Origin of the sequence: Collinsella sp. AF16-8 (assembly GCF_003462695.1) — a bacterium.
Lineage (GTDB): Bacteria > Actinomycetota > Coriobacteriia > Coriobacteriales > Coriobacteriaceae > Collinsella.
Map to the genome: position 1 here is coordinate 230,687 of NZ_QRXX01000001.1, position 115,343 is coordinate 346,029.

The following is a 115,343-nucleotide window of genomic DNA, read 5'->3' on the forward strand; positions in this document are numbered from 1 at the left end:
CGCGGCCGTGGCGCTCGATCAGCATAATGCGGCGCAGGCCCTCGGCGCTCTCGGGGCGAGCCATGCCCGTGATGGCCTTACCCGGCACCACGTCAATCACGGCCTCGCCCGGCTTAAAGGCATAGTCAAACACGTCGAGCGAAAGCTTCGGCAGCTTAACGGAGGCGCGCAGCTCATCGGCAAGGGCCGCAACCTCGGCCATCTCGGGTGCGATCTCGCCCACAAAGGTGCCGTCCTGCGCCACCAGAGCACCGGCGGCATATACGCGATGCGGAGCCTTGGCAAACGTCAGGTCATCGAGCAACAGCAGGTCGGCGCGTTTGCCCGGGGCGATCGCGCCACGGAGCTCATACGGGTCGCGACAGCCGTGGTCCAGGCCAAATGCCTCAGCCGTGGAAAGGGACGCCATGGAGATGGCGACCACCGGGTCGATGCCGGCCTCGATGGCCACGCGGCAGGCATTGTCGATCATGCCGGTCGAAAGAGCATCGGAGGGAGCGCGGTCGTCGGTCGCAAAGCAGCAGCGGCGGGCGCGGGCAGGGTTCTCCAGCAGCATCGGAGACAAATTGGCCAGGTCGTGGCTGCACGTGCCCTCACGCAGCATCACATACATGCCGCGGGACAGCTTGTCGAGCGCCTCCTCGGGAATCGTCGACTCGTGGTCGGCGATAATGCCCGCTGCGGCATAGGCGTTAAGGTCCATACCGGCAACGAGCGGCGCGTGGCCGTCAACCTGCTTGGACGGCGTCTGGTTGGCAGCATCGATGCGGGCACAGGTCTCGGGGTCGGCCATAAAGACGCCCGGCAGGTTCATCATTTCGCCCAGACCAAAGACATCGCCCGGATGCTCGGCAAAAAACGCCTGCATGTCAGCGGCGGTAATCACAGCGCCCGCTTGCTCGTCGGGCAGTGCGGGCACGCACGAAGGCATCATGTACTTGATGGAGATGGGCGCACGACGACCATCCTCGATCATAAAGCGCAGGCCGTCGAGACCGGCAACATTGGCAATCTCGTGGCTGTCGGCAATGGCGGTGGTAGTACCGCGCGTCGCGGCCATGCGAGCATACTCGGCGGGACGGATGTTCGAGGACTCAATGTGCAGATGCCCGTCAATAAAACCGGGAGCGAGATAGCGACCCTGGCAGTCGACGACCTCAGTTGCCTCGTAGGTGCCAGCGGCATCGTCGCGACCATCGTAGAGCACGCCGACGATCACACCGTCCTTGACGGCAACGCTACCGGGCGCCACACGCTGGCCATACACGTCGACGATCTGCGCATTGGTAAACAGCGTGTCGACGGGCACGCGGCCCTCGGCGGCCTCGATCACAGACCTCATGACCTCAACGGACATACATACTCCTTTAACCGTAGAAAAAAGCTGCGGAGCGGACAGACCTTCACCGCAGCAAACCAATAGCCATTGTATGCCAACCAAATGACGAGGGCGGATAATCTCCCACTTTGAGCCTGCACACAGGCCAAAAACGGAAGATTATCCACCCTCGTTCGGTAGTCATTGGGGACAACGAAAACGCCGATGTTTTGCCAAAGTCAGCGAGCGGGCCGCATTTGAGGCAATGTGACGTGAAACGAAAGGGCGCTGACCTTCTGGTCGCGCCCTTGAAGTTGAACGTCAGATTGTCCAAATGCGGCCCGCGCAGCGTCGGCCGGTCCGCCGTTCGGTAGAACGGCGGAACCCAAAAGGTCATGCCGCCGAAGTTGAAAGACAGATTGCCGCTCTGGCGGGTTTGCAGCGTCAACCGGTTACGCGGTTTGGTAAAACCGCGTAACTAAACCAGCTTAAAGCCCTTGCGCTTGCCCACGGAGAGGGTGTCGCCCAGTTTGAGGGCGCTCGGATCGATGTTGTAGCTCTTGGGAGCCACAGCCTTGCCGTTGACCTTGACGCCGCCGCCGTCGATGTCGCGGCGGGCCTGACCGGCGCTGGCCGAAAGGCCCAGGTCCTTGAGCAGGCCAGCGAGGTAAATCTGGCCCTCGTCGTTGACGGTCAGTTCAACGTGCTTCTCGGGGAAGTCGGCAAGCTGGCCCTCCTTGAACACACGGTCGAACTCGGCCTGTGCCTCGTCGCCGGCGCCGGCGCCGTGGTAGGTGTCGCACAGGTCGCGGCCCAATGCGCGCTTGAGCTCGTAGGGGTCGGCAGAACCATCGGCCAAGGCGGCGTCGATCTTGTCGACCTCGGCCGGGGCGAGCGAGCTGGCCAGACGATAGTACTTGCCGATCATCTCGTCGGGAATGGACATGGTCTTGCCGAACATATCCTTGGGAGCGTCGGTCAGGCCGATGTAGTTGCCATAGGATTTGGACATCTTGCGCACGCCGTCGGTGCCCTCGAGCAGCGGCATGGTGAGCGCAATCTGCGGCTCCATGCCCATCTTCTCCATGAGCTCGCGACCAGCGAGCAGGTTGAAGAGCTGGTCGGTGCCGCCCATCTCGACGTCGGCCTTGATCTGAACGGAGTCGAAGGCCTGCATCACGGGGTACAGGAACTCGTGCAGGGCAATCGGCGTCTGGGACTGGTAGCGCTTAGTAAAGTCGTCGCGCTCAAGGATGCGAGCGACGGTGAACTTGGAGCACACCTGCAGCAGGCCGGCGAGATCCATCGACAAGATCCAGTCACCGTTGTGCACGATGGTGGTCTTCTCGGGGTCCAGGATCTTCATGGCCTGGCTCACGTAGGTCTCGGCGTTGGCCTCGATCTGCTCCTGCGAAAGCTGCGGACGCGTGGAGTTCTTGCCCGAGGGGTCGCCGATCAGCGCGGTACCGTTGCCGATGATGAGGGTGACGTTGTGGCCCAGGTCCTGGAACTGGCGCATCTTGCGCAGGGGCACGGCGTGGCCCAGGTGCAGGTCGGGGCTGGTGGGGTCGACGCCGAGCTTGATGTTGAGGGGCTCGCCCTTCTCAAGCTTCTTGCGAAGGTCGGCCTCGGGGACGATCTTCGCGGCGCCCGAGGTGATGATACGCATTTGCTCGTCAACAGACAGCATTGGGTATCCTCCTTTTGCCATAGCACCCTCACCGGATACGGCGGTGCTGGAAGTTCATAAACTCTCTTATGATAACCAAAACGGCGCGGCCGAACACCTACGACAGGAAAATCCTCGTCCTGCCGCACGCGTCGATAACGACCGGCAAACGCGTGCCGTCACGTTCGACCAAAAAGCGCGCCCGCTGACGGCGCGAGCAGTCACGGCAACGAACCTGCCCCGTTGCATCCGTGGCGCAGGCGCCCTCGGCAGTCAGCAAGCAGTGCTCGCACACCATGAGCTCGGGGCAATCGGCATCGACAGGGCTCAGAACACCAGGTTCGGCCGTCAGTTCGGCAATACGCTCCGCGTCATTGCCGAGCAACTCGGCCGGCAAGTACACCCGCCCCGCACCGAGTCCGCGCAGCCAGGTAAGCGTGGCCCGATTCGCGCAGAACACCGGCGCCGCCACGTCAAACGTCACGCCCAGCTCACGCGCCATCGCCACCTGTCCCAGGTTGCGGCAGACGACGCGCCCGGCACGCTGCATCAGCGAGCGGGTCCGGTCAGCGTCACCCGTGCGGCACACCTCGTCCAGCACCACAACGGCGTCGGACAAATCGAGCTCTCCGCGCGGGTCGGCATCCATCAGCTGCCAAGCAAAAACCATGCGAGCGGAAACCGTGCACTCCACCAACTCCGTCGACGCACCGCCATCCACCACAACATCCTCAAAGGGCAGTACCTCAACGGCACGTGCAACGGGCGCAATCGCATCCGCCTCGGCCCGCATGCGCTCCAACACCGCCGCTGTCTGATCCAACACGCCGGCGCTGCGAATCAGGTATACCTCGCAGCCCGTGTCCACCTTACGCTTGCAATGCACGACGACGCGCTTCCCCGCTGCGGCATCCACCGGGCAGGGCACCTGCGGCCAGCGCTTGGGCACATCGGGACGCGCGTCGGCACCCGGATAGAACCGAATCTCGAGCGTGTCACCCGCCGCCACGGCGGCGTCGAGCTCAACGGTCACCTCTTCGTGGCCCACAGCGACCAAGCGCCCCACGCGCACGCCCTGGTTGATCGCGCGCTCAAAGCTCATGAGCTCGGCACCCGAACGACCCCGCAGGTAAGCATCGGTAAACCCACGGTTAAACGACCTTCCCAGCTCGCGTTCAAGCTCTTCCACGGCACCGGAGTCCCACGCGCCGTCGCACAGCATATCGAGTGCCCGACGCCACACCCTCACCACGTTGAATACGTAATCGGGATTCTTCATGCGTCCCTCGATCTTGAGCGATGCCACGCCGGCGGCAACAAGCTCGGGCAGGTGCGCGATACCCAGATAGTCACGCGGACAAAGCAGGCGGTCTCCCTCGACGGCAACAACACTCTGCCCCGCCTCGTCCACTAGGTCGTACGCCAGACGGCACGGCTGCGTGCAGTCGCCGCGCATCGCCGAGCGCCCACGCCGCAGGGCCGAGAACTCGCACGCCCCCGAATAGCCGATGCAAATCGCACCGTGGCAGAATACCTCGATGGGCACGCCCGTGGCACATAGCGCCGCAATCTCGTCGACCGTCAGCTCGCGTGCCGTCGTCACGCGCTCGACCCCCAGTTCATCGGCGGCAAGCCGCACGGCACCCTCGCTATGAGCGCCCGCCTGCGTGGACAGGTGAATCTCGACCCCGGGAATCGCCGCGCGCAGCGCGCAGGCCAACCCGGCATCGGCGACAATCAGAGCATCGGCGCCCAGCTCCAGTGCATGAGCTCCCAACGCCACCGCGTCGGACAACTCATCGTCAAACACGAACACGTTGAGCGTTACGTACACATGCACGCCATGGGCATGCGCCACGGCGCAGCCGCGCGCAAACTCGTTATCCGTAAAGCCATGGGCGCTCACACGGGCGTTAAAGCCGCCCAACCCCGCATAGATGGCATCGGCACCCGCGGCGATAGCCGCAAGCATCTGGTCGAGTCCGCCCGCCGGCGCCAGCAGCTCGGGCAGCGCCGCACTGACAACATCCAATCCAGTCTCGTATTGTCCGCTCGGCCCCATCGTCCGAATCGCCATCGACAAACTCCTTACCAAGGTATGCATTCACTCTGAAAAATGCCGTCTTCCAGCATACACGAGGCCTCGCGCGCCCCGTTTGGTTTATCGTGTAATAACTTATGTCCATCCTGCCCCGACGGCACATCCACCGTCTGGCACGACATACCTGGAGGTCAATATATGGGTCCTCGCCAACGACAGGGACACAGCCGTTCAAAGACGCACGCCCTGCCCATAATCCTGCTCTCGTTTTTGGGCTTTCTGCTGATTGCGGGCGTGGCGTTTGGCATCGGCATGGTCGGTAACGTCAACCGCTGGCTGTCCGATCTGCCCGACTACACCGACGCCAACGCGTATCTGGTGAGCGAGCCCACCGAGATCGTCGACTGTAACGGCAACAAGATCGCGAGCTTCTACACGCAAAACCGCAAGTCCATCACCAAGGACGAGGTCTCCCCCTACGTGCTGCAGGGCACCGTTGACGTCGAGGACGAACGCTTCTACGAGCACGGCGGTATCGACCTGTGGGGTATCGCGCGTGCTGCGGTGGCAACCCTCGGCGGCGGGCACGAAGGCGCCTCGACGATCACCCAGCAGCTTGTGCGCAACACCATCCTGCAGGAGGAGCAATTCGACTCGACCATTGAGCGTAAGGTGCGCGAGGCCTACATCGCCATCAAGATGGAGGACATGTACTCCAAAGACGAGATCCTCATGATGTACCTCAACACCATCTATTACGGCCACGGCGCCTACGGCATCGAGGCCGCAGCCGAGACCTATCTGTCCAAGAGCGCCGCCGACCTCACCCTGAGCGAGGCCGCGCTACTCATCGGCCTTCCCAACTCGCCTTCGCAGTACGACCCCACGGTCAATCCCGATCTGGCACTGTCTCGCCGCAACAAGGTTCTCGACAACATGCTGCGCCTGGGCCACATCACCCAGGAGGAGCACGATGCCGCACAGGCCGAGCCCATCACCCTCAATGTGACCGAAATCTCGGGCAGCGGCGTCGACGTATACTCGCAGCCCTACTTTGTCTCCTACGTCAAGCAGCTGCTGGAGCAGGAGTTCTCGACCGACGTGCTCTTTAAGGGCGGCCTGACCGTCAAGACCACCATCGACCCCACGATGCAGCAGGTGGCAGAGAATGCCGTCCGCGAGCAGCTCGACACGCTCTCGCTTGACGGCCTGGACATGGGCATGGTCGTCGTCGACCCCAAGACCGGCTACATCAAGTGCATGGTGGGCGGCTACGACTACAACGCCGACGAGAACCACGTAAACCATGCCACGGCCAAGCGTCCCGTCGGCTCCACCTTTAAGGCCTTTACGCTGGCAACTGCCATCCAAAACGGCATGAACCCCAACGTCACCCTCAACTGCAACTCGCCGCTCAAGGCCAAGGGCACCACGACCGAGGTCCAAAATTACGCCAACCAGAGCTATGGCAACATCACGCTTAAGCAGGCGACGGCATACTCCTCCAACACCGGCTACATCCAGGTGGCGGAAGCCGTCGGTAACAGCAAGATCATCTCGCTCGTCAAAAAGCTCGGCATCGACCCCGCCAAGGACAACATCGAGGACGTTCCCGTCATGACCCTCGGCACCGGCTCGATCTCGCCGCTCGAGATGGCCGCCGCCTACGCGACGTTTGCCAACGGCGGCTACTATCGCCAGCCGATCGCCATCACCGAGATTGACTCTCGTACCGGTTCGGTGCTGTACCAGCACACCGACAATCCCTCACAGGTGCTTACCGAGGGCGAGGCCGCCGCGGTCACCGATGTTCTGTCCGGCGTCATGAAGGGCAGCGGTACGGGTGCTGCCGGCGCTCTGAGTGTCAACCAGCCCTATGCCGGCAAGACGGGCACCACCGACAACACCACCAACCTGTGGTTCTGCGGCTATACCCCGCAGCTGGCGTGCGCCCTGTGGACCGGCTATTCCGCGGGCGAGATCCCCATCCAAAAGTACGGCACGGACCTGCTGGGCGACAGCACCAACCTGCCTGTCTTTAAGCGGTTTATGAACACCGTTCTGACCGGTACCGAGCGCGAGGAGTTTGCGACCGGAACGGCGCCCACCTACAAGAACAACAGCGTCTGGAAGTTCTACGGCACCAACAACACCAAGAAGTCGGAGAACGACGACAAGGACAAGGACGAAGAGGAAGAGGAAACCACCACAACGACTACCACGACGACCACGACCACCGAGACCACGGGCGGCGACACCACCGGCGGCACCGGTACGACCGGTGGCTCGACGGGTGGCTCCACTGGTGGTTCGACCGGCGGCGATGGCGGCACGCCTACGCCTACGCCTACGCCTACGCCCACTCCCGACCCCTCGCCCACGCCTGACGATACGGTCGGCCAAGAAGTACGCGACTAAAGCCAACAAGGCCCCGAGCAGCTTATTGAACTGCTCGGGGCCTTTTAGTTTGAAGCGACCTGGTGGGCGGTCTTTATACCGGCAAACAAAAAGGGGTACCGACCAACGTCGATGCCCCTTACAAGCCACTATGTCAGCGCACACAATGCCGAGCGCACGACCCGCACACCTACTTGCGAGAATTGCTCAACTTATTGATCAGCGCCTCGAGACGCTCGCCGTCCTCGGCCGTCTGGGCAATAACCAAAATCGTATCGTTGCCGGCAAGCGAGCCAAGCACATCGGGTAACTCTGCCGCATCAACGGCGGCGGCGATGCCGGAAGCCGTGCCAGGCTGAGCCTTGATCATAACCAGATTATCAGTACGCAGAACGCCCGTTACGAGCTCGGAAACCATACGCTGCAGGTGCAGGTCCTCTGCCAGAACATAGATGCCCTCAGGGAGCTTACGCAGCCCCATATCGGCAATATCGCGAGAGACAGTCGCCTGCGTGCAATCAAAGCCCATAGCACGGAGCTCATCGACCAGCACGCGCTGCGTGCGGACATCCTTATTGCGCACAATATCTCTAATGGCATCCTGGCGCCCATTGCGTTTTTTAGCCATACAAACCCTCTCTCCAAAAGATGGCGGAGACAATCAATCAGTGATTGAATAGTTTAACGCTATTTGAAGGCTTTTGTGTATAAGAACGCATTTCGAAACAATTCTATGCAAGTTTGTTTCGTAATGAGCCGTTTAGGCGGTTTTTGCGCCCGTCCGGTTAAGAAAAGCTGCCAGATGCGTACACATCACGCAGCGCGCGGGCTTGGCGCTGGCGATCGGCCCAAACAACAGACCGAGTCCCCGATGGTTATCCTTGAGCGCGGCGACCATCTGACGGGTTCGAGGCGCCTCGAGCATATCACGCATGCGGGCGGAACGCTCGATTGACGACACCCCATGCGGGCTCAGACACAAATTCTCGATGCAGGCGACCAGTCCGGCAAAGTAGAACTTTTGGCTTGCCAGCTTGAGCCGACCACCGCTATCTGCTTCCGAGAGTGAGTCCGCAAGCTCGTCGAGCGCTCGAGTGTCATCGGATATCCTGGCATACATGGTGGGATCAAAGGCATCTGTAAGCTTAGGTGCCGCCGCGTGGAAACAAGCGTCGCCGCAGCCGGACACGAATCGTGCCTGCGAGAGCGCATAAGCCATAAACTCAACCGTACGGTACGCCTTGCCGCGCGACAGGCATGCCTCAAACAGCGGACGGCTATACATCACGCCAGAGGTCTGAGCGACTAGGCCGCCCAAAATCAACTGGGGCAGCCCAGTCACCATAGAAGACTCGTCTTCTATGGCAATAGAGGCAGCATCCAAGACGCGCGAATGACGCTCGCGATGCGCATCGTATCGATCGAGCGACACCGAGGGGAGCACAATGTCTGCCGCAGTATCGCACGCGATATCGACCATCTTGGAAAGGGCCTGCGGAGCAAACCACTCATCGGCGTTCATGGCGATGATTTGAGAGCCGCGCGAGGCATCAAAACCGGCACGAAGACAAGCGCCGCGCTTCGCGTCCTCGACGTCAATCAAATCAATATGGATGTCCCTGTCGGCAGCAACTTGAAGCGAATGGCGCACACCGGGCGCAGCATCGCGGCAGACAACGACAATCTGCAAATCGTAGAGGTCTTGGTTCTGGATACTCTCGAGCGCACGCATCGCATAGCTGGGCGAACCTTCTACCACAAGGATCACCGAAAGTCGCGGATGCGAACCACGTCGAACCAAATTATCCGTCCTCTCGACAGCAATGAATCAAACCGTGGTTCATGGTACACCCCGGCAATAAAAGCAATGAGACACCGGTTGCATTGCACGCCAAGAACAGATGTTGCACACGCGCAGCCCACAGATGACAGGTGTCGACGCACGACACGTCAAGCCCTCCCCTAGTCGAGCACGACAAGCTCGGCGGGATCGTAATCCACGCCCATAAACGTAAGGCCGCAGGCAGGAGCCGTGGGGCCCGCAGCGGTACGGTCGCAAGCATCGATAACCTCGCGCATCCACTCGGGTTCACGGCGATGCATGCCAATCTCGACAAGCGTGCCCACGATCGTACGGACCATCGAATGCAGAAACGCATTGCCCTCGATGGTAAACGTCAGGATGTCCTCGCCAAACGCAACCTCATGGCCAAATTCGGCACGCATCACGCAGCGATGCGTGGGCTTGCCAACGGCCGAGGCAACCTTGCAAAAGCTTTTAAAGTCCTGCTCGCCCAGCAGCGCGGGGCAGGCAGAAGACATAGCCTCAACATCCAAGGGATAGCGATGCCACCACACGGCACCGCGGGACAGCACGGGGCGCGCATCTCGATCGGCAATGCGGTATGTATACGTACGGGAACGCGCGTCAAAACGCGCAGAAAAGCCTTTACGGGCCTTGTAGACCTCGTTAATGGCGATATCTTTGGGCAGCAGGGCATCCATAGCCCGCAGCCACCTACGGCGCGTACAAGCGAGCTCAGCGTCCGTTACGGGCACGCTGATGTACTGAGCCACGGCATGCACGCCGGCATCGGTACGCCCCGCGCACGTCAGATCGATCGGGCGGCGAAGCAGCGTCTCGATGGCTCGACGTAGCTCACCCGCAACCGTCGTCTGTCCCGGCTGCTCGGCAAATCCGCTATACGATGAGCCATCATAGGCCACGCGAAATACGAGCGTGGCGTCAAGCTCGGAAATCGAATTGAAATCAGACGGCGCAGTCATGGGCGCTCCCAACAAACAAGCAACGGTATCGCGACAAAAAAAGAGGGGTACGCGAACGTACCCCTCGAATATAGCCTATGCAGACGGAATGTCTACTCAGCGGTCTCCTCAGCAGGAGCCTCCTCGGCAGCGGTCTCCTCGACAGCCTCGACCTTCTTGGGAGCAGCGGCCTTCTTGGGGGCCGGAGCAGCCTTCTTGGCCTTAGGCGTGCAAGGCTCGGTGACGAGCTCCATGATAACGATGGGAGCGTTGTCGCCCTTGCGGTTACCGAGCTTCATGATGCGGGTGTAACCGCCGTTGCGGTCCTGCCACATGCCCTGAGCAGCCTTGTCGAAGATCTCGGCAACGAGCTGCTTATCGCCGAGCTTGGCGATAGCCAGACGACGAGAGTGCAGGTCGCCCTTCTTGGCCCAAGTGATGATCGGATCGACGACCGAACGCAGCGCCTTAGCGCGGGTCTCGGTGGTCTTGATGCGGTCGTTCTCGAAGAGGGCCTTAGCAAGGCTCTTCTTCATGGCCTTGGTGTGGCTCGCATCGGTGCCGAGCTTCAGGCCCTTCTTAACGTTGTGACGCATGGTCTAGTTTCTCCTCAAATATGCGAAGCATTAAGCCTTCAGGCTCAGGCCCATGGACTCAAGCTTGTCCTTCACTTCCTCGATCGACTTAACACCGAAGTTACGGATGTTGAGCAGATCGTTCTCCGAGAACTCAACGAGTTGACGGACCGAGTGAATGCTGGCGCGCTTAAGGCAGTTGTAGGAACGGACGGAAAGGTCCAGATCCTCGATCTGCTTGTCCAGCTCGGCGTTGTCGTTGGTGACCTCGGGAGCGAAGATCGAAGCCTCGTCCTCGACCTCGGGGGTCTCGGCAAGGTTCATAAAGGCAGCCATATGCTGGTTGATGATATTGGCAGCCTGGACCACGGCGTCGCGCGGAGCGATGGAGCCGTTGGTCTCGATCTCGAGGACAAGGCGGTCGTAGTCGGTGTGCTGACCGACACGGCAAGCCTCAACGAGCTTGGCGCAACGGGACACCGGCGAGTACAGCGAGTCGACGTGGATCACACCGATGGGATCGTTGTCGCGCTTGTTAGCCTCGCCAGAGACATAGCCGCGGCCATAGCCGATGCGCATGCTCATGGTGAGATGGCCACCCTCGGTAAGCGTAGCAATGTGCTGCTCGGGGTTGACCAGCTCAAACTCGGACGGAATAAAGAAGTCCGCACCGGTGACCTCGCAGGGGCCGTCAACAGAAATGGTGGCGGTCGCCTCGTCGGTCGTGCCGAGAGCCCTGAAGACAAGACCCTTGACATTCAGGACGATGTCGGTGACATCCTCGACCATGTTAGGGATGGTCATGAACTCGTGCTGTGCACCATCGATCTGAATAGCCTCGACGGCGGCACCCTCGAGCGAGGACAGAAGTACGCGGCGAAGGGAGTTACCCAGCGTATCGCCGTAGCCACGCTCGAGCGGCTCGACGGAGACACGAGCAGACGTCTCGTTGATCTCTTCGACCTGAACCTGAGGCCTAATGAATTCTGACATGTATTACCTCCAGCCTCAGCAGCCCGGATGGACTACTTAGAGTAGAGCTCGACGATGAGCTGCTCGTTGATATCACCGCTGATCTGCTCACGCGTCGGCAGAGCGAGCACGTTACCAGACAGCTTCTCGATATCGACCTCGAGCCAGCCAGGGACCTCAAAGCGCTCGGAGGAAATCAGGGCCTCCTTGATGGGGAGGAGGTCACGGAACTTCTCGCCGACAGCGACGACGTCGCCGGCCTTGACGCGGTAGGACGGGATGTCCACGCGCTTGCCGTTCACGGTGAAGTGACCGTGACGGACGGACTGACGAGCCTCTTTGCGGGTGCGGGCAAAGCCAAGACGGAAGACGACGTTGTCAAGGCGAGACTCAAGGATGATCATGAGGTTCTCACCGGTGACGCCGTTCATCTTGCGGGCCTTGTTGAAGTAGCCGTGGAACTGCTTCTCCAGAACGCCATAGATGAACTTGACCTTCTGCTTCTCGCGCAGCTGCATGCCGTACTCAGATTCCTTGCGACGGCGCTTGGGCTGACGGATAGATTCCTTCTTGCTGCTGTAACCGAGCTCAGCGGGATCGATCCCGAGCTGACGGCAGCGCTTAAGAACAGGAGTCCTGTCGATTGCCATATTGATACGATCCTTTCAGTTACACGCGGCGACGCTTCTTGGGGCGGCAGCCGTTGTGCGGAATGGGGGTCTTGTCCTGGATGCTCGAGACCTCGAGGCCAGCAGCCTGGAGGGAGCGGATGGCGGTCTCACGACCGGAGCCGGGGCCCTTGACGAAGACGGAAACCTTCTTCATACCGTGCTCCATGGCCTGCTTGGCAGCAGCCTCGGCAGCCATCTGGGCAGCGAACGGCGTGGACTTACGGGAGCCCTTGAAGCCCACCTGGCCAGCCGACTTCCAGGAAATGACGTTGCCCTGGGGATCGGTGATCGAAACGATCGTGTTGTTGAACGTAGAACGAATGTGAGCCTGGCCCACGGAAATGTTCTTACGGTCCGCGCGCTTCAGACGGGCAGCGCGAACGTTCTTCTTAGCAGTAGCCATCTATCTAGCGCTCCTTATTTCTTCTTCTTAGCACCGATCTGACGCTTCGGGCCCTTGCGGGTACGAGCGTTAGTGTGGGTGCGCTGGCCGCGGACCGGGAGGCCCTTGCGGTGACGAAGGCCGCGGTTGCAGCCGATGTCCATAAGGCGCTTGACGTTCTGGTTGCGCTCACGGCGGAGGTCGCCCTCAACCATGATCTGGTTCTTATCGATATAATCGCGGATGGCGTTAACCTCATCCTCGGTGAGGTCCTTAACGCGCGTATCCACGTTAACGTTGCACTCGACGCAGATCTTCGTCGCAGTGGTGCGGCCGATGCCGTAAATGTAGGTCAGACCGATCTCAACGCGCTTCTCACGCGGGAGGTCGACACCATTAATACGGGCCAACGTAGTCTCCTCTCTTAACCCTGACGCTGCTTATGACGGGGGTTCTCGCAAATGACGAGGACCTTGCCATGGCGCCTAATGATTTTGCACTTATCGCACATCTTCTTGACCGAAGGACGTACCTTCATCGTTCTTCCTTTCGGTAGCGCTCAAACTACTTCCCTACTATCTACTCGCCCAGCCGCAGGCGTTTAAAACTATGGCTGGTCTTCACACACAATCCGACCGTAGGTTGAGCTAAGCCTGCAGTCGGAAATGGAGTGCGTGTATGCGTGCCGCTATTTGTAGCGATAGGTGATGCGGCCGCGGGTCAGGTCGTACGGGGAAAGCTCCACGACAACCCTGTCACCGGGGAGAATACGGATGTAATTCATTCGGATCTTGCCAGAAATGTTGCACAGAACCGAATGACCGTTCTCGAGCTCAACCTTAAACATGGCATTGGGCAACGGTTCCTTTACCGTACCCTCGAGCTCAATTGCGTCTTCCTTCTTCACAAGCAATCATCTTTCTCTAGAAAACGACAGCGATTGAGTATTCTACAACACGTATGCACGCATCGTAATAACTTCGTAATGGCTCCACAACTAAGTGGAACTTGTTACATTTCTCCGCCTTGGAGCGAACACCAAGCACCCTGGGCATCCGTGGTGAGAATCACCGGACCGTCATTGGTAATGGCGACGGTGTTCTCGTAGTGCGCGGCGGGCAGGTGGTCGTTGGTCGTAACAATCCAACCGTCGGAGCCCGTGCTCACATGGTTGGAACCCATCGTAACCATCGGCTCGATGGCAATGACCATGCCGGCCTGGAGGCGAACGCCCCTCCCCTTCTTTCCATAGTTAGGAACGTTGGGGTCCTCGTGCATCACGCGGCCAATGCCATGACCCACATAATCACGAAGCACGCCGTAACCGTGAGACTCGGCAAGGGACTGAACGGCATAACCGACGTCCCCGATATGGTTACCGGGAACAGCCTGCTCGATGGCAGCCTTAAGGCAATCGCGCGTGACCTCGCACAAAGCCTTGGCTTCGGGCGTGGGGGTGCCGACGAAAAACGTCCATGCGTTATCGCCGACCCAACCGTCGACAACGGCTCCCGTATCGATGGAGATGATATCGCCATCGCGCAGAATCATGTCGGGGTTGGGAATACCGTGGACCACGGCATCGTTGATCGATGCGCAAATGGTCCCCGGGAACCCGCCGTAACCCTTAAAGGCAGGGGTGCCGCCATGCATGCGGATAATCTGCTCCGCGAGCTGATCGAGCTCAAAAGTCGAAACGCCGGGGCGCACCATGGCTCCAACGTGGCGGAGCGCCATCTTAGATAGCGCTCCTGCCTTCTTCATCTGCTCGATTTGCGTTGCAGACTTAATCTTGATCATAGACCGAGAGCCTCTTTGACATCCCCGTACACGGTCTCGCGAGCCTGGTCACCGTTGACCGACTTGAGCAGACCCTGGCCACGATAGTAGTCGACGAGCGGGCTCGTGGACTTCTCGTAGACGTCGAGACGGTTCTTGATGGTCTCGGGCTTGTCGTCGTCGCGCTGATACATCTCGCCGGCGCACTTGGGGCAGGTGGCATCGGCAGCAGTGCCGGTGTAACCGCAGGCGCGGCAGGTGCGACGCGAAGACAGACGATCGATAATGACCTCAGGGGCCACATCGACCAGAAGGGCGCAATCGATCTCGCGACCCATGGCGGAGAGCTCGGAATCGAGCGTCACAGCCTGGGCGGTGTTGCGCGGGAAGCCGTCGAGAATGAAGCCCTGCTGGGCGTCATCGGCGGCAAGGCGCTCCTTGACAAGGTCGATCACGAGCTGGTCGGGAACGAGCTCGCCAGCGTCCATGTACTTCTTAGCCTGAATACCAAGCTCGGTGCCGCCCTTGACGGCAGCACGCAGCAGGTCGCCCGTGGAAATGTGGGCGACGCCAAACTCGGCGACGAGCTCCTGTGCGACGGTACCCTTACCGGCACCCGGAGCTCCGAGCAATACGAGGTTCATGAGCAATCCTCCTCTAGCCTATTTAAAGAATCCATCGTAATCATACATCTTGATCTGGCCTTCGAGCTTATCGACCGTGTCGAGCACGACGCCGACCATGATGAGGATGGACGTTCCGCCAAAAGCCTGGATCAGATGGTTACCCGTGAAGGAGAAGATGATCGAAGGCACGATGGCGATGAGCGCCAAAAAGACAGCGCTGGGAAGCGTGATCTTGTTGAGCGCGTTCTTGATGTAGGCCGCGGTAGCCCTACCCGGACGAACGCCCGGAATAAAGCCGCCCTGCTTCTTAAGGTTGTCGGCGGTGTCATCGGGGTTGAACACCATGGAGGTGTAGAAGTACGCGAAGAACACGATGAGGACAACATTAAGCACCCAGTTGAGCCAACCGGTCGAAAGCGCAGAGGCAACTGCCTGAATCCAGCCGATGCCGGGGAAGAACACAGCAATCTGAGCCGGGAAGTACAGCAGCGCCGAAGCGAAGATGATCGGCACGACACCCGCGGTGTTAACCTTGATGGGCAGGTAGGTGGTCTGGCCACCCATCATGCGACGGCCCACGACGCGCTTAGCGTAGGAGACCGGAATGCGGCGCTGGCCGCGCTCAAGGAAAACAATCAGCGGGATAACCAGCAGGATGATGGCACAGATGATCACCATGGTGATGATGCCACCGGCGTTACCCTCGGTGCTGGAGAAGATCGCCTGCGGAAGACCGGCCATGATGTTCGCGAAGATGATCAGCGACATGCCATTGCCGATACCGCGCTGGGTGATGAGCTCACCAATCCACATGATCAGCATGGCACCCGCAGTGAGCGTGCCGACGATCATGAGGTCGAAGATGATCTCGGGAGCGCCGGCGCCATTAAAGCTGATGCCGAAGCTCTTAAAGAGGAAGAGGTAACCCACGGAGTTGAGGATTGCCAGAGCCAGGGTGAGGTAACGCGAATACTGCGTAATCTTGGTCTGACCGACCTCGCCCTCGCGGGCAAGCTCATGCAGGGAAGGCACAACGGCCTGGAGCATCTGGAGGATGATTGAGCTGGTGATGTAAGGCATGATGCCCAGCGAAAACACCGACACATAGCTCAACGCGCCGCCAGAGAAAAGATTCAGGAGGGCCATAGCACCTGCGGCGACCGAATTGTTATCGGTCGAGAAAAGGCCCAGCATCCCCTGGAAGGGAATGCCGGGCACAGGAACGTGCGCACCAATGCGGTACACGACGAGCATAGCTATGGTAAAAAGAATCTTTTCGCGCAATTCTTTGATGCGGAAAGCATTCTTAAGACCATTTAGCACGGCAGCTCGACCTTTCCGCCGGCGGCCTCGATCTTGGCCTGCGCAGAAGCGCTGACCTTGTCGACCTTGACCGTGAACTTCTTGGTGAGCTCACCATTGCCGAGCACCTTGACGGGCTCGAACTCGCTCTTGGTGATGCGAGCGGCCTTAAGAGCGGCACCGTCGATCACAGCGCCATCCTCGAACTTACGCTCGAGACGCTCAACGTTAACAGCGGTGTACTCGATACGACGGGGGTTGCGGAAGCCCGGAAGCTTGGGCAGGCGCATAGCCAGCGGAGTCTGGCCACCCTCGAAGCCGGCACCCTTGGTGCCGCCAGAGCGGGAACCCTGGCCCTTCTGACCGCGGCCAGAAGTGGTGCCGTGACCCGAAGAATTGCCACGGCCGACGCGCTTGCGGTTCTTGGTGGAACCGGGCGCGGGAGTAAGATCGTGAAGCTGCATTTGCTACTCCTCTACAATCTCGACAAGGTGCTTGACCTTGAAGATCATGCCGCGGACGGACTCGTTGTCAGCAATCTCGCGAACCTCGCGGATCCTGTGGAGACCGAGGGCACGGACAGTACGGACCTGGTCCTGCTTGCAACCGTTGGTGCTGCGGACCTGCTTGATCTTGATGGTGTCAGCCATGCTTAGTTCTCCTTACCGACGAACATCTCGGAGACCGTCAGGCCACGGCGAGCCGCGACGTCCTCAGGGCTGGAGAGCTCCTTGAGGCCCTCGACGGCAGCCTTAATGATGTTGAGGCCGTTGTCGGTACCGAGGGACTTGGACAGGACGTTCTTGATGCCAGCAAGCTCGAAGAGGGGACGCACAGCGCCGCCGGCGATAACGCCGGTACCCTCGACAGCGGGCTTGATGATGATGCGGCCGGCACCAAAGTGGCCGAGAACCTCGTGCGGGATGGTGCCCTGCTCGGTCACCGGCACGTGGAACATGTTCTTCTTGGCATCGAGAGACGCCTTGGAGATGGCCATGGGCACCTCAGCGGACTTGCCCATGCCAACGCCGACGTTGCCCTTGCCGTCGCCAACGACGACGAGAGCGACGAGGCTCATGCGACGACCACCCTTGACGGTCTTCGACACGCGGTTGATGTAAACGACGCGCTCCTCGAACTCGGAGGCCTCGCGCTGCTGCTTCTGATTACGAGCCATGTGCTACATACCTCCTAGAACTCGAGACCGGCGGCACGAGCACCGTCGGCGAGGGCCTTGACGCGGCCATGGTAGATACGGCCACCGCGATCGAAGGCGACCTTGGTGATGCCGGCCTCGATGGCGCGCTTGCCAACGAGCTGACCGACCTTCTCCGCAGCCTCCTTGTTCGAGGTGTGGGTGCCCTTGAACTCGGCCTCGAGGGTCGAGGCAGAGACGAGCGTCAGGCTGGAGCCCTTGCTGTCGTCGATGATCTGGGCATAGATGTTGGCGTTAGTACGGGTCACGCGAAGACGCGGACGCTCGGAGGTACCCGAGACCTTGCCGCGAACACGACGCTGACGACGCTTGAGGCCTTCCAGCTTCGCCTTATGCTTGTTCATACGTAAACTCCTAAAAAGGTTGATCTTGCCAGCACCTGACGGGGTGCTGGTCTTATGCGAGTGAGTCGGTTACGACTACTTGGCGGCCTTACCCAGCTTGCGGCGGATGTGCTCGCCAACGTAGTGGATACCCTTGCCCTTGTAAGGCTCGGGAGGACGATGGCCGCGGATCTCAGCGGCGATCTGACCGACCTGCTGCTTGTTGATACCCTTGACGTTCACGTGGGTGTTGTCGGGAACCTCGAAGGTGATGCCCTCGGGAGCCTCGACGATCACGGGGTGCGAGAAGCCCAGGGAGAACTCGAGGTTCTTGCCCTTCTGCTGCACGCGGTAACCGACGCCGGCGAGCTCGAGCTTCTTCTCGAAGCCCTCGGAAACGCCAACAACCATGTTGTGGATGAGGGCGCGGGTGAGGCCGTGGCGGGCACGGGTCTCACGCTCGTCGTCGGGACGGGAAACGGTGAGGACGTTGTCCTCGACGTTGATAGCGAGCTTCTCAAAGACATCAAGCTCGAGCTGGCCCTTGGGGCCCTTGACGACAACGTTGTTGCCGTTGACTGCCACTTCGACTCCGGCGGGAATCTGGACAGGCTTATTACCGATACGAGACACGGTGATCTCCTTTCCTTCTACCTACCGAGCGAATTACCAGACGTAAGCGATGATCTCGCCGCCGACGTTGTGCTTGCGAGCATCGCGGTCGGTCATGACGCCATGGCTGGTGGAAATAATGGCGGTACCAAGGCCACCGCGGACGCGGGGCATGTCGGCAACGCCGGTGTACTTACGCAGGCCCGGCTTGGAAATGCGGCGGATGCCGTTGATGACCTTAGCCTTCTTGGGACCATACTTAAGCGTGATGTGCAGAGTCTTCTGGGGAACGGTGTCCTCGACATCGTAGCCCTCGATGTAGCCCTCCTCGTGCAGAACACGAGCGATCTCGACGAGCTTCTTGCTGCTCGGCATGGAGACCGTGGCCTTGTTCACAGAGTTAGCGTTACGGATGCGCGTAAGCATATCTGCGATCGGGTCTGTAAGGTTCATACAGATTCTCCTTCGTTCTTGATGAACACGTGCTCTTGGTTCTTCGCCGCCCTTAACGGCAAAGCCTTTTTAGCGCGTTTTCCCTGTTCCAAACTGATGCTTGAAACGCTGGTAGTGACTTACCAGCTGGCCTTCTTAACGCCGGGAAGCTCGCCCTTGAGTGCAAGCTCGCGGAAGCAGACACGGCACAGGCCGAACTTGCGGTACACAGAGTGCGGACGGCCGCAGCGCTGGCAGCGCGTGTACTCACGAGTAGAGAACTTCTGCTTGCGATTGCACTTGACGATCATCGATGTCTTAGCCACTTATATCCTCCTCACATAGAGTATTGTTCGCCCCAAGCGCCGCCCCCTTGTGGGAACGGCGCTCATAGGGCAGGTGAACCTATTTCTTGAACGGGAAACCGAAGGCGTCCAGAAGGGCCTTGGCCTCCTGATCGGTGTTGGCGGTGGTCACGAAAGTGATGTCCATACCACGCTGGTGATCGACGGAGTCGAAGTCGATCTCGGGGAAGATGAGCTGCTCGGTGACGCCCATGGAGAAGTTACCACGGCCGTCGAAGCTCTTGGCGGAGATGCCGCGGAAGTCGCGGATACGGGGGATCGCGACGGAGGTCAGACGATCGAAGAACTCCCACATACGGTCGCCACGCAGGGTAACCTTGCAGCCGATCGGCATACCAGCGCGCAGGCGGAAGGTAGCGATGGACTTGCGGGCACGGGTGATCATCGGCTGCTGACCGGTGATGGCGCGCAGGTCGCGCACGGCACCGTCGATGGCCTTGGAATCGGTAGCGGCCTCGCCGACACCCATGTTCACGACGATCTTCTCAAACTTGGGGATCATCATGACGTTCTCGTACTGGAACTTGTCCTGAAGCTGCTGCTTGACCTCGTTGTTGTACTTGGTCTTCAGACGCGGCACATACTTCTCTTCTGCCATTGTTCACTCCTTCTTGGGGTTTTAAGCACGGGGCGTGGCCACGGTGGGTTGTCCTCGTGCCTCCTGACTGCATCCGCGCCGCTCATGGCATTTTTCGGTTTGGACTCGACGCAGCAGGAGCCGACAAAACAATCGGTACTATACGCGCATCGGGAGCGTATTTCCAGAAAAACCTCGTCTGCCTGCACAACTCCACAACTCCCCCGCACATATCGATCCCTAGGGGACGGAGGAAAATGGCAGTTGCGGTGAAATAGGGACCGTTTGACGGCTTAACAGGCTTAAACAGTCCGCATTTCACCGCAACTCATATATGGGGATGCGATTAGCGCTTGCGGGGGACGAGCTTGGTGCGGCGCAGGTGAATCATCTCGGCAGCGATGGAGATGGCGATCTCCTCGGGGTCCTCGGCCTCGATGGCGACACCGATCGGCAGGTGCAGTCCGTCAATCTGCTCCTGCGTAAAGCCCTCCTGCTCCAGGCGGGCGCGCACAAAGGCCGTCTTGCGGCGCGAACCCAGGCAACCCAGATAGGTAGGCTTGGCACGCATGGCCTGAATCACCACGTCGATATCGGACTTGTGACCTGCTGTGGCGACGACCACTAGGTCACGCGGGCCGATGGGGCACTGCTTGCTCAGGTTCTTGTAGTCGACCAGACGACGGTCGTAGACACCGGGCACCCATTCGGGCGTCAACGTGCCCGGGCGATCGTCGCAGGCCACGACGGCAAAGCCCGCCGCCGTGAGCACCCGCGCCGTCGCAGCACCCACGTGTCCGCAGCCAAAGATATAGGTCAGGCCCTCGGGGCAGAGCGTCTCGATGTGCGCGGGAGGAATCTCAGAGGCGGCGTTGGTGTAGGTGACCCTACTCCCCTCCTCCACCAGCGAAAGCTCGGGGCAGCCCATTATGGTGCGGCGCGACTCCTCGCCATGGTACTTGGCCACATCGCCCTCGAGCGCGCTCGCGATAAACGGCTCAAAGTCGATGACGAAGTCGCCGATGCGTCGATACGCCAAGACGTCGGCAATCGACTGGAACAACGGCGCCTGCGATACATCCAGGTGCAGATAGCACAGGCAGATGGCTCCGCCGCAGATCATGCCGGTATCGGAGTTCTCGCCGCCCATGGTGTAGCGGACCAGACGCGATTGCCCTGCGCCCAGCAGCTCGCGCGCCTCGTCCAGCGCAAAGAGCTCAATCTTGCCGCCGCCGATAGTGCCCGCCTGGCTGCCATCGGCAAAGACGGCCATCCAGGCGCCCACACCGCGCGGGGACGACCCCGCCGTACCGGCCACGACCACCAGCTCGCACGTCTCGCCAGCACGCAGGGCGGCAAGCGCCGCATTCACAACATCGAGCTTTTCCATTGCCGCCTTCTATCCTCTAAAGACATCGGTGAGCATAGCGAGTGCCTCGAGCACGCCGCCGCCGACCGACGTCGCTTTGTCCGAAATATAGTTGATATAGCTGGCATCGCCGCGCGGGTCGACGTCGGCACATTTAAAGCCCTCGGTCACCTGAACACCGTCGGCCAAAAGGCCGCGCAAGCAGCCGTCGATCTGCGTGACCATGGGAGTATCACCCGCATACCCGATCACATCGCCGGCACTCACGATGTCGCCGATGGTGCGGTCGGACCTAAACACGCCGGCGGCGGGGCTGTGGATAACACGTTCCTTGCCATAGCCGGCGATAATGCCCGGCACGCCCGTGTTGGGCTGGGGCGAACCTTGGGTAATGACACGGCCGAGAAAATGTCCGCGCATGGTCTCGACCACGGCGTCGCAGTCAACCGGCGCGGTAAAGCCCGGCCCCACAGCGATGACGGCAGGCGCCATGTCGCGCGTGGTGCCCAAGTTGCGCTTAGCCAAAATCGCGTCGACCACAGCCGCGGGTTTAAGCTCATCGAGCATCTTGGCCTGAGGGTCCACCACAACGGCGACGTCTCCAGCCTCGGTAATCTCAAGCGCCTCAGCCGGCGTCCGTGCCAAGCGAGCGCGAATGCCTTCGACCTCGACCTCGCCCAGGCGAATGGCCTCGCAAAAACAGATTGTGCGGCGGATGCACGTGGGAACCGCGATATCGGCCATAACGACCGAAACGCCGGCGCGCACCAAGCGAGCGGCGACGCCCGTGGCGATATCGCCGGCGCCGCGAACATAAACGAGCATTCCCGGGGCACCTCCCTGTGCTACGGTTTGAGCAGAGCAAAAGCGGTTCGACCGCTGCTCTGATGATTATTTATTATCACAGTATTATACGGCGGTGAACATATGGAAACGGTTAACGGTAATCTTGCCTCGGCGCTCAGGATCGAGCCGGGCATTACCGCGATTATCGGCAGCGGCGGCAAGTCGACCTTGCTCAAGACGCTGAGCCTTGAGCTCATGCGCTCTGGCGGCCGCGTGCTCCTCTGCACCACCACGCATATGTTTCCCGTCGCCGGCGTGCCGTGGGACGGATCGAGCCGTCGTCTGGACGCCGCGCCCTGGAAGCCAGGTGCCTTACACACCCCAGGCTGCACCTGCGAGGCCTGCGCGGGGCTTGTGCGGGGAAGGATCTGCCAAGCAGGTGTCTTGGACCCCCAGACGGGCAAGCTCTCCTCCCCCGCCGCGCCGCTCGACCAGCTGGCGCAGCGCTTTGACTACGTCCTGGCCGAGGCGGACGGCAGCAAGCGGCTCCCGCTCAAGGCGCACGCCGCCTGGGAGCCGGTAATTCCCGCCGCCACGGCAAACGTTGTCTGGGTCGTCGGCGCCTCGGGGCTCGGCAAGCCCATCAACGAAGCCGTCCACCGCCCCGAGCTCTTTTGCGAACGTTGCGGCTGCGAGCCCACCGACATCGCCACGCCCGAGCGCGTCGCCCAGGTGCTCTATGCCGAGATGCAGGCGCTGAAGCTCAGCACCGCACGCGTCATGCTCAACCAAGTCGACACACTTGCCGACTCAACGATAGCCGACCGCTTCCAGGCAGCCCTCGGCCGCCCCGTCGTCGCCACCAACCTCAAGTAGCTGGCGCTGCCCCAGCAGGCCTATAAGTTGCGGTGGAATAGTTCCTGAAACGGCCTATTTGGCAGCTAAACAGGAACTATTCCACCGCAACTGCGGAGGGAAATCCGGTGATCTTCCTGCTAGCGGGGCACGTAGCGACCGGGCTGGGCCCCGGTGGGCTCGCCGTCGCGCGCGGCCAGCACGCCGTTCACAAACACGGCCTTGGCGCGGCCATGTGCCTCAAAACCCTCGAGCGGCGTGTAGTCCACGGCCTGATGCTGCGTCGCGGCGCTGATCGTCCAACGCGCGCACGGATCCCACACGCACACGTCGGCATCGGCGCCCTCGGCAAGACAGCCCTTGCGCGGATACATGCCAAAAACGCGCGCCGGATTCTCGCTCATCAAGCGGCACAGATCCTCGGGACCCAGCTGTCCCTCAAAGCTCGTGGCAATCGCAACGGGACGATGCTCCACGCCGGGCCCGCCGTTGGGAATCGCGCGGAAATCATCGCGTCCTCGGTCCTTTTGCCCGTGCAGGTTAAAGCTGCAATGATCGGTCGCAATAGTATCGATCTCGCCAGCCACAAGCGCCTCGCGCAGCGCGGCACGGTCACCGGCATGGCGCAGCGGCGGGCTCATCACGTACTTGGCGCCCGCAAAGCCGTCCTCGCCCTGCTCCAGATAGCAGGTGTCGTCGAGCATCAGATACTGAGGGCATGTCTCGACATAGATGTTCTTCTGCCCGCGCGCTTTGGCAGCGCGAATGGCCTCGAGCCCCAGCTTGGTCGAAAGGTGCACCACGTTGACCGGAGCGTCCCCGGCCAAGTGCGCCAGATACAGCAGGCGGCTCACGGCCTCGGCCTCACACACGTCCGGACGGCTGAGCGCATGGCCCTCGGGCCCGTGGATACCCTGCTCAAACACGCGCTTCTGCAGCGCGTTGACCAACGTGCCGTTCTCGCAATGCACGCACAGGATACCGCCCACGCGCTTGAGCTCCTCCAGCACCTCGAGCGTCTCGGCATCGTCCAGGCGCAGATGGTCGTAGGCAAAGTAGGTCTTAAACGACGACACGCCCGCCTCGCGCATGGCCGAAAGATCGGCGCGGTTGCGCTCATTCCACTCGGCAAGCGCCATATGGAAGGCATAGTTGGCGGTGCAGGTGCCGTCGGCGCGATGATGCCACTCGACCAAGGCATCGGGCATGGTCACGCCGCGATCGGCCGTCGCGTAGTCCACAATGGTCGTCGTGCCGCCGCAGGCAGCCGCGCGCGTGCCGGTCTCAAAGCTATCGGCCGTCCAATCCATGCCAGTCCAGCACTGCATGTGCGTGTGGCCGTCGATAAAGCCGGGAAACACCCAACAGTCGGTGGCGTCCTCGACGGTATCGCCCTCGCCCGGCTCGATTGCCGCGGCAATCCGCACAATCTTGTCGCCCTCCATGGCAAGATCGGCGCGGCGAAGCCCCTGGGGCGTCACGAGTGCGCCGTTTTTGATGATGATCATAATTGCTCCTTATTGATTGATGCAGTTGGCCACGCGATCAAAATACGAGCAGGCGGCGATATGCTCCGTTATGCGTCGCTGTCCCTTGACGGTATCGACGTCCCACAGCTCGTAGGCACGCGCCTCGACCAGCACCACGTCGGTACGGTCCTTGAGGATCGAACCGCCGCCGTCCTTACCCCCAAGACACATAAGTGCATCGAACAGTTCCGCCGGAAAGAGCACCGGGCTCGAAGGCTCACCGTTGCACGCAAGACGCACCGGATGCTTGCGGCCACGCTCGTCAAATGCACGAACCATAGCCTCAAAAGAATCTGAACTCACGAGCGGCTGGTCGCCCGGCAAAAAGAGGCAACCTTTCCAGTTGCGTTCGACTCCCCACGAAAGGCCCGCACGGACGCTTTCGCTGCGCAGCTCGCCATCGTGCAGCACGCACGGGCAATGCTTGTCCTCGCAAATCTGAGCGACCTCGGGCCAACGCGTCGAAACCACAACGTCAAAGCCCCGGGGAACCGAATCAATGGTCCGGGCAATCAGCGGCTCGCCATAGATATCGGCGAGCATCTTGTTAGAGCCAAATCGCTTGCCCTCGCCCGAAGCCATAATGACGCAACCAAGTTTCATGGCGATACCTCCCCTGAAACCATCGTACCCATAACTCGCGTCGCGGGGCATCTACATCGAAAGCGCTTATCCCGCACGCCCACGATGCAAAAAGGGGCACCCCGCCGGTTGGCAGAGCGCCCCCTTTACATGGCTTACCTCAACCCAGCTTTAGGCCTGGAACCAACGGGCGGTGCTGCGCTCGTCGAGGGCCTTGAGGGTAGCGGCGGGATCGGCAACCTTCTGCAGGAACATCATGGCTGCGATGGCGTACGGCTTGTAGCTGGCCTCCTTGTACATGCCCACGCGGTGCATGTCGAAGACGTCGGCGTTAACCTCGCCGTGCTCGCAGGAGACACCGGAGATGTCGGCGGGCAGCGGGTGCATAAAGATGGTGTCCTGACCGTTGGCAGTCTTCTCCATGAGCTCGGTCGTGGAGCACCAGTCCTGATGGGTGGCGTTCTGGGCGAGCAGCTCCTTCTCGAGTGCAGCGATGCCGGCGTCGTCGCCCTCGGCGTACAGGTTGGTGCGCTTCTCCATGGCGGCAAACGGAGCCCAGCTCTTCGGGATCACGATGTCGGCGCCCTCGAAGGCCTCGGCCATGGTGTTGACCTGCTTAAAGGTGGTGCCGGACTCGGCGGCATAACCCTTGGCGCGCTCGACGACCTCGGGCATGAGGTCGTAGCCCTCGGGGTGGGCCAAGGTGACGTCCATGCCAAAGCGGGGCAGCAGGCTGATCAGCGACTGCGGGCAGGACAGCGGCTTGCCGTAAGAGGGCGAGTAGGCCCAGGTGACGGCAACCTTTTTGCCCTTGAGGTTCTCAAGACCGCCAAACTCGTTGATGAGGTAGAGCATGTCGGCAGAGGACTGCGTGGGGTGATCGGAGTCGGACTGCAGGGAGATGAGCGTGGGACGGTGATCCAGAACGCCGTCCTCGTAGGCCTGCTGGACAGACTCGGAGACCTCGGCCATGTAGGCGTCGCCCTTGCCGATGTACATGTCGTCGCGGATGCCGATGACGTCGGCCATGAAGGAGATCATGGTAGCGGTCTCGCGGACGGTCTCGCCGTGAGCGATCTGGGACTTCTTCTCGTCCAGGTCCTGCAGCTCAAGACCGAGCAGGTTGGCTGCCTTAGAGAAGGAGAAGCGCGTACGGGTGGAGTTGTCACGGAACAGGGAGACGGCCAGACCCGAATCGAAGATCTTGGACGAAACGTTGTTCTCGCGCAGCTCGCGCAGGGCGTCGGCGACGATGTAGAGCGCCTTGAGCTCATCGGTGGTCTTATCCCAGGTGTGCAGGAAGTCGCTGCCGTACATGCCCTTAAAATCGAGGCCGTTCAGCTGCTCGACGAGCTCGGTAAACTTGGCGTCCATGTAAATATCCTTTCCAAAGATGAAACGATTGCAATGAGTAGATGTGCTACGGCATGCGCGTGTGGCTAGAACATGCAGAGCACTATGACGAGGACCCGCTACCGTTGAGGAAGCATGGGAGATAACGACCGCGGGCCCCAAGTCAACAGGGGGTGCCGGGGACACGAGCTGTCCCCGGCTCAACAAGATCGAGGAATGGGACTAATCGATCTTGTTGTTGGTCAGACCGGCGCGGAACACGGTGGCGTCGCCATCGGCCTGGCTCGGATCGTAGAGGTTCAGGGCAGCCACATACATGGCGGCAGCGGTGACCAGGTCGTCCTTGTAGGTGACCTCGTTGGGAGCGTGAGCCTGAGACTCGGCACCCGGGCCGAAGCCGACGCAGGGGATGCCATAGCGGCCCTGGATGGAAACGCAGTTCGTGGAGAAGGTCCACTTGTCGCACAGCGGACGACCGGTGCGCTTGTCCATGCTGGGCTCGCAGCCGATGCGCTCGTCACCGAACATGGCCTTGTGGGCGTCGACGAGGGCCTTGACGTGCGGAGCGGTCTCCTTGTTGATCCACGTGGGGAAGTAAGCCTCGGTCTCGTAAACCTCGCCGGTCCAGGACGGACGGTCGTACATGTACATGGAGACCTTCACGTCGTCGCCGTACTTCTTGGCGGCCGGCAGGTTGCGAATCTCGTCCAGGCAGGACTCCCAGGTCTCACCGGCGGTCATGCGACGGTCGATGGAGATGGCACAGGAGTCGGCCACGGCGCAACGGCTGGGGCTGGTGTAGAAGATCTGGCTGACGGTGCAGGTGCCGCGGCCCAGGAAGCGGGCGTCCTCGAAGTGCTCGGGGTTGTACTTGGGGTCGAGCATCTTGACGAGGCCCTTGATGTCGGTCGACTCGTCACAGCCGTTGTTGTTGAGGGCGCGGACGTCGGCGATGATGTCGGCCATCTTGTAGATGGCGTTGTCGCCGCGGTCGGGAGCGGAGCCGTGGCAGGAGGTGCCGTGAACGTCGACGCGGATCTCCATGCGGCCGCGGTGACCGCGATAGATGCCGCCGTCGGTGGGCTCGGTGGAAATGACGAACTCGGGCTTAATGCCGTCCTTGTTGTAGATGTACTGCCAGCACATGCCGTCGCAGTCCTCTTCCTGGACGGTGCCGACGACCATGATCTTGTAGCCCTCGGGGATGAGGCCCATGTCCTTCATCATCTTGGCAGCGTAGGTAGCAGAAGCCATGCCACCCTCCTGGTCGGAGCCGCCGCGGCCGTAGATGATCTCGTCGGTCTCGTAGCCCTCATAGGGATCGGCATCCCAGTTCTCGATGTTGCCGATGCCGACGGTGTCGATGTGGGAGTCGATGGCGATGATCTTGTCGCCCTCGCCCATAAAGCCCATAACGTTGCCCAGGCCGTCGACCTTGACCTCGTCATAGCCAAGGCTCTCCATCTCGGCCTTGATGCAAGCGACAACCTCACCCTCCTCGCAAGACTCAGAGGGGTGAGAGATCATGGCGCGCAGGAAGCGAGTCATATCAGCACGATGGGACTCCGCAGTAGCCTTAATGGCATCAAAATCGAGTTCTTTAGTCATAACAGTCAACCTTTCTACAAGGGTTTACCTACAGGTAGATATTTCAGATAGATCACTTGTGCCAAGCAGCGTGAGGTCGAGCACCCCACAAGCAAGTAACCATAGGAGGCGGACGGAGGACTTTGCTCCGTCGCGAGTTCCGCACGAGCCGGAGAGCACTTAATGTGCTCTCCGTGCGAGCAGGACTGTCCGAGCAGGGAGTAAAGTCCTCCGGCTGCCTCCGGACAGGTCAGTCTGCTAGCAGGTCGGATACTCGCCCTCCCAGACGATGCGACGGTACTGATCCGGATCGGTGTCGCCCTCGGTGGAGAAGCAGAGCACGGAGCTCGTCTTGTCCAGGCCGATGAGCTCCTTGAGCTCGGCGTACTCGGGATCGAGCATAAGGGTCTCGACCAGACCGGTGGTCACGGCGCCGGACTCGCCGGAGATAACGCGCGGGTCGCCCTTCTCGGGAGCGCCCAGGGTGCGCATGCCGCGAGCGGTGACCCAGTCGGGGCAGGACACGAAGGCGGTGGTGTGGTTGCGCAGGATATCCCAACCCAGGATGTTGGGCTCGCCGCAGCACAGGCCGGCCATGATGGAGGGCATGTCGCCGTCCACGATGCGCGGATCGCCGTCGCCGGCGGCAGCGCCCTTGTACAGGCAGGCGGCAGGCGCGCACTCGACCACGACGAAGGTGGGCGGGTTATCGGGATACAGGTTGGTGAAGTAGCCCACCACGGCGCCGGCGAGCGAGCCCACGCCAGCCTGGACAAAGACGTGCGTCGGGCGGTTGATGGCCATCTCGCGCAGCTGCTCGGCAGCCTCGGAAGCCATGGTGCCGTAGCCCTCCATGATCCAGGACGGGATCTTCTCGTAGCCCTCCCAGGCGGTATCCTGAACGATGACGCCGCGCTCGCAGGCGTCGGCCTCGGCGGCGGCCATGCGCACGCACTCGTCGTAGTTGACCTCTTCGATGGTCACCGTGGCGCCCTCGGCGGCAATGTTATCGAAGCGGGGCTTGGTGGAACCCTTGGGCATGTGCACGACGGCCTTCTGGCCCAGCTTGTTGGCAGCCCATGCCACGCCGCGGCCATGGTTGCCGTCGGTGGCGGTAAAGAAGGTGGCCTGGCCAAAGTCCTTGGCAAGCTGATCGGAGGTCAGGTAATCGAAGGTGCACTCGGCAACGTCCTTGCCGGTCTCGTCGGCAATGTAGTTGGCCATGGCAAACGATCCGCCCAGGACCTTAAAGGCGTTGAGGCCAAAGCGATAGCTCTCGTCCTTAACGCACAGGTTGGACAGGCCTAGGCGCGCGGCCTGGCCATCCAGGCGGGCAAGCGGAGTGACGGTGTACTGGGGGAACGACTGGTGGAAGGCGCGGGCCTTCTTCACGTGGTCGAGGCTCATGATTCCCAAGTGCTTGTCATCGCTCTTGGGCATCGTGTTGCCCGCCCACTGGATCTTATCGGCCATACGGTGAACTCCTTAAGTTCTCTCTTGCCGGCCCCCGCATACGCGTTTCAGCCCGATCCCATTCACACGGCTGAACTTTTATGTGGATGCCAAACAAAAAGTTTGTTAGCACTGTTCTATCACACTTTTTGATTGGAAAACCTAACAAATTGTTTGTTGCCGTAATCGGTACCTTTTCGCCGCCGAACGGTCACATAACACAGCGACGCTTTCGTTATTTGCGAACAAGTGGGGTTTATGGCACAGTGAGCCCAAACTAATTTTTAGGAAGGCACCCATGACCCCCGCACAGATTGAGTTCTACAAGCGCCTTGCACACGGCCTGGCGCTCCAATTTGGCCCCAACTGCGAAGTCGTCGTCCACGACCTGGAAACCGACGACGTGGACCACTCCATCGTGGTGATCGAAAACGGCCACGTCAGCGGGCGCACACTGGGTGACGGCCCCAGCCATATTGTGTTTGAGTCCATGCACGAGGGCACCACCGACGTGCACGACCGCGAGCCATACCTCACCAAAACCACCGATGGCAAGCTGCTCAAATCCTCGACCATCTTTATCCGCAACGACGAGGGTAAGCCCGTCGGCATTTTGGGCATTAACTTTGACATTACGCTTATGAAGGCTTTTGAGCGTTCGCTCGATGCCTTTACCGGCACCGGCGGCACGGGCTACACCGAGCCCGAGCCCATTACCAAGAACATCGGCGACCTGCTCGAGGACCTGCTGCACGAGTGCGAGCAGTTTGTGGGCAAGCCCGCGGCGCTCATGACCAAAGACGAGCGCATTCGTGCCATCGGCTACCTCGACCGTCGCGGCGCCTTCCTCATTTCCAAGTCGAGCGAGCGCGCCTGCGAGTTCTTTGGCATCTCCAAATACAGCTTCTATAGCTACCTCAATGAGGCCAAGGCGGCAGCAGGCGACAAGTAGGCACTCACCTGGATTGCCCCTCCCCTTTTGGGCGCGAGTTCTGGAAAGCATGAATCCAAGACCGAGCCGCTTGGAAAGTTCCATATAATCGATGTCATTAGTATTTCGAAAGGGTGGAACAGAATGGCGTTGAGCAAGGCATCATGCACCGGTCGCGGATTGATTCCGGCAATTGGTGGACATGTGCACCGCATGTTCGATGAGGGTGAAGACGACTTGTTTTCGCTGAGCCTTGACGACGTGATGGATGATCGCCCGTGGACCGCCGACGAACTCATGGGCGGCGGGGCTCGCCCGTCAAGCCCCAATCCCGCACTTGCGCCTAAGCCCGCATCTGCGCCGACTCCTGCGCAGCCGCCTGTTTCGACGCCCGCGTCTGCGCCCGCACCCATTTCGGCGCCCACGCCCACTCCCCGCCCCGCAAGCGACCCATCCGAGACGGCGGCATTTCTCGCTGCGGCGACGCGGAGCAAATCGGCCGACAGCACCGTTATGTACAGCGCCCAGCAGTTGCCCGTTCCTGCGGCACGCAAGTCTCCGGTCACAAGGCTCGATGAGCCCGTTGCCCATCAGGTTGCCTACGATTCCTGGGCTGCAGCCGATCTGGATGAGACCTCTACCGGCATGCCGGCGCTCGACGTTCCAGTTAACCCGCTTTTTGCCGCCAACACGAGCGCCGCGGACTATGAGGGCGGTGCGGCATATTCCGATTATTCCGATGGCTATGCTGACGCCGGTCGCATCGAGACCGAGGATTATGGCACCGCATCGAGCGATTATCTCAACGATCCGTACGCTGCCACGCCTGCACCGGAATATGACCCGGAGGCCGCGTCCGCGCCGGCGTATACCAAAAGCACGGGCGAAGAGCGCTTCGCCGATTATTACGCCGAGGAAAAGGCGCTGCGTTTTTCGGAATTTCCGCAGGCAGTCAAGGTTGCCTTTATCGCCATTGTCATTGCCCTGCTCGGCGTCATTGCGTTTGAGGGATTCCAGTTGTTCCGCGGCCCCACCCAAGCGGAGTCGGAGACCCAGCAAAAAGAGGACGACAACCAGTACCTAGACATCAACACCCTCAAGGGCGACCCCAACGACGGAGACGACGAGTAGCGAGGGTTAAGGGAGGGCCGGAAGAGCCGGCGGCATGTTACGGCTCCAAAAGCCCTGCCATAAAGATGGGCAGATACAGCACGTCACCATCGCGGTGAAGATTACATTCCGCAAGTACCAGGGCGCGATCGATTCCGTAGCCCTTCGTCGCGAGCGCGTTGTCGAGCGCCGCATGGGACTTAAAGCTCTTGCCCGACTTGACCTCGATGGCAAGGACCTCCCCATCGAGCGTCTCCTCCACAAAATCGAGCTCGCCGACTTTTTTAGACGTAAAGTAGCGCAATCTGAATCCGTGGGCTTTGAGCTCTTGGGCAACGAAGCCCTCAAACGCCGCCCCCATGTTCATGCCAAAGGCGTCTTCCGCCTCCCCATCAAAAACTCCTTGGGCGACCCTTTTGGAATACGACGACATGAGCATTCCGGTGTCCAAGTAAAACAGCTTGAACAGATTTCGTTGCTCCCCCAATAAAAGGGGTGCCACGGGCGCCGCTACGTTATACACGGGAAGCGCGACACCCGCCTCCGATAGCCAGAGAAAATGATCTGTCACCTGCGAAAAACGTTTGACACCGTTAATCGATGACAGTTTGAATCGCTTGTTTTTGGAGCCGGCCTCGCTGGGAATCAGATCATAGATATCGCGAATAACCAAGCGTAGCTCAGGCGGAGCGTACTTTGCGATGTCATCGCGATACAGGGCGTGAAGATCGCGATGGATGTTTCGAACCTCGTCGACATTGCGCGTCGCCAAGAAGGAATTGACCGCGTCGGGCATGCCCCCCACCACCACATACTGATGGAACAGATTGAGCAAGCGGTCATACAGATAGCCGGGGAGCTCCTTTTCGTCCTTTAGACAACCCCTGAGCATGTCAAACGCTCCGGCAGCAACGCCGCTTGCCCAGCAGAACTCCTCAAAGTCGAGCGGGTACATCTGGACCTGCTCGACATACCCCACCGGCAGGGAATCGATGCCCTCGAGCTCAACGCCAAGGAGCGATCCGGTAAGGATGTATCGAAAGTCGCCGCGCTGGACCAGGTATTTGATAAACGTCACTACGTTGGGGCATCGCTGCACCTCGTCGATAACCACAACGGTCTTGTTCGCAACCATCGGCTGCGTTGCAGCAATAGACATGCGCATAAGCAGGTCATCCGCGCTTTTTGCCGCCAAAAACGAATCGCGCACGGACGCGTCGGCGATAAGGTCGAACGTCACGACATTTTCGAACGATTCGCTTGCAAAGACGTTGACCAAATATGACTTTCCCACCTGTCGGGCGCCCTTGACCAAAAGAGCCTTGTTAGGCGACGAGGCAAGCCAAGATTCAAACTGTGCTTTCGCTTTTCTCTGCAGCATAAGCGTACCCCTTATTACGTGCTGTTTTAGCACTAGGATACACTTTTCCGTGGTTGCTAGGTGCTCATTTCGACACTTTTTCGAGGTTTTAAAGTGTGTATCACGACACTTTTCCGTACTTTTACACGGGATATTTCGACATTTTTTCGAATTTAAGCCTAACAGCAGCCGGCGAAATCAAGCGCCGCCCGCGCGTCATTTCGCAAGCGCGCTTGATTTGTGTCCGCGCGCGCTGATAGACTCCACCGTGCCTGCAAGGAGCGGGCACGTTTTATCCAGAGTCGGGGTAGAGAGTTGGCTCCACGATCCCGACGCCAACCGGCCAAGAGGCACGGTGGCCCTGCCAACATCGATGAAAGGAGTCCGTATGGACAATTTCTCCGTGCGCAGTGAGCGCAACTTCCACAACCTGGTAGCCAAGCCAAAACGAATGCATCTTCTGGACGAGCCGAGCGGCTATGCCTCGGCCATGGTCAAGAGCAGTCTCTCCCATCAGATGCGCTTTACGGTGCAGGCGCTCGAGGAAGAGCTCTGCGTTGCCGGAGACCCTCACGTGCTGCAGATCAAGTTGCTCGGAAATGACTCGCGTGAGCCGTCCAGCTGGAAGCTCTTCGCCGACGGCGCGTGCGTTGCAGACGGATCGGGCGCCTTTGCCCGCGAGTGCTTCTGCGAGGGCGCCGAGGTGTTCCTGGACCTGTGCCGCGACGCCGTCGACGCCGCTGAACTGCGCCAGTGGAGCCAGAGGGAGTACGAGCTGTTGAGTGCGGCGCGTGGGATTGCGGGAGTTTAGGTGGGCAGATAAGCCATCGGCAATTCCGAGATAGCAAGGGCCGAGAATTAGATTCCCGGCCCTTGCCTAGCACTGCTTTATAAGATCGAGCACCGCGGGAATGTCATCGGCATTCCGAAGTGCGACATAGGTCGGTAGACCCGGGCCAAATCCGCCCTGTGAGCGCTTGTCCTGACACAGGCCCTCTGGATCCGTCAGATCGTCAACGCTCTTTGCCAGGCCAACGGCAATCCAGCCACCATTGCTGGTCCTGCCTTCTAGCACGGCGTGCAATTTTCGCTTGCCCGACCTGAAGCCCACATAGTACTTGGCTATATAGGACTCCCACGAAGGGTTACCACTCAGAACGGACTCGCACACCTCATCGAAAAGCCTCTGGTTGAGTCCGCCTTCGGCAAAAGTTGGGTGATTCTCCTGCAGAGTCCAGACAGGAGCCTCGTCAGACTCCCCGCGAGAGGGGCGATACTTGTCAACGACATCTGCCGGAAGATCGGGGTACTTCCATATCTCGCACGCCTCTTTCGCCAGCTCGTCCGCACGCTGCCTAATCTCCTCCTCGCCCCATTTTTCATGCGAGGCGATCGACTTGTTCAGGTGGAGCGGACTGCACTTAAGCCCCACGTCCGGAAGATTGAGCTTGTCCGAGAACGACCGGTTTGAGTACTCCTGGTTGTAGCCCGTCAGCGTTAGATTTCCCAAGTTGTTGCACAGCCTGTCGTGGATGTCTTCCCAGTTCTCGCCAAGCGATTCCTTCCAGCCGTGCTCATCATCGATCGTCTGGGGCATGACGTGCTCGATCTGGTAATCGTCAGCCGAGATGGACTCCTTCGGGTGGTGCCAGTTCTCCATGCGTTCCAGGTAATAGCGCTTTTTGGAGAAGCGATTGTAGCAGTCACGCGTCTTAAACTCCTCGACAAAATGCTCGTCTGTCGGAAAGTACGCAGTCATACCGCTGCTATGGATAAGAAGCATCGCCGTAACATACTCCTCTATATCGTCCTGTTGCTCAAGGTTGCGATACATGCCGGCAAAGAAATTATTTAGGCCCGTGGTAAGCCTGCCGCAAACCGCTCGCCTGAACAGGAACGACTCGATAGTCTCGCAGATGCGAAGGAACGCGTTGCGGTCTAGCCTATTTCTCTCGTAAACCGAGTAGAGCAGCATCAAAAGAGGCCTGATCTGTCTCACATCAAGGCTTACGATTCTGCTGAACACCCGACGTAGGTCAGCGTCCTTTTCTTTGTCTTGGAACAGGCTGGCATACCTTTGCGCATACTCGCGCAACTCCTTGAGCAGACTCTCGGTGTCTCCGTCGTAGTCATCGGTAAAATACCGTTTGAACTCGTAATAAGCCTCATTCTCCTTTGGCTGCCTATTGGGAACCTTGAGCCACAGCCAGTACCAAATGAAGGCGTTAAACTCGCTCTCGCCCCCTTTTCCAAACAGACGCTCAATGGGATGCCAGTAGCCCTCGTAGAGCTTGGTCTGTTCGTCGTTAGGAAGCGACATAAGAACATAGTTGCGTATGAGATCGATGGGCATGAGGGGCTTGCCCTTGGAGTTCATGGACTCAAATATGAGCTGGGCATTATCGACGCCAGCGGTGAGCTTTGTGTCGATGACCTGCACGCGGTTTAGCCCCGCCCAAAGCCTTGCAGGGTCGAATGATTTCCCGCGCATCTTTTCGCGGAAGAACACATGGTTCTCGACGATCCGATCCGATTTTTCATCTGGCATGGGAAACCCAGACACGATGGAAAACAGCGTCTCTTTATCGTCCTGCGAGAGCACTAGCTTGTAGCGCGCCAGACCGTTGTAGTCATCATCGTTAAAGAGGTAGTTCTTCCGCAGCGCTGAGATCTTGAGATCGCCAAGGAAGCCGGCCTTGTCGGGATTATCCTCCAGATATTCAGCCAAGGCAGCGATCATCAACGAAAACGTCGTCATGCGCTGCTGTCCGTCAATCAGAAGCACGCGCGAAATGCTCGTGGCAGAGCTCTCGGACTCGGGGATATAGAGCATCGACCCCACGAAGTGCGATACGCCATCACGACCCGCTCGCATGACGTCATCCCAAAGCACCTCGCACTCTTTTACACTCCACGAGTAAACTCGCTGGTACACGGGAATGACGAACTGCATCTTCGCCACGCCCATAAGGTCGAGCAGATTTGCCTCGGTTGCTTTCATTTGCGCTTGCTCCCCTTTTCTTGTTTACGCCGTTTGCAGTCAGTCCTCCACTGAGCGGAGGGCGCTAAAGACGAGAGCATCGAAGCACTGAAGCAACCGGGATGCTCATATCGTTAGATTCTACAACGAAAGCAAACACTTACGCCGTCATGGTGGCGCGCGATCGCTGCACGCCACTCCCCAAAATCATACGATGTCAAAAGACTGACACTTGTGTATGCCTTTTGACATTGCCACAGTCTTACGGGCTTCTTGTCTCATATGCCAAGAGCGGATATCTAGATCGCTGCCTCTCCCGCCCAAAGGGGCTCGACAAGAACTGATCGAAGGGCAAATCAGACATCGAGCAAGTCGCCGACCTGCACTCAGCCTCGACAAGTGGCATCGAACACAAGCTCACCGGCATAAAGCTTGCGTTAAAAACAAAAGGGCATGTAACATAAATGGTTGGAAGTTAGTAAATTACCGGTTGGCAAAGTAAGAACCGGGCTATCAAGTTCCAACCATTTATTTTACAAATGGTATTAGCACAACTCCAACCACATATTTAACGAACGGGCCGTTGGATTAGCGATCTAAAATCCGTCACGCCTCTGCGGTCTATCCCCGACTTGATGGTCCTTTCGCAATCCCGCTCGGGATCTTCTTCGAGGAAAGACACAACGCCCTTGGCCATGAGGGAGACGAGGCCTTCGAGCTTGATGACGCAATCGTATGCGCACCCCTTCAGGTTCTCCGTACCCGCCCCGGTATGGCCATAGCTCGCGACGATCCCATGAGCGTCGCCGTGAACGCATACCCCGATAACCTTATAAGGACTATAATCCTCCCCTCTGCCTTCGATGACTGATGATCCCGCATGGATAACGGCGCAACGCAGTTGATAGAGGTCTGAAGCTGTGAATATACCTCGCGCCTCTATAACGTCGAACTCCTCGCTTATCTCACTTTGACTCTTCTCGTCTTTTCGCTCTGCCGCCATCTTTTCGCCGGTATTGGGAAGCTCCAGGTATTTAACGCACCAGTCGATGTATCGCATGCCGACGGCTTTTGCGCAGACGTCCGGTATGGTCACGACGAGGTTCAGTGCCGCGAGGAGAAGCCCCGCATCGAAGGCCTTCTCGCATTCCTCCACGAGCCTGCTTGGTGTGCGATGGATTACGGTCGGAAAGCCGTATTCGTTGGCATCGCATTTCAGGCCGCCTGAAGGCCTTGGCTCCCAGGCTGCAATTTCGTCGAGCCTCGAATTCACAGCATCTCTCCCGTCGTTGCGTCGACCTCCACTCCCGACCTCGGGTCTATGAACTCATCGACGGCCTCGTCCTCGCGGTCGGGCTCGGTCACGAAGAGCGGACCGGGTGCATCGATGCGAGGGCCGATCGTGAGCCCGTTGCTCGCGATGATGCGGTCGAGGTTCTGCCTGCGGTAGAGGGTCCTTGCCCGGAGCGTCTCGAACGAGTATCCGCGCCCTCTCATGTCCGTCTCGTTTATGAGCCGGTTCGCGCACTCGGTGTAGCCGTTCGAGATACGGCTGGGGCATTCCCAGTAGTTGAAGATGAACTCGCGGTGATTCTGAACGGTCCGAGCAAGGGCTCTGAACGGATCGAACTCCCTGCCATCGGGAATTTCCCGAATCCAGGCGTCGAACGCCGCCTCAGCCTCCTCGCGTGAGGACGGATGGTCGTCGTAAATGCCGAAGAAGTCCTCCTTGAGGTCGTACGCGGTCATCAGCGTCGAGTAGGAGGAGTCTTCCCGTAGCGCCCTTAGGGCCGACGCCTCGTAGAGGCTGAGGTCGCGCGTCCGCTTCCTAAGGACGTAGGCGAGGCCCTTCTCTAGCTCAAGGCGACCCTTCCTGTCGAGAGCTCCCTGGAGGCCCTTGCGGACCGCGTCCAAGGCCTCGTTGGCTCCCTTCACGACATGGAAGTGGCCGATGACCCATGTCGCGTTCGGGGTGTATTTGGCTATGCTCCTCCAGAACGGCCGGTACATGTCGCTCGAAACCCATCGTACGCGCTCGAGGCCCTCCAACGAGGAGAAATAGGCGTCGAGGTCGGACTGCGTCCTGCCGGGCACCATGTCGAAGACCGTCCTGTGCTCGAGATCAGTGATCACGGTCACCATGCCGACCCTCTTGAGGTTCTTCTCGTCTATGCCCAGGAACGCCGGCACTTTGAAGCGAAGCCTCGAGGCGTTCTCGCGGACGTAGTCCTCGAAGACGCTCTTCACGGTGACGTGCGAGAGCGGGTACTCCTCGGCGACCTCGCGGAAGGTGAGCCTGAGCGAGCGTTGGGCGATGTCGGCGTATGCCGCCTCCGTCATCCGGTGACTCTCGTCGATCCCGCCTATCGCCGGGCGCCACACGTAGCCGCACTCCGGGCATCGCATCCGCGGGAACCCTATCTCGAGCCTCGTCGGGATGCCCAGGTGTGGCGTCGACACAACGCCGACGGTCCTCGCGCCGTGGCTGTGCAGCGTCCCGCCGCACTCGGGACACGATGCGGGGACGGGCCCGCGGTATCTCAGGTCGAACTGCTGGAGCCTCCTACCGCAATCGACCTTGGTCGCGCTGCCGATGAGCTCGCAGTCCCGGACACCAAGCAGCTCCTCGACGTAGCCTGCCACGCCCATCTACTTTCCCCTCGAGAGGTAGGAGGCGAGCTCGGCGATGTCGTAGCGCTTCCCCTGCGAGATGAGGTCGTACACCTGGTCGGCCAGGGGCTCGATCGCCTGCGGGTCGTCGAGCGCCTGCTCGGCGAGGTCTCCAAGCTCGTTGCTCATCATCGACATGAGGGCCCTGATGACGATGTTGCGCAGGCGCCCGTCCGCGAGGACGGCCTCCTTCGTGTTGCTCGTGTTCGTGATCTGCGTGTTGGTCACGGGGTCTGCCGCCACGGCATCGGAGACCGCGTTGACGGCTCGGGCCTTCACGAGGGGGTCACCTTCGTCGCCCCACGTGCGGTTCAGCCTCTCCACGATCCTCGCCATAGTGTCGCGCTTGGGCGCGGTGCCTGAGCCGCCAGCGCCCATCGGCATGAGCTCGCCGCCTTCGACCCCCTCGGGGACCTTCTGGGCCGATATGCGGAAGTCCCGAAGCACGAGGCCGCGCACGTCGACGTCGTCGAGCGAGGTGCCCGCGATCCTGTGGCCGAGCAGCTTTGCGAAGCTGTAGAACACCTCGAGGTCGGGGTCGCCGAAGTCGAGCGCCTGGGACAGGAACGTGTAGGCGGAGCAGTACTTGGAGAGCTTCTTCCTGAAGGTCATCAGCTCCGCGACGCGTCCCGCCGCCTCGTCCGCGCTCCTCTTGGCCCTCTCCGTCCCCTCGGCCTCGCCGGCCGCCTCCGCCCGGTTGGCGCACTCCAGCCAAGTCTCGTAGGAGTCCCTGGCCGCCGCGAACCTCTCGCGGAAGATCTCGGCGGGCCCGGAGACGGCGGAATAGAGGGCGGTCCTGTAGGCATCGCTCTCCTCACCGGCTGCGAGGCCCTTGGACCTGTAGAGCGCCTCCTTGAACCCCTCGACGTCTCGCGTCGCGTACACGTCGGCCGCGTCGAGGGCGTCCTTCAGGTCGTAGACGATGTTCGGGTCCTGGGCCGTGCTCATCGTCGCGCCCTTGTCGTAGGTCTTGAAGGCGGCGAGAACCGTCTCGGGGTCGTTCACGAAGTCGACGACGAAGACCCCGTCCTTGCCGGAGCACGTCCTGTTGACGCGCGAGTAGGTCTGCACGATCTCGATGGCGTTGCCGAGCGGCTTGTCGACGTAGAGGGCGACTAGCTTCTTCTGGTCGAACCCGGTCTGGAACTTGTTGGCCACGATGAGCAGCCTGCTCTCAGGGCGGTCGAACGCCCTCTCGACCGGGCCCTGCCCGGTCGGGTTCATGTTGGCCTCGGTGTACTCGTATCCGCGCTCGATGAGGGCGAACGGGTTGTCCTCGAGGTACTCGTCCTCGGGCAGGACGCACCTGTCGCCCAGGACCTTCTGGGAGAAGGCGACGAGCGGCTCGCCGGGCACCTTGAAGCGCAGCTTCGGCTCGACCTTGGCGGGGTCGAGGTCCGGACGGGCGCGGAGGTACGCCTCTATCGCGTACTTGTAGCGCACGACCTCGGGACGCCCGGAGGTGACGATCATGGCCTTGGCCTCGCCGTTCAGGAGCGGAGCCACGTTGTCGACGAAGTGGTCGATGATCCACTTGGCCTTCTCCATGACGTTCGTCGGGTGGAGCGAGCGCCACTTGGCGATCTTCCTCCTGGCGCGGCGCTCGTCGACGAGTCTGCCGTCGGCGTCCTCGGACTCGTCCTCGATCCTCGTGAGGGTGCGCAGGGGCACGTATCCCGAGAGCGGGTCGATGATGTAGCCCTCCTCGATCGCCTGCCGCATCGGGTAGAGGTGGAAGCTGCCCATGACCGGATTGCCGTCCTCGTCCTCCTCGCCCGTGGGCGTGCCGAACAGGGTCTTTGTCTCGGCCTTTGGGGTCGCTGTGAACGCGAGGAAAGAGACGTTCGGCGGCATGAGGTTGCTCGCCTGCATCTGGGCGAAGTAGGCATCCATGACCGACCCGCCGTCGTCCGAGTCCTCATCGAAGTCGAGCATCCTCTCGAACTTCAGCTTGTCCGCCGCCGCGTTGAAGGCGGTCTTGAGGGACGCCGCCGAGCTGCCCTCCTGAGAGCTGTGCGCCTCGTCGACGATCACCGCGAATCCGGAGCCGTCAAGCTCGGGCAGCGCCGCGATGTCCGGCCACGCGTAAAGGAACGTCTGGATGGTGACCACGACGATCTCCCTCTTCTGCCGAAGGGCCTCGACGAGCTGGGAGCTCTTGGAGCCGTCGGCGACGGCGCTGCCCCTCTCGTCGCGGCCGACCATGACGACCTGACCGGTCACCTTGGAGAGCTGGGAGATGGTCTTCTTTATGTTCTGGTCAAGCGACAGCCTGTCGGTGACCACCACGACGCTGGAGAACATCTTCTCTCCGTCCGCGCGGCGGAGCCTCGCGAGGTCGTGCGCGGCCCAGGAGATGGTCTCGGTCTTGCCGGAGCCGGCCGAGTGCTCGATGAGGTAGCGGCGTCCCGCCCCATGCTCCCGCGCGTCGGCCAGGACCTTCCTCTCTGCGTCAAACTGGTGGTAGCGCGGGAAGATCTGGGTCGCCGTCTTGCGCCAGCGGCCCGTCGCGTCCTGCCTGTCCTCGATCTCCTCGAAGACGAAGCGGTCGAAGATGGACAGCCAGTTGTCTCGCTGGAGGATGGTGTCCCAGAGGTAGTGGGTCCTGTACTCGCCCTCGGGCGCGTCCGGGTTGCCGGCCCCGCCGTCGCGGCCCAGGTTGAACGGGAGGAAGCGGGGCTTCGCCGACCTGCTCGGGAAGGGGCCGAGGTTCGTGCACATCCAGACCTCGTCCTCGGAGACTGCGAAGTGGACCACGGCGCCCCTCTTGTACATGAGCAGCGAGTTCTTCCTGCCGCCGTCGGGCTCTATGGGCCTGCGCTCGTCGACGTACTCGTCGATGGCGTCACGCACGGTCTGGGTGAGCTCGGTCTTGACCTCGCCGGTGGCGACGGGGATGCCGTTGACGAACAGAGCGAAGTCGAGAGACTTGCTCCCGGCGGTCTGGTAGTGAACCTGGTGCATGAAGCGCAGGATGTTGGCGTCGTAGCGCTCCCTCGCCCCGGGCACGCGCTCGTCGTCCGGGTAGCCAGCCATGCACTCGATGGTCTGGTAACCGGCCACCTGGAATCCCTTGCGTAGCGTGAGAACGGTACCGTTTCTCTCCAGACTCTTCACGAGCGCGCGGCGCAGCTGGTCCTCCCACCTCGCGCCCTTCTCTCGGCGCATCTTGTCGAGCTTCTCCGGCGCGGTGGCCTCGAGCCAGGCGACGAAGTCGTCGAACACGAGTGCGTCGTTCGGGTCGAACCCCGTATCGTCAGGTGAGAGGGCCCAGCCCGCGCCGCCGAGGGCAGCGACCTTTCGGGAGATGTAGCGCTCGAAGGCATCCTCCTGGTGAATCTTGCGGCGGCCGCTGTACTCGACGTCGCGGCGCTCATATGCACTGTCTATGTCGACTCTTGTCATGGCTATGCCTCCGTGCAGTCGATCTTGCCGGTGACGGCGTGGTGGATGACGGACTTGCGGTACTCGCCGAGCTTCTCGATGAGCTGCTCCTGGCGTGAGATTGCCTCGTCGATGGCCACGCAGCGCTCGTCGAGGTAGGCCGCTATCCTTTTTTGCTCTTCTAAAGGTGGTAAAGGAACGACGAAGTTGTTAAATGCGTTGGTTTGTAGTCGCATGCGCCCCTTGTCAGCAACTCCATTTGCTGAACCGAAAAACACCCGATTGAGGTAGCACATCTGGAAGAGGTAGAGGTAGTAACTCGGGTTGCTTACCGCAAGGTCACGGGCTGAAAACACTCGGTAGTCAGGACTTGTCACTCCTTCATAGCGAGATATATCCACCCAACCTGTTAAGAGGTCCATGTGGTTCATCGCAAAATCGCCAGGATGTACGAGTTGATAATGTGAGTATGTTTCAGCAAATTGCCCTTTTCCTGTGCTGAAATCTTTGGGCCTAATTCCATCTTGTGTAATCGACAGAACTGTCAATCCTTCAACCCCGGCAATTCGTTTTGTAATTTGAAATAGAGCTTTGAGCTTGGAGGTCTGCCAATTAGAGGGAATTTGATCTACCCACTTAATGTCGCTGTCTTTCATCTCTGCGGTTGGGTCGAGGCCCTTTGTCACAGCATGCGCGATGAGGGACTTCTTGTACTCCTTGAGCCTCTCTATGACCTTTTGGCGCTTCTTCACGTCATCGTCGATGGCCGCGCAGCGCTCGTCGAGGTAGGAGACGATACGGCGTTGGACATCACAAGGCGGGACTGTGACGTAGGTCTCGTGCAGGTTGCCTTGGTTAACGTGAAAAACTTTCACATCGATCAAGTCGCGCCGAATCTGCCAGCGCCACATGTCGGTAGAGAAAAGATATGCAAGGTACTTATTCTCAACCTCGTCAACCGGAGAGAGGAGCAGGGTATCGCCTCCGGGATTAACCGGCCGCTCAGAATCGTTGTATATGCAGTCTCCGCACCCGGCAAGGTCCTCTGATGTGCAGGCGAAGATAAAGGAACCTTTCTCGGAATATTTCAGCCCTTTTGGAACCATGCCCGTAGGGACGTGCTTTATGAGCTCTTCGTGGATACCGAATCTATTGTTTAACTTCGAATGCACTTGGGCGTAATTGACGACGGGAGCTCCTTCGTCAACTAAGTCAGCCCTAGTGACGGTCATTCCCTTGCTGCTCATAAAAAGCCTCGGCAACGGCACCATGTTCCAGCCGTCCGGCACCTCACCGAACCACTCAGCACTGTTTATCTCCCTTCTCGTCCTCATGCCAGGAACCCCCTCATGAGCGAGCCGAGGCCGTCCTCGAGCTCGAGAATCTCCTTCGCGATGACCTCGGGGGCACGGGGGCTCTCGTACTTGTAGAAGTACCTGTTGAACGAGATCGACGTGCCGACCACGCCCACCCCACCGTCGCCAAGCGGGTTGGCCGTGAGACCCGTCTTGTTGTCGAACTTGGGCTCGTCCCTTACCGACCCGTCCACCACGGCGTCGGGAGCGTAGGGCAGCACCTCGCTCGCCATGTAGTCGTCGAGTTCCATGCCGATTGGAATGTTTTCCGTGTCCTTGAACTCGGGGTCGAACACCGGGTTGCCCTTCGCATCGACCGCCGGCTCCGCGGAGGGGTCTTGCCGACCGAACACCTTGACGAGTGCCTCGACGAGCTTCGTCTTCTGTGGCTTGGGCTTCTCGATCGCTTTGTGAAGCTTCTCGGTCGCAGCCAGGACCTCGCTGTATGTGAGCGAGGCGCCCTCGTTCTTCTCAACCCAGGAGCGAATGGCGGCGCGGCTCGCGTCCGACAGCTTCTCCATGGGCTTGCTGAGGGTAAAGAGGGCATCCAGCCCATCGGCCGAGGGCTCAATGACAACGCGCAGCGGGCGCTGCGTGGTCACCTTGCGGTACATGAAGTCCTCGACGGGAACGATGACCGACCTGCCGTGGTCGTGCCCGTCTACGTAGGTGCGCACGATCCACGCGGCCTGGTCCTCGCCGACCTCGTAGCGCTTGTTCCCCTGGCTCTTGCGCAGGGCGGTCTTCTCCTCCGAGGCGTCGATGAGCTGCACGTACCCCTTGCGGTTCTCCGGCTTGTGGTTGTTGAGCACCCAGATGTAGGTTGCGATGCCCGTGCGGTAGAAGATCTCGGTCGGCAGCTTCACGATGCAGTCAACGAGGTCCTCGCTGAACAGCCAGCGGCGGATGCCCGATGGCCCGCTGCCGGCATCCCCGTTGAACAGCGGGGAACCCGAGAGCACGATGGCCGCCTTGCCGCCGCCTTCCTCGGGCGGCGCCATCTTCGCCGCGACGTTCTGCATGAAGAGCATGCTGCCGTCGTCAATGTCGGGCTTGCCGGCGCCGAACCTGCCCTCGAAGCCGCGTCCCATCTCCTCGAGGACGACGTCCTTCTCCTTCTTCCACTCCTTGCCGTAGGGCGGGTTCGTGAGCTGGTAGTTGAAGGTGCGTCCCTCGAACCTGTCGTCGTCGAGGGTGTCGCCGAGCATGATGCCGGCCGACAGGTCGGTCATCTGGTCGAGCACGTCTCCCGAGCCCCCGGCGATGTTGCGCAGCATAAGGGCTGCCTTGCCCATGGCCCATGTCGCGTCCTCGAGCTCCTGGCCGTAGGGGACGATCTTGGTTGGGCTGCTGAAGTGCCCTTTGTCGTGCCACTCGTCGAGCTGGTCGAGCGCGTCGCAGATGAAGCCGCAGGTGCCGCAGCTGCCGTCGTAGAGCGTGCGGATGTCGCCGTTGTCGGCGTTGAGCAGCGTGTCCTCGTTTGCGAAGAGCAGCGCGGTTGCGAGGCGGGCGACGTCCTTGGGCGTCATGAAGTCCTCGGCGTCCTGCGAGATCTCCTCGCCGTATCGCTGGATGAGGTGCTCGTAGATGTCGGTCATCATGCGGTCGGAGACCGTCTCGGGCCCGAGGTCGAAGCCCGAGAAGCGTGTGCACACCTCGTAGAGCATGCCCTTCTCGTCGAGCTTCTCGCAGGTCTGCCGCATCTCGAAGCGCTGCAGGACCTCGCGGGCGTTCGCGGAGAAGCCGTTGATGTAGGCCATGAGGGCGTCGCAGGTCTTCGTCGCCCCGAGGTTGGAGAGTGTGAAGCTCGTGACGTTGTAGAAGCAGTGGCCGGAGAGGGCGCAGTACTTCGGGTCGTCGTCGTCCCAGACCCCCTTGGCGGCCTGTCTGCTCACGGCCGCCCGCGTCGGCTCGAGGGCGCACTCGAAGCGCCTCAGCACGGCGAATGGGAGGATAAGCTTGTTGTAGTCGGCGGGGCGAATGACATCACGCACGTAGTTCGCGATGCTCCATATCTCGTTCACGTAGTCGAACGCGGTCTTATCGGCCATGGTTGGACCTCTCTGCGAAAAATAGAATTCCAACCATGTATTTTACAACCGAAAGCCATGATTTGAGCTTTCGGCCAACCAATAGTTTAACAAATCTGGTAAGTGGTATCACCAATCACTGATTTATTGACCCAACCAGTAATTTTACATACCCAAACAAAATAAACCCCGGCGACTCATATCAGAGGCCATTCCCGGGGCATCAATATGCAGTGTACCTATTCATCACCCGATGCCGGCAAGCTGTTGAGCGGCTCACCCTCACCGGCGGTGCCAAGGCGCCTCTGCATCTTCTCGATCTGCTTAAGGGTCGAAGTCAAATACCCAAGACCCTTCTTCAGTTGCTTAAGCAACTTGCCATCCTTGCGATTTCCCTTTCCGTTCTCCTTCTCGACATCTTCTTCAATGCCAGCGATGCCGCGCTGCACGGCCTCGGCTGCTTTCCGCACCAAAATGGCCCCCTCATGCGGGCAGCGGTCAGTAGCCACATCAAGAAAAGCAAGGAGCCTCGAACATTCGACGAGCACGAACTGCGCGTAGTCCTCCCCCATCGATGCCGCCAAGGCAACGCCGCCGGAACCCAATAGACCAAGCGCGACACCGCCGCCCGTAATCAAAGCAGTGCCACCGGCCATGCCCATGCCGCCGGCGGCCAAGGCCCCACCGCCAGCTGCAGCAAGGCTCGCATTGACAAGCGCAGCCCCGTGAAGGCCGGCAAATGAGCCTCCGAAGATACCGACAGCAATATCCGGAGCGAGTACCGCGGCCGCCCCTCCTGCGCCTACGGCCGCCGCCACGACAATGACGCCGCCCACCAAGAACTTTGGCAATGTACCTGAAAGCTCGCGGAAGCGTGTCCCGCAACGTTTCTCGAGAGAACGTATGGCGTCCAAATCAACCGCGTCTTGTCTCCTGGGAAATTCGTGTTTAACCCAAGATCCACTCTCCTTCAAACCTTTGTATTCCTTTTTCTCTTCATCTCCCATCTGGGAATAGGGGCGAAACTCAACCAACTCCTGTGCAACAAGCAAGGCACGCACTTTACCGCCTCGCCGCCGCGAAACTGTCTCAAGGGCTCCGTACGCATCTTCCTCGCTCAAAAAGTAGCCGTCTGCATCAATGCCTAGGCCATCCGCGACCGAATCCTGCCACGCGCGGGCCCAGCTCCTCTTTTGCCCTTTGCGCACTTCGTTCTTCTCGTTCCCGCAGTCGTAGTTGATGGCGGCAAGCTTCAGCGAGAAGGCAATCCTCGTCGTTTCTCTATCTAGGCTATAAAAGTGAAATCTATCGAAGATATCCTGGCGGCGCCTGGCGCGCTCAGTCCAAGCCTCGGACATTTCCTCCGCCATATAGCCCCAGTCGGCATGGAGGGCAAACGTAAGGCGTCCAACTCCAACGTAGTTTATTCGCAAGAAGAGCTTCTGGGCGAACACGACCTTGTTCCCCTCGCATTCGATACCCGCCCTGGCCGCCGCCGTCGCTAGATTCACCAAAACGAACGAAGTGCTCGAAACCGTGACCATGCGAGTGAGAACCCTGCTGTTATAGGGCATGAAATGCGAAGCCTTGAGCTTTTGCAAGCCGGAAACCTTGCTCACTTCGCAACGTTCCAGCTCGGCCTTGAGCCTTGAAAGCATGTAGAGACAACGAACGATAACCTCGTTGGCCACGACTGCTGGCACCTGGCTTAAAGCTTGATCGAGCAGGCCGACTTCCGTCCGAAGGTCGAAGCGAATGGGCTTGCCGTCCTCGGTTTTGAACGCCGTTCCGTTAAACAGCTTTGAGATCCATTGCTGAATGCGAATATCCTCGCCCTTATAGGCAATCTGCATGTCTTGAAAAACAGGCAGGGAGGAGAGCTCCTTTAGCAGGGACAGCACGACGCCGGGAATGCCCGTCCCCTTACCGGGGTTTGAACTAGACCCCGCCATGTCGCTCACGAGATGCATCGCCCAGAACAGAGTGCCAAACGCGATCTTCTCTGGAACGTTCCTGCCTACAAGAGGGCAGTCGGGATCGAAGGCGGCGGCAGGCAGGTCAAAGGCGACAAACCGGCCGGCCGTATCGGTACCATAGCCTTTGCAGGTGAATTGCGAGAGGATCGAACACGCAAGGCCAACCAAGCTCGGGTGGTGCGAGAAATCCCGCAGATGATGTTGGAGCCCGCCGCCAAACTCGGCAGTCAGCTTGTCCGTGGCAAGAGGAAACTCTTTCTCTAGAAAGCGAATAGCGTCTTCTAGAGTTGCATCCGCCTTTGTCATACCCGCAGACTTGGCAATCGTAAGAACGAATTTGCCAACCTTCTCGTCGCTCCACTCTTTGGCACCCTCTAGGTTGAAGTCTTTCTGCCAAAGGATATTCAACGCACCCGTGAGGAGCCCGCTAACGGCTGCAAGTTCATAGTCGAGCTTCGTAGCCCTTTCAGCCCGAGGGTCAAAATCAAAGAGGACCTCCTCCCCATCGGGAGCGTCCTTAAAACCAACCAGCACGGCGCTACCGTTCAGCGGCACAGATGTAACTTTGGGCAGTTGAGGCATGGCGTAAACTATCTCGCCAGCACTAAAAACAAGTTCGTCTGCCATACCGGCTTCCTCCTGCAAACGCGTAAAATCAGATTGCTCTACGCCGCCAAATCCCTCTTCGTAGAAGTATTCGAAAATCTCGGTGATGCAGTTGCTCAGAACCTCGTCGGGATAGTTCGCCACTGGCAGCCTATACACCTCATTGTGCACGATGACGCACGCAGCGTCACGGGTCTCTGCCTATTCGTCCAGCGAATCATGTTAGCAAGCCGCTCTTCGATAATGGAAGCCATCTCGATGTCCACGCTCTTGACCTGCTTGGTCCCAGCGAGTGTCAGCGCGTCCTTGAGTAGGATCCCAAACGCAGTCTTCTGCTGCTGATCCTAGAATCCTTCGCGCAACCATTCCGTCCGCTTGTCGCCAAATGAGCCTCCTACCTCCCCTCCGCCTTCAGCTTCAGCAGCAGGTCGCCCAGCTCGGGGCACTTGCTGGAAAGGCGTGTCTGGGCTCGCTCGCCCATCCCCCACCGCTGGCGGACTTCCTGGGCGCGCGGACTCACGCGGTAGTCCCCGTCCATCACCTGCTTGAGCAGCTTGGCGGTCACGCGTGCATCGGCTAAGGCGCTGTGGGCGTGGCCCGTCGACTCGTCGAACTCGATGCCAAACCACGTCGCCGCGTCACTCAAAGAGACGCACCCGTGGCTACCCACGTCCATGATCGAGGTGTAAAACGCCTGCAGGTCGGCCCAGTCCGTAGGAAATGTGGAAAGATCGATATGCTTTGCCTGGCACTCGGTCAAAAGCTGTCGACGATCCGCCCCGCTCCAGCAAACCATCTGGGCGGAGTAGCGACCGATCCAATCGCTGAGACTCTTGATCACCACGTAGAGCGGATCGGCCATCGCGGTGTCCACGGCCGATATCCCCGTAAGCTCGCGGACGGGGAACGCTACGCCTTCGGTAAATTCTGCCTGCACAAACTGCGAGAACTCGCCCATCACGTTGCCGTGGTAATCGAGCTTGACGGCACCGACCTCGATAATCTCATTGCGCAGTCCACGGCGCTGGCGCTGCTTTGGCACCGGCGCAAACTCAAAGTCCAGCACGATCTGGCGTGCAAAGTTCGTCGTATCGATAGCCGAGATGCACGGCGTCTTTTCAGCTGACAAGGTTAGGGCCTTTCTCCGTTGCTTGCCGCTTGCTACATAGCTACATAGGCGGCTACATTGCCGTAAGAATAGGCGCCCGCGCGGACATGAAATGACCAATCTGATTGATTTCGTGAAGCTCCTGACCGCTTTGGTCTCGCTCCTCACGGCGCTTATCGGGCTTACCGAGGCACTCAAGCAGCGTGCGAAGCATAAAAAGAGGGGTCGACGCCGCTAAGGCATTGACCCCTTAAACTAAGTAACGGCGCTGCCCAGCTCTTCACCACTTGGGCTGCCGTCGACTTTATTCTACCCACGGACGTTGGGTTTAACAAATGGTTTTTCAGTCATGAAGGCTCGACGCCCACCCGACTCGTCCGCTATTCCAGCCACCACTCCACGTCCACGGAGCACTCGACCTCGATGGGTTCCGGATCCAGCACCGTTTCCCCAAGGCCTCCGGATACCCCATCGGGAGCGCCCATGGCAGCGCAGTACACCCCGCCATAATCCCCCGGCCGGCTGTTATACGAGATATGCTTGATGCCGCCCAGCTTAGCCCCCGCCGCCGCAGCAAGCGCCTGTGCATTACCGCGGGCGCGCTCGACAGCGCGGGCAATCAGGACGTCCTCCGCCGCGCGCTCATCCGCAAGTTCAAATCGAATGTTCATGTCGGCATGCGATCCGCAGGTGTTGAGCGCCGTCCACACAGCCGCACAGTCAATCGAATCGACAGGCGCGGCAACCGTGCCGTACGCATAGTAGTCGTAGCCCACGATGATTGCCCTTTTGCGCGTCGTCTGCGCATAGCAGGTGTACCGGCGACACGTTAACTCGTCATCCAGACCAAAGGGCACCAGCGCGGCGGCGACCTTGGCGCGATCGGCGTTGTAATCGTCCAGGCACGCCTCCTTGGTATCAAAGCGGCCGCCAAAGCCAATGCTAAAGATCACGCGATCGGGCATGACCTTATCCTCGATCCGGGCACCAACGCTCACATAACCGGTCTTATCCGTTGCCATGGCATCCGTCCTTTCCACGAATGGCTACGTTGCAGTAAACATAGCCGTCCGTGCGGACACAAAGTTGTGTGGCGACGCCGTGTGGGGCCCCGGGACGCATGTTCCATTTGAAGCCCCTACCGGAAAGCGAATCCCATTCTGAGCGTCGAACCCGGAACACAGTTTCCGTCTGCGGCCCCATTGGGAAAGTTCATCCCGCTCTGAGCGCTCATTCCGGGATGCAATTTCCGCTTGAGGCCCGATCCGGAAACGGCATCCCACTCTGAGGCCGAAATCTGGGACACAGTTTCCGGTTGAGGGCTGTTCCGGAAAGCGTATCCCATTCCGAGCGGCAATTCCGGGTCACAGTTTCCGCAGATACAAAACGACGATCCGCAGCCCTTATCACATGCCTTCAAACATGCAATCCAGAAACACAAAACAGCAGATAGATTGCTCTTTTTCAAAAAAGTACACGTCCCGAAACTTACCAAGACTTCATATCTAGCTACCGTTCAAGGTCGCCGATTACCGCCCACCGATTCGGATGTAAAAATGTCGCCAAAAACAGGCCATCTACCTGCATGGTTAGATTTTGGTCAGCTTTTGGTCAGTTGGGCGGCAAGTTGCGGCTGATACGTTTTTGCTACCCAAAAAGAAGGCGGTAGCTCATGACCCATTGCAATAACCAACTCATCGACCAACTGCTTACTCAAGCCGAACAAGAGGGGCGTTGCCTGATTCCCCCGAGCACGGCGATCCGAAAAGCGCTCCTTCGGCGCATCGGCGACATGGTCGTCTCGCCCATGCCGGGACTGTTCGCGCGTAAAATGCGCTGGGATAAACTCAACCGGGCGCAGCGTCATTGCGAGATTATTCGCGCCCTTGCGATCATCCACCCCGATTGGACGTTCTGCTCGTTTTCGGCCGCCTGCCTGCTGGGGCTCGAGGTCTCGTGGCGACACCTGAATGTCGTGCATGTCTGCAGCGCCACCAAGCCGTCGGCTCGCCCGGGCGCGCATATTCAGCGGCATCAGATCGAGCCGACCGGAGCAATCCGTCTATCCGGCATATCGGTAACGCCGCCCATCCAAACGGCCACAGATTGCCTGCTGCAAACTGGTTTTGCCGACGGCATGCCCATTGCCGATTCGGCGATCTCAAAGCTCGGCCTTACACGAGAGCAGTTGATGGAGGCCGTCGAGCAACGAGCGACCGCCCGCAATGGTCGCGCGATTCGTACGGCTCTCACAACGCTTCGATATGCCGATGCCCGCGCCGAGAGCGGCGGGGAATCGGTCGCCCGCGCCGTCATGATCGAGACGGGTTTTACGCCCGACTGGCTTCAATACGAGTTGACGGACCCCTTCGATTCGGCCAAGCCCATACGAACGGACTTTGCCTGGGAGCGCCAGGCGCGGGAACTCACACTGGGCGAGCTCGACGGGCTCATCAAATATACCGACCAGACCATGCTGGCCGGACGTACCACCGCCGAGGCGCTCGTTGCCGAACGACAGCGCGAGGCACACCTATCGCTCTACGGTCACCCTCTGCTGCGCTTTACCATGAACGAGGTTCGCTCGGCAGGAATGCTCGCTAAAAAGCTGCAGACGGCAGGTATCCGGCAGACCGCGCTGCCGACATGGCTCAACGAGGTAGACCTGTAGGAGCTGCTGAGCTTATGCCCGTCTGCCTGCCAAACCGGGACACGCTTTCCGGTTGGCAGCACCCGCGGAAACCATGTCCCAGATTGAATGCTCAAAATGGGACATGGTTTCCCGACGAAGCTCCTTGCGGAAAGCGTGTCCCAGAATGAAGACTCGGAATGGGATGCAATTTCCGCCTGAAGGCGATTCGGAAAGCGCATCCCATTCTGAGCATCGATTCCGGGTCGCAGTTTCCGGTTGAGGGCTGTTCCGGAAAGTGTGTCCCATTCCAGGCGCGGATTCCGGGATGCACTTTCCGTTTGAAGCTCCAACCGGAAAGCGCATCCCATTCTGAGCGCCAATTCCGGGACGCAGTTTCCGCTCCAAGCAAAAGGCCCCGGCTCACGATGGAGCCGGGGCCAAAGGCGCAGCTTATACAGTTGATGGCAAGCGCAGACGGTAGTCAGCAATGGCCGTCCGCGCTCTACCCTACCCGCGGTTGCGGACACGGCTGTAGGGCGTATCCACCATGGGCAGATCCGGACGCAGCTTGCCGTCAAACGCGCGGTAGGCGTTCTGTACGGCGGGCGCCGTGGGGATCGTTGCGATCTCGCCGATGCCCTTGCCGCCGTATGCCACGGGCAGCAGCTCGTCCTTCTCCACGTAGATGGCGTGGATATCCGGAATCTCGGGGGCACGGAACAACCCGAGCGTACCGTACCTTGCCTGGGGTACGCAGTCCTTGAGCGGCCAGTCCTCAGTAAGCGCATAGCCCATACCCATGAGCACGCCGCCTTCGATCTGACCCTGGATGGAGATGGGGTTGACCACCTTGCCGGAATCGTGCGCGGCATAGACCTCGCTCACGCGACCGTCATCATCCAAAATGACCACATGCGTGGCAAAGCCGTAGCAGATGTGACTCTTGGGGTTGGGAACATCCGCACCCAGTTTGTCGGTCGGCTCCAGGTACACGTAGCCAAACTCGCATCCCTCGAGCGCCTTGATGGCGGTCGCGGGGTCCTGAGGATGCATACCCTGACCAGCGACGAGCTCCTGCGCGCGCAGCTGATAGGCGCGACCGTCGTCGTACTCGATCTTGACGCCGTCGCCATGCGCGCTCACGGGAGCGGCGGGCGCAGGCTTGCCGGCCTCGATGCCAACCATGGCATCGCGCAGCAGGAAAGCGGCGCCGCGCACAGCCTCGCCGGTCACGACCGTCTGACGCGAGCCAGACGTGGTGCCGGAGTCGGGAGCGTTCTCGGTAGAGCACTCGCCGTTGGCGATGCAGCTCAGCGGCAGACCGCAGGCCTCGGCAACGTCCTGCAAAAAGACGGTGTTGCAGCCCTGGCCGATGTCGGACGTGGCGGCATAGACCACGGCCACGCCATCCTCGACGCGAATCTTGCAGCGGCCGGCATCGGGCAGGCCCACGCCCACGCCGGCGTTCTTCATGGCGCAGGCGATACCGGCGTGTCCGGGATGCGCATAGTAGGCATCCTTGACCTCGAGCAGCGTCTCCTTAAGCGCCGTGGAGCAATCGGCAATCTGGCCGTTGGGCAAAACCTCGCCCGGCTCGATGGCGTTTCTGTAACGAATCTCCCACGGGTCCAGGCCGACCTTCTCTGCCAGCAAGTCGATCAAGCTCTCGAGCGCAAACTCGGACTGGCAAACGCCAAAGCCGCGGTACGCGCCGGCGGGCGGGTTGTTGGTGTAGTAGCCAAAGCCGCGAATGTCGGTGTTCTGGTACTTGTAGGGGCCGACGGCATGCGTGCAGGCGCGCTCGAGCACCGGGCCGCACAGCGACGCGTAGGCGCCGGTGTCAAAGTTGATCTCGCAGTCCAGGCCGGTAAAGTTGCCCTCGGCGTCGCAGCCCAGCGTAAAGGTGCCGTCCATGGCGTGGCGCTTGGGATGGAAAGCGAGCGACTCGGCACGTGTGAGCTTGCACTTCACAGGACGCTGGAACTTATAGGCGGCAAGCGCGGCCAAGTGCTGGATGGACACGTCCTCCTTGCCGCCAAAGCCGCCACCCACGAGCATGGTCTCGACGACCACGCGCTCGGGCTCGTTGTCCCAGCCAAACATGTGGGCGCACTCTTTGCGTGTGTCGTAGGCACCCTGGTCGGTCGACTGCACCTTGACGCCGTTCTTGTACGGGAAGGCAACGGCGCACTCGGGCTCCAAGAAGGCATGCTCGGTAAAGGGCGTGGTAAAGCGCTGCGTCACGGTGAACGCGCTCTCTGCCAGCGCCTTGGCGGCGTCGCCGCGCGTCACATGGCGGCTCTGGCACACGTTGTCCTTGAGCTCCACCGTGTTGCCAAAGGCAAAGAAGCTGTCGTGCAGACGCGGGGCGTCGGCAGCCCTGGCCTCGACAATGTTGCGCACGGGCTTCAGCGGCTCGTAATCGATCTTTACGAGCTTCTTGGCCTTCTCGAGCGTCGCCTCGTCCTCGGCAACCACCAGCACGATGGCGTCACCCACGCAGCGGGTGATATCGCCCTGGGCGATCATGACGTCCCAGTCCTGGATAAGGTGGCCGACCTGGTTGACCGGCACGTCCTCGGCGCGCAGGATCCCCACCACGCCGGGCAGGGCCTCGGCCTTGGAGGTATCGATGGAGAGCACGCGGGCGCGCGGATACTTGGAGCGCACGGCGCTGGCGTAGGTCAGACCCGGCTGATCGAGCTCGTCGATGTCATCGGGATACTTGCCCTCGCCGAGCACCTTCTTGCGCACGTCGATACGGAAGGCGCGCTTGCCCACGCCGTAGTCGTCGCCGCGCTCCAGGTCCTCGTCGATCTGCTTTTCGCCGCGGAGCACCGCAGCTGCCAGCGAAATGCCCTCGATGATCTTCTTGTAGCCGGTGCAGCGGCAGACGTTACCGCGGATGGCGTACTTGATCTGCTCCTCGGTGGGCTCGGGATCCTCGGCTATGAGCGCGGCACCCGCCATGACCATGCCGGGGATGCAAAAACCGCACTGCACGGCACCCACGGCGCCAAAGGCGTACACAAAGGCCTCGCGCACGTCCTCGGGCAGGCCCTCGACGGTCACGATGTTGCGGCCGGCGGCAAGGGCGGTGGTCAGCACGCACGCCTTGACGGCCGCACCGTCCACGTGGATGGTGCAGGTACCGCACGCGCCCTCGGAGCAGCCGTCCTTGGCGGAGTGAATGTGCAGGTCGTCGCGCAGGTAGCGCAGCAACGGTTTGTTTTGGGTCGTCGTGCGCTCGACGCCGTTAACGGTAAAAGTGAATTCCTGTGCCATGGTGATTCCCTTCTACACGCCGGCGGCGATGCCGGTGCGGTCGTGGATGGCGCCATGCGGGCAAACGACGGCGCACATGCCGCACGACAGGCAGTCCGCGCCGTCGATATGGGCACAGTTGTCCTCGATGCGGATAGCGCCGGCAGGGCACTTTTTGGCGCACATGCCGCAACCGATGCAGCTCGTGTCGCAGATCTTGCGCGCAATGGCGCCCTTGTCGGTGTTGTTGCAGCGCACCAGGATGTTCTGGTAGCCGGGAACGAAGGCAATCACGCGCTGCGGGCACGCCATGCCGCACAGGCCACAGCCCGTGCACCTGGAGCGGTCCACGCGGGCGATGCCATCGACCAGCGCAATGGCACCGTGGGGGCAGGCCGCGACACAGGCGCCACAGCCAATGCAGCCTTCGCTGCAGCGGGCGTCGCCGCCTGCGGAGGCGCAACCGCTTCCGCAGGCAACGTAGGCCACGTTATGTTGAATGGATTTGGCCATAAGAGACTCGCCTATTTCTTAAGGAGATACGGATAGCTGTCGCGCACGGCCTTGATGGTCAGGCGGACGGCCTCGGGCAGACCGGTGTTGACGGCATCGACCGAGACGGTGCGGACCGTGCCGGCGACGCGAACCTTAAAGTGGTCCTCGTCCACGGCCAGGAAGCCCTCGTTCTCGGAGTTCTCCATGTCCTGATCGCTCCAGAACAGGGTGAGCTTGTCCTTGTAGGGACGACCCTCCTGGTAGGGGCAGAACACGGCGCAGTTGCCGCACTCGTTGCACATGCCGTCGACATGGACGACCTGATGCTTGGCCAGGCCCGGCACCTTAATTGCCACGTTGGCGCGGTTGGGGCACACGTCGCAGCAGACCTCGCACACCGAGCCGCAGCCCAGGCAGCGGGTCTTGGTGCAATTGCGCTTGTCGCGGCACAGCGACCCCTTGCGCTCGTAGCAGGCGTCCTCGCGACCGACCTGAGCATTCTGGTCGGCGTACTTGTTAAAGTCCACGCCAGCGATGGCACGGGCGACCTCGGCGGCATCGGCGATAGCCTCGACCACGGTGGCCGGACCGCGACGGCAGTCACCTGCAGCCCAGACGCCCTCAACGCCGGTGGAGGTGGCGGCAAGGCGGCCGCGACGGTCGTGCTCGACGCCCGCGGCGTCGTACAGGCTGGCATCGATGCCCTCGCCCACGGCACAGATCACCGTGGTGGCGGGCAGCTCGACGGTCTCGCCCGTGGCGACGGGGCTGCGACGGCCGCTTGCGTCCGGCTCGCCAAGCTCCATGACGTCGCAGGTCAGCACGGCGCCGTTGAGCGCCTTGGGCGCCAGCAGCTCACAGAACTCAACGCCGTCGGCAAGAGCAAGATCGAGCTCTTCCTCGTCGGCGGGCATCTGCTTCTTGGTGCGGCGATACACCAGGCGCACGTTCTTCACGCCAGTCAGGCGCTTGGCCACGCGGGCCGCGTCCATAGCGGTATTGCCGGCGCCGATGACCACGACGTCCTCGCCCAGCTCGAGCTTCTCGCCCTTCTTGGCGGCCTCGAGGAACTCCAGCACGTCGAGCTCGGCGCCCTCGCCCAAGCCCGCAGAGCCGGGCATCCAGGCACCGGTGGCCACGACCACGTCGGTAAAGCCCTGGGCCTTGAGCTCGTCAATGGACTCCACGCGGGCGTTGAGCTGCACCTTGGCGCCAAAGGCCAGGCAGAGCTCGGCGTCGTGCGAGATATCGTCGCTCGCAATGCGGAACTCGGGGATCACGTGACGGACCACGCCGCCGAGAGAGTCGCGGGCCTCGAAGATAGTGACGGGCACGCCGGCGCGCGTCAGGAAGAACGCCGTCGCCAGGCCGGCCGGGCCGCCGCCGATAACGGCAACGTTGCGCTCACCGTCGTTGGCGATGGCCTGGGCGCGCAGCTTGGGCAGCACGGCGGTCATGGCCTCGCGGGCGGCCTTGAGCTTGCTGGCGCGGATCTGGGCGCCCTCGGGCTCGTAGAATGCACGCTCGCAGGCACGGCCGCAGGGATGCGGGCAGATGGTGCCGGTAATGAACGGCAGGGCGTTGCGCTCGATGATGATGTTGAGTGCGTCCTCGTAACGGCCCTCGTCAACAGCCGCCAGATAGGCGGGGATATCCTGCTGGATGGGGCAGCTCGTGCGGCACGGCGTGGTAAAGCAGTCGGAAAGCGGGCTCTTGCCGGCGACCTTGCGGTCGGGCAGCGGGCGCAGCGGCTTCTTGTAGAGCGGGTTGGTGAGCGAGTCGGTCTGGATCGCGGTCACGGCCTCGAGAGAGACGCCCGCGAACGGCTTGCCGTCCAGATCGCCAAACTCGCCGGCCATCTGGCTAAAGCGCTCGTAGCCACCGGGCTTGAGCACGTCGGTCGCCAGGGTGACGGGCCAAATGCCGGCATCGTACAGGGCGCGGATGTTGTAGACCGTGGCGCCGCCGGAGTAGCTGATGCGCAGCTTGCCATCGAACTGCTCGGTAATGCGGCGGGCAGCCTCGATGGTCAGCGAGAACAGCGAACGGCCGGACATATACATCTCAGTGGAAGGCAGCTCGTTCCTCGTCACGTCGACGGGGAAGGTGTTGGTGAGCTTGACGCCAAACTCCAGGCCGCGCTCGGCGCACAGGGCAATCAGGCGCTCGAACATAGGCACGGCATCGGCCCACTGCAGGTCCTCGCGGAAGTGCGTGTCATCGAAGACGATATAGTCAAAGCCCAGCTCGTTGAGGCGCTGGCGGGCAAACTCATAGCCCAGCAGCGTGGGGTTGCACTTGATGTAGGTGTTGAGGCCCTTCTCGGTGATGAGGTAGGTCGCGATGCGCTCGATCTCGGCGGGCGGGCAGCCATGCAGCGTGGACTCGGTGATGGAGTTGGAGACGCGTGCCGGGATGGACTCGACAAACGCGGCGTCGACATGCTCAAACTTGTCCAGGTTGGCGAGTGCCCAGGCACGGCACTCGTTCCAGACGTCGGAGCCGCTGGCATCCTTCATGCCCTCGATGTAGGCGTCGACCTTGGGGCTCTTAATGCCCTCCAGGTCATAGCCCACCGACATGTTGAAGACAAAGCCGTCCGGGCTGCCCAGACCATACTCGCGAGCGATCAGGTGACAGGCAAACCATGCCTTCACGTACTCGGCAAAGGCCTGCGGAACCTCGAGCTCGGTCGACCATTCGCAGTTGTAGCACTCGTCCTGAGCCACGATGCAGGGCTTGTTGACGCAACGGGAGAGCTCCTCGCCGTCCATAACTTGGACGGTCTTGAGCTCAAAGAAACGAGAACCGGCCACGTAGGATGCCACGATGTTCTGGGCCAGCTGCGTGTTGGGGCCGGCAGCCGGGCCAAACGGAGTCTCGATGCGCTCGTCAAAAATGGGAAGCGCGACCTCCTGGTTGGTCGTGACCATCTTGCGCACGCCAAAGATGGCGTCCTGGGTCTTATGCTCCTCGATGATCCAGTTCATCAGCTGCGAAAACGGGATCGGCCTCATGATGTCGCTCATAGTGAGCTCCTCTCTGTAACGCCCGGCGAGACCGCGCGGCGGGCGCAAATACGGTGTAGCGCTAGCACAAGCGCCGGCGACCCCGCGGAGGCCGCCTATGCGCGCGCCGGATGCGGCGAAACATCCGACGCGCGTGAATCTACTTGTAATTAGTAGGTGCGATCGTTGAGCGTGCTCCAGAGCTTCTTGGACTCAGCCATGGTCCACGCGTTGATCTTTTCTTCATCGATACCGACAAACTCGCGATCCTTGTACAGGACGCGGCCGTTGATGATGGTGGTGCGGCAGTTTTTGCCCATCATGCCAAAGAGCATGTGGCCGTCGATGTTCTCCTCGCTCAGCGGCGTAAAGGGCTTGTAGTCCATAACGATAACGTCGGCGGCAGCGCCGGGCTCAAGCACACCGAGCTTGCGATCGAAGTACTTGCTCGCCATCTTGGCGTTGTTCTCGAACAGCATCGTCATGGCCTCGCACCAGCCCACGTTGGGCATGGCGGCGTTGTGGCGCTGGATGATCAGGAAGACCTTGAGGCTCTCGAGCATATCGTGGGTGTAGGCGTCGGTGCCCATGCACACGGGGATGCCGCGGCGGAAGAACTCGAGCACGGGGGCGCAGCCCACGGCGTTGCCCATATTGGATTCGGGGTTGTTGACGAGCCAGGTGCCGGACTCCTTGACGATATCCATCTCGGCAGGCGTCACGTGGATGCAGTGGCCGAGCATGGTGTCGGGACCCAGCAAATTGTGCTGCAGCAGGCGCTCGACGGGGCTGATGCCACCGCGGTTGAGGCGGGAGTCCCACACGTCATTCATGCCCTCGCACACATGGATGTGGAAGCCGGTCAGGCCGTTGTTGGCCTCGGCCATCTTATCCATGGTCTCGTCCGACAGCGTAAAGGTGGCGTGACCGCCAAACATGGCGGCGATCATGTGGTTGTCGTTATCGCGACGCTCCTTGGCGGCCCACTGGGCAAACTCGGCGTTCTCGGCAATGGCCTGGTCGCATTTTTCCTGACCGCGGCGGTCGGAGACCTCGTAGCACAGGCACGAACGCATGCCCAGCTCCTGAGCGGCGTCCTTAATGGTAAAAAGGCTTCCCGGGATCTCGCAGAAGCTCGCGTGGTGATCGAAGATCGTGGTGACGCCATCGCGGATGGAGTCAAGAATCGTGGCATAGGCGCTTGCCTTGGTGCCGTCGAGCGTCAGGTTGTCGTCGATCTTCCACCACTGCTGCTCAAGATTCTCCAGGAAGTTGGTGGGGTTGCAGCCCTTAATGGCAAGGCCGCGGGCCAGACCCGAGTAGATGTGGGTGTGGCAGTTGATGAGTCCGGGCATGATGAGGTTGCCCCGGGCATCGACGTACTCGGCATCCGGGTACTTGGACTTGAGCTCGCACTCGGGGCCCACTTCGACGATCGTATCTCCGTCAATGGCGACCGCACCGTTTGGAATGAACGGGGTCTGAGAATTGCGGGTAAAGACGGAACCGTTAGCGACCAGAAGCATGAATGCTCCCTTCAACATCAGGGGCGGGGTTTGACACCTCTGACATGGCGGAGTGCGAAGCGCCGGCCTACACCGGAAACGGGCCCTCTCCCGTCAACGCTTCACCAAAGGGACAAACCCTTTGAAGTGCGGCTTGACGCCGCATGACGTCGGCGGACGAGGCGATGCGTCCGCCGACGAATAGCACCGAATTGGTTACTTCTTGCTCTCGGGCAAGACCAGATCCACGGCAGCGTCCTTGGCGGCATCGATGTGCTGAGCCACGACCGGCGTCTGCGGAAGGATCAGGTTAAGGACAATGGCCATGATGGCGGTGGGGGTTACGGCATTGGAGCCGATGACGGTGGACACCCAGGCGGGCATACCCTCGCCGGCAAGGCAACCGCTGGCCATCCAGATACCCAGGCCAAAGACGACGGAGGTACCGACGATGGTGGTAGTGCGCTGTGTGAGGCCCTCGCGGGTGAACATGCGCACGCCGTTCATGGTGATGGTGCCAAAGACGCCGACGGTCGCGCCGCCGATGACGGGCTGCGGGATAGCGGAAAGGACGGCAGAGAGCTGCGGGAACAGACCGGCGATGGCAAAGACGGCCGCAATGATCACAAAGACCCACTTGTTGACGACCTTGTTGGAGCAGATGATGCCCACGTTCTGGCCAAGGGCGCTGGTGGGAAGACCGCCCAGCAGGCCGCCGACCATAGAGGTGAGGCCCTGGGACACGATAGCGCCGGAGAGCTCGCGCTCGGTGGGCATACGGTCGATGGAGCCCAGGCAGGCGGCGGAGACGTCGCCGATAACCTGGATGGCAACCATGGGGAACACAACAGCGAGGGTAATGCAGACTTCGGGATCAAACTCGAGCGCGTAGGGCATGAGCTTGGGAAGGGCGAAGACCTGAGCGGTGGCGACGCTGGAGAAGTCGATCATGCCGAAGGGGATGGAGACGATCATGCCAACGATCATGCCAAAGAACACGGAGCCCAGCTTGAGCGTGCCCTTGCCAAAGTTGGCGAGCGCAAAGACCACGGCGAAGGTGATAAGAGCGACGCACCAGGCCTGCGGGGTGCCCCACAGCGGCGTGCCCATGCCGCCGGCCATGTACTTGACGGCCGTGGGATACAGCGAAACGCCGATGGAGAAGATGACCGTACCAGTCACGACGGGCGGGAACAGCCACTTAATCTTGCTGTAGGCCAGACCAAAGAGGACCGCGACGGCACCGCCGACAATCTCGCCGCCCAGCAGCGCACCAAAGCTAAAGCCCGAGGCACCCATGGCCTGCAGGGCCGGCAGGAACGCGAACGAGACGCCCATGACGATGGGCAGGCCGCCGCCGATGCGGCGGAAGGGAGCGAAGGCCTGAAGGGCCGTGTCGATTGCCGAAAGAATGAGCGCAACCTGAATGATGTCGGTGCTCTGCTGGCTATTAAAGCCGTAGACGCCGGCCATGATGACAGCCGGGGTGATGATACCGGCAAACGAAGCCAGTACGTGCTGAAGGGCACACGGGATCATTTCCTTAACGGGAGGCATGCCTTCACGAGTGAACAGGGCTTCAGTGCCGTTCGTAACCGTCTCCTGGGTCATTTGACCACCAATCCTCGAAATAGTTGTTTCGCATCTAACGCTCTATTGTGACGCAGTGCGGGGTTGAGGTTGTGCCTTCGTTGCATATCGTATTAAAGATGATTCTCATTCTCAATAATAATTTTTTGTTATCAGACTATTCTTCAGCTGAGATAATGCATTTCCGCAGGTCAAGAAAGTGTCTGGTCAAAATAACATCTAACTTTTCTTTTGGTCAACCGTTTACCGCCAAATTCCTACCGTTCGTCTGTATCACGCAATGTACCTGCGGATATACGAGATGAAGAGTAGCGTGTTACCATGAGAAAAAATTGTTATGAACCTTCCGATTTCACCCAAAGGAGTTGCCCGTGAACGAGACCGTACGTCGCTTTTTGCCGATGGTCGATTTCCTGGAGCAGATACTCGGTAAGAACAGCGAGATCGTCCTGCACGATTTCTCGGATCCCGACCACGCCATCGTCGATATTCGCAACGGCATCGTGAGCGGCCGCAAGGTCGGCGGTCCCGCCACCGATCTGGCGCTCAAGATCATGCACGACCCCAAGTATCGCGACCTGCCGTTTATTACGGGCTACGAGGGGCGCGGTGCCGGTGGCAAGACGTTGGAGTCCGCGACGTTCTTTATCCGCGAAAATGACGAGATCGTCGGTATGCTCTGCGTCAACACCGACCTCTCGACCGTACGCTCCATCAACGCCATGGCGCAGCAGCTCATGGCGTGCTTCGACGCAGCGCCGACGCGCACGGAGCCCGCCCCTATCGAGGTCGAAAGCCTTTCGGAGTCCACCCAGGAGCTCATCGACCGCAGCATTGCCGAGTTGCTGAGCGCGCGCGGGCTGGATGTAGCGTCGCTTGGTCAGAGCGACCGCGTGGACGTCATTCGCCACCTCAACGGCAACGGGGTGTTCATGCTCAAGGGCGCCGTGGCCTGCGCCGCCACCGCGCTGGGCATCTCGGAGCCCAGCGTGTACCGCTACCTGCAAAAAGTCCGCAAGGAAGGCTAAACGTGATCCCTTGGGGACGAAGGGAAACGGATCATTTTTGTCGCATCGCTTGACAAAAGACCCTGCAGCTCACACGCGCTGCAGGGTCTTTTTGCATGTCATGTTTAGTTGTTACCAACACCTTAGAGAGCGGCGACAACCTCGATCTCGACCAGACCGCCAGCCGGAAGGGCGGCAACCTGGAAAGCGCTGCGCGCGGGGAACGGAGCCTCGAACTTGGAGGCGTAAATCTCGTTCACGGCGGCAAAGTCGGCGATGTCGGCCAGGTAGACCGTGGTCTTGACGACATCGGCAAACGTGGCGCCGGCAGCGGTCAGCAGAGCCTCGACGTTGGCGAGGGACTGCTTGGCCTGGGCCTCGACACCCTCGGGCAGCTTGCCGGTCGCGGGATCGATGCCCAGCTGGCCGGACAGAAACACCATGTTGCCAGTCTGGATACCGGGGGAATACGGGCCGATGGCTGCGGGTGCGTTATCGGAAGACACGACGGTCTTGCTCATGTTTTTCTCCTTACAAGTAAAAGGGAACGGGAGCGCGGCGTTCACACCGGGAGGCACAGTTCGGTCTGAACACCGCGCTTGATTGGGATAGTAGGGGATGAGTTTGCCCGATGCAAGATAATTATCAGCCTTCGAGAATATTTTATCGCCCAACGGTTTCCCCGGACCGCTGAACGGTTCTCATGTGAAGCAGCCAGTCCAAGCTGCTGAAGACTTTATCCCGCTTAGAGCACGGGCATCGCCTGCCGCGACGGCACCACTATACTTTTGATTATCTGAGCATTTTGAAAGGCAGGATATGACCGCAACCGCCAGTCGAACCACCAACCGCAGACCCGAGCTTTTGGCGCCCGCCGGAGGGCCCGAGCCCTTTGCCGCCGCACTCGCCGCCGGGGCAGACGCCATCTACTGCGGCATGGGCAGCTTCAACGCCCGCCGCAAGGCCACCAACTTTACCGACGAGGCCTTTGAGCAGGCCTGCCGCGCCGCGCATCTGGCCGGCTCGCGCGTCTACGTCACGGTCAACATCGTCATCAAGGAATCCGAGATGAGCGATGCGCTGCAGCTCATCCATCGCTGCTCCACGCTGGGCGCCGACGCCTTCATCATCCAGGACTGGGGCCTGTTCTTTGAGGTCAAGCGCACGATGCCCAGCATCGAGACGCATATCTCGACCCAGGCGAACATCCACGACGACCGCGGAACCCTTTGGTGCCGCGAGCAGGGCGCCGACCGCGTGACCCTCTCGCGCGAGCTTTCCATCGACGAGATTGCCGCCATTCACGATGCCGCGCCCGATGTGGACCTTGAGGTCTTTAGCCATGGCGCCATCTGCTTTTGCTACTCGGGCCTGTGTCTGCTTTCGAGCTTTGCCATGGCGGGACGATCGGCCAACCGTGGCATGTGCGCCCAGCCCTGCCGCTTGCCCTACGAGCTGATCGACGAGAACGGTCGCTCGCTCTCCCCTGCCGGTCGCGAGCGCGCGCTGTGCCCGCGTGACACCAACACCTCGCAGCTTGTTCGCCGTCTGTATGACGCCGGCGCCGCGTCGCTCAAGCTCGAGGGCCGCATGAAGGCGCCCGATTACGTGTACTCCATCGTCGACGTGTATCGTCATCAGATTGACGATATGCTGGCCGATGTTTCGACCTCTAAGGACGAGAAAGCCGCCCGCCAGCGCCAGCTCAAGCGCTGCTTCAACCGCGACTTTACGCACGCCTATCAGGACGGCACCTCGGGCGACGAGATGATGAGCTATGAGCGTTCCAACAACCGCGGCCAGATCGTGGGCACGGTGCTCGGCAGCCGCCTGGCCAACCGCGATGTGCGCGGGCTCAAGCCCGACGACCGCCGTCGCCGCGCCGCCATCGCCCGCATTGAGCTGTTTGAGCCCGTGGGCAAGGGCGACCTGCTGGAGCTTCGCCACGATAACAAGTTTGACCAGTTCCTGACCACCATTGCCGCCGATGATGCCGCTGCCGGCGATGTTATCGAGTGTCGCGTGCCCCGTAGCATGCCCGAGGGCTGCCGCGTCCGCGTGATTCGCAGCCAGCGTGCCATCGACGCCGCCGGCGCCGCGCTCAAGCGCGATGTGCTGCGCCGCCGCGCTGTTGATGTGTCCGTCGTGGCGCGCCTGGGCAAGCCGTTTACTGTCACACTCACCTGCTGTGACGACCCCGCGCTCACCGCCACCGCCACGGGCTTCACCGTCGAGGCCGCCAAAACCCGCGCCGTCGAGGCATCCGATCTGGTTGAGCACGTCGGGCGCACGGGCTCCTCTCCCTTTGAGGCCGCGAGCTTTGACGTGGCCCTCGACGAGAGTTGCGGCATGGGCTTTTCCGCCGTGCACAAGGTGCGCGCCGCCGCTTGTAAGGCGCTGGAAGAGGCCATTCTGGCACCGTACGAGGAGCGCGCCCGCACGCTCGAGCTACCGGCGATTGTCACCAATGATTCCCGCCCCGCGCCCGAGCACTACCGCGATGAGCCGCAGATCTGCGCTACCGTCACCTCGCTCGAGGCCGCCGAGGCCGCTCGCGCCGAGGGTGCAACGCGCATCTACATGACCACCGACGCACTCGATGCGGCCGAACTCTCCCCCGCCGATGCGTTTGAGCAGGGCATCGTACCCATACTCGACGAGGTCTGCCGCGCCGTTGACCACGTACGCGTTGACCCGTGGGTTGTTGCCGGCGCCACGGTCGCTATCGGCAATATATCCGAGCTTGCCCTGGCCGCCCAAGTTGGTGCCACGGCGGAGGTCCGCTCTTGCCTGCCCGTGCACAACACCCCTTGCATGGAGGCACTTGCCGAGCGCGGAGCCGGCGCGTTTTGGCTCTCGCCCGAGATCACGCTCGACGAGATTATCTCGCTTGGCGCCGCCGCGCCCGCGGTCCTGGGCATCACCGTTTTCGGCCGCCCGCGCGTTATGACGAGCGAGCACTGCATCCTGCAGGTGGCCAATGGCTGCATCCACGATTGCGCCAACTGCCGCCTGCGCGCCCGCAAGCTGTCGCTCAAGAATATCGACGGCAAGGTCATGCCGGTCCGTACCGACATCCACGGCCGCTCGCGCCTGTACGATGCCTACCCCATCGACCTTACGCCGCAGGTACCACAGCTGCTCGATGCCGGTGTGCGCCGTCTTATGGTGGACGGCACGCTGCTCGAGACGGATGAGGTGGGCCGCGCCGTCGCTCGCGTCCGCCGCGCCGTCGAAGCAGCGCAGGCCGGCCGCAAGCCCGCCGCCCGCCTACGCGGGGCGACCTCGGGCTGCATGTTTGTGGGAATTAGCTAACCGAAAGGCTTACACGTGAACGAAGAACCTCAAGTCCTCTACTGCGACGCCTGGCTCATGGCCATCGACAAGCCCGCCGGCATGATTGTCCACGGCGACGGCACCGGCGAGCGCACGCTCACCGACTACGCCAGCGATCTGCTGCTGGCGATGGGCGATGGCTTTGCCGCGACCGACATGCAGCCGCTCAACCGCCTGGACCGCGACACCACCGGCGTGGTGCTGTTCTCGCTCGACAAGCAGACGCAGCCCGCCTTTGACCAGATGGTCATCGACCACGCTTTCGAAAAGCACTACCTGGCACTCGCCGAGGGCAAGATCGACTGGAACGAAAAGCTCATCGACAAGCCCATCGCCCGCGACCGACACGACAGTCGAAAGATGCGCGTCGGCGCCAGCGGCAAGCCGTCTCAAACGCGCGTGAAGGTGCTCAAGCGCCTCAAGAGCCGTCGTGGCCTGCCCACGCGCTCGTATATCGATGTCGAGCTGCTCACCGGCCGCAAGCACCAAATCCGTGTGCATCTGGCGAGCGAGCGTCATCCCCTGGTAGGCGACGACCTGTACGGCACGCCGCGTCCTTGCGGCCTCATGCTCCATGCCCACAGCGTGTCCTTCACGCATCCCGTAACCGGCGAGCACATCCACATCGAAGCCCCTTGCCCGTGGGAGCCCTAAACCACCACAATGGGGACAGGCACCTTTGTGGTGGTTTTGCCGCGATGGCTCTGCCGGATTCCCAAACATCTCGATCTGCAACAGCTAAAGCCCATTTTGCGGTCTATCTGTTACAGATCGAGACATTCGAATCCCCTCAAGGGAATAATCTCAATCTGTAACAATAACTCGGCAAAATCGATCCCAAATGTTACAGATTGAGACAAAGGAACGGCGCAATTCGGAAGTATTTCAATCAGTAACACCTAGCCCACTTTAAGCGGTCCAGTTGTTACAGATTTAGACTAAACCGGTAGACAACGAAAGCGGCAACGCCCGTAATGGACGTTGCCGCTTTTCTATTGAGAAAACTACTCAGTTTTCATTACTAACCACCACAATGGGGACGGGCACCTTCGCGGTGGTTTTGGCCTTAGCCCGTCCCTGCCGTTAGACCGTGACGACGTTGTCCATTGCCCGGTACTTGGCGGGGACCTCGCCTGCGGTAATAATCGTTGCATCGCGGAAGTCCGCGAACTTGACGGGCGCCACCATGCCAAATTTACTGGCGTCCGAGATTACGAAGCGCTTGGCCGTATGGCGCATCGAGATACGCTTTACTTGCGCCTCCTCGATATCGGGCGCCGTGAAGCCCTGCTCGGCGGCAATGCCGTTAGAGCCCCAAAAGCCGCAGTTGAAGTTGTAACGGTCTAAGGTTGCCAAGGCATCGGGGCCAACGAGCGCCTCGGTCTCGGGTTTGAGCTCGCCGCCCAGCACCACGGTACGCATGCCGCGCAAAGCGAGATGCTGAGCATGGAGCACGGAATCAGTCACATAGGTGACACCTTCAAGGTGTGGAAGATGCTCGATGAGCCTGAGCGTCGTCGAGCCCGAGTCGATGTACACAAAGCTCTCGGGCTCCACCAGCGCCGCCGCACGGGCGCAGATACGTTCCTTGTCGTCGTTATGGAGATCGCTGCGCTCATTAAGCGTTAGGTCGCGCGTCACGTGCGCGCGCTCAAGGCTCGTCGCCCCACCGTGCACCTTGGCGATACGGTGTGCGCGATTGAGCGTCTGCAGGTCGCGCCGAATGGTAGACGCCGTCACGCCCAGGGCCTCAGCAAGCTCCGGTACGGTAACCGAGCCCGTCTGCTGCACCATCGACACGATTGCGTTGAGCCTATCTTCCGCAAGCATCGCTTACTCCTCCTCGGGGTACACGACTCCCCAATCGGCGCGAAGCTTGGTCATAAGCTCCATAACATCAGAAGCATAATCCAGAAGCTCGCGCTTGGAGTCGTCGCCGGCAACGGCCTTCTCAAGATCGGCCATCTCATAACACAGGGCGTAAGCCTCGGTGCCTGCGTGGACCTCCTCGCGGTGGCCGTCCGCAGTCCACACGATGGTCGCGTGATCGGCACGCGGATATTCGTTGACCTCGATGTAGCACTTGTCAAAGCTGATGACCGAGCGCTTGGGCTGCTTGGAGTGAAGCGTAAGGCTCACGACGCCCAGCTGCTGCTCGGCATTGCGGCAGACGATGCCGCCCGCAACATCGACTCCAGTCTCGCAGGTGTTGCCTAGAGACACGACCTCGGCGGGCTGGCTCGCCATAAACAGGCGCATGACGGACAGGGCATACACACCAATATCGAGCATGGCACCGCCGGCAAGGTTGCGATTGTAGAAACGGTTGGTCAGGTCGCCGTACTCCTTGTAGCTACCAAAGTTGAGCTGAGCGAGGTTCATGCGGCCGAACTCGCCGGCATCCATGCGGCGACGCAGCTCTTGATACAAGGGCATGTGGAGCACCGTGGTAGCGTCCATAAGGACCACGTTGTGCTCGGCGGCAATGGCACGGGCCTCATCGAGTTCAGCGGAATTGAGGGTAATGGCCTTCTCGCAGAGCACGTGCTTGCCGGCTGCCAGGGCAGCGCGCAGATAGGTGATATGAGTGTTGTGCGGGGTAGTGATGTAGACGGCGTCGATGCCAGGATCGGCGTAGAGGTCCTCAACCGTGTCGTAGACCTTCTCGATGCCATACTGCTCGGCAAAAGCCTGAGCCTTGGACGGCGTACGGTTGGCGACGCCCGCAAGCTTGCGACCGGCAAGAGCAAGGGACTGAGCCATCTGGTTGGCGATAACGCCGCAACCGATGACGGCCCAATGGAGCTCGGGAGCCGTAAAAATATCGTCGGGGAACGGCTTGTCCTGGACCGAAGCGAACGCTGCTTTGGCGGCTGCCGCGGCGTCGAGCGGAGCCTGCTTGGAATCTGCCATTATGTGCCTCCTGTGTCATAGAACGCCTTGCTTTCTGACAGCTCTATATTCGCACAAACACGCGCTTCTGTGCGCGTTTTTGCGTATCTCACCGCTAAACGGTCATTTTTATCCCGTAAACGGCGCATCTATACGCATATTCACGCAATCCCACGCACGTAAATGCGCACAAATGCGAACCGGTCATTGCTCAGAGACAGGGGCTTATGCTTAGAACTCAAAAGACAGGATGATCCGCTTCGCCTCGTCGCTCATGGCGCGCTGCAGCTCTAAGGACCGTCCCAAACTGCCGACAGAGACGATATGAGCAGGACATAAAAACATTGAGAGCCCCTGCTGCATGAAGGACCGCGGATTAGGCCGACAATGGTGAGTGTCTAATTCAGCCGCGGCGGCCACGCCGCATTCATGGAAGGGGCTCCCATGCTCGATACTACCACCTTCGTCGGCCTCGACGTCCACGCCCGCTCGATAAAGGCCGTCTCCCTCGACGTCATGACCGGGGAGGTGCGCGCCGCGACCTTCGGCTACGACGCCGGCGCCGTCGCGGAGTGGGTCCGCTCCGTGGACCCCGGGGCCAGGTGCGTGTACGAGTCCGGGGTCACGGGCTTCGACCTGCAGAAGAGGCTCTCCGGCCTGGGGGTCGACTGCGTGGTCGGCGCCGTCTCGAAGATGATCAAGCCCAGCGCGGACAGGCGCAGGAAGAACGACCGCAACGACGCCGAGTTCCTCGCCCGCATGCTGTCGGTCGGCAACGTGGTCGAGGTGTGGTGTCCCCGACGACGAGTGCGAGGCCGCCCGCGACCTGACCAGGGCGCTCGAGGACGCGAGGGACGACCTCTCGCGCTCGAAGCAGCGGCTCTCCAAGTTCCTGCTAAGGCACGGGCTCGTCTTCGACGAGAGGACGCCCACCGGCCGCAGGAAGGGCAACTGGACCCGGGCGCACTGGTCCTGGATCGAGTCGATTAGGTTCGCGGAGGGGGCCGACGAGGAGGTGCTCGCCTACTACGTCGACGCGGTCAGGCGGGCGGCGGAGGAGAAGGCGAGGCTCGAGGGGCTCGTCGAGGCCGAGGCCCGCAAGCCCAGGTGGAGGAGGAGGGTCGACTCCCTGCGCTGCCTCAAGGGCGTCGACACCGCTTCCGCCGCCGACCTCGTGTTCGAGGCCGGCGAGTTCTCCAGGTTCAGGAACGCCCGCTCGTTCGCCGCGTGGGTCGGCCTGACGCCCTCCGAGCACTCCAGCGGGGAGAGCGACCGCAGGGGCGCGATCACCAAGGCCGGCAACAAGCACCTGAGGAAGACGCTGGTCGAGGCCGCGTGGCACTACCTGACGTGCTCGGGGCGGCCGAAGGACCTCGCCAAGGGCCAGGCCCCGGACCGGGGCGCCCGGAGGCATGCCGCCAAGGGCGTGCGGAGGCTGGTCGAGAGGCGGGAGGCGCTGCTCGCGCGCGGGGTCCACGGCAACAAGGCGAACGTCGCCACGGCGCGCGAGCTCGCCTGCTGGGTGTGGGCGGTCGGCCTCATGGCCGAGGAGGCGTAGGGGGCGGTCCCCCGCACATAAGCCAGTCATCCCGGAAGCGGTTCGATCCGAAGCCGTTGAGGCGAACCTCAGGTCCCTTTTCTGCGAGCGCCCAGGGCGCCACACGCGTGCACAGACTGTCGGTTCGACGTAGAAGCCTCAGCCGTAGCAACGGATTGCCCAGCGAGAGATCGCCACGGGCGGATATTAAACTGCAAAGACGAGCGTCGGTAAGACACGCCGAGGTCGCCGCGGACGGGTTGATATAGGGAGAGGGCCTGACCCCATATCGTTGGGGCCAGGCCCGATTTTGCCTCTTGACAATGTCCTGCTCATATTAAAAGGAACGTTCCAAACTGCAGACAGAAAAAGAACGTCCCCAGGCGCCGGCATTTCAAGAACACTCATTTAAGTCTGTCCCCAATGAGTGCAATCACTCATGTAAGTCTGTCCCCAATGAGTGGGAGCAATCAGAGACTCTTTGCGAGGGAGGCCGGACGTGGCCTTCCTCGTTTTATTCATGGACTTTAGTTCGTGCCGTGCGGCACGCGCGGCATAGAAAGCCACCCGCTCAGCGGGTGGAGGCCAATTTCCGCTACGCGACAAAAACCTTCCCCCTAGCATGAGGATTGTTCAGGCCATCATACTAAGGGGAAGGTGATTGCTGTGGCCCAGAAAGCCAACAGCCTTGCGCACACGAAATGGCTGTGCAAGTACCGCATCGCACCGAGGTCAAGCTCATCGCCGCCATCGTCGAGAAGCACCCCAAGGTGCGCTTTGCCGTGAGCTGCACCTCGGCCCACGCCGACCTCTACGACCGCATGGAGCAGGCCCTGTGCGAGCGCGTGGCCAACGCGGTGGAGGTCGTCCGCTCCGACATCAGCCCCGCGCTTCTTGTCCACACCGGTCCAAACCTCGTGGGTGTGGCGGTCCAGGGACTCTAGCGGAGGCGGGGCGTCCTGCCCCAAAAACAAATGCAAAAGACGAGCACTTCTTGCCGCTCAATTGGCAAGAAGCGCTCGTCTTTTCTTAACGCGTTGTATGGCGGAGAGAGCGCAAGTTACGCGAGCGCCCTTCTTGCCAGCTCGGCCGCGCCGAGGATTCCTTGGTCGCCGCCGCAGCCCGGGGCGCAGATGTAGCTCTCCATGTCCTTAAGCTCGGCGGTCTGGATGTAGCCACCCAGATATTCGAGGGTCTTCTTGCGGACGATGCCGTAGAGCTGCTCCTGGTGCATCACGCCGCCGCCGAGGACGATGCGGCGAGGCGAGTACATGAGCACGAGGTTCGCGCACATCTGCCCCAGATAATCCCCTTCGAGCGCCCACACCTCATCGTTGTCCGCGAGCTCGGCCGCGGGCTTTCCCCAGCGCGCGGTGATGGCGGGGCCGGAGGCGAGGCCCTCGAGACAGCTCGCGTGACTCGGGCAGACGCAGCGTCCCTCCTCGGTGGGACGGGTCCTTACCAGCATGTGGCCGGCCTCGGGGTGCAGCATGCCGTGAAGGAGCCTGCCCGCGCACATGACGCCCGCGCCCACGCCGGTGCCGATGGTCACGTAGACGGCGTCCTCGAGCCCCTTGCAGCAGCCGAAGACCACTTCGCCGAGGCAGGCAACGTTCACGTCCGTGTCGTAGGCCACCGGAATCCCGAGAGCGTCGGCGAACGCGGCGCGAAGACCATAGCCTCGCCACGCAAGCTTGGGCGTCTGGAGGATGGAGCCGTAGCGCTCGTCGTCGGGGTCGACGCAGGTCGGGCCGAAGGCGCCGATGCCCAACGCGTCCACATCGCGGGCAGTGAACCACTCGATCATCTGCGGGACGGTCTCGGCGGGCGTAAGCGTCGGGGTCTCTATACGGTCGAGGACCTCGCCGTCGCCGGACACCACGGAACAGACCATCTTGGTCCCGCCGGCCTCGAGGGCGCCGAGCCTCATTTGCTTTTCGCTCATGTGATCCTCCTTGCAAAGGGACGCCCGCAGTCATGGTCAACCGCGGGCGCCCATAACGTTGGCTTGTTTCGAGGCGACCCTACCTGGGCACGCGGTCCTGCCTTGCGGCAAACGGGGCGAGCACGGCGTGCGGCTCGCTTTGGTACCAGTAGGCGACGGTGGAGATGTCGTCCTCGCGCTCGTAGAGCTTGATGTCGTCGTTGCCGAGGTCCTGAAACGTCACGCGCAGGTCCTCCTTGAACGAGATCGGGTCGGGAAGGTGCCACCTGTAGAGGCCGTGCCTGGGCAGCGCGTCGTCGTTGGTCGCGAGCATCGGGTTCGGGTTCGGCTTGCCCGCGCTGAAGCGGTCGCGCGTGGCGTCGCGCGTCGAGCGGTACGGGTAGCCGGCGAACAGCGTGTTGAAGCACTGCGCCTCGGGCAGCGCGTGGGGCGGCCTGTCGAGGAAGGCCCAGGCACCGCCGAAGTAGTCCTCGGCTCCCGTTGAGGTGACCGTGGGGAACTCCTCGTCGCCGTCGAGGAAGAACTTCATCTCGCCCTCGCCCCACCAATAGCGCTCCAGGGCGCACAGGGCCATGTAGGTGCCGACGTAGTAGCCCTTGCCGCGCACGCCGTCGAGCACGGTGTAGTCGACGCCCCTGCGGGTGCTGCGCTCGCGGTTAAAGCGGGCGTGGAAGTACATGGCGTCGTCCGGCACGTCGGTGAGCGCGTAGTTGAACGTGTAGAAGATGTACTTAATGAACCCGGGGTGCTCGCTCGTAAGCGTGACCTTGGCGTGCTTCCTGAAGGGCATCTCGAAGTAGCAGTTCATGCCGCCCGTCGGGTTCACGCAGATGGGCATCGAGTTGACGATGGCGCGCTCACCGAAGCCGTTGCAGAAGAAGTCGCCGACAGGGCACTCGACCGAGGGGGTCTCCTCGTCATCCCAGTAGAAGCGCAGCACGAGGTCGCGCATGACGAAGCTGCCGGCGGCGGTCTTGTCGGGGACGGTCATCCAGATGTGGCGGATGATGCCGGGGCCCTCGATGTCCGCGAGCGTGATGGTCTCGCCGGACTCAAGGGGCACGCAGCACGAGCCCTTGCGGCCGACGCCGAGGTGGCTGGCCGACATGGCGGCGCGGCCCTTCTCGCCCGTGATGTTCTCGGGGGTGATGGCGCGGCTTTCCTCACCGCCGTGCATCCACACGTCCTTAAGGAACTCTCTCATCGTCGACCTCCTCTATTCGTCGTCGTCGCACTCGGCGGAACTGGCACCGTTCACGTAGATGATCTGCTGGCGCGCCTCGTTGACGAGGGCGTCGAAGTCGAGTTTCTCGTCGGGGCGCGCGAGCGCGACCGTCATGGCGAGCGGGAGGTTGACACCCGCGATCACGTGGATCCGGTCGGAGGCGAAGCGGGAAAAGCGCTGGTTCACGCTGCCGCCGTACGCGTCGGTGAGGACGACGACCTCGTCAGTGCCCGAAAGAGCCGCCTCGACCGCCGCGTCGAGCCCCTCGCCGTTGTCGTTCACGTAGGCGCACACGGCGTTGACGGCGTCGCCCTTACCCGTAAGGAACTCGAGGGTGTCCTTGAAGCCCTGGGCGAGAAGGGAATGGCTCGCCACAACTATCTTTCTCATTGATTCACCAATCTCTTGGGTCGAAGCTAGGCGAGGATGCCGGCGGCGGAGGCGACCATCGCGAGGACGATCACCACGAGGATGAGGGCCGTCATGCTCGCGTTCTTCTTGGTAAGAAGGTAATACGCGCTTCCCGTGATGGCGGCGGGGATCATGGCAGGCAGGATCTTGTCGAGCAGCGGCTGAATCTCCATCGCGACGTCGCCGAAGCTGAAGCTAATCGGGCAGGTGACGCCAATGACCGAGGCGATGAGGCAGCCGACCACGGTGAGGCCGAGCACGGAGGCGGCGGCAGTGAGGTTGGGAAGCTTCTCGCTGAAGTCGGTGACGAGCTTCACGCCCTGCTTGTAGCCGAACTCGAGGGCGTGCATGCGGACCCAGAAGATGGCCAGGATGAGCGCGAACCAGATGCCGGCTCCCACGGGGTTGCCCTCGATGGCCATGTAGGCGGCGATGGAGCCCATGATGGTCGGGATCATGGTCATGAGCAGGGAGTCGCCGACGCCGGCGAGCGGTCCCATGGTGCCGATCTTCAGGTCTTGGACGGCGTCCGCCGCCGCTAGGCCGTCGCGCTCCTCCATGGCCACGCAGGCGCCAAGGATGATGGCGGCGAGCCAAGGCTGGGTGTTGTAGTAGCGGAAGTGGTTGTTGAGCGCTTGCTTATAGTCCTCGTCGTTCGTGTAGATCTTCCTCAGGACCGGCGAGAGGGCGTAGGCGACTGAGGCGCCCTGCTGGGTCTGGTAGTTGAAGGTGCACACGCTCATGAGCCAGCGCCAGTTCGCGTTGCGCAGGTCCTTCTTGGTGACCTTGTAGCCGGAGGGCTTGCCCTCGGCGACGGCGGTGATGTTCTCGTTTTCCATGGTTACTCATCCTCTCCGATGAAGGCGTCTGCGGAAGCGTGGGCGGCGAGCTCGGTGTCCCTCTCGGCACGCTGGTAGAACGCAATCGCGAGGGCAACGCCGACGATGGCGGCGCCGATGATGGGCACGTTCAGGAAGGCCGAGAGGAAGAAGCCGGCGAGCAGGTACTGGAAGTACTTGGCGGTTGGCATGTAGCGGAGCAGCATGGCGATACCGACGGCCGGGAGCATCTTGCCGGCGAGGGTGAGGCCGGAGAGGAACCACTGGGGCATGACCTCGAGGAGCCAGTTGACGGCGGGCTGGCCGAGCGTCACGGAGACAAAGACGGGCAGGGCGGCGCACAGGCCGAAGAGCGCGGGGCAGACCCACAGGATGGCGTTCATCTGATTGAACTTACCCTCGTTGCAGAACTTCTGGGACTTCTCGACGACAAAGCCGTTGAGAATCTTGGCGACGACGTCGAGCTGGATGCCGAGCATGCCGACCGGCAGGCCGATGGCGAGGCCCGTGTCGGAGCCCAGGGTCACGCCGTAGGCGGTGGCGATGATGGCCATCGTGCCGTAGTCGGGAATGGAGGAGCCGCCGAAGCCCGCGACGCCGAGCTGCATGAGCTGAATGGTGCCGCCGATGACAAGGCCGGTCTTCCAGTCGCCCATGACGACTCCGGTGATGAGGCCCCAGAAAACGGCGTAATTGACGAAGATCATCGGGATGCCGTAGTAGTCCACGTGCTTGATGAAGGCCAGCAGGGTCAAAAGGACGACCTGCAGGATAGTGAAGTTGACCATATTTCCCCCTTAGATGAGGTCTGCGACGGAGACGGGCTTGTCGGCGGGCACGAACTGGGCCGTCACCTTGACGCCACGGGCGATGAGCGCCTTGTAGCTCTGGACGTTCTCGGCGGAGGCGTAGGCGCGCTGGGTGAGCTGGATGCCGTCCTCCTTGACGAGCGAGCCGCCGACGACCAGCGACGGGAGCTCGACGCCCGACTCGACCAGGCGAAGCATCGTCTCGGGCTCCTTGGCGATGACGAAGACCTTCTCGCGGTCGTACTTGCCCGCGGCGAAGTTCTTGAGCGCGGTCTGCTCGGAGATGATCGAAACGGCCATGCCCGCGGGGCGCGCCATCCTCATGGTGGACTTCAGGACCTCGTCGCCGGCGACCTTGTCGTCGATGACCATGACTCGGGTCGCGCCCGACACCGGGGCCCACTGCGTCACGATGATGCCGTGAAGCAGGCGATTGTCGATTCGTGCCATAACAACACTCATGTTTGCTCCTATCAAATGAAGTTTTGCGTTCGGTACTGCCTCGGCGCTATCCGGATTCGCGCCGGGCAAGGGGTTATCGGATTATTGAGGACGCGCGGTCAGCTTGCGGCGGCGCGGGGAAGGTCACTCGTCGAGCAGGAGGTCCGAGGAGCCGAGGCGCTCTTCTCGCGCCGGGGCGGCGCTCACGCTTATGTAGTCGAAGACATATGCGATCTCGCTTACGGGAACCTCTACGCGATAGCGCGTCGAGATGCTCGAGAAGCTCTGCCTGAAGGACTCGATGAAATCGGCGCGTTCCTCCTCGAAGCGGTCCTGGCCAACGTAGGTCTCAATGGGGTTTCTGGTAACAAGGCGCTCGACGAGACAGCAGAGGTGAACGTAGAGCCCAATGATGGCGTTGCTGCCGATCTTCTCGCCTGTCCTGCGCTGAAGCTCGTGCACGGCGCTCTCGATCTCATGGAATAGCCGCTCCGGGTCGAGGATGGTGATGGAGCGGATGACGTTCTGCAGCGTCATGTTCGAGAGCAGCTTCTCGTGGAAAGAAGAGAGCTCGGAAGCGTCAAGCCACCTGCCGAACACGGCATCAACCTTAGAGGCGGACGCCGTCGACATGATGTCCTCGAGGGCGACGAAGGGGACGGAGGCGACCCCGGGGTCTCCCGTGCCGATGACGGCGCAGACGCGGTGCTCGGAGAAAACGGCGTCGTTCGACCCGTTCGCGACGAGCTGCTTGAAGGGCCTCGTGAGCAGGCGCGCGCCTATGGTGCGCGGGAGGCTCTGCGAGACGAGCTGGCGTATCCTCTCCGCGGCGTCGACCCCGGACTCGGAGCAGAAGACGATGGCGTCCTCACGGTTGACGCGCTCGATCACCTTGCAGTGCGTCACGCACGCGGCGGTCGCATCGCCAAGAACCTCGGCGATGGACTTGCCGCCGAGCAGCCCGACCCCGATCTCGAGCGCAAGACCGGTAGAGACGTTGTTCACCACGCCGATAGTGGAGTCGGTAACGTTCTCGAGGGCCTTATAGGCCTCCTCCAAGGAGCCCATGTCGACGAGGAACACGACCCCGGTACAGTAGGAATGGCGGTCGACGAGGCGCTGGAGCGGACCGACGATGTCCTTCAGCTGCTGGTCGTAGGGCATGTCGACAGCCTCGTACACATGCATGCCGAGCATACGGTTCGCCGCGTCGGCGATGCTCGTCGCCGTTGAGTAGCCGTGGGACAAGATGACGCAGAGCGTCCGAAGGGCCTTCGCATCGCGAGACTCCGATGCGACGCACAGCGTCAGAAGCGTCTTCGTGAAGTGATCGAGCGAGATTCCCAGCGCCCCTTCCACGTCTGCGGCGACCTGATCGGAGACACTCGAGGCAAACGGCAATTCGGAGGTCACGGCACCGAGGAGATGGGAGATTTGCTCCGCACAGGCAGACTTTCGCTTAGCCAGGCCGATACCCGGCCACAACTGCAGGCAAATCTCCTGGGCCAGTAGAAAAGCGACCTTCCTCGAAAGCTCGATGCCATAAGAAGAGCCTGCGTCGGCAAGGACCGCGCCCACGACGCGCTCGAAGGCGCGCGACCTCGAGGAGGCGACGCCGTGGTCGAAGATCAAGTGATCCTCAACGCCGCGCACAGCGGAGACAGCTTGCGAGACAAGCTCGGAGACAGAGAGCTCCCCGGCGCAGAATCGCTCATCGAGGGAGCACAGGGCATCGAGCGCCTGCTCGACCGGCCCTGTGCTCTCGGCGGCATCCAGAGACGCGTCAATCAGAACGCCATCGTCGGGCTGTTGATCGATCTGCGCGGAGGAGAGGAGCCCGCTGGGAAGAAGATACGGGCGAACGACGACGTAGTCGCCCTCGCGATTGAGGAACGCTTTGGCACAGCAGTTCGTCACGCAGGCGCGCAAGCCGGCGATGTTATCGGAAAAGTCCGCGTTCACGAGGCAACGGTATGCGCCGCGGCTGATCTTCACATCAGAACCGATTCGGCACCCCTCGCTGCGCAGGAAGCTCAAGATGAGATCCTCGCGCTCCTCGGGGGTCCGCTCCTTGAGTGAGGGGACGCGGGCACAGATGGGCATTTTGCTGTAGGCCGAGGAAACCTTCAGGTCATCGGCGGAAAGCGTCGTCGAAAGAACGAGGCGAGCGCGCGGCGCATCCTGGGAGGCATCGAGCCCGAGGGCCGTCGCAAGGCAGTGCTCCATCGCAGAGGGAGAGAGTGCCTCGATGCCGTTGACAAAGACCACACCCCCGCGCGCTTTCGCGATCGACTCGTCAAGAAGCCCGTTGAACGAGGCGGCGTCCGGGACCCCGGCGCAGTCGATGCGCACATAGGAGGAGTCGCGGGACAGCAAGCCCTGGTTCTTGCCGTACTCGTACACAAGGCGAGAAAGGAAAGACTTACCGACACCCACGCCGCCGCTCAAGAGGATGGGCAGGCCAAACGGAGGGTACTGAACCGCAGCCTTGCACTGCTCGACAACGGAGCTGAGGCTCATGTCGAAGCCCACGGCACGCGCGAAGTCGCGGTGATCGGCGATTCCCGTCGCCTGGATGAGGTCGGCGAGCGAGGCGTACTCGCTTGCAGAGAGCTTTACCTGAAAACGCTTCTGGAACGCGCGGCGATGAAAATAACGGACAGGCCTGCCCGCCACCTTAACCACAAGACCGGCGCGAACAAGGTCGTTGAGGTACTGGCTCGCCAGGCTCCTGGAGATGATGAGCGTCTCGGCGATGTCGGAGGTGGACAGACGGGCAAGGTCGTCGAGCGAGACGGCAGAGGTGAGGGCCTCGAGATGCTCGAGAATCCTGTCCCTCATGTCGACGGGTTTCTTTGCCAAGCTGTCCTGTGTGGTCTTGTCCATGACTTCTTACCTCCTCGTACAAGGAGTATAAGGGGAGAACAGAGAACGGAAGGGGGCGCGTGGGGGAATCAACAGCTCCGAGGAAAAGTCCACCACTTGAGGGGCAGAAAACAACGGCCATTGAACATTCAGGGCCGACGCTCAACACTTCGGCTCGACACTTCGCTTTGGAAAGGGCCCGGCGCGCCGGGGTCCCAACATAAAGAAGGGCCCCGGCGCGCAGGGCCTAAAGCTTAACCATGCGCGCGGCGATGCGAGCGCAGTCGCAGGCGGCCTTCTTCTCGAAGGTGTTGTAGTCGACGACCCGGCCCTCGGCGCAGGGCTTGTCGCTGATGGCGCGCACGACGACGAGGGGCACGCCGTTGAGATAAGCGGCCTGCGCGATGGTGCAGCCCTCCATCTCGCAGCACAGGTCCCCGAAGGTCGCGAGGATTCGCTCCTTCCGTTCCGCGGGCGAGACGAACTGGTCGCCGGAGACGACGCGGCCCTTGAGGACCTTAATGTCGGGGGCGACGGCGGCCGCGGCGGCGCACGCCGCCAGCAAGGGCCGGAACGGATCGCGCAAGATCAAGGCGTCGCCCGGGAGGTCGGTCGTTACCGTCAGCCGGCGCCGCGTCTGCCGCATCATGAGGGAGAACGGCCTGGCCGGCGCATACGGCAGGAAGAGGTTCAAGGTGCACCCCGGGACGGTCAACGAGGCCGACGTGTCCAACGTCGTCGCGCGCGGCTTCGGCGGCAGGGCGCCGTGCACCCATATAAGCAGCGACTTGGCCTGCGTGCACGTCGGGGCGTCATGGAACTACGTCTGCCTGCTCATCGACCTCTGCAACGGGGAGATCGTCGGCCACTCCGAAGGACTGAGGAGGGACGCGCGAGCTCCGAGCCAAGCTCTTGGATTACGTGCACTGGTACAACAACTTCAGGATCCACTCGACGCTGGGCTACATGTCGCCGGTCGAGTTCAGGGAGGCGGGGCCGTCCCTCCCGGAATCGTCCAAATAAGTGTTGCCAATCCATAGCCAATCCAGCCATCATCTCCGCGAAGGCGGACGTCAGGAAAAGCTCGGCTTGAGCTCGGTCGGACGCGGTCTGTGGGGCATCATTCAGGCTCAGGGGATCTCCTTGTCTTCTTCGGTCGCAACCTGAATAATAGGGACGGCCCCTTCTCTCTTTCCCTTTCGTTTTCGACGCGTCACCCTCTCGGCGGGCTTAAGGCCCGCGCTCGCGGGTGCAGGGGCTACGCCCAAACCCCAAAAACGTAACGCCGTGCTCGAAGCGTTTCCGGACGTCAGCGTAATCTCAAATCCCGTTCGTCAACTCATGGGCAAGCCACCTGAGACTACTCATTTCTCCTACTGGCAATGAAGACCTGCGACCTGCAGTTTTGCAAACTGCTTGAAAGCCGCCTGCGTTGATTCACTTCCTATTGCAGCTGGCGGCTTGCACGCGAAAAGGCATTTAAGTTTCAAAACGGGCGTTTTCGGCGCTATCGAGCCTCCAAAGGCATCCCGCCGCGCCCTTTGGGACAAAAACAAAAACTCAAAGCCCTGAATTCGAAAATAGTTTTTGGAGTTGTCCCGACTTTTGTCCCCGAAGCCGACGAAACGCGACAGGGTGTCACCTGGCGGCACTCGATTCGAGACGGCACCGAAAAGTGGGGCAACCGGAATGACGGGACGGCAGAACCGAATCCATCGAGTGGGGATAGAAAAAGGCCCGGGTGCCGTGGCATCCGGGCCTTTGCTAGCAACTTGATGTTGCGGGCAGCTTAGAACTTGTGGCCGCACTTCTTGCAGACGCGCAGCTTGTTCTTGCCGTCCTTCTCGTGACCGACGCGGGTAACCTTACCGCACTCGGGGCAGACGAGATTGACGTTGGAGGCATCGATGGGAGCCTCCTGCGAAACGATGCCGCCCTGCTGGTTGGCAGCGTTGGGCTTGACGGCCTTCTTGACGACCGAAACGCCCTCGACAACGACCTTGTTCTCGGCAGGGAGAGCACGCAGGATAACGCCCTGCTTGCCGCGATCCTTACCAGAGAGAACCTGGACCTTATCGCCCTTCTTGATATACATATATCTCCCCTAACTACAGGGTCTCGGGAGCGAGCGAGACGATCTTCATGTACTTCTTGTCACGAAGCTCGCGAGCGACGGGCCCGAAGATACGGGTGCCGACGGGCGAACCATCGTTGTTGATGACAACGCAAGCGTTCTCATCAAAGCGAATGTAGGAGCCATCCTTGCGGCGGATCTCCTTAACGGTGCGAACGACGACGCAACGGACAACGTCCTTCTTCTTGACGTTGGCGCCAGGGGTAGCCTCCTGGACAGCACCGATGAACACATCGCCGATGCCTGCATAACGACGCTTGGAACCGCCAAGCACCTTGATGCAGCGAATCTTGCGAGCGCCGGAGTTGTCGGCGACGTTCAGCATGGTTTGCATCTGAATCATGGTAGATGTTCCTCCGAACTAAGAACCGAAGAGAGGTGCGCAGCCTTTATACGGCCCGTGGTATGCAAGCCAGGCATACGCACATCTTCGGAAACGTACAAGTCGTAAGAGCGACTGCTTATTTAGCGCGCTCGACGACCTCGATGAGGCGCCAACGCTTCATCTTGGACATAGGACGGGTCTCCATAACGCGGACGGTATCGCCCACGCCAGCCGTGCACTCCTCGTCGTGAGCGTGCAGCTTCTTGGAGCTGGTCATCATCTTGCCGTACTTGGGGTGACGCTTGCGCTCGGTGATGGTGACAACAATGGTCTTGGCACCGGAGACGGAGGTAACGACACCCGTACGGACCTTACGCGAGTTACGCGAATCAGTCATGTTCTCTCCTTAGGTCCTACTCGGCGACAGCGGACTTCTCCGCTGCAATCTCGCGGGCGCGCTGCTCCGTAAGGACGCGAGCGATGTCCTTCTTCACGGTGTTGACGCGAGCGGTGTTGTCCAGCTGGCTGGTGGCCATCTGGAAACGAAGGTTAAAGAGCTCGGCACGCATTTCCTTCAGCTTCTCAACGAGCTGAGCGTCCGAGAGCTCACGAATCTCTGCGGGCTTCATTAGTTCTCCTCCTTGGCGGCGGCGGCGTCCTCAGCAGCCCACTTGGCCTCGAGAGCGGCCTCCTCAGCCATCTCCTTCTCGATGCGCTGCTCAGCGTTCTTGGCAGCAACAATCTTGGTCTTGATGGGAAGCTTGTGCTGTGCAAGACGCAGAGCCTCGCGAGCGACCTCCTCGGGCACGCCCTTGACCTCGAACATGATGCGGCCGGGCTTGACGACGGCCACCCACTCCTCGGGATTACCCTTACCAGAACCCATGCGAGTCTCGGCAGGCTTCTTGGTGATGGGCTTATCGGGGAAGATCGTGATGTAGACACGACCGCCACGCTTCATGTAGCGGGTCATGGCAATACGAGCGGCCTCGATCTGACGGTTGGTGATCCAATGGGCCTCGAGAGCCTGGATACCAAACTCGCCGAAATGCAGCTCGGTATTACCCTTGGCCTGGCCCTTCATGGAGCCACGCTGCACCTTGCGGTGAAGAATACGCTTAGGGGCAAGCACTACTGACCCCTCCTCTCGGAGTTACGACGACGAGGACGGGAAGAGCCCTCGAGTGCAGGGTTGGGAACAGGCTGGCCCGGGAGCTTCTCGCCCAGGTAGATCCAGACCTTCACGCCGCAAGCGCCCATGGTGGTGCTGGCGACAGCCGTGCCGTAGTCGATCTTGGCACGGAGGGTGTGCAGAGGCACGCGACCCTCGCGGTACCACTCACGACGACCCATCTCGGCGCCGCCGAGACGACCGGAGCACTGGATACGGATGCCCTTAGCGCCGGCCTTGCGGGCAGACTGGACAGCCTTGCGCATAGCGCGACGGAAGGCAACGCGGCCCTCGAGCTGCTCGGCGATAGACTGAGCAACGAGGTTGGCGTCGAGCTCGGGGCGCTTAATCTCGACAACGTCGACGGAGAGCTGGCCCTTGGAGACGCCAGCGACCTTCTCGAGCTCAGTGCGGAGGGTATCGATCTCGGCACCCTTCTTACCGATGACAACGCCGGGGCGAGCGGTGAGGATGATGACCTTCACCTTGCCGCCAGCGCGCTCGATCTCGACGCGGGAGACAGCTGCGCGGGAAAGACGCTTCTCGAGGTACTTGCGGATCTCGAGATCGTTACCGAGGGTCTTAGCGTAATCCTTCTCTGCGAACCAGCGGGAGCGCCAGTTCTCGGTGATGCCAAGACGGAAGCCGGTGGGGTAGACTTTCTGACCCATACAGCTTTACGCCTCCTTTCGAGGAGCAACGACGACGGTGATGTGGGAAGTACGCTTCAGAATGCGAGAAGCGGAACCCTTGGCGCGGGGACGGATGCGCTTAAGCGTCGGACCCTCGTCAACATAGGCAGCGGCGACAACCAGGTTGTCGGCACGCAGACCGTTGTTGTTCTCGGCGTTCGCAACGGCGGAACGGAGAACCTTCTCGACATCCACGGCGACGGCGCGGTCGCAGAAGTGGAGGATGTCGAAGGCCTGAGCGACAGGCTTGCGGCGGATCAGATCGACCACCAGGCGGGCCTTGCTGGGGGAAACACGCACGTACTTAGCGACGGCGCGAACCTCGGTGGCCTCAGTTTCAATAGACTTAGTTGCCATTTACGGTTAACCCCCTATTTGGCCTTGTGGCCACGGAACGTACGAGTCGGCGCGAACTCGCCGAGCTTGTGACCAACCATGGACTCGGTAACATACACGGGCACATGCTTGCGGCCGTCGTGGACGGCGATGGTGTGACCAACCATCTCGGGGAAGATGGTGGACGCGCGGGACCAGGTCTTCACGACGTCCTTCTTGCCAGCCTCGTTCATCGCGGTGATACGCGAGAGAAGGCGAGTCTCCACGAACGGGCCCTTTTTGAGACTTCTGCTCATAAGTGCTTTCTCCTAAAACTCGGTATCCGAAATTACTTCTTACGGCGACGAATGATGTGCTGGTTCGAGACCTTCTTCTTCTTGCGCGTACGAAGGCCCTTCGTCGGCTTACCCCAGGGGGTAACAGAGGGACGACCAGAGGTGTGGTTCTTGCCCTCGCCACCGCCGTGCGGGTGGTCGACAGGGTTCATGACGGTACCGCGGACGGTCGGGCGCACGTTCATGTGACGCTTACGGCCGGCCTTGCCGATGACGATGTTGGCGTGATCGGCGTTGCCGACCTCACCGACGGTGGCGCGGCAGGTAACGAGGATGCGGCGCATCTCGGAGGAAGGCATACGGACGATGGCGTACTTGCCCTCCTTACCCATCAGCTGGCAGGAGTTACCGGCGGAACGGGCGATAGCAGCGCCCTTGCCCGGCTGGAACTCGACGGCGTGGATGAGCGTACCGACGGGGATGTCGGCGAGGGGCAGAGCGTTGCCCGGCTTGATGTCGGCGTCAGAACCGGACATGATGGTCTGACCGACCTCGAGGCCCTTGGGGGCCAGGATGTAGCGCTTCTCACCGTCAGCGTAGTGCAGCAGAGCGATGCGAGCGGAACGGTTCGGATCGTACTCGATCGTGGCAACCTTGGCGGGCACGCCGTCCTTGTTGCGCTTGAAGTCGATCACGCGGTAACGACGCTTCACGCCGCCGCCCTGGTGGCGGGTGGTGATGCGGCCGTTGTTGTTACGACCGGCCTTCTTGGGCAGGGGCTCGAGAAGGGACTTCTCGGGCTTGGTGCAGGTGATCTCGGAGAAGTCGGAGATCGTCTGCCAACGCCTACCAGCGGAGGTCGGCTTAAGGTGCTTTACAGCCATTACAATCCCTTTCAATAGGAATCCGTTAGCCATCGCAGACAGGGATTCGAGGTTCTGCCTCGGGTGCGATGACACCGGACGTATACACGGTTCCGGGCGTGTCCATTTTATACGCCCAAAACCTTGAGCTCTCGCCTCCCCTATTTGGGAGGCATGAGCTCACTCAACAGCAGCGAGTCTTAGGCCTGGTTGCCAAAGACCTCGATGGTGTCGCCCTCGGCCAGCGTGACGATGGCCTTCTTCCAAGAACGGGTCTTGCCGGCGACATAGCGCACGCGCTTGGTCTTGGGCTTGACCGTCAAGGTGTTCACGCGAACGACCTTGACGCCGAAGATCTCCTCGACAGCGTCCTTGATCTGATACTTGTTAGCATCCTTGGCGACCTCGAACGTGTACTTGTTCTGCTCCATGCCGGAGAAGGAACGCTCGGACACGATCGGACGGATGATGATCTCGTGGGCGGTCATTTATGCAAGCACCTCCCCGAAGTGAGCGGCGATGTCGGCGGGCATCAGCACAGCGTTGTTGTTGACGAGATCGTAGGTGTTGGCCTCGTCAGCGGTGATGATGAACGTCTTGGGAATATTGCGGAACGACAGGTAGGCGTTGACGTCCTCATCGCGAACGATGATGGTCAGACGCTTGCCCTCAAGGCCAAGAGCCTTGAGCATGGCAACGGCAGCCTTGGTGGAAGGCTTCTCGAAGCCGTAGTCGTCGACGAGCACGAGCTCGCCATCGGCCAGCTTGGCGGACAGCGCGGAGCGCATAGCCAGCTTGACCTCCTTGTTGTTCATACGCTTAGCGTAGGAACGGGGCTTGGGGGCGAAGACAACGCCACCGTGACGCCACTGGGCAGCACGGATGGAACCCTGGCGGGCACGGCCGGTGCCCTTCTGACGCCAAGGCTTCTTGCCGCCACCGGAAACCTCAGAGCGGCCCTTAGCGGACTGGGTGCCCTGACGCCAAGAGGCCATCTGGCACTTGACGATGTGGTGCATAACGTGGATGTTCGGCTCGATGCCGTACACCTCAGCGGCGAGCTCGGCCTCGGCGACCTTCTTGCCCTCGCTGTTCTTTACTTCAAACTTTGCCATTTAAGTGTTCTCCTTGGTATGACGCTGGGCTAAATGGGCTGGGCCCTTAGGCCATACGGATGGCGACGAGACCATTCTTGGCACCCGGGACAGCGCCCTTGACCAAGATGAGGTTCTGCTCGGCATCGATGCGGACAACGGAAAGGTTCTTGACGGTAACGCGCTCGTTACCCATGTGACCGGCCATCTTGACGCCCTTGAGGACGCGCGCAGGATAGGCGCACTGACCGATAGAACCGGGGTGACGCTGGAAGTGAGAACCATGCGTCATAGGACCGCGGCGCTGACCCCAGCGCTTGATGCGACCCTGGAAGCCCTTACCCTTGGAGGTACCGATGACGTCGACCTTCTCGACATCAGCGAAATCAGCGACGGTGACGACCTCGCCGACCTTGTGCTCCTCGCCGTTCTCGACGCGGACCTCACGAAGGAAGCGGACAGGCTCGACGCCAGCCTTGGCGAAGTGACCAGCCATGGGCTTGTTCACGTTCTTGGCCTTGATGTCGCCGAAACCGATCTGGACGGCGTCATAGCCGTCGGTTGCCTGAGTTTTAACCTGCGAGACAGCGCAGGGGCCAGCCTGGATGACCGTGACGGGAACGACGTTATCGTCCTCGTCCCAAACCTGGGTCATGCCAATCTTGCGGCCGAGAATCATGCTGATCAAGATATGATCCCAACTCTCGCGTGGTCTTGGGACAATGCGTACACCACCGAGCGTACGCCCCTAGAGGACCACTACTTACACGACGTGCTCCCCAGTCTTGTATTGCGCCCGGACTACCTGACAACCCTATTAAGCAGGCATTTTGTCCAGCCAGAATACTCCCCTGGTTTCACACAGCTGTTTAGTATACACGGCTGCGGGCGTATCCATCGAGATTCATATTTCACTCACATTGTTTACGCAGGTAAAGTGCGTGGCACGTTCCCAGTGTGCGGCGGAGGGGGCGGGCCTGAGACATATTAAGGTTGCTGCTCTACAGTCCTGCTCACGACGGAGAGCACATTAAGTGCTCTCCTGTTCGTGCGGAACTCGCGACAACCTTAATATGTCTCAGGCCCGCCCCCTCCGCCGCACACTGGGAACGCCACGTTGATGTCTGCTAAACCTTGCTCGCTCAGGCTAATGACTTTGTTGGGGATCGATAATTTGCCGCAAGGTGAACTTGGATTGAGGCGTGTCGCCCTCTTCTCCCGACTTTTCCTCATCAAAATCGAAAATCATAATGGCGCAGTTGGGGAGTTTTGTTGGGAGCTCGAAGCCCTCTGGGGCTGCAGCCTTGATGAATTGGCGGCTGGCGCTGCCGTGGCTTACTGCTAGAAGGGTTTCGATGCCCTTGGCGCCCATGAGATTGGTGAGGGTGCCTACCATGCGCTCTTGCAGCGCGCGGCTTCCTTCTCCTCCGAAGGGGACCAAGTCCTCGCCTGGATCCCAGACGTCGGTGGGTAGGGCGTCGTGGGGGCCTTCTTCGAAGGTGCCGTAGCTGCGCTCGATGATGCCTTCGCAGGGCTCGACTGCTGCATCCCGGCCGAGGAGTTCGGTTGCGACGAGACTTGCCGTGTCCATGGCTCGGCCCAAGGGCGAAGAGACCACTTTGTCGGGAACGACGTTGTGGGCTTTGAGCCACGCGGCTGCCATCCCGGCTTGCTGACGACCCAGGTCGGTCAGCGGTGAATCGCAGCGGCCCTGGACGAGCTTTTTAACGTTGAATTCTGTCTGACCGTGGCGGAGTAGATATAGACGCTTCATGCTCTCCCCTTCTGTATAACTTGCTCTACCGGCGCAGCCCTACTCGTGGGTATGGCCTACGTAGTCTTCGTCGATCGTGATCTTGGCGACCGACTTGGGATATTCCGATTCGACCCGTTTCGCCAGCGCGCGCTTCAGGTCCTCGGCGCTCATCGCCAAATCCGAGGGACGTACGCAGTCAAAGATCACGTTGGTATGCGTGGGGCCCGGAACACAGCGTAGGTCGTGGATCGAGAGGCGGCTATCAATCTCTTGAGCCATAGCGTTGATGCGCAGACGCATGCTCGCCACCTTGGGGTCATCGGTCACGATGGGATCGTAATGGAGCGTGACGATCATGCCGTCTTCGACCCTAAACGACTGCTCGATGTTATCGAGCGTGTCGTGACTTTCCAGCGGGCTGGCCTCGGCTGCCATCTCGGCGTGAGCGCTTGCGAACTTCCTGCCCGGGCCGTAGTCGTGAACCATCAAATCGTGAACGCCCAAAACGCCGGGGTAGCTCATGATCTTGTCTCGAATGTGCTTGACCAGCTTTGGATCGGGTGCCTGGCCCAAAAGCGGGCTCACCGTATCCTGGATGAGCTCAAAGCCGCTCCAGCCGATATAGGCGCCAACGGCAAGGCCGACCCATGCGTCAAGATTGATGTGCGTCACCTGCGAAACAATTGCGCACGCCAGCACGGCACCCGTAGCTAGGACATCGTTCTTTGAGTCCTGAGCGGTCGCATGCAGCGTCTCGGACTCAATGCGATCGCCGAGCTTTTGGTTGAGGGCCGCCATCCAGAGCTTAACAATCATCGAAAGCACCAAGACTGCCACCAGGGCAAGCGAGAACTCGACAGGTTCGGGGTGGATGATGCGCTCAACCGAGGACTTCACCAGCTCAACGCCAATCAGCAGCACGAGCGCCGCCACGACCAGACCCGAGAGATACTCGTAGCGGCCATGTCCGTAAGGATGCTCGGGGTCGGCCGGCTTGCCCGCCAGCTTAAAGCCAAGCACGCTCACGATGTTCGAGCTGGCATCGGACAGGTTGTTCATGGCGTCCGCCACAATCGCAACCGATCCCGACAGCACGCCAATTGCACCCTTCGCAGCGCAAAGCGCAACATTGGCGAGAATACACACTATGCCCGTCAACGTTCCCACGCGCGCACGGTCGCCCTGCGCACGACGAACAATCCACTCGACCATCCTCATCAGTCCCCACGGTACTACCTATATATCTATTGCTCAAACGGATTGTAGTGTAGCCACTTTGTCCTCCAGATACAAAAAGGCCGCAGCCCACACGGGCCGCAGCCTTGGAATATGACAAAGGAATCGTCCTTTTGTCGCACAGATTTATGCGCTTGCTTCAGCAGCGCTCGCCACTGTTTCGAGCGAATCAGCTGCGTCTTCTGCCGCCTGCATCTTTGTCGGCACCACGCCAAAACAGCAGCTCAGCGCCGCAGACACCGCAAATGCTGCGCCGCCGGCAGCGCAGCACCACAGCAGATTCGAGATGCCGCCCGTGGCAAAGCCAATGACCATAAGAACATTCGTCATACCGATGGTATAAGCCGTAACGTGGCCTACGGCCGCAACAAGGCCTCCGACGGCGCCGCCAACGGCCATGCACGTCAGACACCTGCCATATTTAAAGCCGCATCCGTACAGCGCTGGCTCGCTTACGCCGCCAAGAATACCCGAGATTGAATAGCCCAGCATGAGCGCCTTCTCGTCCTTATCCGCAACGCGGAGCGACGCGCCAAAGGGCATACCCCAAACGGCGAACGTTGCCATCGTCGCGGCGATCAGGATGCACGAATCCGTTCCCACACTCATAAACTGCGCATAGGCGAGCGATAGGACAACGTTGCTGACGCCCGCGATCTTTAGGAACTCCCAGCCCGCGGCAAGCCCCATGAGCGTGAGCAGCGACACGATGCCACCGGAATTGCCAAGCATAAACATAAGCTGGCCCAACAGCATGCCCAGATAGCTGCCCGCCGGCGCCGTAATACACAGCGAAACCGGAACCATGACAAGCATGGTCGCAAACGGAACGAACGAAAACGCCACGGCCTTAGGGATAACGCGCCGAAAGAAACACTCCACTCGCCATAGCACGGGCACCGAGATGAGAACCGGAATAACAGTCGTCGTGTAATCGATGACCGGCGCGGGAAGCAGGCCATACACGGAAGTCATCGGTGCCCCCGTCGTCGATGCGGCATCGACGAGCTTAAGCAGATCGGGCGCAATCAATACGCCGCCCAGCATCATGCCCAGCTGCTCCGAGCAACCGAGCTGGCGGGCGGCCGCCCAACCAAGATAGATGGGCAAAAAGTAATAGCCGGCGTTATAGAGCCAACTGTAGAACAGGCGATAGATTTCGGAATCGGCAGACCACAGGCCCAGCATGCCTTCGCCCATAATGACGGCGACGGTGCGGAACAACGCCGCGCAGACAATAAACGGCAGCGCCGACATCATGCTTTTGGACAGATAGTCCACCACGGCCATGGCGTTTGATGAAACCGTCGTTGCAAACGAGGTGTTAGAAACTTGTGGCATGGAACGCCTTTCCCAATGTGACATGCGGACTGTCCCTTTGTCACATCGTGCGGTACTGACCGATTGCGCGGTACTTTTCGTAGCGGAGGTTTGTGAGGGTCGCGTCGTCGAGCCGCCCAAGCGTATCGAAGGCATCAAATGCCGAGGACATGACGGCACCGGCAATCTCCTCATGCGACAGGCCCCTATCGTCGACAATGCCGTCGATGATGCCGAGCGCCAACAGGTCGGGGGCCGTGAGTTTCAGCGCCTCGGCGGCCTCATCCGCGCGCTCGGTATCCTTCCACAGGATCGACGCGCAGGCCTCGGGGCTCACGACCGAATAGGCCGAGCTCGAGAGCATCAGGATGCGGTCGGCCACGGATAGCGCCAGCGCGCCACCAGAGCCGCCCTCGCCTGTCACCACCGAGACAATCGGCGTCTTAAGGCCGCTCATCTCCATGAGATTCTGGGCGATCGCCTCGCCCTGGCCGCGCTCCTCGGCACCGATGCCGCAAAACGCGCCCGAAGTATCGACCAGGCACAGAACCGGTCGACCAAACTTTTCGGCCTGACGCATAAGGCGACGCGCCTTGCGGTAGCCCTCGGGATGCGCCATGCCAAAGTTGCGGCGGATACGCTCTTTGGTCGTGGTGCCGCGCTCGATGGCGATAACCGTCACGGGTCGCCCGTCCTTCCAGCCGATGCCGCCCACCACAGCGGCGTCGTCGCCAAAGTAACGGTCGCCGTGCAGCTCCACAAATCCATCCAGGCCCAACGAGATCATCTCACCCGCCGTGGCGCGATCTGCCAAGCGGGTCTGCTTGACAATCTCGAGCGCGGTTTTTGGTGCCGTCGAGCGCTTAAACAAGTGTCCCAGCTTTTTGCCGCGGCGACCCGCATGGACGATCTCATGCGGTGCCCCCAGGCCGGGCGCGTGCCCTTCGTGCAGCGCCAACAGCTCGCCTACCGTGAGCGCAATCTCGCCACGCGGAACAACGGCATCGCAAAAGCCGTGCTCCAGCAAAAACTCGGAGCGCTGGAATCCCTTGGGCAGGCGCTTGTGCATGTTCTGCTCGATCACGCGCGGGCCGGCAAATGCCGTCAGGGCATCGGGCTCGGCCAGGATTATGTCGCCCTCCATGGCAAAGCTCGCGGTCACGCCGCCAGTCGTGGGGTCGGTGAGCACCGTGATATACAGGCCGCCCGCCTCGCTGTGGCGCCTAACCGCCGCAGAAATCTTGGCCATCTGCATAAGCGATGTCACACCCTCTTGCATGCGCGCACCGCCCGAAACGGTAAAGCCGACAACTGGCAATCCCATCTCGGTCGCACGCTCAAATGTGCGACAGATCTTCTCGCCCACCACGGAACCCATCGAGCCCATCATAAAGTTGGCGTCCATAAAGAAAAGCGCCGTATCGCAGCCGCAGATTTTGCCCCTGCCGCACACAACGGCATCGCGCTCGCCCGAACGCTCGCTCACGCTCTTAAGCTTGTCGGCATAACCGGGAAACGAGAGGAAGTCCTTCGACGCCAGATTGGCATCCCATTCCTCAAAGGTACCCGCGTCGACCGTCATGCGCATGCGCGCGCGACCGCTCACGCGAAAGTGTTTGCCGCAACGAGGGCAGACCTCGAGGTTGTCGTGCAGGCGCGCCTCATCGATCACACGGCGGCACTCCGGGCATTTGACAAACACGTGGCGCGCGGGGAACTCGGCGCACGACTCGGTTATCGGCCCCTCAAGGACATTGACCGTCTTCGCTTTTCTATTCATCAGCATAGAGATGCCCCATCAGATCGGTGTGATACATGCCCGACAAAAACTCGTCGTTTGCCAGCACGTCGAGCTGAAGCTCGCTATTTTCGCTCACGCCCTCAATCACGAGCTCGCCCAGGGCCGAGCGCATCTTGCGAATGGCACCGTCACGCGTGGGCGCGCACACGATGAGCTTGCCGAGCATGGAGTCGTAGTACGGCGGAACTTTCGCTCCGGTAAACATGGCGGAATCCCAGCGCACGCGCGGACCACCCGGCACACGCAACGCGGTGACCGTTCCACATGACGGTAGAAAGTCCGGCGTTTCGGCATTGATGCGGCACTCCATGGCGTGGTTGCGGACCGGTACGTCCTCCTGCTCAAAGGGCAGAGGCTGGCCGGCAGCCACGCGCAGCTGCCACTTAACCAGGTCGGTATCGGTCACAAACTCCGTAACCGGATGCTCCACCTGCAAGCGCGTGTTCATTTCCATAAAGTAGAAATTGCCGTCGTCCGAGTACAGAAACTCGATGGTGCCAGCGCCCTCATAACCGACGGCACGAGCCAAGTCGCGCGCCGCCTTGTGCATACGGGCACGAATATCGTCGCGTCCGTCGAGGCACGGCGCGGGGCTCTCCTCGATCAGCTTTTGGTTGCGGCGCTGCACCGAGCACTCGCGCTCACCGAGCGAAAACACATGGCCCTGCTTATCGGCCATAATCTGTACCTCAACGTGATGCGCCGGCGCGACGAACTTCTCCATGTAGCACTCGCCGTCGCCAAAAACGGCCTCGCCCTCGGCACGCGCCTCGATGAACGCCTTTGCCGCGTCTTCCACGCGCTCGACCTTGCGAATACCGCGACCGCCACCGCCGGCACGCGCCTTGATGAGCACGGGACAGCCGATGCGCTCGGCCTCGGCCGTCGCCTCCTCGGGGCTTTTGAGCAAATCGCAGCCCGGCACGATGGGCACGCCCGCGGCGGCGGCCGTTCGGCGTGCGGCGTTCTTGTCGCCCATGCTGTCGATCACCTCGGCCGAAGGACCGACAAACGCCAGACCGTACTTGTCGCAGTCGCGCACGAAGCTCGCCTTCTCGGAGAAAAAGCCATAGCCGGGATGAATTGCCTTAGCTCCCGACTTTACGGCACAGGTGAGCACGGCATCGTCGTTGAGGTAGCTCTCGGCAAGACGCGGGCCGCCGATGCAATACGCCTCGTCGGCAAGCTGCACGTGCAGCGCGTCCGCATCGGCCGTGGAATAAACGGCGACGGTCTTGATGCCCATATCGCGGCACGCGCGGATAACACGGACCGCGACTTCGCCGCGGTTGGCGATGAGCACTTTGTCGAACATGGAGCCTTCCTTAACTTTCGTGCATGAGTGCAAAAGACATATCGGCGCGGCAGCAAACCTCACCGTTGACGCTCGCAGTACCCGTCGCAAAGCGGAACGGCCCGCGCGCACGCGTGATGGAGCACACTAGATCCACCGTGTCGCCCGGGCGCACCGGACGCTTAAAGCGCACCTTGTCCAGACTCGTGTAGAACGGCGTCGCGCCGCGCGCCTCCTCATCGCCCATCAGCAGCACGCAGCAGTTCTGGGCGAGCATCTCGCACTGAATCACGCCGGGAACGACCGGGTTTCCCGGAAAATGTCCCTGCAAAAAGTACTCGTCGCCTGTAATCGTGATCTTGCCGTGGGCCTCGTCGCCCACCAGCTCGGCTTCGTCGAGCAAAAGCATCGGCTCGCGATGCGGTAACAGCTTCTTGAGCTCTTCTTTGTTCATGGATATCACCTATCCGATCCTCATGAGGCAGCTGCCAAACTCCACGAGGTCGCCGTCGGCCACGCAGATCTCGAGCACCTCACCGTCTGCCTCGGCCGTCACCTCGTTGAGAACCTTCATGGCCTCGATGATGCAGAGGGTCTCGCCGGCCTTGACCTTGGAGCCCACGCGCACAAACGGCTCGTCGCCCGGCGCAGGGGCAGCATAGAAGACGCCCACCATGGGAGCAGTCACCTCGGTGCCCTTGGGCTCCGGCGCGGCGGCAGGTGTCTGCGTGGCGGGTTCCGGTGCGGCAGGCGCGACTGTGGGAGCTGCAACTTGAGCGGCCACGGCACCCGGCATAGGCATGGGCACGGCAACCGGCTGCGCGGCACTCGCGCGCTCGAGTTCGACCGCGGTGCCATCGGGCTCCTCAACACGTACGCGCGTAAGGCCGCGGTCCTCCATCACATCGGCTATCTCGGCAAGTCTTTTGGAATCCATGCTCTAGCTCCTCGTATATCTACGCAGCGCGATGGCGGCGTTGTGCCCGCCAAAGCCCAGGTTGGTCGAAAGCGCCCAGGTAAGGTCGGCGCGAACCGCGCGATTGGGCGTGTAATCAAGATCGCAGGCGGGATCAGGCGTGTGGTAGTTAATGGTCGGCGGCACCACGCCCTGCTCGAGTGCCATGGCGCAGGCCATGACCTCGATGGCCCCCGTGGCACCGATCATGTGCCCCGTCATCGACTTGGTCGACGAGACATGTGCGGCGCGCGCCGCGTCCTCGCCGAGCGCTCGCTTAATGCCCGCCGTCTCGGACGAATCATTAAGCTTGGTCGAGGTGCCGTGGGCATTGATGTAGAGGCCCTCGGAAGGCTTGACGTCGCCCTCGGCCACCGCCAGCGATATCGCGCGGGCAATGCCGGCAGCCTCGGGATCGGGACTCGTGATGTGATAAGCATCATCGGTGTTGCCGTAGCCCACGACCTCGGCATAAATGTGCGCACCGCGCGCCTGCGCATGTTCCATGCTCTCGAGTACCAGCACGCAGGCGCCCTCGCCCATCACAAAGCCGTCGCGGTCTGCATCGAACGGGCGGCAAGCCGTCGCAGGATCGGGGTTGGTGGTCAATGCGCGGCAGGACGTAAAGCCTGCAACGGCATCGGGGATAATGGCCGCCTCGGCGCCGCCCGCGAGGATCGCGTCGGCATAGCCGTGCTTGATGGCGCGGAACGCCTCGCCCACCGCATGGGCCGAGGTCGCGCAAGCAGTCACGACTGGCAGGGTCGGTCCCTTTGCCTTGTGGCGGATCGCGATATTGCCCGAAGCCATGTTGGGGATCATCATCGCAATCATATAGGGCGATGCGCGGCGAGGTCCACGATCGGCGATCGTGTGGACGTTGTCGACGAGCGTCGTCATGCCGCCCACGCCCGAGCCCACGTAGACGCCCAGACGCTCACGATCGATGGCGCCTTCGACATCAAAGCCCGCATCGTGCATTGCCTCGTCCGAAGCCGCCATCGCAAACTGAACGCAGGGGTCGAGATGCTTGGCGTCACGCTTGCCAAAGTACTCGTTGCCGTCAAAGCCCTTGACTTCGGCCGCCACCTTGACGGTAAACGCATCCGTATCGAAGTGCGTGATCGGGCCGATACCGCACGTGCCGGCGCACATAGCCGCCCAGGTGGCAAGCGCCGTGTTGCCGAGCGGCGATACGGCACCGATGCCGGTGATTGCAACTCTCTGTTCCATCATGGTCTCCTCATCCAAGCCGTTCTTCGGCCCTGGTTTCTACATCGCCATTCCGCCGTCGACGCGCACGACCTCGCCCGTAATGTAGGCAGCCGCATCACTCGCTAAAAAGCGCACCACGCCGGCCACTTCCTCGGGGCGTGCCATGCGCTTAAGGGGAATCTGTTCCTCGGTTGCCGTACGCACCTTCTCCGAGAGCTTTGCCGTCATATCTGTCTCGACAAACCCGGGGGCGACCGCGTTCGCTCGTACGCCACGAGGCGCAAGCTCGCGCGCCACCGCCTTGGTAAGCCCTATCACGCCCGCCTTGGAAGCAGCGTAGTTGGCTTGCCCGGCATTGCCCATCAGGCCCACGACCGAGCTCATGTTGACGACGCAACCGCCGCGCTGGCGCATAAAGGTCTTGGTGAGCGCGCGCGTCATATTGAATGTTCCCTTGAGATTGACATCGAGCACGCGATCGAATGCGTCATCGCCCATGCGCATGAGCAGGCCATCGCGGGTGATGCCGGCATTGTTGACGAGCGCCCAAATGGAACCAAAGTCGTTGAGGACCGCTTCCACACACGCGTTGACGGCAGCGGGATCGGCCACGTCGCATTGATATGCGCGTGCCGTGGCGCCAACCGCCTCACAGGCTTCGCACGTCTCGCGCGCCGCATCGACGCTGCCGGCATAAACGACGGCGATATCGTAGCCATCCTCCGCCAGGCCCACGGCACAAGAGCGACCAATGCCGCGTGAGCCGCCCGTGACCAGCGCCACGCGGCGCGATCCGTCGCGCTCGAGCGCGCCGTTGTTCAAGTTGCCCATGTCATTCCTTTCGGGTTACAGCCCTGTGAACTATGCGAGCTCGTCGGCAATAGCTGCGACCTGCTCGGCCGTTTCGCACGAATACACGCGAACGTCGCTCAGCGTACGCTTGACCAGGCCCGACAGCGTTTTGCCGGGGCCGACCTCAATAAACGTGTCGATGCCTTGATCCTGCAGAGCATGCAGCGCGTCGACCCAGCGCACGGCATGACTCACCTGGTTGGCCAGCACCTCCGATGCCGCCTGCGGGTCGGCCGGATAGGGCGCCGCCGTCATATTTGCCATGACCGGAATCAGCAAAGGGGACGGGGCGTGCCCGGCTTGGATATACGTCGCCAGCCCCTCAGTCGCCTCGGCCATATAGGGGCTATGGAATGCACCCGACACCGCGACCTTCATGGCGCGACCGCCAGCCTCTTTTACCAGGGCGTCGAGGTTCTGCAACGCATCGGGCGCTCCGGCCACAACCGTCTGCTGGGGACTGTTGTAGTTGACCGGCCAGCAGTTCTCGCCGGCCTGTTTTGCCAGGCCCTCGACTTGCGCTGCATCGAGCTTGATGACGGCGCGCATGCCGCCGGGGTGACGCTCAGCCGCCGTGGCCATCAATGCCGCGCGCTCACACACGAGCTCAAAACCCGCTCGTGTATCGAATGCCCCCGCAAAGGTGAGTGCAGCGACCTCGCCCAGCGAGAATCCCGCACAGGCGGCAGGCACCACGCCGCGCTCGCGCAGGGCGACGGCAACAGCCAAGTCGTGCACGAACACGCAAGGCTGCGTGTTCTCGGTCTGTGAGAGCTCCTCTTTCGAGGCGCTCCGGCACTGTTCGCTCGTCCCCGGACGCACCTCGTCGGCAATGGCAAACACCTCGGCAGCCGCCGGCGATGCTTCGATGAGGTCGACGCCCATCGCGGGGTGTTGGACGCCCTGGCCGGCAAACAGAAACGCTACGCTACCCATGCGGACGCACCCTTCAGGACATGCTCGGCGCCATCGACCAGATCGTCGACGATTTCGCGTGCACTCTGGCGTTCGTTGACCATGCCAGCAATCTGTCCGCACAGATACGAGCCCTCTTCGTAATTACCGTCCTTTGCGGCTTTACGAAGCGCGCCCGTGCCCATGGCCTCGAGTTCCTCGGCATTTGCGCCCGCAGCCTCGCTCTTGGCATACGCGTTAGTGAAGGGGCTCTTGAGGGCGCGAACCGGATGCCCCGTCGAGCGACCGGTCGCGCGCGTCGACGTGTCGCCTGCCTTGAGCACCAGCTCTTTGTACTGTTCGGATACGGTGCACTCGTTTGCGACCAGAAAGCGTGTTCCCACCTGGACGCCGGCAGCGCCGAGCATAAAGGCGGCCGCCACACCGCGGCCATCGGCGATACCGCCAGCCGCGACCACGGGAATATCGACCGCATCGACAACCTGCGGCACCAGTGCCATCGTCGAGGTCTCGCCAATATGGCCGCCTGATTCGGTGCCTTCGGCAACCACGGCGGTGGCCCCGCGACGCGCCACGAGACGCGCCAGCGCCACCGAGGCAACGACCGGGATGACCTTGATGCCCGCCTCGTTCCACGCCTTCATGTACTTGGTGGGATTGCCGGCGCCGGTCACCACAACGGGCACCCGCTCATCAATCACCACTTGTGCGACCTCGTCGACAAACGGGCTCATGAGCATAACGTTGACGCCAAAGGGCTTATCCGTCTTGGCGCGCAGCTCGTGAATCTGATCGCGCAGCCAGTTGGCATCGGCATTCATGGCCGCGATAATGCCTAAGCCGCCTGCCTCGGACACGGCCGATGCCAGCGAGGCGTCAGCAATCCAGGCCATGCCGCCCTGGAACACAGGCTTTTCGATGCCGAGCAGATCGCAGAGAGGAGACTTGAGCATCACTACTTCTCCAATGCCGCCTCGACCGTATCGACGAACTCGCCGACCGTCTTGGGGTTCTCCTCGGTATCGAGCTCAATGCCAAACTCGTCCTCGACGGCAACGAGGATCTCGACGGTACCCAGGCTGTCGAGGCCAATCTCCTCGAGCGTGGACTCGGGCTTCATCTCGACATCGTCAAGGCCGGCGGTCTCGCGGATAACGTCGCAAACGCGCTCGAAGGTCTTCTGATCTGCCATGGTAGTTCTCCTTTGTTTGTGCCCCAGGGGCGTTTTCATTTCCTATGTGCAACTACTTCCAGCGAAGTAGATAGCCACCTACATCCAAGCCGGCGCCAAATCCAACGAGGGCGATGGTGTCGCCCGCATTCAGTGCGTTGGTGCGCGCCAGCCGATCAAGCGCAAAGGGAATGCAGGCGCTCGAAATATTGCCGGTTTCACGCAACGTTCGGACCACACGGTCGTCCGGCACACCTAAGCGCTTGACCGCCTGGCTCAGGATTCGTTCGTTAGCCTGATGGAATACAAAATGATCGATGTCTTCGACCGCAATGCTCGCATCGCTCGCAAGCTTATGGACCATGTCGCAGATGGCATTGACGCCGAACTTGAACACACGACGACCGTTCATGGACAGCACGCTTTCGCGGTCCTGCGCCGTCTTATACGGCGAGGAGCCCGCCAATCCGGGGACACGCAGTGTTTCGACGTCAGGCGACGTCGAAAGCTCAACGGCGAGGGGATTCTCTCCCCCAGCCTCTATGACCGCAGCACCCGCGCCATCGCCAAAGAGCACGCAGGTGGCACGATCGGTCCAGTCGAGCGCGCGCGTCATCTGCTCGGCAGCAACGATAAGCACGCGCCTGGCACGACCGCGGGCGATATAGCCCTCGGCGACATCGAGCGCAAATACGAAGCCGGCACAAGCCGCCGAAACGTCGAAGGCAGGACATGTGGCACCCAGGCGCTCAGCAACGGCGCACGCTTCGGCGGGAACGAGATGGTCGCCCGTCGTCGTCGAACAGACGATAAGATCCAGCTGACTCGCATCGATTCCGGACGTCTGGAGCGCTTGCTCGCTCGCTGCCACGGCAAGGTCGTCGAGCGACTCGGTGGTGCACACATGGCGGCTCTTGATGCCTGTGCGGGTAAAAATCCACTCATCCGAGGTATCGAGGAACTCGGACAGCTCGTCATTGGAAACACTGCGCTTGGGAAGCGCCGAGCCTGTTCCAAGAATCGTGAAACCCATCACTAACCTCCTTTGAGTTGTTGACGTGTTTACATCGACCAAGAGAGGATAGCGCATTCTTCGCTTTGTTGACGTGTTAACATTAAATTGTCCAAATGCGACAAAGGCTTCACATTGTGTCTATCTCTCGACACCATTGCGTCATTCACTTATTCATTAAGGAGGTAGCAGCCGCTATGGATGCCCAATTAACGATAGTCGACGTAACCGGATCGACCAACGATGACCTGCTCGAGGCAGGAAAACAGGGAGCGCCGCACGGCACGGGGCTTGCCGCCCGCGCGCAAACGGCAGGACGCGGCCGACGCGGCCACAAGTGGGATTCAACCGCCGGCAACCTGTTGCTCTCGATTGTCCTACGTCCTCGTGTTAATCCCGCCAAGTACTCTGGCCTTGCCGCCGTCAGCGGCCTAGCGGTGCTCGAGGCGCTCGAGGCGCAAGGTCTTGCTAACGAGATCGGCCTCAAATGGCCCAACGACCTCGTCGCACGAGGACATAAGCTCGGCGGCATCTTGGTCGAGGCGGCTCGTGACAACGAGGGCAAGCCCTTTGCCGTCTGCGGCATTGGCGTCAATGTGAACTATGTGCCCTCGGAGGTTCCCGATAGCGGCCTGCCGGCAATCGGTCTGTCAGACCTCAACGAGAATGTTCCCACCGTCGATGTCCTACTCAAGGAGGTCTATCACACCGTCGTAAACGCTGTGGACGCGTGGGTAGATCTGCTCAACGCCATGGAAGAAGACGCTGGTCCGATCGCGCCCGTCCACGATGATTATGTCGCTCATCTCAATTGGATTGGGGAGCACGTTATCGCCCGTTCCCCTGCCGGTGACGAGCTGGCACGTGGCATCTTTCAAACGGTCGATGCCTTTGGTCGCGCGTGTATCGAAACGGAAGACGGCTTACGTTCCTTCCATTTTGAGGAGGCATCGCTGCGTCCCATGGGTAAATAAGGCGCCACAGCCACCCGCTCGACAGCATTACCCGGCCCCCCAAGGTCATCATTCAAAACAAAAGGGCCCCGCTACCAAAATGGCAGCGGGGCTCTGTAAGCTATGAGCGATATCGCTTAGAGCTTGATGTCGATGTCGACACCAGCGGGGAGGTCGAGACGCATGAGCGAATCAACGGTGCCCGAGGTGGGGTCGAGGATGTCGATGAGGCGCTTGTGGGTGCGCATCTCGAACTGCTCACGGGAGTCCTTGTTCACGTGCGGCGAGCGGATAACCGTGTACAGGTTGCGCTCGGTGGGCAGGGGGACAGGACCGGAAACGCGAGCGCCGGTCTTCTGAGCGGTCTCGACGATGAGCTTCGCGGACTGATCGACGACCTCGTGATCATAGCCCTTGAGGCGAATGCGGATCTTCTGGGTAGCCAACTTAAACCTCCAAAGAGTGCGAGAGATGTTCTCGCAGGATTACGTAACAGGGAGCTCGAACTTAGGCGTTCTTGCTCATGACCTCGTCCACGATGGACTTGGGCGCGGGCTCATAAGAGTCGAACTGCATCGTGTAGGATGCACGGCCCTGGGTCTGGGAGCGAAGGTCGGTAGCGTAACCGAACATCTCGCCCAGCGGCACCTTGGCACGGATGAGCTTGCTGTTCTTGCGATCCTCCATGCCCTCGATCTTGCCGCGGCGACCGGAGAGGTTGCCCATAACGTCGCCCATGTACTGCTCAGGGGTCTCGACCTCGACAGCCATGATCGGCTCGAGCAGCTGCGGGTCGGACTTCTTGAGAGCGTCCTTGATAGCCATGGAACCGGCGATCTTAAAGGCGGCCTCGGAGGAGTCGACCTCGTGGTAAGAGCCGTCGAACAGGGTGACCTTAACGTCGAGGACCGGGAAGCCGGCGATAACACCGGTGTTCAGGGCCTCCTGGATGCCCTTGTCGATGGACGGGATGTACTCCTTGGGCACGACGCCGCCGACGATAGCGTTGACGAACTCGTAGCCGAAGCCCTCCTCCATCTTCTCGAGCTTGATGACGGCGTGACCGTACTGACCGCGACCGCCGGACTGACGGACGAACTTGCCCTCAGCCTTCTCGACGTCGTGACCAGCGGTCTCGCGGTAGGCAACCTGGGGCTTACCAACGTTAGCGTCAACCTTGAACTCGCGGAGCAGACGGTCGACGATGATCTCGAGATGCAGCTCGCCCATGCCGGCGATGATGGTCTGGCCGGTCTCGTGGTTGGTGGACACCTGGAAGGTCGGGTCCTCCTCGGCGAGCTTGGTCAGAGCCAGGGACATCTTGTCCTGCTCGGCCTTGGTCTTGGGCTCGATGGCAACGTCGATAACGGGCTTAGCGAACTCGATCTTCTCGAGGACGATCTCCTTGCCCTCGGCGCACAGGGTGTCACCGGTGGTGGAGTTCTTGAAGCCGACGCAAGCGACGATGTCGCCGGCGGCAGCGTCGTCACGGTCGATACGCTCGGCGGCGTTCATCTCGAGGATGCGGCCGAGGCGCTCGCGCTGACCGTTGGAAGCGTTGACCACGTAGGAGCCGGACTCGGCGCGGCCGGAGTAAACGCGGACGTAGGTGAGCTTACCGACGAACGGGTCGGTCATGATCTTGAAGACCAGGCCGGAGAAAGGCTCGTCGAAGGAAGGATGACGCTGGATCTCCTCGCCGGTGTCCGGATCGGTACCGGTGACGGCCTCAACGTCGAGCGGGCTGGGCAGGTAGTCGACGACAGCGTCGAGCAGCTCCTGAACGCCCTTGTTCTTGTAGGCGGAGCCCACGAAGACGAGGTTGAGCTCGTTGGCCAGAACGCCCTTGCGCAGAGCGGCCTTGAGCTCCTCGACGGTGAAGTCCTCCTCCATGAGGATCTTCTCCATGAGCTCGTCGTCAAAGCTGGCAGCAGCGTCGAGGAGCTCCTCGCGCTTGGTGGCAGCGATGTCGGCAAACTCAGCCGGGATCTCGTCCATCGGCTCGGGGTAGGTCATGCCCTTCTCGTCGGCCTTGAAGTCCCATGCAGTCATGGTGACGAGGTCGATGACGCCCCAGAAGTTGTCCTCGGCGCCCATCGGGACCTGAGCGGCCACGGCGTTAGCGTCGAGACGATCCTTCATGGTCTCGATAGCGTTGAAGAAGTCAGCGCCCACGCGGTCATACTTGTTGATGAAGGCGATGCGGGGGACGTTGAAGGTAGAAGCCTGACGCCAAACGGTCTCAGACTGGGGCTGAACGCCGGCAACGGCGTCGAAGACGGCGACAGCACCATCGAGGACGCGCAGGCAGCGCTCGACCTCGGCGGTGAAGTCAACGTGGCCCGGGGTGTCGATGATCTGGATGCGGTAGTCCTTACCGTCCTTGTTCCAGAAGCACGTGGTAGCAGCGGAGGTAATGGTTACGCCGCGCTCCTGCTCCTGAACCATCCAGTCCATGGTGGCAGCGCCCTCATGAACCTCACCGATCTTGTGGGTCTTACCGGTGTAGTAAAGAATACGCTCGGTCGTGGTGGTCTTACCAGCATCGATGTGGGCCATGATGCCGATGTTACGGGTATCGGAAAGCTTGTACTTAGGCTTAGCCATGTTAGTTCCTTACCTTAACTTACCAACGATAGTGAGAGAACGCGCGGTTGGCCTCGGCCATCTTGAAGACGTCCTCACGCTTCTTGACGGAAGCGCCCAGGCCGTTGGAAGCGTCGAGGATCTCATTGGCGAGACGCTCGGCCATGGTCTTCTCCTTGCGAGCGCGGGAGAAGTTGACGATCCAGCGGATACCCAGAGCGGTGGAACGACGGGAGTTGACCTCCATCGGGACCTGATAGGTAGCGCCACCGACACGCTTGGGCTTAACCTCGAGCGTGGGCTTGACGTTGTCCATAGCCTTCTTGAAGGTAGCGAGAGCGTCGCCACCCTCGGACTTCTCGGCAACGATCTCGAAAGCGGTGTAAACGATGCGCTCAGCGGTGGCCTTCTTGCCGTCAAGAAGGACCTTGTTGATGAGCTGAGTCACCAGGCGGTTGTTGTAAACGGCGTCAGGCTGAACCTCACGACGATTAGCTGCTGCACGACGCGGCATGTGAAATCTCCTTAAGTGTCTACCGTGCGGCGCTCAAGACGGCACACGGCGAAAGTATCAAAACGTTATCTGGCTTATTTAGCCTTGGGGCGCTTAGCACCGTACTTGGAACGGGCCTGCATACGGTTCTGGACCGGAGCAGCGTCGTAGGCGCCACGGATGACGTGATAACGGACACCAGGGAGGTCACGGACACGACCGCCGCGGACGAGCACGATGGAGTGCTCCTGCAGGTTGTGGCCCTCACCCGGGATGTAAGCAGTAACTTCGATGCCGTTGACAAGGCGAACACGGGCAACCTTACGAAGAGCCGAGTTCGGCTTCTTGGGGCTCGTGGTGAAGACGCGGGTGCACACGCCGCGCTTCTGGGAGTTGTGCTGCAGAGCAGCGTTCTTGGACTTCTTGGGCACGGAACGACGGCCCTGGCGAACCAGCTGGTTAATAGTAGGCAAAGCGTACTCCTTCTCGAATGATTCCAGCTTTCTGTAAAGTGCAACGGCTTGAATCGAGGGGTCAGCATCCCCCTACGAAACACGCAGTTCGATAGGATACGTGGCGTTAGCTGTGCCGTCAACAGACCACGCCGCCGGGCGTATCCCAAAATAGCTATATTTCCGCAAAGCCTCCATAAAAGGAATCCCCGCCTGTGCGCAAGTGCCCATTCCAGCCGTCCATGTAACGCAAAAATGGCCGCTTCCCCTAGTGGGAAGCGGCCTCAAGTCTTACGAGTAGACGATGGTAAAGGGTACTTCTGTTTCGGTCTCTCCTGTTGATGTGCACCTCGTTCCCTCAAGGGTTACCGATACAACCTGATCGACATTGATGAGCCTTGCCGGAACCCAGATGTTCTCTCCGCTATTGCGCGCCATCGAAACATAGAAATTGTACGCCCCTGCGTCGTCATCTTCGATAATCTGCTCCGATCCATCCTTGTAGCTGACGGTCAGTTTATGATCAACTGCTTCATAGCCCAGATCATCGATGTGCGTCTGGATGGAAAACGGGCTGATCTCGAGAGGCGAGTCGTCGGAGCGGAGCTCCTTTGTATCGACGTGCGCTCCGACGTTAAACTCTGGCGTCGATACCTCGATCGCCTTCGCATCCTCACCTTTGCCCTCCGTCCAACTGATATTCCAGGTGACCGCATGTCGTAAATCTCGATCGCGATTCCAAGATGCAAAGTACATCGTGCCGTTAATGACCGTGTCGCTTGATGTGTCTTTATCAATGGTGCAGCGTGTATCAGCCCATTCCTCGCCGAAGTTCATGCTGGGTGTACTGACGCCCCCTTCTTCTTCACCATAGAGAACAAGTTCGCCAGTCTCTGCTGCCGGCTTGTAGTAGTTAACACCATTTGGATTGGACAACGTAAACGTCACGGCACCGCAACCGTTTTTATCGATAGCCATATCATGAATGTCGAGTGTATAGCCGTTGCCCTCGACGGACAGATTGACCTTCTGTACTGAACCCTCCAAGCTTTGGGGCGCAATGCCGTCACCAAACTCTCTGGTGTAGGTATATTTAGTCCCCGACGAGCCACCTTGAGTCCAGGTAATGGACTCTCCGTTGCCATGGTTTCCCCAGGCAGAGGCAAAATAGCTGGAATTGACGACGGCGTAGGCGACCCCTCCGGTCGCCAGCACTCCGGCAAGGCATCCGATTACGGCAACATAGAGAGGCTTCGCGTGACCCTTTCGGCGAAGCGGCTCGCCAGCAGCGGCATAAAGAACACGGTCGGCAAGATCGCTATCGGCTTGGATGGACTCGAAGGCCTGCTTGATTTGATTGGATTTCACGGTCGCCCTCCTCTAGGATGAATTTGAGCTTCGATCTACCGCGAGCTAAACGCGTTCGAACGGTCGCGGCTGGCACATGCAGTAACTCGGCAATCTCTGAGGTCGAAAAGCCCAGATAGTAATAGAGCACGATGGGGACACGGAATCGCTCCGGAAGTCGCATAACGTCTGACAGGACCGCCTTGGTCTCATCCTGCGCCGCCGAAAGCGAATCGGCCAGGTTCTCAATATCCTCTACACGCCTCCATGGCTTTCGAAAGAGCGATTTACATTCATTGATCGTGACCCGGATAAGCCAGCGGCGAAGATGTTCCCAACTTTCAAAGTGTCCATCGCTTTTAAGCAACTTAAGAAAGACATCTTGGGCAATATCGTCGGCATCGGCGCGATCGCGCAGGTACGTCAAGGCGATTCGAAACACGACATCCCGGTGATCTTCGACCGCCTGTCTAAATGCTTGTTCTTCCATAATCACCTCCCGGTGACGGTAATGATTCTTGATGAGGTCCTCACCATAGATACGCTCTGGCCGGACGAAATGTTTCAAATTCAAGCAGGAAAAACCTACCAAAATAAACCTGTCCCTTTTTGGCAAGGGATCAACGGAACGCAACAGGTTGAGCATACGCAAGCGAGCGGCCCCCAGAGCGTACAAGGTGGCATGAAAAAGGCAGGGCATTGACCTTTTGGTCATGCCCTGCCTTTTGAATGACAGATTGTAGCTCTGGGGGCCGCGCAGCGACGGAGGTCGCCGCCGTTCGTTAGAACGGCGGAACTAATTACTCCTCGTCGTTGTCCTTGGCCTCTTCGGCGTCGTCGGTGTCCACGAGCTGGTTGAGCAGCTCGTCGAGGGACGCCATGTCCTCGTTGATCGCGCCGTTGGCGGGAGCCTTCTTGTCGTCGATCGGGGCGCCCAGGAGCTCCTCGTCGGCGTCGGCGTGATGCGTCGGAGCGGAGGTACCCAGCAGGATATCGTCCGGACCGTCGGGGCTAAAGACCATCTGCAGCAGCTGCGAGAGGTCTTCCTCGTCGGCAACGTCGTCGTTGTTCTCGAGGATGTAGAGCAGGTCGTGGGCCTCCAGGCCGTCACGGAGCTCCTCGATCGCCTTAGCACCGATACCATCGATGCGCAGCAGATCCTCCTCGGACTTGCCGACCAGGTCGCCGACCGTCTCGATGCCGACCTCGCTGAACTTGTTGGTCCAACGCTGCGACACGCCCAGGTCGTCGAACAGGTACAGGCGAGCCTTCTCGGCGGAGATGGTATGGCCGTTGCGGGTGAACGAACCGTCAGCACCACCGAACTCGTCGTAGCCGGCCCAGTCGAGCTGCTGCGGGAGCTGCTCGTCCAGGTCCTTGAGCTCCACAGGGGCCCACTCAGGCAGCGACTTGGCGTTGGGCGAAGCCGGGCCGTCGATGTCCACGTAGCCGTCGGCCGTGCGATACGTCAGCTTGGCGTTGGCGTACGGCTTGAGGCCGGTACCAGCCGGGATCTTCTTACCGACGATGACGTTGGACTTAAGGTCGAGCAGGTGGTCGACCTTGCCCTCGATGGCAGCCTCGGTAAGGACGCCAGCGGTACGGATGAACGAAGCGCTCGACAGCCAGGAGTCGATGTTGGACGCGACCTTGAGCGTACCCAGGATGACGGGCTCGGCCACGGGAGCCTGACCGCCCAGACGGGCAACGCGCTCGACCTCGTCGGCAAACTCGTAGCGGTCGACGTACTGACCAAGCAGGTACTTGGAGTCGCCGGGGTTGGTGATCTGAACGCGACGCAGCATCTGACGTGCGAGCACCTCGATGTGCTTGTCGTTCAGGTCGACGCCTTGGCTGGTGTAGACGTCCTTGACGCTCTCGACGAAGGTGTGCATCGTCGACTCGATGTCGGTCAGCTTGCGCAGGTTGCGGAAGTTAACGAAGCCCTTGGTGATCTGGTCGCCGGCGCGAACCTCGCAGCCGTCCTCGATCTCGGGCATGAAGCGCACCGAAGCGGGGACGCGACGCTCGTCGAGGACACGGGTGTGATCCTCGGAGTCGGTGAGCGTCAGCACGTACTCGGACTTCTCGGGCTTAATCGAGAGGTGGCCGGAGTACGGAGCCAGCTCGGCCTCGCGACCCAGGATCTTCTCGTTGACGTTGCCGACGATATCGAACATACGGCTGACCGTAGGCAGACCCTGCGTAATATCGTCGACGCCAGCGACGCCGCCGGAGTGAATGGTACGCATCGTAAGCTGCGTACCGGGCTCGCCGATGGACTGGGCGGCAATAATGCCGACCGCGGTACCGATGGCGACTGGACGACGGGTGGAAAGATCCCAGCCGTAGCACTTCTGGCACACGCCGTACTTGGAGCGGCAGGTGAGCAGCGCGCGAAGCTTGACCTTCTTAAGGCCGGCATCGACCATCTTCTGGATGTCAGCGACCTTCTCGATGTAGCCGTCCTGCTCAAAGAGCACGGTGCCATCGGGAGCCACGACGTCCTCAATGAAGCAACGGCCGACGAGGTCGGTGTTGAGGTCGGTGGTGCCGGGGATGATGAGGTTGTAGGTGACGCCCTCGTGTGTACCGCAGTCCTCCTCGCGGACGATGACGTCCTGGGCCACGTCGACCAGACGACGGGTCAGGTAACCAGAGTCCGAGGTGTGGGATGCGGTATCGACCAGGCCCTTACGGGCGCCGTAGGTCGAAATGAAGTACTCGAGCGGCAGCAGGCCCTCGCGGAAGTTCGCCTTAATGGGAAGGTCGATCGTCTCGCCGGACATGTCTGCCATCAGGCCACGCATGCCGCCGAGCTGACGCAGCTGGGTCTTAGAACCACGGGCGCCGGAGTCGGCCATCATGTAGAGCGGGTTCTCCTCGTCGAACAAGTCGAGCATGAGCGCTGCAACCTTATCGGTACAAGCGGTCCACTCATTAACGACTTCGATGTGGCGCTCCGTCTCGTTGATGAAGCCCTCCTCGAAGTACTCGTTGATCTGGTCGACGTTGGCCTGGGCGCGATCGAGCAGCTCCTGCTTCTCGGCAGGGATGAGAGCGTCCCACACCGAGATGGTGAGGCCAGCGCGGGTAGCGTAGTGGAAGCCGGAGTACTTGATGGCGTCGAGGATCGGGCCGACCTTGGCCTCGGGATAGCGATCGCAGCAGTCCGCAACCAGCTTGGCCACGTCGCCCTTGACCATCTTGTAGTTCATGAACTCGTAGTCTTCGGGCAGGCACTGGCGGTTGAAGATGATGCGGCCGATGGAGGTCTCGAAGCGCGCGGTCTTGTTGCCGGTGACGTCGTAGTCGACGAACTCGTTCTTGCCGTTCTTGACGCGGAAGATACGGGTGCCGTCCTCGTTGATGACATTGGCGTCGGCAGCGGACACGCGGACCTGAATCTTGGCCTGCATGTCGACCTCGGAGCGGCAGTCATAGGCGTGCAGCGCGTCGTCGAAGCTGGCGAACACGTGGTTCTCGCCCGGCAGACCGTCGCGGACCTGGGTCAGGTAGTACACACCGATGATCATGTCCTGCGAGGGGATGTTGACCGGCTTGCCGGATGCCGGCGAGCGCAGGTTGTTCGCAGAGAGCATGAGCACGCGAGCCTCGGCCTGAGCCTGGCTGGACAGCGGCACGTGGACAGACATCTGGTCGCCGTCGAAGTCGGCGTTGAAGGGCGAGCAGACCAGCGGGTGCAGGTGGATAGCCTTGCCCTCGACCAGCACCGGCTCAAAGGCCTGGATGGACAAACGGTGCAGGGTCGGTGCACGGTTGAGCAGCACGACGCGGCCGTCGATGACCTCTTCGAGGATGTCCCACACAAAGGTGGCACCGCGGTCGATAGCGCGCTTGGCGCCCTTGATGTTTTCGACCTTGCCGAGCTCGACCAGGCGCTTCATGACGAAGGGCTTGAAGAGCTCCAGCGCCATGGTCTTGGGCAGACCGCACTGGTGCAGCAGCAGCTTGGGGTCGGTAACGATTACCGAACGGCCGGAGTAGTCGACACGCTTACCCAGCAGGTTCTGACGGAAACGGCCCTGCTTGCCCTTGAGGGCCTCGGCGAGCGACTTGAGCGGGCGACCGCCACGGCCAGAGACCGGGCGACCACGACGGCCGTTGTCGAACAGGGCGTCCACGGACTCCTGGAGCATGCGCTTCTCGTTGTTCACGATGATCGCAGGGGCGTCCAGGTCGAGCAGGCGCTTGAGTCGGTTGTTACGGTTGATCACGCGACGGTACAGATCGTTGAGGTCGGACGCGGCGAAGCGGCCGCCGTCGAGCTGGACCATCGGGCGCAGATCGGGCGGAATGACCGGGATGACGTCCAGGATCATGTTCGCGGGGCTGTTGCCGCCCTTCAGGAAGGCGTCAACGACCTCGAGGCGCTTAACGGCCTTCTCGCGCTTCTGCTTCTGGGAATCCTCGTCGGCGATGATGGCCTTGAGCTTCTCGGCCTCGGAAGGAAGGTCGATGGCAGCGAGCAGGTCGCGGACGGCCTCGGCACCCATGCCACCCTTGAAGTACATGGAGTAGTAACGGGTCATCTCGCGGAACAGCGGCTCATCGGAGATGAGGTCGCGCTCGGTGAGCTTCATGAAGGCGTTGAAGGCGTCCGTGCGGAGCTGCTTCTCGTCCTTGCACTCTTCCTCGATGTCGACGATGCCGGAGGCGATCTCCTCGGGGGTCAGCGGCTCCTCGTCGGAGAACTCGTCAAAGTTCTCGGGGTCGCCCTGCTCCTTGAGGGACTCGATCTGGCGGGCGCACTCGGCATCGATCTCTTCCAGATCGGCGGCGAGCTCCTCGCGCAGGTCGTCGGCGTCGGCCTCGCGGGCCTCATAGTCGACCTCGGTGATGATGTAGCTGGCAAAGTACAGAACCTTCTCGAGGTCCTTGGACTTGATGTCGAGCATACGGCTCATCGGGAAGCTCGTGGGGCTCTTGAAGTACCAGATGTGGGACACGGGAGCGGCGAGCTCGATGTGGCCCATGCGGTCGCGACGCACCTTGGCCGAGGTGACCTCGACGCCGCAGCGCTCGCAGACGATGCCCTTAAAGCGGATGCCCTTGTACTTGCCGCAGGAGCACTCCCAGTCCTTGGCGGGACCGAAGATCTTCTCGCAGAACAGGCCGTCCTTCTCGGGCTTGAGGGTACGGTAATTGATGGTCTCCGGCTTCTTGACCTCACCGTGCGACCAGGAACGGATCTGGTCGGCGGAGGCAAGGGAGATCTTTACCGAGTCAAAATCAGTAGCTTCGAAATCTGCCACAGTCAACTACTCCTTATCAGTGGTCGTGGCGGCGACAGCCTCGGGTGCCTCGGCGGTCTCGGCATCCTCGGCCTCGACGTCGGTGTCAACGCCGGCGAGCGCGGCCAGGTCGTCGAGAGCAGAGGTCTCCTCGGCGGTCACAGGTGCGGAGGCGTCCTCGTCGGCATCGTGCATGGGCTCGATGTCCAGTGCGAGGGAGCGAATCTCCTTGACGAGAACCTTGAAGGACTCGGGGATACCCGGGACAGGAACGTTCTCGCCCTTGACGATGGACTCGTAGGTCTTGACGCGGCCCACGGTATCGTCGGACTTGACGGTCAGGATCTCCTGCAGGACGTTGGACGCACCGTAAGCGTACAGTGCCCAAACTTCCATCTCGCCGAAGCGCTGGCCGCCGAACTGGGCCTTGCCGCCCAGAGGCTGCTGGGTAACCAGGCTGTAAGGGCCGGTCGAACGGGCATGGATCTTGTCGTCGACCATGTGGCCGAGCTTGAGGATGTAGGACGTACCCACGGTAATGGGCTCGCGGAACTCCTCGCCGGTGCGGCCGTCGAACAGACGGGTCTTGCCGCGCTCGTCAAGCTGGGTGACGAACTCGGGGCGCATGTGATCGCCAAAGGCAGCGGTGGCCTTGTTGAGCATGTTCTTGTTGGCACGACGAATGACCTCGGCGATCTCGTCCTCCTTGGCGCCGTCGAAGACGGGCGTGGCGGTGAAGAACGGACCGGGGACGTACTTGTCGGAGTCGGCCTGCTCGGTATCCCAACCGCAGGCAGCAGCCCAACCAAGGTGGCACTCGAGCAGCTGGCCGACGTTCATACGCGAAGGAACGCCCAGCGGGTTGAGGATAACGTCGATCGGGGTACCGTCAGCCATGTAGGGCATGTCCTCGACCGGCAGAACGTTACAGATAACACCCTTGTTGCCGTGGCGGCCGGCGATCTTATCGCCCTGCTGGATCTTACGACGCTGGGCGACGTAGACGCGCACCTGCTCGTTGACGCCGGGGGCCAGGTCGTCGCCGTTCTCGCGGCTAAAGCGGACGACGTCGATGACGCGGCCGTAAGCGCCGTGAGGCATCTTAAGGGAGGTGTCACGGACATCGTGGGCCTTGGCACCGAAGATGGCGCGCAGCAGGCGCTCCTCGGCGGTCAGAGCGCTCTCGCCCTTAGGCGTGACCTTACCGACCAGGATGTCGCCAGGGCCGACCTCGGCGCCGATGCGGATGATGCCGTCCTCGTCGAGGTTGGCAAGCATGTCCTCGGAGAGGTTCGGGATCTCGCGGGTGATCTCCTCGGGACCGAGCTTGGTGTCGCGGGCGTCGATCTCGTGACGGGTGATGTTGATGGTCGTCAGCAGGTCCTCGGCCACCAGGCGCTCGGACACGACGATACCGTCCTCGTAGTTAAAGCCTTCCCACGGCATGTAGGCCACGGTGAGGTTCTGACCCAGTGCGAGCTCGCCATGATCGGTCGAAGGACCGTCAGCCAGGGGCTCGCCCTGCTCAACGGTGTCACCGACGCGCACGAGCGGACGGTGGTTGATGCAGGTGGACTGGTTGGAGCGCTGGTACTTGGCCAGGTGATACTCGTCCATGCCGCCGGCATGCTTGACGATGATCTTGGCGGCGTCGGCAAAGATGACCTCGCCGGCGTTCTTGGCCAGGGTGACCTCGCCGGAGTCCAGGGCGGCGCGACGCTCCATGCCGGTACCGACATAGGGAGCGGCGGGGTGGACCAGCGGCACGGCCTGACGCTGCATGTTAGCACCCATCAGCGTACGCTTGGCGTCGTCGTGCTCAAGGAACGGGATCAGCGTGGCTGCGACGGAGAGCATCTGACGCGGCGAGACGTCCATGTAGTCGACGTCCTCGACGGGCACGTCGGCGGGAGCGCCGAAGGAGCCGTCGAAGTCGCGGGTACGGGCGATCACGGTGTGCGGGCGGACGATCTTGCCCTCGGCATCGGTCGTGATGAACTCGTTGGTCTTGGGATCGAGCGGCGTGTTGGCCGGCGCGATGACGTGCTTCTCTTCCTCGTCAGCGGTCATCCAGTCGATCTGATCGGTGGCAACGCCGTTCTCGACGCGACGGAACGGGGCCTCGATGAAGCCATACTCGTTGACGCGGGCGTAGAGGGCGAGCGAGCCGATCAGGCCGATGTTGGGGCCTTCGGGGGTCTCGATCGGGCACATGCGGCTGTAGTGCGAGTTGTGAACGTCGCGGACGGCCGTCGGCACGTTGGTGCGGCGGCTGGAGCCGGACTTGTGGCCGGCAAGACCACCAGGGCCGAGTGCGGACAGACGGCGCTTGTGGGTCAGACCGGTCAGGGGGTTCGCCTGGTCCATGAACTGCGAGAGCTGCGAGGAACCGAAGAACTCCTTGATGGAGGCCACGATCGGGCGGATGTTGATGAGCGACTGCGGGGTGATCTCGTCGATGTCCTGGGAGCTCATGCGCTCACGGACGACGCGCTCCATACGGCTCATGCCGATACGGAACTGGTTGGCGACGAGTTCGCCGACGGTGCGGATGCGGCGGTTGCCAAAGTGGTCGATGTCGTCGACCTTGAAGCCCTGCTCGCCGGCAGCGAGGGACAGGAGGTAGCGCAGCGTCGCGACGATATCCTCGTCGGTGAGCACCGTGACCTCTTCCTCGGTGGTGAGGTTGAGCTTCTTGTTGACCTTGTAACGACCGACGCGGGCCAGATCGTAGCGCTGCGGGTTAAAGAGCAGGCCCTCGAGCAGGCTGCGGGAAGCGTCCACGGTGGGAGGCTCGCCCGGGCGCAGGCGACGGTAGATCTCGATGAGGGCGTCCTCGCGGGTGAGGGCGGTGTCGCGCTCCAGGGTGCGCTTGATCACATCGGAGTTGCCGAGCAGCTCGATGATGTCGTCGTTGGTGACGGCAATGCCAAGGGCGCGCAGGAACATCGTGGCGCTCTGCTTGCGCTTACGGTCGATGGAGACCATGAGCTGGTCGCGCTTGTCGACCTCAAACTCAAGCCAGGCACCGCGGGACGGGATGATCTGGGCCTTGTAGATCTGCTTGCCCGAATCCATCTCGGAGCTGTAGTACACGCCTGGGGAGCGGACGAGCTGCGAGACGACGATACGCTCGGTACCGTTGATGATGAAGGTACCCTGATCGGTCATCATGGGGAAGTCGCCCATGAAGACGAGCTGCTCCTTGATCTCGCCGGTCTCCTTGTTGGTGAGACGGACGTCGGTCAGAAGCGGAGCCTGATAGGTCATATCCTTCTCGCGGCACTCCTCGACGGTGTGCGCGGGGTCGCCGAACTGATGCTCGCCGAAGGTAACCTCGAGAACATGGTTCTGGCTCTGGATGGGGCTGGATTCCTTGAACGCCTCACGAAGGCCCTCGTCCTTAAAACGCTCAAAGGATTCCCTTTGAACAGAGATAAGGTTGGGGAGCTCCATGGCCTCCGGGATTTTCCCGAAGCTGACGCGCTTGCGCTCAGTGGCAGTGTATGCGTAGGTCACCAGGTTTTTCCTCCTTCACGGAAATGCTCGGTGGGTTGGCGAGGCATAGCTTCGCCAGTTATCGCAACCTAATAGTTTATCAGGTACCGACCGTTGGGCAAGAAAAGCCTTGACGCGATTGAGTTTTTGGAGTAGCAAAGTTTTTCGACAGAAAAAGTGCAGGTAGATATATGCGTATCGAACAGCTGTTCATATATTTTCTGTGAACGAGACTGCTGGTGCGGGTCACCGAACGGCGGAATGGCGACGAGGGTCGATCAGGCGGAAACTGTGTCCCGTTTTGAGGCCCCAAACTGGGGCGCAGCTTCCGGTTGAGCCCTGTTTGGGAAAGCATATCCCGTTCTGAGCCGAAATTCCGGGTCGCAGTTTCCGCTAGGGGCTCCAACCGGAAAGCGCGTCCCAGAATTCGACCAAATTGTGGGTCGCACTTTCCGGGGCTAAGCTGTAACCCGCATAAAAAACGGGTGCAGACCGAAGTCCGCGCCCGTAAATGTCGATGCCCGAAGGCTTACTTGCGCATCAATCCGCCGCGCTCGTCGATAGCGTCCCAGAAGGCATCGGCAAAGCGGGGGTCGCTTGCAGCCATGAGGGCGTTGGTGGCCATCCAGCCAGAGGGAGTGCCGGTGTCGTAGCCCGACAGCGGGTCGATGACGACCGCATACATGGCCTCGCGGTCGAGCGAACGGGCCATGGCGTCGGTGAGCTGGATCTCGCCGCCCTTGCCGGCCTGCTGATCTGCCAGCAGGTCCATGACCAGCGGGCTCAGCAGGTAGCGACCGACGATGTACAGGTTGGACGGAGCAGCCTCGGGAGCGGGCTTCTCAACCAGACCGCCGATACGCCAGACAGCGCCCGGCTCGGCATCGGCAACGTCCTCGGCGCCCTCGAGCGAACCGACGCGCTCGCCGGCGATAACGCCGTAGCGGCTGACTTCCTCGGGCGAGCAAGCAGCGACGGCGATAACCGAAGCGCCACCGTGCTCCTTGGAAACGGCGAGCATCTTGTCGCAGATATCGCGGTTAGGCACAACGTAGTCGCCCAGAAGAACCAGGAAGTTCTCCCCTGCCACGGCGTCGGCAGCAGAGCGAATAGCATGGCCGAGGCCCTTGGGCTCGTACTGATAACGGAAGTCGACCGGCATACCGCCAGCGTGGGCGACGGCATCGGCATAGGCGTTCTTGCCGCGCTCGCGCAGCAGGTTCTCGAGCGAACGGTCGGGCTGGAAGTAGTTCAGCAGCTCGGGCTTGCCGGGAGAAGTAACGATGATGGCGTCGTCGACCTCCTCGGGGTCGAGTGCCTCCTCGACGACGTACTGAATGACGGGCTTGTCGAGCACCGGCAGCATCTCTTTGGGCGTGCACTTGGTGCCAGGCAGAAAACGCGTGCCAAGACCGGCGGCGGGGATGATTGCCTTCATGTTATTCAAAGATCCTTTCGCAGGCGCAAAAGCGCCCCATGCGTGCGGCACACAGCC

104 protein-coding genes, 2 pseudogenes and 1 riboswitch (1 of these 107 cut by a window edge) are annotated in these 115,343 nt (G+C 61.0%); of the genes and pseudogenes, 15 read left to right on the forward strand and 91 right to left on the reverse strand.

Annotation, left to right across the window (positions count from 1 at the left end):
* From DWW73_RS00980 to DWW73_RS00990, 3 genes are all read right to left on the reverse strand, one after another.
* On the reverse strand, positions 1 to 1,357 hold the 5' portion of the coding sequence (locus DWW73_RS00980) for an adenine deaminase (protein ID WP_117778520.1). It extends 464 nt beyond the left edge of the window; 1,357 of the gene's 1,821 nt are visible here — the first part of the coding sequence; its start codon is at positions 1,355 to 1,357; the stop codon falls past the left edge of the window.
* A gap of 439 nt (positions 1,358 to 1,796) precedes the next feature.
* The gene (gene tyrS, locus DWW73_RS00985; RefSeq protein ID WP_117778521.1) at positions 1,797 to 3,008 is read right to left on the reverse strand and encodes a tyrosine--tRNA ligase; all 1,212 of its coding nucleotides are present in this window, start codon (positions 3,006 to 3,008) and stop codon (positions 1,797 to 1,799) included.
* 97 nt (positions 3,009 to 3,105) lie between these two features.
* On the reverse strand, positions 3,106 to 5,064 hold the full coding sequence (locus DWW73_RS00990) for a U32 family peptidase (RefSeq protein WP_158563757.1): 1,959 nt from the start codon (positions 5,062 to 5,064) through the stop codon (positions 3,106 to 3,108).
* A gap of 162 nt (positions 5,065 to 5,226) precedes the next feature.
* Between DWW73_RS00990 and DWW73_RS00995 the strand changes: the two genes are divergently transcribed.
* Positions 5,227 to 7,446, forward strand: coding sequence for a transglycosylase domain-containing protein (locus DWW73_RS00995; protein ID WP_117778523.1), 2,220 nt, complete (start codon positions 5,227 to 5,229; stop codon positions 7,444 to 7,446).
* 169 nt (positions 7,447 to 7,615) lie between these two features.
* Here the strand turns inward: DWW73_RS00995 and DWW73_RS01000 are convergent, their stop codons facing one another.
* The 23 genes from DWW73_RS01000 to yqeB form a co-directional block, all read right to left on the reverse strand.
* Positions 7,616 to 8,053, reverse strand: coding sequence for an arginine repressor (locus tag DWW73_RS01000; RefSeq protein ID WP_006235280.1), 438 nt, complete (start codon positions 8,051 to 8,053; stop codon positions 7,616 to 7,618).
* A 132-nt stretch (positions 8,054 to 8,185) separates the two neighbouring features.
* The gene (locus DWW73_RS01005; RefSeq protein ID WP_128620365.1) at positions 8,186 to 9,184 is read right to left on the reverse strand and encodes a glycosyltransferase; all 999 of its coding nucleotides are present in this window, start codon (positions 9,182 to 9,184) and stop codon (positions 8,186 to 8,188) included.
* A gap of 203 nt (positions 9,185 to 9,387) precedes the next feature.
* Positions 9,388 to 10,212 (reverse strand): tRNA pseudouridine(38-40) synthase TruA, encoded by an 825-nt coding sequence (truA, locus tag DWW73_RS01010; RefSeq protein ID WP_117778525.1) that lies wholly within the window; start codon positions 10,210 to 10,212, stop codon positions 9,388 to 9,390.
* A 92-nt stretch (positions 10,213 to 10,304) separates the two neighbouring features.
* Complete coding sequence (gene rplQ / locus DWW73_RS01015; RefSeq protein ID WP_089573564.1) at positions 10,305 to 10,787, reverse strand: 50S ribosomal protein L17; 483 nt, start codon at positions 10,785 to 10,787, stop codon at positions 10,305 to 10,307.
* Between the two features lie 30 nt (positions 10,788 to 10,817).
* Entirely contained in the window at positions 10,818 to 11,759 is a 942-nt protein-coding gene (locus DWW73_RS01020; RefSeq protein ID WP_117778526.1) for a DNA-directed RNA polymerase subunit alpha, read from the reverse strand.
* A 32-nt stretch (positions 11,760 to 11,791) separates the two neighbouring features.
* Positions 11,792 to 12,388 (reverse strand): 30S ribosomal protein S4, encoded by a 597-nt coding sequence (gene rpsD / locus DWW73_RS01025; protein WP_006235275.1) that lies wholly within the window; start codon positions 12,386 to 12,388, stop codon positions 11,792 to 11,794.
* A 19-nt stretch (positions 12,389 to 12,407) separates the two neighbouring features.
* Positions 12,408 to 12,812, reverse strand: coding sequence for a 30S ribosomal protein S11 (rpsK, locus tag DWW73_RS01030; protein ID WP_006235274.1), 405 nt, complete (start codon positions 12,810 to 12,812; stop codon positions 12,408 to 12,410).
* Between the two features lie 14 nt (positions 12,813 to 12,826).
* Positions 12,827 to 13,201, reverse strand: coding sequence for a 30S ribosomal protein S13 (gene rpsM / locus DWW73_RS01035; protein ID WP_022094275.1), 375 nt, complete (start codon positions 13,199 to 13,201; stop codon positions 12,827 to 12,829).
* A gap of 14 nt (positions 13,202 to 13,215) precedes the next feature.
* Complete coding sequence (gene rpmJ, locus DWW73_RS01040) at positions 13,216 to 13,329, reverse strand: 50S ribosomal protein L36 (RefSeq protein WP_006363204.1); 114 nt, start codon at positions 13,327 to 13,329, stop codon at positions 13,216 to 13,218.
* 150 nt (positions 13,330 to 13,479) lie between these two features.
* Complete coding sequence (infA, locus tag DWW73_RS01045) at positions 13,480 to 13,698, reverse strand: translation initiation factor IF-1 (protein ID WP_035137443.1); 219 nt, start codon at positions 13,696 to 13,698, stop codon at positions 13,480 to 13,482.
* Between the two features lie 104 nt (positions 13,699 to 13,802).
* Complete coding sequence (gene map / locus DWW73_RS01050; RefSeq protein ID WP_006235270.1) at positions 13,803 to 14,591, reverse strand: type I methionyl aminopeptidase; 789 nt, start codon at positions 14,589 to 14,591, stop codon at positions 13,803 to 13,805.
* Complete coding sequence (locus DWW73_RS01055) at positions 14,588 to 15,214, reverse strand: adenylate kinase (RefSeq protein ID WP_055252238.1); 627 nt, start codon at positions 15,212 to 15,214, stop codon at positions 14,588 to 14,590. Before DWW73_RS01055 ends, map begins: the two co-directional genes overlap by 4 nt.
* 18 nt (positions 15,215 to 15,232) lie before the next feature.
* A complete protein-coding gene (gene secY, locus DWW73_RS01060; RefSeq protein WP_035137447.1) occupies positions 15,233 to 16,519 on the reverse strand; it encodes a preprotein translocase subunit SecY in 1,287 nt (428 codons plus the stop codon).
* A complete protein-coding gene (rplO, locus tag DWW73_RS01065) occupies positions 16,513 to 16,962 on the reverse strand; it encodes a 50S ribosomal protein L15 (protein ID WP_006235267.1) in 450 nt (149 codons plus the stop codon). Before rplO ends, secY begins: the two co-directional genes overlap by 7 nt.
* A gap of 3 nt (positions 16,963 to 16,965) precedes the next feature.
* Positions 16,966 to 17,148 carry a 50S ribosomal protein L30 gene (gene rpmD / locus DWW73_RS01070; RefSeq protein WP_006235266.1) on the reverse strand — a complete coding sequence of 61 codons (183 nt, stop codon included), beginning with the start codon at positions 17,146 to 17,148 and terminating at the stop codon, positions 16,966 to 16,968.
* A gap of 2 nt (positions 17,149 to 17,150) precedes the next feature.
* Entirely contained in the window at positions 17,151 to 17,675 is a 525-nt protein-coding gene (rpsE, locus tag DWW73_RS01075) for a 30S ribosomal protein S5 (RefSeq protein WP_006235265.1), read from the reverse strand.
* Between the two features lie 14 nt (positions 17,676 to 17,689).
* Entirely contained in the window at positions 17,690 to 18,058 is a 369-nt protein-coding gene (rplR, locus tag DWW73_RS01080; RefSeq protein WP_006235264.1) for a 50S ribosomal protein L18, read from the reverse strand.
* Between the two features lie 75 nt (positions 18,059 to 18,133).
* The gene (gene rplF / locus DWW73_RS01085) at positions 18,134 to 18,670 is read right to left on the reverse strand and encodes a 50S ribosomal protein L6 (RefSeq protein WP_006235263.1); all 537 of its coding nucleotides are present in this window, start codon (positions 18,668 to 18,670) and stop codon (positions 18,134 to 18,136) included.
* A 33-nt stretch (positions 18,671 to 18,703) separates the two neighbouring features.
* Positions 18,704 to 19,102, reverse strand: coding sequence for a 30S ribosomal protein S8 (rpsH, locus tag DWW73_RS01090; RefSeq protein WP_006235262.1), 399 nt, complete (start codon positions 19,100 to 19,102; stop codon positions 18,704 to 18,706).
* Positions 19,103 to 19,221: 119 nt separating this feature from the next.
* Positions 19,222 to 19,407: a type Z 30S ribosomal protein S14 gene (locus tag DWW73_RS01095; protein WP_022094280.1), complete on the reverse strand. Its 186-nt coding sequence runs from the start codon at positions 19,405 to 19,407 to the stop codon at positions 19,222 to 19,224.
* Positions 19,408 to 19,486: 79 nt separating this feature from the next.
* Complete coding sequence (gene rplE / locus DWW73_RS01100) at positions 19,487 to 20,044, reverse strand: 50S ribosomal protein L5 (protein ID WP_117778527.1); 558 nt, start codon at positions 20,042 to 20,044, stop codon at positions 19,487 to 19,489.
* Positions 20,045 to 20,369: 325 nt separating this feature from the next.
* Positions 20,370 to 21,413, reverse strand: a complete 1,044-nt coding sequence (locus DWW73_RS01105) for an XdhC family protein (RefSeq protein ID WP_117778528.1) — start codon at positions 21,411 to 21,413, stop codon at positions 20,370 to 20,372.
* Between the two features lie 9 nt (positions 21,414 to 21,422).
* Entirely contained in the window at positions 21,423 to 22,217 is a 795-nt protein-coding gene (gene yqeB, locus DWW73_RS01110; protein ID WP_117778529.1) for a selenium-dependent molybdenum cofactor biosynthesis protein YqeB, read from the reverse strand.
* Positions 22,218 to 22,319: 102 nt separating this feature from the next.
* On the opposite strand from yqeB, the gene yqeC reads away from it, so the two are divergent.
* A complete protein-coding gene (yqeC, locus tag DWW73_RS01115) occupies positions 22,320 to 23,054 on the forward strand; it encodes a selenium cofactor biosynthesis protein YqeC (protein WP_117778530.1) in 735 nt (244 codons plus the stop codon).
* Between the two features lie 119 nt (positions 23,055 to 23,173).
* On the opposite strand, the gene hydA is transcribed toward yqeC, so the two are convergent.
* From hydA to dpaL, 5 genes are all read right to left on the reverse strand, one after another.
* Positions 23,174 to 24,541: a dihydropyrimidinase gene (gene hydA, locus DWW73_RS01120; RefSeq protein ID WP_117778531.1), complete on the reverse strand. Its 1,368-nt coding sequence runs from the start codon at positions 24,539 to 24,541 to the stop codon at positions 23,174 to 23,176.
* Positions 24,542 to 24,550: 9 nt separating this feature from the next.
* Complete coding sequence (locus DWW73_RS01125) at positions 24,551 to 25,165, reverse strand: nucleotidyltransferase family protein (RefSeq protein ID WP_158563758.1); 615 nt, start codon at positions 25,163 to 25,165, stop codon at positions 24,551 to 24,553.
* A 150-nt stretch (positions 25,166 to 25,315) separates the two neighbouring features.
* Positions 25,316 to 26,518, reverse strand: a complete 1,203-nt coding sequence (gene ygeW, locus DWW73_RS01130; RefSeq protein WP_117778533.1) for a knotted carbamoyltransferase YgeW — start codon at positions 26,516 to 26,518, stop codon at positions 25,316 to 25,318.
* Positions 26,519 to 26,719: 201 nt separating this feature from the next.
* Positions 26,720 to 28,105 carry a YgeY family selenium metabolism-linked hydrolase gene (locus DWW73_RS01135; RefSeq protein ID WP_117778534.1) on the reverse strand — a complete coding sequence of 462 codons (1,386 nt, stop codon included), beginning with the start codon at positions 28,103 to 28,105 and terminating at the stop codon, positions 26,720 to 26,722.
* A 237-nt stretch (positions 28,106 to 28,342) separates the two neighbouring features.
* On the reverse strand, positions 28,343 to 29,557 hold the full coding sequence (dpaL, locus tag DWW73_RS01140; RefSeq protein ID WP_055252227.1) for a diaminopropionate ammonia-lyase: 1,215 nt from the start codon (positions 29,555 to 29,557) through the stop codon (positions 28,343 to 28,345).
* Positions 29,558 to 29,834: 277 nt separating this feature from the next.
* Here dpaL and DWW73_RS01145 point away from each other — a divergent pair, with 277 nt between their 5' ends.
* Together DWW73_RS01145 and DWW73_RS10100 are read left to right on the forward strand one after the other, a co-directional pair.
* A complete protein-coding gene (locus DWW73_RS01145) occupies positions 29,835 to 30,488 on the forward strand; it encodes a transcriptional regulator (protein WP_117778535.1) in 654 nt (217 codons plus the stop codon).
* A gap of 123 nt (positions 30,489 to 30,611) precedes the next feature.
* The gene (locus DWW73_RS10100) at positions 30,612 to 31,598 is read left to right on the forward strand and encodes a hypothetical protein (RefSeq protein WP_158563759.1); all 987 of its coding nucleotides are present in this window, start codon (positions 30,612 to 30,614) and stop codon (positions 31,596 to 31,598) included.
* 37 nt (positions 31,599 to 31,635) lie between these two features.
* Here DWW73_RS10100 and DWW73_RS01160 read toward each other — a convergent pair whose 3' ends face one another.
* Positions 31,636 to 32,958, reverse strand: coding sequence for an ATP-binding protein (locus DWW73_RS01160; RefSeq protein WP_117655008.1), 1,323 nt, complete (start codon positions 32,956 to 32,958; stop codon positions 31,636 to 31,638).
* A gap of 268 nt (positions 32,959 to 33,226) precedes the next feature.
* Positions 33,227 to 33,317, forward strand: a riboswitch (SAM riboswitch).
* An 8-nt stretch (positions 33,318 to 33,325) separates the two neighbouring features.
* On the opposite strand from DWW73_RS01160, the gene DWW73_RS01165 reads away from it, so the two are divergent.
* Positions 33,326 to 33,748, forward strand: a complete 423-nt coding sequence (locus tag DWW73_RS01165) for a hypothetical protein (protein ID WP_117655009.1) — start codon at positions 33,326 to 33,328, stop codon at positions 33,746 to 33,748.
* 66 nt (positions 33,749 to 33,814) lie between these two features.
* Here DWW73_RS01165 and DWW73_RS01170 read toward each other — a convergent pair whose 3' ends face one another.
* The 9 genes from DWW73_RS01170 to DWW73_RS01210 form a co-directional block, all read right to left on the reverse strand.
* A complete protein-coding gene (locus tag DWW73_RS01170) occupies positions 33,815 to 35,938 on the reverse strand; it encodes a DUF262 domain-containing protein (protein WP_117778538.1) in 2,124 nt (707 codons plus the stop codon).
* A 547-nt stretch (positions 35,939 to 36,485) separates the two neighbouring features.
* The gene (locus DWW73_RS01175; RefSeq protein WP_117655011.1) at positions 36,486 to 37,190 is read right to left on the reverse strand and encodes a hypothetical protein; all 705 of its coding nucleotides are present in this window, start codon (positions 37,188 to 37,190) and stop codon (positions 36,486 to 36,488) included.
* Positions 37,187 to 38,566, reverse strand: coding sequence for an ISL3 family transposase (locus DWW73_RS01180; RefSeq protein WP_117655012.1), 1,380 nt, complete (start codon positions 38,564 to 38,566; stop codon positions 37,187 to 37,189). Before DWW73_RS01180 ends, DWW73_RS01175 begins: the two co-directional genes overlap by 4 nt.
* The gene (locus DWW73_RS01185; protein ID WP_117655013.1) at positions 38,567 to 41,992 is read right to left on the reverse strand and encodes a DEAD/DEAH box helicase family protein; all 3,426 of its coding nucleotides are present in this window, start codon (positions 41,990 to 41,992) and stop codon (positions 38,567 to 38,569) included.
* A 2-nt stretch (positions 41,993 to 41,994) separates the two neighbouring features.
* Entirely contained in the window at positions 41,995 to 43,305 is a 1,311-nt protein-coding gene (locus tag DWW73_RS01190) for a restriction endonuclease subunit S (RefSeq protein WP_117655014.1), read from the reverse strand.
* Positions 43,302 to 45,377, reverse strand: coding sequence for a class I SAM-dependent DNA methyltransferase (locus DWW73_RS01195; protein WP_117778539.1), 2,076 nt, complete (start codon positions 45,375 to 45,377; stop codon positions 43,302 to 43,304). The genes DWW73_RS01190 and DWW73_RS01195 overlap by 4 nt, the downstream gene beginning before the upstream one ends.
* Before the next feature lie 218 nt (positions 45,378 to 45,595).
* The gene (locus tag DWW73_RS01200; RefSeq protein ID WP_117778540.1) at positions 45,596 to 48,082 is read right to left on the reverse strand and encodes a hypothetical protein; all 2,487 of its coding nucleotides are present in this window, start codon (positions 48,080 to 48,082) and stop codon (positions 45,596 to 45,598) included.
* 250 nt (positions 48,083 to 48,332) lie between these two features.
* Positions 48,333 to 49,067 (reverse strand): 3'-5' exonuclease, encoded by a 735-nt coding sequence (locus DWW73_RS01205; protein WP_158563760.1) that lies wholly within the window; start codon positions 49,065 to 49,067, stop codon positions 48,333 to 48,335.
* Positions 49,068 to 49,426: 359 nt separating this feature from the next.
* Complete coding sequence (locus DWW73_RS01210) at positions 49,427 to 50,068, reverse strand: SIMPL domain-containing protein (protein WP_117655018.1); 642 nt, start codon at positions 50,066 to 50,068, stop codon at positions 49,427 to 49,429.
* A gap of 650 nt (positions 50,069 to 50,718) precedes the next feature.
* Here DWW73_RS01210 and DWW73_RS01215 point away from each other — a divergent pair.
* Positions 50,719 to 51,717, forward strand: coding sequence for a hypothetical protein (locus tag DWW73_RS01215; protein WP_117778542.1), 999 nt, complete (start codon positions 50,719 to 50,721; stop codon positions 51,715 to 51,717).
* 468 nt (positions 51,718 to 52,185) lie between these two features.
* Here DWW73_RS01215 and xdh read toward each other — a convergent pair whose 3' ends face one another.
* The 5 genes from xdh to DWW73_RS01240 form a co-directional block, all read right to left on the reverse strand.
* Positions 52,186 to 54,963, reverse strand: a complete 2,778-nt coding sequence (gene xdh / locus DWW73_RS01220; RefSeq protein ID WP_117778543.1) for a selenium-dependent xanthine dehydrogenase — start codon at positions 54,961 to 54,963, stop codon at positions 52,186 to 52,188.
* 12 nt (positions 54,964 to 54,975) lie between these two features.
* The gene (locus DWW73_RS01225) at positions 54,976 to 55,455 is read right to left on the reverse strand and encodes a 4Fe-4S binding protein (protein WP_117778544.1); all 480 of its coding nucleotides are present in this window, start codon (positions 55,453 to 55,455) and stop codon (positions 54,976 to 54,978) included.
* Between the two features lie 11 nt (positions 55,456 to 55,466).
* A complete protein-coding gene (gene ygfK, locus DWW73_RS01230) occupies positions 55,467 to 58,466 on the reverse strand; it encodes a putative selenate reductase subunit YgfK (protein ID WP_117778545.1) in 3,000 nt (999 codons plus the stop codon).
* 149 nt (positions 58,467 to 58,615) lie between these two features.
* Positions 58,616 to 59,971, reverse strand: coding sequence for a putative aminohydrolase SsnA (gene ssnA, locus DWW73_RS01235; RefSeq protein WP_117778546.1), 1,356 nt, complete (start codon positions 59,969 to 59,971; stop codon positions 58,616 to 58,618).
* A 195-nt stretch (positions 59,972 to 60,166) separates the two neighbouring features.
* Complete coding sequence (locus tag DWW73_RS01240) at positions 60,167 to 61,561, reverse strand: uracil-xanthine permease family protein (RefSeq protein WP_055285183.1); 1,395 nt, start codon at positions 61,559 to 61,561, stop codon at positions 60,167 to 60,169.
* A 350-nt stretch (positions 61,562 to 61,911) separates the two neighbouring features.
* Between DWW73_RS01240 and DWW73_RS01245 the strand changes: the two genes are divergently transcribed.
* Positions 61,912 to 62,568 (forward strand): transcriptional regulator, encoded by a 657-nt coding sequence (locus DWW73_RS01245; RefSeq protein ID WP_231501550.1) that lies wholly within the window; start codon positions 61,912 to 61,914, stop codon positions 62,566 to 62,568.
* A 122-nt stretch (positions 62,569 to 62,690) separates the two neighbouring features.
* On the opposite strand, the gene DWW73_RS01250 is transcribed toward DWW73_RS01245, so the two are convergent.
* Positions 62,691 to 63,068, reverse strand: coding sequence for a RidA family protein (locus DWW73_RS01250; RefSeq protein WP_089572469.1), 378 nt, complete (start codon positions 63,066 to 63,068; stop codon positions 62,691 to 62,693).
* A 298-nt stretch (positions 63,069 to 63,366) separates the two neighbouring features.
* Between DWW73_RS01250 and DWW73_RS01255 the strand changes: the two genes are divergently transcribed.
* Together DWW73_RS01255 and DWW73_RS01260 are read left to right on the forward strand one after the other, a co-directional pair.
* A complete protein-coding gene (locus tag DWW73_RS01255) occupies positions 63,367 to 65,862 on the forward strand; it encodes a U32 family peptidase (RefSeq protein WP_117778547.1) in 2,496 nt (831 codons plus the stop codon).
* Positions 65,863 to 65,877: 15 nt separating this feature from the next.
* Positions 65,878 to 66,537, forward strand: coding sequence for an RluA family pseudouridine synthase (locus tag DWW73_RS01260; protein WP_233509079.1), 660 nt, complete (start codon positions 65,878 to 65,880; stop codon positions 66,535 to 66,537).
* A 429-nt stretch (positions 66,538 to 66,966) separates the two neighbouring features.
* Here DWW73_RS01260 and DWW73_RS01265 read toward each other — a convergent pair whose 3' ends face one another.
* A complete protein-coding gene (locus DWW73_RS01265; RefSeq protein ID WP_117778548.1) occupies positions 66,967 to 67,713 on the reverse strand; it encodes a DeoR/GlpR family DNA-binding transcription regulator in 747 nt (248 codons plus the stop codon).
* Positions 67,714 to 67,716: 3 nt separating this feature from the next.
* Positions 67,717 to 68,796 carry a Gfo/Idh/MocA family protein gene (locus DWW73_RS01270; RefSeq protein WP_117778549.1) on the reverse strand — a complete coding sequence of 360 codons (1,080 nt, stop codon included), beginning with the start codon at positions 68,794 to 68,796 and terminating at the stop codon, positions 67,717 to 67,719.
* Positions 68,797 to 69,219: 423 nt separating this feature from the next.
* Here DWW73_RS01270 and DWW73_RS10225 point away from each other — a divergent pair, with 423 nt between their 5' ends.
* The 3 genes from DWW73_RS10225 to DWW73_RS01280 all read left to right on the forward strand — a co-directional run bounded on the left by DWW73_RS10225 (position 69,220) and on the right by DWW73_RS01280 (position 71,256).
* Positions 69,220 to 69,765 carry a hypothetical protein gene (locus DWW73_RS10225; RefSeq protein WP_233509080.1) on the forward strand — a complete coding sequence of 182 codons (546 nt, stop codon included), beginning with the start codon at positions 69,220 to 69,222 and terminating at the stop codon, positions 69,763 to 69,765.
* Positions 69,766 to 69,790: 25 nt separating this feature from the next.
* Positions 69,791 to 70,333, forward strand: coding sequence for a transposase (locus DWW73_RS10230; protein WP_233509081.1), 543 nt, complete (start codon positions 69,791 to 69,793; stop codon positions 70,331 to 70,333).
* 686 nt (positions 70,334 to 71,019) lie between these two features.
* A complete protein-coding gene (locus tag DWW73_RS01280) occupies positions 71,020 to 71,256 on the forward strand; it encodes a DegV family protein (RefSeq protein WP_158563761.1) in 237 nt (78 codons plus the stop codon).
* Positions 71,257 to 71,372: 116 nt separating this feature from the next.
* Here DWW73_RS01280 and DWW73_RS01285 read toward each other — a convergent pair whose 3' ends face one another.
* From DWW73_RS01285 to DWW73_RS01320, 8 genes are all read right to left on the reverse strand, one after another.
* A complete protein-coding gene (locus DWW73_RS01285; RefSeq protein ID WP_199413445.1) occupies positions 71,373 to 72,257 on the reverse strand; it encodes an ROK family protein in 885 nt (294 codons plus the stop codon).
* Between the two features lie 79 nt (positions 72,258 to 72,336).
* On the reverse strand, positions 72,337 to 73,461 hold the full coding sequence (locus tag DWW73_RS01290; RefSeq protein ID WP_172676343.1) for a glycoside hydrolase family 172 protein: 1,125 nt from the start codon (positions 73,459 to 73,461) through the stop codon (positions 72,337 to 72,339).
* 12 nt (positions 73,462 to 73,473) lie between these two features.
* Positions 73,474 to 73,872, reverse strand: a complete 399-nt coding sequence (locus tag DWW73_RS01295) for a PTS sugar transporter subunit IIA (protein ID WP_089572475.1) — start codon at positions 73,870 to 73,872, stop codon at positions 73,474 to 73,476.
* A 26-nt stretch (positions 73,873 to 73,898) separates the two neighbouring features.
* Positions 73,899 to 74,732, reverse strand: coding sequence for a PTS system mannose/fructose/sorbose family transporter subunit IID (locus tag DWW73_RS01300; RefSeq protein WP_089572476.1), 834 nt, complete (start codon positions 74,730 to 74,732; stop codon positions 73,899 to 73,901).
* A 2-nt stretch (positions 74,733 to 74,734) separates the two neighbouring features.
* Positions 74,735 to 75,520, reverse strand: coding sequence for a PTS sugar transporter subunit IIC (locus tag DWW73_RS01305; protein ID WP_089572477.1), 786 nt, complete (start codon positions 75,518 to 75,520; stop codon positions 74,735 to 74,737).
* Positions 75,521 to 75,529: 9 nt separating this feature from the next.
* Positions 75,530 to 76,003, reverse strand: a complete 474-nt coding sequence (locus tag DWW73_RS01310; protein WP_089572478.1) for a PTS sugar transporter subunit IIB — start codon at positions 76,001 to 76,003, stop codon at positions 75,530 to 75,532.
* Positions 76,004 to 76,126: 123 nt separating this feature from the next.
* Positions 76,127 to 78,868, reverse strand: a complete 2,742-nt coding sequence (locus DWW73_RS01315) for a PRD domain-containing protein (RefSeq protein ID WP_117736585.1) — start codon at positions 78,866 to 78,868, stop codon at positions 76,127 to 76,129.
* A 226-nt stretch (positions 78,869 to 79,094) separates the two neighbouring features.
* Positions 79,095 to 79,412, reverse strand: a complete 318-nt coding sequence (locus DWW73_RS01320) for a 5'-methylthioadenosine/S-adenosylhomocysteine nucleosidase (protein ID WP_233509092.1) — start codon at positions 79,410 to 79,412, stop codon at positions 79,095 to 79,097.
* Here DWW73_RS01320 and DWW73_RS10235 point away from each other — a divergent pair.
* Both DWW73_RS10235 and DWW73_RS10240 read left to right on the forward strand, forming a co-directional pair.
* Positions 79,369 to 79,476: pseudogene (locus tag DWW73_RS10235) on the forward strand (hypothetical protein); the annotation flags it as partial. The gene DWW73_RS01320 and the pseudogene DWW73_RS10235 sit on opposite strands and share 44 nt — an antisense overlap.
* Positions 79,477 to 79,768: 292 nt before the next feature.
* The gene (locus DWW73_RS10240) at positions 79,769 to 79,870 is read left to right on the forward strand and encodes an IS3 family transposase (RefSeq protein WP_231501554.1); all 102 of its coding nucleotides are present in this window, start codon (positions 79,769 to 79,771) and stop codon (positions 79,868 to 79,870) included.
* A gap of 766 nt (positions 79,871 to 80,636) precedes the next feature.
* On the opposite strand, the gene rplX is transcribed toward DWW73_RS10240, so the two are convergent.
* From rplX to DWW73_RS01450, 25 genes and pseudogenes are all read right to left on the reverse strand, one after another.
* Positions 80,637 to 80,942 (reverse strand): 50S ribosomal protein L24, encoded by a 306-nt coding sequence (gene rplX, locus DWW73_RS01330; protein WP_099432059.1) that lies wholly within the window; start codon positions 80,940 to 80,942, stop codon positions 80,637 to 80,639.
* Positions 80,943 to 80,955: 13 nt separating this feature from the next.
* Complete coding sequence (gene rplN / locus DWW73_RS01335) at positions 80,956 to 81,324, reverse strand: 50S ribosomal protein L14 (RefSeq protein WP_006235041.1); 369 nt, start codon at positions 81,322 to 81,324, stop codon at positions 80,956 to 80,958.
* A 118-nt stretch (positions 81,325 to 81,442) separates the two neighbouring features.
* On the reverse strand, positions 81,443 to 81,703 hold the full coding sequence (gene rpsQ, locus DWW73_RS01340) for a 30S ribosomal protein S17 (RefSeq protein ID WP_006235040.1): 261 nt from the start codon (positions 81,701 to 81,703) through the stop codon (positions 81,443 to 81,445).
* 16 nt (positions 81,704 to 81,719) lie between these two features.
* Entirely contained in the window at positions 81,720 to 81,935 is a 216-nt protein-coding gene (rpmC, locus tag DWW73_RS01345) for a 50S ribosomal protein L29 (RefSeq protein ID WP_006235039.1), read from the reverse strand.
* Positions 81,936 to 82,042: 107 nt separating this feature from the next.
* Positions 82,043 to 82,438 (reverse strand): annotated as a pseudogene (gene rplP, locus DWW73_RS01350) (50S ribosomal protein L16); the annotation flags it as partial.
* The gene (rpsC, locus tag DWW73_RS01355; RefSeq protein ID WP_117778551.1) at positions 82,438 to 83,148 is read right to left on the reverse strand and encodes a 30S ribosomal protein S3; all 711 of its coding nucleotides are present in this window, start codon (positions 83,146 to 83,148) and stop codon (positions 82,438 to 82,440) included. The pseudogene rplP and the gene rpsC, both read right to left, overlap by 1 nt.
* A 6-nt stretch (positions 83,149 to 83,154) precedes the next feature.
* Complete coding sequence (gene rplV / locus DWW73_RS01360; RefSeq protein WP_006235036.1) at positions 83,155 to 83,526, reverse strand: 50S ribosomal protein L22; 372 nt, start codon at positions 83,524 to 83,526, stop codon at positions 83,155 to 83,157.
* 14 nt (positions 83,527 to 83,540) lie between these two features.
* Positions 83,541 to 83,801, reverse strand: coding sequence for a 30S ribosomal protein S19 (gene rpsS, locus DWW73_RS01365; protein WP_006235035.1), 261 nt, complete (start codon positions 83,799 to 83,801; stop codon positions 83,541 to 83,543).
* Between the two features lie 32 nt (positions 83,802 to 83,833).
* The gene (gene rplB, locus DWW73_RS01370) at positions 83,834 to 84,664 is read right to left on the reverse strand and encodes a 50S ribosomal protein L2 (protein ID WP_055250219.1); all 831 of its coding nucleotides are present in this window, start codon (positions 84,662 to 84,664) and stop codon (positions 83,834 to 83,836) included.
* A gap of 179 nt (positions 84,665 to 84,843) precedes the next feature.
* Positions 84,844 to 85,131, reverse strand: a complete 288-nt coding sequence (gene rplW, locus DWW73_RS01375) for a 50S ribosomal protein L23 (RefSeq protein WP_006235033.1) — start codon at positions 85,129 to 85,131, stop codon at positions 84,844 to 84,846.
* Positions 85,132 to 85,758 carry a 50S ribosomal protein L4 gene (rplD, locus tag DWW73_RS01380; protein WP_006235032.1) on the reverse strand — a complete coding sequence of 209 codons (627 nt, stop codon included), beginning with the start codon at positions 85,756 to 85,758 and terminating at the stop codon, positions 85,132 to 85,134.
* 46 nt (positions 85,759 to 85,804) lie between these two features.
* A complete protein-coding gene (rplC, locus tag DWW73_RS01385; protein ID WP_035137484.1) occupies positions 85,805 to 86,425 on the reverse strand; it encodes a 50S ribosomal protein L3 in 621 nt (206 codons plus the stop codon).
* A gap of 459 nt (positions 86,426 to 86,884) precedes the next feature.
* Positions 86,885 to 87,511, reverse strand: coding sequence for a histidine phosphatase family protein (locus DWW73_RS01390; RefSeq protein WP_117778552.1), 627 nt, complete (start codon positions 87,509 to 87,511; stop codon positions 86,885 to 86,887).
* Positions 87,512 to 87,550: 39 nt separating this feature from the next.
* Positions 87,551 to 88,705, reverse strand: a complete 1,155-nt coding sequence (locus DWW73_RS01395; protein WP_231500734.1) for a cation diffusion facilitator family transporter — start codon at positions 88,703 to 88,705, stop codon at positions 87,551 to 87,553.
* Positions 88,706 to 88,855: 150 nt separating this feature from the next.
* Positions 88,856 to 90,070 (reverse strand): PTS transporter subunit EIIC, encoded by a 1,215-nt coding sequence (locus tag DWW73_RS01400; RefSeq protein ID WP_117778554.1) that lies wholly within the window; start codon positions 90,068 to 90,070, stop codon positions 88,856 to 88,858.
* A 40-nt stretch (positions 90,071 to 90,110) separates the two neighbouring features.
* Positions 90,111 to 91,835, reverse strand: a complete 1,725-nt coding sequence (gene accD / locus DWW73_RS01405) for an acetyl-CoA carboxylase, carboxyltransferase subunit beta (RefSeq protein ID WP_117778555.1) — start codon at positions 91,833 to 91,835, stop codon at positions 90,111 to 90,113.
* Entirely contained in the window at positions 91,822 to 93,165 is a 1,344-nt protein-coding gene (locus DWW73_RS01410; RefSeq protein WP_117778556.1) for an acetyl/propionyl/methylcrotonyl-CoA carboxylase subunit alpha, read from the reverse strand. The genes accD and DWW73_RS01410 overlap by 14 nt, the downstream gene beginning before the upstream one ends.
* Before the next feature lie 10 nt (positions 93,166 to 93,175).
* Positions 93,176 to 93,598, reverse strand: coding sequence for a 3-hydroxyacyl-ACP dehydratase FabZ (gene fabZ / locus DWW73_RS01415; RefSeq protein ID WP_099432064.1), 423 nt, complete (start codon positions 93,596 to 93,598; stop codon positions 93,176 to 93,178).
* Between the two features lie 9 nt (positions 93,599 to 93,607).
* Entirely contained in the window at positions 93,608 to 94,081 is a 474-nt protein-coding gene (accB, locus tag DWW73_RS01420) for an acetyl-CoA carboxylase biotin carboxyl carrier protein (RefSeq protein ID WP_117778557.1), read from the reverse strand.
* Between the two features lie 3 nt (positions 94,082 to 94,084).
* A complete protein-coding gene (gene fabF / locus DWW73_RS01425) occupies positions 94,085 to 95,332 on the reverse strand; it encodes a beta-ketoacyl-ACP synthase II (RefSeq protein ID WP_089572489.1) in 1,248 nt (415 codons plus the stop codon).
* A gap of 39 nt (positions 95,333 to 95,371) precedes the next feature.
* Positions 95,372 to 96,145 carry a 3-oxoacyl-[acyl-carrier-protein] reductase gene (gene fabG, locus DWW73_RS01430; protein ID WP_117778558.1) on the reverse strand — a complete coding sequence of 258 codons (774 nt, stop codon included), beginning with the start codon at positions 96,143 to 96,145 and terminating at the stop codon, positions 95,372 to 95,374.
* 30 nt (positions 96,146 to 96,175) lie between these two features.
* Complete coding sequence (locus DWW73_RS01435; protein ID WP_117778559.1) at positions 96,176 to 97,102, reverse strand: ACP S-malonyltransferase; 927 nt, start codon at positions 97,100 to 97,102, stop codon at positions 96,176 to 96,178.
* Positions 97,090 to 98,034 carry an enoyl-[acyl-carrier-protein] reductase FabK gene (fabK, locus tag DWW73_RS01440; RefSeq protein ID WP_117778560.1) on the reverse strand — a complete coding sequence of 315 codons (945 nt, stop codon included), beginning with the start codon at positions 98,032 to 98,034 and terminating at the stop codon, positions 97,090 to 97,092. Before fabK ends, DWW73_RS01435 begins: the two co-directional genes overlap by 13 nt.
* Before the next feature lie 2 nt (positions 98,035 to 98,036).
* Positions 98,037 to 98,273, reverse strand: coding sequence for an acyl carrier protein (locus DWW73_RS01445; RefSeq protein WP_055285196.1), 237 nt, complete (start codon positions 98,271 to 98,273; stop codon positions 98,037 to 98,039).
* Between the two features lie 52 nt (positions 98,274 to 98,325).
* Positions 98,326 to 99,285 (reverse strand): 3-oxoacyl-ACP synthase III family protein, encoded by a 960-nt coding sequence (locus tag DWW73_RS01450; protein ID WP_117778561.1) that lies wholly within the window; start codon positions 99,283 to 99,285, stop codon positions 98,326 to 98,328.
* Between the two features lie 176 nt (positions 99,286 to 99,461).
* Here DWW73_RS01450 and DWW73_RS01455 point away from each other — a divergent pair, with 176 nt between their 5' ends.
* Positions 99,462 to 100,238 carry a biotin--[acetyl-CoA-carboxylase] ligase gene (locus tag DWW73_RS01455; protein WP_158563762.1) on the forward strand — a complete coding sequence of 259 codons (777 nt, stop codon included), beginning with the start codon at positions 99,462 to 99,464 and terminating at the stop codon, positions 100,236 to 100,238.
* 116 nt (positions 100,239 to 100,354) lie between these two features.
* Here DWW73_RS01455 and rpsJ read toward each other — a convergent pair whose 3' ends face one another.
* The 9 genes from rpsJ to DWW73_RS01500 form a co-directional block, all read right to left on the reverse strand.
* Positions 100,355 to 100,663 (reverse strand): 30S ribosomal protein S10, encoded by a 309-nt coding sequence (gene rpsJ / locus DWW73_RS01460; RefSeq protein WP_022094184.1) that lies wholly within the window; start codon positions 100,661 to 100,663, stop codon positions 100,355 to 100,357.
* A gap of 61 nt (positions 100,664 to 100,724) precedes the next feature.
* Complete coding sequence (gene fusA / locus DWW73_RS01465; protein ID WP_022094183.1) at positions 100,725 to 102,824, reverse strand: elongation factor G; 2,100 nt, start codon at positions 102,822 to 102,824, stop codon at positions 100,725 to 100,727.
* 19 nt (positions 102,825 to 102,843) lie between these two features.
* Positions 102,844 to 103,317, reverse strand: coding sequence for a 30S ribosomal protein S7 (gene rpsG / locus DWW73_RS01470; protein WP_006235013.1), 474 nt, complete (start codon positions 103,315 to 103,317; stop codon positions 102,844 to 102,846).
* Between the two features lie 74 nt (positions 103,318 to 103,391).
* Positions 103,392 to 103,769, reverse strand: coding sequence for a 30S ribosomal protein S12 (gene rpsL, locus DWW73_RS01475; protein WP_006235012.1), 378 nt, complete (start codon positions 103,767 to 103,769; stop codon positions 103,392 to 103,394).
* 270 nt (positions 103,770 to 104,039) lie between these two features.
* Positions 104,040 to 105,116, reverse strand: coding sequence for a DUF4179 domain-containing protein (locus DWW73_RS01480; protein ID WP_117563771.1), 1,077 nt, complete (start codon positions 105,114 to 105,116; stop codon positions 104,040 to 104,042).
* Positions 105,067 to 105,741, reverse strand: coding sequence for an RNA polymerase sigma factor (locus tag DWW73_RS01485; RefSeq protein ID WP_233509083.1), 675 nt, complete (start codon positions 105,739 to 105,741; stop codon positions 105,067 to 105,069). Before DWW73_RS01485 ends, DWW73_RS01480 begins: the two co-directional genes overlap by 50 nt.
* A 154-nt stretch (positions 105,742 to 105,895) precedes the next feature.
* Positions 105,896 to 110,371, reverse strand: a complete 4,476-nt coding sequence (locus DWW73_RS01490) for a DNA-directed RNA polymerase subunit beta' (RefSeq protein ID WP_187361807.1) — start codon at positions 110,369 to 110,371, stop codon at positions 105,896 to 105,898.
* 6 nt (positions 110,372 to 110,377) lie between these two features.
* A complete protein-coding gene (locus DWW73_RS01495; RefSeq protein WP_233503781.1) occupies positions 110,378 to 113,806 on the reverse strand; it encodes a DNA-directed RNA polymerase subunit beta in 3,429 nt (1,142 codons plus the stop codon).
* Positions 113,807 to 114,377: 571 nt separating this feature from the next.
* A complete protein-coding gene (locus tag DWW73_RS01500; protein WP_055250255.1) occupies positions 114,378 to 115,286 on the reverse strand; it encodes a UTP--glucose-1-phosphate uridylyltransferase in 909 nt (302 codons plus the stop codon).
* Positions 115,287 to 115,343: the final 57 nt, after the last annotated feature.

Coding starts and splice junctions, on each gene's coding strand:
- tyrS (WP_117778521.1), bottom strand. CDS start 3,008: ATGCTGTCTGTTGACGAGCAAATGCGTATCATCACCTCGGGCGCCGCG.
- DWW73_RS00990 (WP_158563757.1), bottom strand. CDS start 5,064: ATGGCGATTCGGACGATGGGGCCGAGCGGACAATACGAGACTGGATTG.
- DWW73_RS00995 (WP_117778523.1), top strand. CDS start 5,227: ATGGGTCCTCGCCAACGACAGGGACACAGCCGTTCAAAGACGCACGCC.
- DWW73_RS01000 (WP_006235280.1), bottom strand. CDS start 8,053: ATGGCTAAAAAACGCAATGGGCGCCAGGATGCCATTAGAGATATTGTG.
- truA (WP_117778525.1), bottom strand. CDS start 10,212: ATGACTGCGCCGTCTGATTTCAATTCGATTTCCGAGCTTGACGCCACG.
- rplQ (WP_089573564.1), bottom strand. CDS start 10,787: ATGCGTCACAACGTTAAGAAGGGCCTGAAGCTCGGCACCGATGCGAGC.
- DWW73_RS01020 (WP_117778526.1), bottom strand. CDS start 11,759: ATGTCAGAATTCATTAGGCCTCAGGTTCAGGTCGAAGAGATCAACGAG.
- rpsD (WP_006235275.1), bottom strand. CDS start 12,388: ATGGCAATCGACAGGACTCCTGTTCTTAAGCGCTGCCGTCAGCTCGGG.
- rpsK (WP_006235274.1), bottom strand. CDS start 12,812: ATGGCTACTGCTAAGAAGAACGTTCGCGCTGCCCGTCTGAAGCGCGCG.
- rpmJ (WP_006363204.1), bottom strand. CDS start 13,329: ATGAAGGTACGTCCTTCGGTCAAGAAGATGTGCGATAAGTGCAAAATC.
- map (WP_006235270.1), bottom strand. CDS start 14,591: ATGATCAAGATTAAGTCTGCAACGCAAATCGAGCAGATGAAGAAGGCA.
- DWW73_RS01055 (WP_055252238.1), bottom strand. CDS start 15,214: ATGAACCTCGTATTGCTCGGAGCTCCGGGTGCCGGTAAGGGTACCGTC.
- rplO (WP_006235267.1), bottom strand. CDS start 16,962: ATGCAGCTTCACGATCTTACTCCCGCGCCCGGTTCCACCAAGAACCGC.
- rpmD (WP_006235266.1), bottom strand. CDS start 17,148: ATGGCTGACACCATCAAGATCAAGCAGGTCCGCAGCACCAACGGTTGC.
- rpsE (WP_006235265.1), bottom strand. CDS start 17,675: ATGGCTCGTAATCAGAAGCAGCAGCGCGAGGCCTCCGAGTTCGAGGAG.
- rplR (WP_006235264.1), bottom strand. CDS start 18,058: ATGAACAAGCATAAGGCGAAGCTGGAAGGCCTCAAGCGTCGTCAGCGT.
- rpsH (WP_006235262.1), bottom strand. CDS start 19,102: ATGAACCTTACAGACCCGATCGCAGATATGCTTACGCGCATCCGTAAC.
- rplE (WP_117778527.1), bottom strand. CDS start 20,044: ATGGCAGAAGAGAAGTATGTGCCGCGTCTGAAGACCAAGTACAACAAC.
- DWW73_RS01105 (WP_117778528.1), bottom strand. CDS start 21,413: ATGGAAAAGCTCGATGTTGTGAATGCGGCGCTTGCCGCCCTGCGTGCT.
- yqeB (WP_117778529.1), bottom strand. CDS start 22,217: ATGCTCGTTTATGTTCGCGGCGCCGGCGATATCGCCACGGGCGTCGCC.
- yqeC (WP_117778530.1), top strand. CDS start 22,320: ATGGAAACGGTTAACGGTAATCTTGCCTCGGCGCTCAGGATCGAGCCG.
- hydA (WP_117778531.1), bottom strand. CDS start 24,541: ATGATCATCATCAAAAACGGCGCACTCGTGACGCCCCAGGGGCTTCGC.
- DWW73_RS01125 (WP_158563758.1), bottom strand. CDS start 25,165: ATGAAACTTGGTTGCGTCATTATGGCTTCGGGCGAGGGCAAGCGATTT.
- ygeW (WP_117778533.1), bottom strand. CDS start 26,518: ATGGACGCCAAGTTTACCGAGCTCGTCGAGCAGCTGAACGGCCTCGAT.
- DWW73_RS01135 (WP_117778534.1), bottom strand. CDS start 28,105: ATGACTAAAGAACTCGATTTTGATGCCATTAAGGCTACTGCGGAGTCC.
- dpaL (WP_055252227.1), bottom strand. CDS start 29,557: ATGGCCGATAAGATCCAGTGGGCGGGCAACACGATGCCCAAGAGCGAT.
- DWW73_RS01145 (WP_117778535.1), top strand. CDS start 29,835: ATGACCCCCGCACAGATTGAGTTCTACAAGCGCCTTGCACACGGCCTG.
- DWW73_RS10100 (WP_158563759.1), top strand. CDS start 30,612: ATGGCGTTGAGCAAGGCATCATGCACCGGTCGCGGATTGATTCCGGCA.
- DWW73_RS01160 (WP_117655008.1), bottom strand. CDS start 32,958: ATGCTGCAGAGAAAAGCGAAAGCACAGTTTGAATCTTGGCTTGCCTCG.
- DWW73_RS01165 (WP_117655009.1), top strand. CDS start 33,326: ATGGACAATTTCTCCGTGCGCAGTGAGCGCAACTTCCACAACCTGGTA.
- DWW73_RS01170 (WP_117778538.1), bottom strand. CDS start 35,938: ATGAAAGCAACCGAGGCAAATCTGCTCGACCTTATGGGCGTGGCGAAG.
- DWW73_RS01180 (WP_117655012.1), bottom strand. CDS start 38,566: ATGGGCGTGGCAGGCTACGTCGAGGAGCTGCTTGGTGTCCGGGACTGC.
- DWW73_RS01185 (WP_117655013.1), bottom strand. CDS start 41,992: ATGACAAGAGTCGACATAGACAGTGCATATGAGCGCCGCGACGTCGAG.
- DWW73_RS01190 (WP_117655014.1), bottom strand. CDS start 43,305: ATGAGGACGAGAAGGGAGATAAACAGTGCTGAGTGGTTCGGTGAGGTG.
- DWW73_RS01195 (WP_117778539.1), bottom strand. CDS start 45,377: ATGGCCGATAAGACCGCGTTCGACTACGTGAACGAGATATGGAGCATC.
- DWW73_RS01210 (WP_117655018.1), bottom strand. CDS start 50,068: ATGGCAACGGATAAGACCGGTTATGTGAGCGTTGGTGCCCGGATCGAG.
- DWW73_RS01215 (WP_117778542.1), top strand. CDS start 50,719: ATGACCCATTGCAATAACCAACTCATCGACCAACTGCTTACTCAAGCC.
- xdh (WP_117778543.1), bottom strand. CDS start 54,963: ATGGCACAGGAATTCACTTTTACCGTTAACGGCGTCGAGCGCACGACG.
- DWW73_RS01225 (WP_117778544.1), bottom strand. CDS start 55,455: ATGGCCAAATCCATTCAACATAACGTGGCCTACGTTGCCTGCGGAAGC.
- ygfK (WP_117778545.1), bottom strand. CDS start 58,466: ATGAGCGACATCATGAGGCCGATCCCGTTTTCGCAGCTGATGAACTGG.
- ssnA (WP_117778546.1), bottom strand. CDS start 59,971: ATGCTTCTGGTCGCTAACGGTTCCGTCTTTACCCGCAATTCTCAGACC.
- DWW73_RS01240 (WP_055285183.1), bottom strand. CDS start 61,561: ATGACCCAGGAGACGGTTACGAACGGCACTGAAGCCCTGTTCACTCGT.
- DWW73_RS01250 (WP_089572469.1), bottom strand. CDS start 63,068: ATGAGCAAGACCGTCGTGTCTTCCGATAACGCACCCGCAGCCATCGGC.
- DWW73_RS01255 (WP_117778547.1), top strand. CDS start 63,367: ATGACCGCAACCGCCAGTCGAACCACCAACCGCAGACCCGAGCTTTTG.
- DWW73_RS01265 (WP_117778548.1), bottom strand. CDS start 67,713: ATGCTTGCGGAAGATAGGCTCAACGCAATCGTGTCGATGGTGCAGCAG.
- DWW73_RS01270 (WP_117778549.1), bottom strand. CDS start 68,796: ATGGCAGATTCCAAGCAGGCTCCGCTCGACGCCGCGGCAGCCGCCAAA.
- DWW73_RS10225 (WP_233509080.1), top strand. CDS start 69,220: ATGCTCGATACTACCACCTTCGTCGGCCTCGACGTCCACGCCCGCTCG.
- DWW73_RS01285 (WP_199413445.1), bottom strand. CDS start 72,257: ATGAGCGAAAAGCAAATGAGGCTCGGCGCCCTCGAGGCCGGCGGGACC.
- DWW73_RS01290 (WP_172676343.1), bottom strand. CDS start 73,461: ATGAGAGAGTTCCTTAAGGACGTGTGGATGCACGGCGGTGAGGAAAGC.
- DWW73_RS01295 (WP_089572475.1), bottom strand. CDS start 73,872: ATGAGAAAGATAGTTGTGGCGAGCCATTCCCTTCTCGCCCAGGGCTTC.
- DWW73_RS01300 (WP_089572476.1), bottom strand. CDS start 74,732: ATGGAAAACGAGAACATCACCGCCGTCGCCGAGGGCAAGCCCTCCGGC.
- DWW73_RS01305 (WP_089572477.1), bottom strand. CDS start 75,520: ATGGTCAACTTCACTATCCTGCAGGTCGTCCTTTTGACCCTGCTGGCC.
- DWW73_RS01310 (WP_089572478.1), bottom strand. CDS start 76,003: ATGAGTGTTGTTATGGCACGAATCGACAATCGCCTGCTTCACGGCATC.
- DWW73_RS01315 (WP_117736585.1), bottom strand. CDS start 78,868: ATGGACAAGACCACACAGGACAGCTTGGCAAAGAAACCCGTCGACATG.
- rplX (WP_099432059.1), bottom strand. CDS start 80,942: ATGTATATCAAGAAGGGCGATAAGGTCCAGGTTCTCTCTGGTAAGGAT.
- rplN (WP_006235041.1), bottom strand. CDS start 81,324: ATGATTCAGATGCAAACCATGCTGAACGTCGCCGACAACTCCGGCGCT.
- rpsQ (WP_006235040.1), bottom strand. CDS start 81,703: ATGACTGATTCGCGTAACTCGCGTAAGGTCCGTACGGGTGTCGTTACC.
- rpmC (WP_006235039.1), bottom strand. CDS start 81,935: ATGAAGCCCGCAGAGATTCGTGAGCTCTCGGACGCTCAGCTCGTTGAG.
- rpsC (WP_117778551.1), bottom strand. CDS start 83,148: ATGGGTCAGAAAGTCTACCCCACCGGCTTCCGTCTTGGCATCACCGAG.
- rplV (WP_006235036.1), bottom strand. CDS start 83,526: ATGGCAACTAAGTCTATTGAAACTGAGGCCACCGAGGTTCGCGCCGTC.
- rpsS (WP_006235035.1), bottom strand. CDS start 83,801: ATGAGCAGAAGTCTCAAAAAGGGCCCGTTCGTGGAGACTCGCCTTCTC.
- rplB (WP_055250219.1), bottom strand. CDS start 84,664: ATGGCTGTAAAGCACCTTAAGCCGACCTCCGCTGGTAGGCGTTGGCAG.
- rplW (WP_006235033.1), bottom strand. CDS start 85,131: ATGACCGCCCACGAGATCATCATCCGTCCGATCGTGTCCGAGCGTTCC.
- rplD (WP_006235032.1), bottom strand. CDS start 85,758: ATGGCAAAGTTTGAAGTAAAGAACAGCGAGGGCAAGAAGGTCGCCGAG.
- DWW73_RS01390 (WP_117778552.1), bottom strand. CDS start 87,511: ATGAAGCGTCTATATCTACTCCGCCACGGTCAGACAGAATTCAACGTT.
- DWW73_RS01395 (WP_231500734.1), bottom strand. CDS start 88,705: ATGGTCGAGTGGATTGTTCGTCGTGCGCAGGGCGACCGTGCGCGCGTG.
- DWW73_RS01400 (WP_117778554.1), bottom strand. CDS start 90,070: ATGCCACAAGTTTCTAACACCTCGTTTGCAACGACGGTTTCATCAAAC.
- accD (WP_117778555.1), bottom strand. CDS start 91,835: ATGCTGATGAATAGAAAAGCGAAGACGGTCAATGTCCTTGAGGGGCCG.
- DWW73_RS01410 (WP_117778556.1), bottom strand. CDS start 93,165: ATGTTCGACAAAGTGCTCATCGCCAACCGCGGCGAAGTCGCGGTCCGT.
- fabZ (WP_099432064.1), bottom strand. CDS start 93,598: ATGAACAAAGAAGAGCTCAAGAAGCTGTTACCGCATCGCGAGCCGATG.
- accB (WP_117778557.1), bottom strand. CDS start 94,081: ATGGATTCCAAAAGACTTGCCGAGATAGCCGATGTGATGGAGGACCGC.
- fabF (WP_089572489.1), bottom strand. CDS start 95,332: ATGGAACAGAGAGTTGCAATCACCGGCATCGGTGCCGTATCGCCGCTC.
- fabG (WP_117778558.1), bottom strand. CDS start 96,145: ATGGGCAACTTGAACAACGGCGCGCTCGAGCGCGACGGATCGCGCCGC.
- DWW73_RS01435 (WP_117778559.1), bottom strand. CDS start 97,102: ATGGGTAGCGTAGCGTTTCTGTTTGCCGGCCAGGGCGTCCAACACCCC.
- fabK (WP_117778560.1), bottom strand. CDS start 98,034: ATGCTCAAGTCTCCTCTCTGCGATCTGCTCGGCATCGAAAAGCCTGTG.
- DWW73_RS01445 (WP_055285196.1), bottom strand. CDS start 98,273: ATGGCAGATCAGAAGACCTTCGAGCGCGTTTGCGACGTTATCCGCGAG.
- DWW73_RS01450 (WP_117778561.1), bottom strand. CDS start 99,285: ATGGGTTTCACGATTCTTGGAACAGGCTCGGCGCTTCCCAAGCGCAGT.
- DWW73_RS01455 (WP_158563762.1), top strand. CDS start 99,462: ATGGATGCCCAATTAACGATAGTCGACGTAACCGGATCGACCAACGAT.
- fusA (WP_022094183.1), bottom strand. CDS start 102,824: ATGGCTAAGCCTAAGTACAAGCTTTCCGATACCCGTAACATCGGCATC.
- rpsG (WP_006235013.1), bottom strand. CDS start 103,317: ATGCCGCGTCGTGCAGCAGCTAATCGTCGTGAGGTTCAGCCTGACGCC.
- DWW73_RS01485 (WP_233509083.1), bottom strand. CDS start 105,741: ATGCTCAACCTGTTGCGTTCCGTTGATCCCTTGCCAAAAAGGGACAGG.
- DWW73_RS01495 (WP_233503781.1), bottom strand. CDS start 113,806: ATGGAGCTCCCCAACCTTATCTCTGTTCAAAGGGAATCCTTTGAGCGT.
- DWW73_RS01500 (WP_055250255.1), bottom strand. CDS start 115,286: ATGAAGGCAATCATCCCCGCCGCCGGTCTTGGCACGCGTTTTCTGCCT.